General features: G+C 65.3%; 124 protein-coding genes, 1 tRNA gene and 1 riboswitch (2 of these 126 running past the window's edge). Of the genes, 59 read left to right on the top strand and 66 right to left on the bottom strand.

Going from position 1 to position 108732, the window contains the following annotated elements; all coding sequences use genetic code 11:
• The 9 genes from BAY15_RS02350 to BAY15_RS02310 form a co-directional block, all read left to right on the top strand.
• Positions 1–80: the 3' portion of a Do family serine endopeptidase gene (locus BAY15_RS02350; protein WP_068848634.1), read on the top strand. The gene continues 1348 nt to the left of window position 1, outside the view; the window shows 80 of its 1428 coding nt (coding positions 1349–1428); its start codon lies beyond the left edge, outside the window; it ends in the stop codon at positions 78–80.
• A 135-nt stretch (positions 81–215) separates the two neighbouring features.
• Positions 216–578, top strand: coding sequence for a hypothetical protein (locus BAY15_RS02345; protein ID WP_068848632.1), 363 nt, complete (start codon positions 216–218; stop codon positions 576–578).
• 6 nt (positions 579–584) lie between these two features.
• Positions 585–1091, top strand: a complete 507-nt coding sequence (locus tag BAY15_RS02340) for a hypothetical protein (RefSeq protein ID WP_068848630.1) — start codon at positions 585–587, stop codon at positions 1089–1091.
• A complete protein-coding gene (locus tag BAY15_RS02335; protein ID WP_068848629.1) occupies positions 1088–1558 on the top strand; it encodes a protein sip-5 in 471 nt (156 codons plus the stop codon). Before BAY15_RS02340 ends, BAY15_RS02335 begins: the two co-directional genes overlap by 4 nt.
• A 94-nt stretch (positions 1559–1652) precedes the next feature.
• Complete coding sequence (locus BAY15_RS02330) at positions 1653–2753, top strand: AI-2E family transporter (RefSeq protein WP_068848627.1); 1101 nt, start codon at positions 1653–1655, stop codon at positions 2751–2753.
• Between the two features lie 44 nt (positions 2754–2797).
• Positions 2798–3508: an HAD family hydrolase gene (locus BAY15_RS02325; RefSeq protein WP_068848625.1), complete on the top strand. Its 711-nt coding sequence runs from the start codon at positions 2798–2800 to the stop codon at positions 3506–3508.
• Positions 3509–3531: 23 nt separating this feature from the next.
• Entirely contained in the window at positions 3532–4899 is a 1368-nt protein-coding gene (locus BAY15_RS02320; RefSeq protein ID WP_068848623.1) for a leucyl aminopeptidase family protein, read from the top strand.
• A gap of 137 nt (positions 4900–5036) precedes the next feature.
• A complete protein-coding gene (locus BAY15_RS02315; RefSeq protein WP_068848621.1) occupies positions 5037–6131 on the top strand; it encodes a catalase family peroxidase in 1095 nt (364 codons plus the stop codon).
• Complete coding sequence (locus BAY15_RS02310) at positions 6128–6670, top strand: cytochrome b (protein ID WP_068848619.1); 543 nt, start codon at positions 6128–6130, stop codon at positions 6668–6670. The genes BAY15_RS02315 and BAY15_RS02310 overlap by 4 nt, the downstream gene beginning before the upstream one ends.
• Before the next feature lie 57 nt (positions 6671–6727).
• Here BAY15_RS02310 and BAY15_RS02305 read toward each other — a convergent pair whose 3' ends face one another.
• Complete coding sequence (locus BAY15_RS02305) at positions 6728–7330, bottom strand: response regulator transcription factor (protein ID WP_068848617.1); 603 nt, start codon at positions 7328–7330, stop codon at positions 6728–6730.
• Positions 7327–8553: a sensor histidine kinase gene (locus BAY15_RS02300; RefSeq protein ID WP_083214042.1), complete on the bottom strand. Its 1227-nt coding sequence runs from the start codon at positions 8551–8553 to the stop codon at positions 7327–7329. The genes BAY15_RS02305 and BAY15_RS02300 overlap by 4 nt, the downstream gene beginning before the upstream one ends.
• A gap of 207 nt (positions 8554–8760) precedes the next feature.
• Between BAY15_RS02300 and BAY15_RS02295 the strand changes: the two genes are divergently transcribed.
• The 4 genes from BAY15_RS02295 (at position 8761) to BAY15_RS02280 (ending at position 13309) form a co-directional block, all read left to right on the top strand.
• On the top strand, positions 8761–10005 hold the full coding sequence (locus BAY15_RS02295) for an efflux RND transporter periplasmic adaptor subunit (protein WP_068848613.1): 1245 nt from the start codon (positions 8761–8763) through the stop codon (positions 10003–10005).
• A 120-nt stretch (positions 10006–10125) separates the two neighbouring features.
• On the top strand, positions 10126–10815 hold the full coding sequence (locus BAY15_RS02290) for an ABC transporter ATP-binding protein (RefSeq protein ID WP_068848611.1): 690 nt from the start codon (positions 10126–10128) through the stop codon (positions 10813–10815).
• A 14-nt stretch (positions 10816–10829) separates the two neighbouring features.
• The gene (locus BAY15_RS02285; RefSeq protein ID WP_068848609.1) at positions 10830–11987 is read left to right on the top strand and encodes an ABC transporter permease; all 1158 of its coding nucleotides are present in this window, start codon (positions 10830–10832) and stop codon (positions 11985–11987) included.
• Between the two features lie 11 nt (positions 11988–11998).
• Positions 11999–13309, top strand: coding sequence for an ABC transporter permease (locus BAY15_RS02280; RefSeq protein WP_068848607.1), 1311 nt, complete (start codon positions 11999–12001; stop codon positions 13307–13309).
• A 42-nt stretch (positions 13310–13351) separates the two neighbouring features.
• Here the strand turns inward: BAY15_RS02280 and BAY15_RS02275 are convergent, their stop codons facing one another.
• Entirely contained in the window at positions 13352–14212 is an 861-nt protein-coding gene (locus BAY15_RS02275) for a hypothetical protein (protein WP_157771672.1), read from the bottom strand.
• A gap of 393 nt (positions 14213–14605) precedes the next feature.
• Here BAY15_RS02275 and BAY15_RS02270 point away from each other — a divergent pair, with 393 nt between their 5' ends.
• Entirely contained in the window at positions 14606–16138 is a 1533-nt protein-coding gene (locus tag BAY15_RS02270) for an MASE1 domain-containing protein (RefSeq protein ID WP_068848603.1), read from the top strand.
• On the opposite strand, the gene BAY15_RS02265 is transcribed toward BAY15_RS02270, so the two are convergent.
• The 3 genes from BAY15_RS02265 to yedA form a co-directional block, all read right to left on the bottom strand.
• Positions 16135–16572 (bottom strand): hypothetical protein, encoded by a 438-nt coding sequence (locus BAY15_RS02265; RefSeq protein WP_157771671.1) that lies wholly within the window; start codon positions 16570–16572, stop codon positions 16135–16137. The two genes, BAY15_RS02270 and BAY15_RS02265, sit on opposite strands and share 4 nt — an antisense overlap.
• A gap of 187 nt (positions 16573–16759) precedes the next feature.
• On the bottom strand, positions 16760–17674 hold the full coding sequence (rarD, locus tag BAY15_RS02260; RefSeq protein WP_068848601.1) for an EamA family transporter RarD: 915 nt from the start codon (positions 17672–17674) through the stop codon (positions 16760–16762).
• Positions 17671–18573, bottom strand: a complete 903-nt coding sequence (yedA, locus tag BAY15_RS02255; RefSeq protein WP_068848599.1) for a drug/metabolite exporter YedA — start codon at positions 18571–18573, stop codon at positions 17671–17673. The genes rarD and yedA overlap by 4 nt, the downstream gene beginning before the upstream one ends.
• A 178-nt stretch (positions 18574–18751) precedes the next feature.
• Between yedA and BAY15_RS02250 the strand changes: the two genes are divergently transcribed.
• Positions 18752–20086, top strand: coding sequence for an MFS transporter (locus tag BAY15_RS02250; protein ID WP_068848597.1), 1335 nt, complete (start codon positions 18752–18754; stop codon positions 20084–20086).
• 58 nt (positions 20087–20144) lie between these two features.
• On the opposite strand, the gene BAY15_RS02245 is transcribed toward BAY15_RS02250, so the two are convergent.
• The 4 genes from BAY15_RS02245 to BAY15_RS02230 form a co-directional block, all read right to left on the bottom strand.
• Positions 20145–21797, bottom strand: coding sequence for a M28 family metallopeptidase (locus BAY15_RS02245; protein WP_068848595.1), 1653 nt, complete (start codon positions 21795–21797; stop codon positions 20145–20147).
• A gap of 85 nt (positions 21798–21882) precedes the next feature.
• The gene (locus BAY15_RS02240; RefSeq protein ID WP_068848593.1) at positions 21883–22815 is read right to left on the bottom strand and encodes an MBL fold metallo-hydrolase; all 933 of its coding nucleotides are present in this window, start codon (positions 22813–22815) and stop codon (positions 21883–21885) included.
• A 37-nt stretch (positions 22816–22852) separates the two neighbouring features.
• Positions 22853–23191 carry a hypothetical protein gene (locus tag BAY15_RS02235; protein WP_068848591.1) on the bottom strand — a complete coding sequence of 113 codons (339 nt, stop codon included), beginning with the start codon at positions 23189–23191 and terminating at the stop codon, positions 22853–22855.
• Positions 23192–23235: 44 nt separating this feature from the next.
• The gene (locus BAY15_RS02230; protein ID WP_068848589.1) at positions 23236–24525 is read right to left on the bottom strand and encodes a tryptophan--tRNA ligase; all 1290 of its coding nucleotides are present in this window, start codon (positions 24523–24525) and stop codon (positions 23236–23238) included.
• 108 nt (positions 24526–24633) lie between these two features.
• On the opposite strand from BAY15_RS02230, the gene BAY15_RS02225 reads away from it, so the two are divergent.
• Positions 24634–25449 (top strand): hypothetical protein, encoded by an 816-nt coding sequence (locus BAY15_RS02225; protein WP_068848587.1) that lies wholly within the window; start codon positions 24634–24636, stop codon positions 25447–25449.
• An 80-nt stretch (positions 25450–25529) separates the two neighbouring features.
• On the opposite strand, the gene BAY15_RS02220 is transcribed toward BAY15_RS02225, so the two are convergent.
• The 3 genes from BAY15_RS02220 to rocF all read right to left on the bottom strand — a co-directional run bounded on the left by BAY15_RS02220 (position 25530) and on the right by rocF (position 27210).
• Positions 25530–25751 (bottom strand): CsbD family protein, encoded by a 222-nt coding sequence (locus BAY15_RS02220; protein ID WP_068848585.1) that lies wholly within the window; start codon positions 25749–25751, stop codon positions 25530–25532.
• Between the two features lie 208 nt (positions 25752–25959).
• Positions 25960–26097, bottom strand: coding sequence for an entericidin A/B family lipoprotein (locus BAY15_RS02215; protein WP_068848583.1), 138 nt, complete (start codon positions 26095–26097; stop codon positions 25960–25962).
• Between the two features lie 189 nt (positions 26098–26286).
• Entirely contained in the window at positions 26287–27210 is a 924-nt protein-coding gene (rocF, locus tag BAY15_RS02210; protein ID WP_068848581.1) for an arginase, read from the bottom strand.
• 310 nt (positions 27211–27520) lie between these two features.
• On the opposite strand from rocF, the gene BAY15_RS02205 reads away from it, so the two are divergent.
• From BAY15_RS02205 to BAY15_RS02190, 4 genes are all read left to right on the top strand, one after another.
• On the top strand, positions 27521–27973 hold the full coding sequence (locus tag BAY15_RS02205; RefSeq protein WP_068848579.1) for a roadblock/LC7 domain-containing protein: 453 nt from the start codon (positions 27521–27523) through the stop codon (positions 27971–27973).
• A 77-nt stretch (positions 27974–28050) separates the two neighbouring features.
• Positions 28051–28410, top strand: a complete 360-nt coding sequence (locus BAY15_RS02200; protein ID WP_068848577.1) for a hypothetical protein — start codon at positions 28051–28053, stop codon at positions 28408–28410.
• 76 nt (positions 28411–28486) lie between these two features.
• Positions 28487–29437, top strand: a complete 951-nt coding sequence (locus BAY15_RS02195; protein WP_068854507.1) for a hypothetical protein — start codon at positions 28487–28489, stop codon at positions 29435–29437.
• Entirely contained in the window at positions 29434–29973 is a 540-nt protein-coding gene (locus BAY15_RS02190; RefSeq protein WP_068848575.1) for a GTP-binding protein, read from the top strand. Before BAY15_RS02195 ends, BAY15_RS02190 begins: the two co-directional genes overlap by 4 nt.
• 3 nt (positions 29974–29976) lie before the next feature.
• Here BAY15_RS02190 and BAY15_RS02185 read toward each other — a convergent pair.
• The 4 genes from BAY15_RS02185 to birA all read right to left on the bottom strand — a co-directional run bounded on the left by BAY15_RS02185 (position 29977) and on the right by birA (position 32622).
• Positions 29977–30052 (bottom strand) — tRNA-Thr (locus BAY15_RS02185).
• Positions 30053–30091: 39 nt separating this feature from the next.
• On the bottom strand, positions 30092–30913 hold the full coding sequence (locus BAY15_RS02180) for an SPOR domain-containing protein (RefSeq protein WP_068848570.1): 822 nt from the start codon (positions 30911–30913) through the stop codon (positions 30092–30094).
• Between the two features lie 9 nt (positions 30914–30922).
• Complete coding sequence (locus BAY15_RS02175) at positions 30923–31660, bottom strand: type III pantothenate kinase (protein WP_068848568.1); 738 nt, start codon at positions 31658–31660, stop codon at positions 30923–30925.
• Positions 31657–32622, bottom strand: a complete 966-nt coding sequence (gene birA, locus BAY15_RS02170) for a bifunctional biotin--[acetyl-CoA-carboxylase] ligase/biotin operon repressor BirA (protein WP_068854506.1) — start codon at positions 32620–32622, stop codon at positions 31657–31659. Before birA ends, BAY15_RS02175 begins: the two co-directional genes overlap by 4 nt.
• Before the next feature lie 134 nt (positions 32623–32756).
• Here birA and BAY15_RS02165 point away from each other — a divergent pair, with 134 nt between their 5' ends.
• Together BAY15_RS02165 and BAY15_RS02160 are read left to right on the top strand one after the other, a co-directional pair.
• A complete protein-coding gene (locus BAY15_RS02165; protein ID WP_068848566.1) occupies positions 32757–33029 on the top strand; it encodes a hypothetical protein in 273 nt (90 codons plus the stop codon).
• The gene (locus BAY15_RS02160; RefSeq protein WP_068848564.1) at positions 32996–33796 is read left to right on the top strand and encodes a zinc-dependent peptidase; all 801 of its coding nucleotides are present in this window, start codon (positions 32996–32998) and stop codon (positions 33794–33796) included. Before BAY15_RS02165 ends, BAY15_RS02160 begins: the two co-directional genes overlap by 34 nt.
• Positions 33797–33812: 16 nt before the next feature.
• Here BAY15_RS02160 and BAY15_RS02155 read toward each other — a convergent pair whose 3' ends face one another.
• From BAY15_RS02155 to dusA, 4 genes are all read right to left on the bottom strand, one after another.
• Positions 33813–35237 (bottom strand): ATP-binding protein, encoded by a 1425-nt coding sequence (locus BAY15_RS02155; protein ID WP_068854505.1) that lies wholly within the window; start codon positions 35235–35237, stop codon positions 33813–33815.
• 23 nt (positions 35238–35260) lie between these two features.
• The gene (locus BAY15_RS02150) at positions 35261–35944 is read right to left on the bottom strand and encodes a response regulator transcription factor (RefSeq protein WP_004136763.1); all 684 of its coding nucleotides are present in this window, start codon (positions 35942–35944) and stop codon (positions 35261–35263) included.
• A gap of 72 nt (positions 35945–36016) precedes the next feature.
• Positions 36017–36385: a hypothetical protein gene (locus BAY15_RS18745; protein ID WP_083214038.1), complete on the bottom strand. Its 369-nt coding sequence runs from the start codon at positions 36383–36385 to the stop codon at positions 36017–36019.
• A 213-nt stretch (positions 36386–36598) separates the two neighbouring features.
• Entirely contained in the window at positions 36599–37594 is a 996-nt protein-coding gene (gene dusA, locus BAY15_RS02145; RefSeq protein ID WP_099047379.1) for a tRNA dihydrouridine(20/20a) synthase DusA, read from the bottom strand.
• Positions 37595–37721: 127 nt separating this feature from the next.
• Here dusA and BAY15_RS02140 point away from each other — a divergent pair, with 127 nt between their 5' ends.
• Positions 37722–38789 carry a site-specific integrase gene (locus tag BAY15_RS02140; RefSeq protein WP_068848560.1) on the top strand — a complete coding sequence of 356 codons (1068 nt, stop codon included), beginning with the start codon at positions 37722–37724 and terminating at the stop codon, positions 38787–38789.
• A gap of 2 nt (positions 38790–38791) precedes the next feature.
• Here the strand turns inward: BAY15_RS02140 and BAY15_RS02135 are convergent, their stop codons facing one another.
• Positions 38792–39955, bottom strand: a complete 1164-nt coding sequence (locus tag BAY15_RS02135) for a hypothetical protein (RefSeq protein ID WP_068848558.1) — start codon at positions 39953–39955, stop codon at positions 38792–38794.
• A gap of 167 nt (positions 39956–40122) precedes the next feature.
• Entirely contained in the window at positions 40123–40548 is a 426-nt protein-coding gene (locus BAY15_RS02130; protein ID WP_068848556.1) for a BLUF domain-containing protein, read from the bottom strand.
• Positions 40549–41406: 858 nt separating this feature from the next.
• Here BAY15_RS02130 and BAY15_RS02125 point away from each other — a divergent pair.
• Positions 41407–43695, top strand: a complete 2289-nt coding sequence (locus BAY15_RS02125; RefSeq protein WP_157771670.1) for an AAA family ATPase — start codon at positions 41407–41409, stop codon at positions 43693–43695.
• Between the two features lie 61 nt (positions 43696–43756).
• On the opposite strand, the gene BAY15_RS02120 is transcribed toward BAY15_RS02125, so the two are convergent.
• Genes BAY15_RS02120 through BAY15_RS02110 form a run of 4 tightly spaced genes read right to left on the bottom strand, consistent with a single transcriptional unit; the run spans position 43757 to position 47394 of the window.
• Complete coding sequence (locus BAY15_RS02120; protein ID WP_068848552.1) at positions 43757–44467, bottom strand: DNA-methyltransferase; 711 nt, start codon at positions 44465–44467, stop codon at positions 43757–43759.
• Positions 44385–44627, bottom strand: a complete 243-nt coding sequence (locus BAY15_RS18740; RefSeq protein ID WP_083214037.1) for a Com family DNA-binding transcriptional regulator — start codon at positions 44625–44627, stop codon at positions 44385–44387. Before BAY15_RS18740 ends, BAY15_RS02120 begins: the two co-directional genes overlap by 83 nt.
• On the bottom strand, positions 44624–45637 hold the full coding sequence (locus BAY15_RS02115; RefSeq protein WP_068848550.1) for a phage portal protein: 1014 nt from the start codon (positions 45635–45637) through the stop codon (positions 44624–44626). Before BAY15_RS02115 ends, BAY15_RS18740 begins: the two co-directional genes overlap by 4 nt.
• Positions 45637–47394 (bottom strand): terminase ATPase subunit family protein, encoded by a 1758-nt coding sequence (locus tag BAY15_RS02110; RefSeq protein ID WP_068848548.1) that lies wholly within the window; start codon positions 47392–47394, stop codon positions 45637–45639. The genes BAY15_RS02115 and BAY15_RS02110 overlap by 1 nt, the downstream gene beginning before the upstream one ends.
• Positions 47395–47549: 155 nt before the next feature.
• On the opposite strand from BAY15_RS02110, the gene BAY15_RS19690 reads away from it, so the two are divergent.
• Positions 47550–47924 (top strand): GPO family capsid scaffolding protein, encoded by a 375-nt coding sequence (locus BAY15_RS19690; RefSeq protein ID WP_068848546.1) that lies wholly within the window; start codon positions 47550–47552, stop codon positions 47922–47924.
• Between the two features lie 132 nt (positions 47925–48056).
• On the opposite strand, the gene BAY15_RS02100 is transcribed toward BAY15_RS19690, so the two are convergent.
• Entirely contained in the window at positions 48057–48425 is a 369-nt protein-coding gene (locus BAY15_RS02100; RefSeq protein ID WP_083214036.1) for a hypothetical protein, read from the bottom strand.
• A gap of 130 nt (positions 48426–48555) precedes the next feature.
• On the opposite strand from BAY15_RS02100, the gene BAY15_RS18730 reads away from it, so the two are divergent.
• The 13 genes from BAY15_RS18730 to BAY15_RS02050 all read left to right on the top strand — a co-directional run bounded on the left by BAY15_RS18730 (position 48556) and on the right by BAY15_RS02050 (position 55843).
• Positions 48556–48813 (top strand): hypothetical protein, encoded by a 258-nt coding sequence (locus tag BAY15_RS18730; RefSeq protein ID WP_083214035.1) that lies wholly within the window; start codon positions 48556–48558, stop codon positions 48811–48813.
• The gene (locus BAY15_RS02095) at positions 48810–49151 is read left to right on the top strand and encodes an ogr/Delta-like zinc finger family protein (RefSeq protein WP_099047377.1); all 342 of its coding nucleotides are present in this window, start codon (positions 48810–48812) and stop codon (positions 49149–49151) included. The genes BAY15_RS18730 and BAY15_RS02095 overlap by 4 nt, the downstream gene beginning before the upstream one ends.
• 66 nt (positions 49152–49217) lie before the next feature.
• Positions 49218–49424, top strand: a complete 207-nt coding sequence (locus BAY15_RS19000) for a hypothetical protein (protein ID WP_099047376.1) — start codon at positions 49218–49220, stop codon at positions 49422–49424.
• 344 nt (positions 49425–49768) lie between these two features.
• Entirely contained in the window at positions 49769–50008 is a 240-nt protein-coding gene (locus BAY15_RS02090) for a hypothetical protein (RefSeq protein ID WP_068854503.1), read from the top strand.
• Entirely contained in the window at positions 50008–50301 is a 294-nt protein-coding gene (locus BAY15_RS02085; protein WP_068848542.1) for a hypothetical protein, read from the top strand. Before BAY15_RS02090 ends, BAY15_RS02085 begins: the two co-directional genes overlap by 1 nt.
• Positions 50301–50564: a hypothetical protein gene (locus BAY15_RS02080; protein ID WP_068848540.1), complete on the top strand. Its 264-nt coding sequence runs from the start codon at positions 50301–50303 to the stop codon at positions 50562–50564. Before BAY15_RS02085 ends, BAY15_RS02080 begins: the two co-directional genes overlap by 1 nt.
• 122 nt (positions 50565–50686) lie before the next feature.
• Positions 50687–53389, top strand: a complete 2703-nt coding sequence (locus BAY15_RS02075) for a toprim domain-containing protein (RefSeq protein WP_068848538.1) — start codon at positions 50687–50689, stop codon at positions 53387–53389.
• 84 nt (positions 53390–53473) lie between these two features.
• Complete coding sequence (locus BAY15_RS02070; RefSeq protein ID WP_068848536.1) at positions 53474–53899, top strand: hypothetical protein; 426 nt, start codon at positions 53474–53476, stop codon at positions 53897–53899.
• Positions 53892–54164, top strand: a complete 273-nt coding sequence (locus BAY15_RS19425) for an AAA family ATPase (RefSeq protein WP_068848534.1) — start codon at positions 53892–53894, stop codon at positions 54162–54164. The genes BAY15_RS02070 and BAY15_RS19425 overlap by 8 nt, the downstream gene beginning before the upstream one ends.
• Complete coding sequence (locus BAY15_RS19320) at positions 54157–54333, top strand: hypothetical protein (RefSeq protein WP_167693286.1); 177 nt, start codon at positions 54157–54159, stop codon at positions 54331–54333. The genes BAY15_RS19425 and BAY15_RS19320 overlap by 8 nt, the downstream gene beginning before the upstream one ends.
• Positions 54330–54560: a hypothetical protein gene (locus BAY15_RS02060; protein ID WP_068848532.1), complete on the top strand. Its 231-nt coding sequence runs from the start codon at positions 54330–54332 to the stop codon at positions 54558–54560. Before BAY15_RS19320 ends, BAY15_RS02060 begins: the two co-directional genes overlap by 4 nt.
• A complete protein-coding gene (locus BAY15_RS02055) occupies positions 54553–55338 on the top strand; it encodes a hypothetical protein (protein WP_068848530.1) in 786 nt (261 codons plus the stop codon). The genes BAY15_RS02060 and BAY15_RS02055 overlap by 8 nt, the downstream gene beginning before the upstream one ends.
• Positions 55339–55603: 265 nt before the next feature.
• Entirely contained in the window at positions 55604–55843 is a 240-nt protein-coding gene (locus BAY15_RS02050; RefSeq protein ID WP_068848528.1) for a hypothetical protein, read from the top strand.
• Here BAY15_RS02050 and BAY15_RS19080 read toward each other — a convergent pair.
• Positions 55838–56035 (bottom strand): hypothetical protein, encoded by a 198-nt coding sequence (locus BAY15_RS19080; protein WP_157771669.1) that lies wholly within the window; start codon positions 56033–56035, stop codon positions 55838–55840. The two genes, BAY15_RS02050 and BAY15_RS19080, sit on opposite strands and share 6 nt — an antisense overlap.
• A 56-nt stretch (positions 56036–56091) precedes the next feature.
• On the opposite strand from BAY15_RS19080, the gene BAY15_RS02045 reads away from it, so the two are divergent.
• Complete coding sequence (locus tag BAY15_RS02045; protein ID WP_068854502.1) at positions 56092–56490, top strand: hypothetical protein; 399 nt, start codon at positions 56092–56094, stop codon at positions 56488–56490.
• Here the strand turns inward: BAY15_RS02045 and BAY15_RS19615 are convergent.
• Positions 56480–56605: a helix-turn-helix domain-containing protein gene (locus BAY15_RS19615; RefSeq protein WP_257784590.1), complete on the bottom strand. Its 126-nt coding sequence runs from the start codon at positions 56603–56605 to the stop codon at positions 56480–56482. The genes BAY15_RS02045 and BAY15_RS19615 overlap by 11 nt on opposite strands.
• Positions 56606–56890: 285 nt before the next feature.
• Between BAY15_RS19615 and BAY15_RS02040 the strand changes: the two genes are divergently transcribed.
• Both BAY15_RS02040 and BAY15_RS02035 read left to right on the top strand, forming a co-directional pair.
• The gene (locus BAY15_RS02040; RefSeq protein WP_068848526.1) at positions 56891–57205 is read left to right on the top strand and encodes a type II toxin-antitoxin system RelE/ParE family toxin; all 315 of its coding nucleotides are present in this window, start codon (positions 56891–56893) and stop codon (positions 57203–57205) included.
• A gap of 3 nt (positions 57206–57208) precedes the next feature.
• Complete coding sequence (locus tag BAY15_RS02035; RefSeq protein WP_068848524.1) at positions 57209–57505, top strand: helix-turn-helix domain-containing protein; 297 nt, start codon at positions 57209–57211, stop codon at positions 57503–57505.
• 32 nt (positions 57506–57537) lie between these two features.
• On the opposite strand, the gene BAY15_RS02030 is transcribed toward BAY15_RS02035, so the two are convergent.
• Positions 57538–58014 (bottom strand): hypothetical protein, encoded by a 477-nt coding sequence (locus BAY15_RS02030; protein ID WP_068848522.1) that lies wholly within the window; start codon positions 58012–58014, stop codon positions 57538–57540.
• A 109-nt stretch (positions 58015–58123) separates the two neighbouring features.
• On the opposite strand from BAY15_RS02030, the gene BAY15_RS02025 reads away from it, so the two are divergent.
• Together BAY15_RS02025 and BAY15_RS19075 are read left to right on the top strand one after the other, a co-directional pair.
• The gene (locus BAY15_RS02025) at positions 58124–59080 is read left to right on the top strand and encodes a cation diffusion facilitator family transporter (RefSeq protein WP_068848520.1); all 957 of its coding nucleotides are present in this window, start codon (positions 58124–58126) and stop codon (positions 59078–59080) included.
• 186 nt (positions 59081–59266) lie between these two features.
• Positions 59267–59725, top strand: coding sequence for a hypothetical protein (locus BAY15_RS19075; protein ID WP_157771668.1), 459 nt, complete (start codon positions 59267–59269; stop codon positions 59723–59725).
• On the opposite strand, the gene BAY15_RS02020 is transcribed toward BAY15_RS19075, so the two are convergent.
• Complete coding sequence (locus BAY15_RS02020) at positions 59718–60548, bottom strand: AraC family transcriptional regulator (RefSeq protein WP_068848518.1); 831 nt, start codon at positions 60546–60548, stop codon at positions 59718–59720. The two genes, BAY15_RS19075 and BAY15_RS02020, sit on opposite strands and share 8 nt — an antisense overlap.
• A 111-nt stretch (positions 60549–60659) precedes the next feature.
• Here BAY15_RS02020 and BAY15_RS02015 point away from each other — a divergent pair, with 111 nt between their 5' ends.
• Positions 60660–61085 (top strand): organic hydroperoxide resistance protein, encoded by a 426-nt coding sequence (locus tag BAY15_RS02015; RefSeq protein WP_068848516.1) that lies wholly within the window; start codon positions 60660–60662, stop codon positions 61083–61085.
• 163 nt (positions 61086–61248) lie between these two features.
• Here BAY15_RS02015 and mmsB read toward each other — a convergent pair whose 3' ends face one another.
• The 5 genes from mmsB to BAY15_RS01990 are packed head-to-tail and all read right to left on the bottom strand — an operon-like array spanning position 61249 to position 66801.
• The gene (gene mmsB, locus BAY15_RS02010) at positions 61249–62139 is read right to left on the bottom strand and encodes a 3-hydroxyisobutyrate dehydrogenase (RefSeq protein WP_068848514.1); all 891 of its coding nucleotides are present in this window, start codon (positions 62137–62139) and stop codon (positions 61249–61251) included.
• Positions 62136–63311: an enoyl-CoA hydratase/isomerase family protein gene (locus tag BAY15_RS02005; protein ID WP_068848512.1), complete on the bottom strand. Its 1176-nt coding sequence runs from the start codon at positions 63309–63311 to the stop codon at positions 62136–62138. Before BAY15_RS02005 ends, mmsB begins: the two co-directional genes overlap by 4 nt.
• On the bottom strand, positions 63308–64108 hold the full coding sequence (locus BAY15_RS02000; protein ID WP_068848511.1) for an enoyl-CoA hydratase: 801 nt from the start codon (positions 64106–64108) through the stop codon (positions 63308–63310). Before BAY15_RS02000 ends, BAY15_RS02005 begins: the two co-directional genes overlap by 4 nt.
• Positions 64105–65271: an acyl-CoA dehydrogenase family protein gene (locus tag BAY15_RS01995; protein WP_068848509.1), complete on the bottom strand. Its 1167-nt coding sequence runs from the start codon at positions 65269–65271 to the stop codon at positions 64105–64107. Before BAY15_RS01995 ends, BAY15_RS02000 begins: the two co-directional genes overlap by 4 nt.
• A gap of 24 nt (positions 65272–65295) precedes the next feature.
• A complete protein-coding gene (locus BAY15_RS01990) occupies positions 65296–66801 on the bottom strand; it encodes a CoA-acylating methylmalonate-semialdehyde dehydrogenase (RefSeq protein WP_068848506.1) in 1506 nt (501 codons plus the stop codon).
• A gap of 113 nt (positions 66802–66914) precedes the next feature.
• Between BAY15_RS01990 and BAY15_RS01985 the strand changes: the two genes are divergently transcribed.
• Positions 66915–68285 (top strand): helix-turn-helix domain-containing protein, encoded by a 1371-nt coding sequence (locus BAY15_RS01985; protein ID WP_068848505.1) that lies wholly within the window; start codon positions 66915–66917, stop codon positions 68283–68285.
• A gap of 101 nt (positions 68286–68386) precedes the next feature.
• Here BAY15_RS01985 and BAY15_RS01980 read toward each other — a convergent pair whose 3' ends face one another.
• From BAY15_RS01980 to BAY15_RS01925, 12 genes are all read right to left on the bottom strand, one after another.
• Entirely contained in the window at positions 68387–70270 is a 1884-nt protein-coding gene (locus BAY15_RS01980) for a patatin-like phospholipase family protein (protein WP_068848503.1), read from the bottom strand.
• A gap of 73 nt (positions 70271–70343) precedes the next feature.
• Entirely contained in the window at positions 70344–70892 is a 549-nt protein-coding gene (locus BAY15_RS01975; protein ID WP_068848501.1) for a lipocalin family protein, read from the bottom strand.
• Between the two features lie 20 nt (positions 70893–70912).
• Positions 70913–71986 carry an SAM-dependent methyltransferase gene (locus BAY15_RS01970; protein ID WP_068848499.1) on the bottom strand — a complete coding sequence of 358 codons (1074 nt, stop codon included), beginning with the start codon at positions 71984–71986 and terminating at the stop codon, positions 70913–70915.
• Positions 71983–72777: a DUF1295 domain-containing protein gene (locus BAY15_RS01965; protein ID WP_068848497.1), complete on the bottom strand. Its 795-nt coding sequence runs from the start codon at positions 72775–72777 to the stop codon at positions 71983–71985. Before BAY15_RS01965 ends, BAY15_RS01970 begins: the two co-directional genes overlap by 4 nt.
• Complete coding sequence (locus BAY15_RS01960) at positions 72774–73328, bottom strand: DUF2878 domain-containing protein (protein WP_068848494.1); 555 nt, start codon at positions 73326–73328, stop codon at positions 72774–72776. The genes BAY15_RS01965 and BAY15_RS01960 overlap by 4 nt, the downstream gene beginning before the upstream one ends.
• 1 nt (position 73329) lies before the next feature.
• Entirely contained in the window at positions 73330–74586 is a 1257-nt protein-coding gene (locus BAY15_RS01955; RefSeq protein ID WP_068848492.1) for an SAM-dependent methyltransferase, read from the bottom strand.
• On the bottom strand, positions 74583–75350 hold the full coding sequence (locus BAY15_RS01950) for a DUF1365 domain-containing protein (protein WP_068848490.1): 768 nt from the start codon (positions 75348–75350) through the stop codon (positions 74583–74585). Before BAY15_RS01950 ends, BAY15_RS01955 begins: the two co-directional genes overlap by 4 nt.
• Entirely contained in the window at positions 75347–76627 is a 1281-nt protein-coding gene (locus BAY15_RS01945; protein WP_068848489.1) for an NAD(P)/FAD-dependent oxidoreductase, read from the bottom strand. The genes BAY15_RS01950 and BAY15_RS01945 overlap by 4 nt, the downstream gene beginning before the upstream one ends.
• A gap of 1 nt (position 76628) precedes the next feature.
• On the bottom strand, positions 76629–77588 hold the full coding sequence (locus BAY15_RS01940; RefSeq protein ID WP_068848487.1) for an acyl-CoA desaturase: 960 nt from the start codon (positions 77586–77588) through the stop codon (positions 76629–76631).
• 95 nt (positions 77589–77683) lie between these two features.
• A complete protein-coding gene (locus tag BAY15_RS01935; protein ID WP_068848485.1) occupies positions 77684–78454 on the bottom strand; it encodes an anti-sigma factor in 771 nt (256 codons plus the stop codon).
• Positions 78451–79020: a sigma-70 family RNA polymerase sigma factor gene (locus BAY15_RS01930; protein WP_068848483.1), complete on the bottom strand. Its 570-nt coding sequence runs from the start codon at positions 79018–79020 to the stop codon at positions 78451–78453. The genes BAY15_RS01935 and BAY15_RS01930 overlap by 4 nt, the downstream gene beginning before the upstream one ends.
• Positions 79021–79090: 70 nt before the next feature.
• Positions 79091–79867, bottom strand: coding sequence for a hypothetical protein (locus tag BAY15_RS01925; RefSeq protein WP_068848481.1), 777 nt, complete (start codon positions 79865–79867; stop codon positions 79091–79093).
• A gap of 335 nt (positions 79868–80202) precedes the next feature.
• Between BAY15_RS01925 and BAY15_RS01920 the strand changes: the two genes are divergently transcribed.
• From BAY15_RS01920 to pncA, 5 genes are all read left to right on the top strand, one after another.
• Positions 80203–80721, top strand: coding sequence for a helix-turn-helix domain-containing protein (locus BAY15_RS01920; RefSeq protein ID WP_068848479.1), 519 nt, complete (start codon positions 80203–80205; stop codon positions 80719–80721).
• Positions 80718–81989, top strand: coding sequence for a type II toxin-antitoxin system HipA family toxin (locus BAY15_RS01915; RefSeq protein WP_068848477.1), 1272 nt, complete (start codon positions 80718–80720; stop codon positions 81987–81989). The genes BAY15_RS01920 and BAY15_RS01915 overlap by 4 nt, the downstream gene beginning before the upstream one ends.
• A 51-nt stretch (positions 81990–82040) precedes the next feature.
• A riboswitch (cobalamin riboswitch) is annotated at positions 82041–82272 on the top strand.
• A 213-nt stretch (positions 82273–82485) separates the two neighbouring features.
• Positions 82486–84783 (top strand): 5-methyltetrahydropteroyltriglutamate--homocysteine S-methyltransferase, encoded by a 2298-nt coding sequence (gene metE / locus BAY15_RS01910; RefSeq protein WP_068848475.1) that lies wholly within the window; start codon positions 82486–82488, stop codon positions 84781–84783.
• Positions 84784–84849: 66 nt separating this feature from the next.
• Complete coding sequence (locus tag BAY15_RS01905; RefSeq protein ID WP_068854501.1) at positions 84850–85521, top strand: epoxyqueuosine reductase QueH; 672 nt, start codon at positions 84850–84852, stop codon at positions 85519–85521.
• A gap of 57 nt (positions 85522–85578) precedes the next feature.
• On the top strand, positions 85579–86205 hold the full coding sequence (gene pncA, locus BAY15_RS01900) for a bifunctional nicotinamidase/pyrazinamidase (protein ID WP_068848473.1): 627 nt from the start codon (positions 85579–85581) through the stop codon (positions 86203–86205).
• Between the two features lie 247 nt (positions 86206–86452).
• Here the strand turns inward: pncA and BAY15_RS01895 are convergent, their stop codons facing one another.
• Both BAY15_RS01895 and BAY15_RS01890 read right to left on the bottom strand, forming a co-directional pair.
• Positions 86453–91405, bottom strand: a complete 4953-nt coding sequence (locus tag BAY15_RS01895; RefSeq protein ID WP_068848471.1) for an autotransporter-associated beta strand repeat-containing protein — start codon at positions 91403–91405, stop codon at positions 86453–86455.
• Positions 91406–91654: 249 nt separating this feature from the next.
• Positions 91655–92254, bottom strand: a complete 600-nt coding sequence (locus tag BAY15_RS01890) for a TetR/AcrR family transcriptional regulator (RefSeq protein WP_068848469.1) — start codon at positions 92252–92254, stop codon at positions 91655–91657.
• A gap of 75 nt (positions 92255–92329) precedes the next feature.
• On the opposite strand from BAY15_RS01890, the gene bdcA reads away from it, so the two are divergent.
• Together bdcA and BAY15_RS01880 are read left to right on the top strand one after the other, a co-directional pair.
• Positions 92330–93040 carry an SDR family oxidoreductase gene (gene bdcA / locus BAY15_RS01885; RefSeq protein WP_068848467.1) on the top strand — a complete coding sequence of 237 codons (711 nt, stop codon included), beginning with the start codon at positions 92330–92332 and terminating at the stop codon, positions 93038–93040.
• A 254-nt stretch (positions 93041–93294) separates the two neighbouring features.
• Positions 93295–93738 carry a RidA family protein gene (locus BAY15_RS01880; RefSeq protein ID WP_068848465.1) on the top strand — a complete coding sequence of 148 codons (444 nt, stop codon included), beginning with the start codon at positions 93295–93297 and terminating at the stop codon, positions 93736–93738.
• Positions 93739–93833: 95 nt separating this feature from the next.
• On the opposite strand, the gene BAY15_RS01875 is transcribed toward BAY15_RS01880, so the two are convergent.
• The 3 genes from BAY15_RS01875 to BAY15_RS01865 all read right to left on the bottom strand — a co-directional run bounded on the left by BAY15_RS01875 (position 93834) and on the right by BAY15_RS01865 (position 95924).
• Entirely contained in the window at positions 93834–94310 is a 477-nt protein-coding gene (locus BAY15_RS01875; RefSeq protein ID WP_025875918.1) for a DUF1348 family protein, read from the bottom strand.
• A gap of 64 nt (positions 94311–94374) precedes the next feature.
• Positions 94375–94944, bottom strand: coding sequence for a TetR/AcrR family transcriptional regulator (locus tag BAY15_RS01870; protein WP_068848464.1), 570 nt, complete (start codon positions 94942–94944; stop codon positions 94375–94377).
• Between the two features lie 110 nt (positions 94945–95054).
• A complete protein-coding gene (locus BAY15_RS01865; RefSeq protein ID WP_068848462.1) occupies positions 95055–95924 on the bottom strand; it encodes an SDR family oxidoreductase in 870 nt (289 codons plus the stop codon).
• Between the two features lie 97 nt (positions 95925–96021).
• Here BAY15_RS01865 and BAY15_RS01860 point away from each other — a divergent pair, with 97 nt between their 5' ends.
• On the top strand, positions 96022–96918 hold the full coding sequence (locus tag BAY15_RS01860; RefSeq protein ID WP_068848460.1) for a LysR family transcriptional regulator: 897 nt from the start codon (positions 96022–96024) through the stop codon (positions 96916–96918).
• Between the two features lie 495 nt (positions 96919–97413).
• Here BAY15_RS01860 and BAY15_RS01850 read toward each other — a convergent pair whose 3' ends face one another.
• The 7 genes from BAY15_RS01850 to BAY15_RS01825 all read right to left on the bottom strand — a co-directional run bounded on the left by BAY15_RS01850 (position 97414) and on the right by BAY15_RS01825 (position 101481).
• Complete coding sequence (locus BAY15_RS01850; protein WP_068848456.1) at positions 97414–97890, bottom strand: DUF4279 domain-containing protein; 477 nt, start codon at positions 97888–97890, stop codon at positions 97414–97416.
• 152 nt (positions 97891–98042) lie between these two features.
• Positions 98043–98234 carry a hypothetical protein gene (locus BAY15_RS19070; RefSeq protein ID WP_157771667.1) on the bottom strand — a complete coding sequence of 64 codons (192 nt, stop codon included), beginning with the start codon at positions 98232–98234 and terminating at the stop codon, positions 98043–98045.
• A gap of 224 nt (positions 98235–98458) precedes the next feature.
• Entirely contained in the window at positions 98459–98929 is a 471-nt protein-coding gene (locus BAY15_RS01845) for a nuclear transport factor 2 family protein (protein WP_068848453.1), read from the bottom strand.
• A 12-nt stretch (positions 98930–98941) separates the two neighbouring features.
• Positions 98942–99949: a saccharopine dehydrogenase family protein gene (locus BAY15_RS01840; RefSeq protein ID WP_068848451.1), complete on the bottom strand. Its 1008-nt coding sequence runs from the start codon at positions 99947–99949 to the stop codon at positions 98942–98944.
• Between the two features lie 18 nt (positions 99950–99967).
• A complete protein-coding gene (locus BAY15_RS01835) occupies positions 99968–100321 on the bottom strand; it encodes a nuclear transport factor 2 family protein (protein ID WP_068848449.1) in 354 nt (117 codons plus the stop codon).
• The gene (locus BAY15_RS01830) at positions 100314–100718 is read right to left on the bottom strand and encodes a VOC family protein (protein ID WP_068848447.1); all 405 of its coding nucleotides are present in this window, start codon (positions 100716–100718) and stop codon (positions 100314–100316) included. The genes BAY15_RS01835 and BAY15_RS01830 overlap by 8 nt, the downstream gene beginning before the upstream one ends.
• Before the next feature lie 19 nt (positions 100719–100737).
• Complete coding sequence (locus BAY15_RS01825; RefSeq protein WP_068848445.1) at positions 100738–101481, bottom strand: SDR family NAD(P)-dependent oxidoreductase; 744 nt, start codon at positions 101479–101481, stop codon at positions 100738–100740.
• Positions 101482–101703: 222 nt separating this feature from the next.
• Here BAY15_RS01825 and BAY15_RS01820 point away from each other — a divergent pair, with 222 nt between their 5' ends.
• A complete protein-coding gene (locus tag BAY15_RS01820) occupies positions 101704–102516 on the top strand; it encodes an AraC family transcriptional regulator (RefSeq protein WP_208856130.1) in 813 nt (270 codons plus the stop codon).
• A 71-nt stretch (positions 102517–102587) separates the two neighbouring features.
• Here BAY15_RS01820 and BAY15_RS01815 read toward each other — a convergent pair whose 3' ends face one another.
• Entirely contained in the window at positions 102588–103337 is a 750-nt protein-coding gene (locus tag BAY15_RS01815) for a glucose 1-dehydrogenase (protein WP_068848441.1), read from the bottom strand.
• Positions 103338–103513: 176 nt separating this feature from the next.
• Between BAY15_RS01815 and BAY15_RS01810 the strand changes: the two genes are divergently transcribed.
• Positions 103514–104419 (top strand): AraC family transcriptional regulator, encoded by a 906-nt coding sequence (locus BAY15_RS01810; protein WP_208856122.1) that lies wholly within the window; start codon positions 103514–103516, stop codon positions 104417–104419.
• Between the two features lie 8 nt (positions 104420–104427).
• Here the strand turns inward: BAY15_RS01810 and BAY15_RS19480 are convergent, their stop codons facing one another.
• Positions 104428–104814: a LysR substrate-binding domain-containing protein gene (locus BAY15_RS19480; protein WP_237334303.1), complete on the bottom strand. Its 387-nt coding sequence runs from the start codon at positions 104812–104814 to the stop codon at positions 104428–104430.
• Here BAY15_RS19480 and BAY15_RS18720 point away from each other — a divergent pair.
• The 3 genes from BAY15_RS18720 (at position 104720) to BAY15_RS01795 (ending at position 106239) form a co-directional block, all read left to right on the top strand.
• The gene (locus BAY15_RS18720) at positions 104720–105043 is read left to right on the top strand and encodes an SDR family oxidoreductase (protein ID WP_083214244.1); all 324 of its coding nucleotides are present in this window, start codon (positions 104720–104722) and stop codon (positions 105041–105043) included. The genes BAY15_RS19480 and BAY15_RS18720 overlap by 95 nt on opposite strands.
• 267 nt (positions 105044–105310) lie before the next feature.
• On the top strand, positions 105311–105811 hold the full coding sequence (locus tag BAY15_RS01800) for a carboxymuconolactone decarboxylase family protein (RefSeq protein WP_068848438.1): 501 nt from the start codon (positions 105311–105313) through the stop codon (positions 105809–105811).
• The gene (locus tag BAY15_RS01795; protein WP_237334301.1) at positions 105808–106239 is read left to right on the top strand and encodes a cupin domain-containing protein; all 432 of its coding nucleotides are present in this window, start codon (positions 105808–105810) and stop codon (positions 106237–106239) included. Before BAY15_RS01800 ends, BAY15_RS01795 begins: the two co-directional genes overlap by 4 nt.
• A 156-nt stretch (positions 106240–106395) precedes the next feature.
• Here the strand turns inward: BAY15_RS01795 and BAY15_RS19065 are convergent, their stop codons facing one another.
• Positions 106396–106779 carry a hypothetical protein gene (locus BAY15_RS19065; RefSeq protein ID WP_157771665.1) on the bottom strand — a complete coding sequence of 128 codons (384 nt, stop codon included), beginning with the start codon at positions 106777–106779 and terminating at the stop codon, positions 106396–106398.
• Between the two features lie 173 nt (positions 106780–106952).
• Positions 106953–107300 carry a hypothetical protein gene (locus BAY15_RS01790; protein ID WP_068848435.1) on the bottom strand — a complete coding sequence of 116 codons (348 nt, stop codon included), beginning with the start codon at positions 107298–107300 and terminating at the stop codon, positions 106953–106955.
• Between the two features lie 937 nt (positions 107301–108237).
• Here BAY15_RS01790 and BAY15_RS01785 point away from each other — a divergent pair.
• A complete protein-coding gene (locus BAY15_RS01785; RefSeq protein ID WP_157771664.1) occupies positions 108238–108555 on the top strand; it encodes a SymE family type I addiction module toxin in 318 nt (105 codons plus the stop codon).
• Between the two features lie 89 nt (positions 108556–108644).
• On the opposite strand, the gene BAY15_RS01780 is transcribed toward BAY15_RS01785, so the two are convergent.
• On the bottom strand, positions 108645–108732 hold the final stretch of the coding sequence (locus BAY15_RS01780) for a LysE family translocator (RefSeq protein WP_068848431.1). It continues 551 nt past the right edge of the window; 88 of the gene's 639 nt are visible here — the last part of the coding sequence; the start codon falls outside the window, past its right edge; its stop codon occupies positions 108645–108647.

The raw sequence follows: 108732 nt of genomic DNA, 5'->3' as shown, positions 1-108732 counted from the left end.
CCAATTTCCAGCAGCGCCCGCAGCAGCTGGTGCTGCGCGTGGTGCGCGGCAATGCGCGCGGCGAACTGGAAATGCGCTGAACCGGTCAGGCAACCTTCGCGCGCGGATCACACCAGCTGACGCCCTCTACACCCTGCCAGTGCTATTACCTTCAGTTCGCTTCGACCGGCATGGCCTGCGGTCACCTTCCCCATCGCTTACTACGGAGATACACGATGAGCCCCACCAATACCGAAAACCTGAAGGAACACCTGGGTGAAGCCGGTTCGCACCTGAAGTCGGCTGCCACCGCTGCCGGCGGCGCGATCAAGGGCGCCACCGGCGCGGCGACCGACGAACTGCGTATCGGCAAGGCCAACGTCAAGGCCGAACTCTCCGACACCGCACTGTCCGGGCTGGCTGCTGCTGAATTCGGCGGTGCTGCTGCCAAGGAACAGGTCGATGCGCTGATGGACAAGGGCAAGGACCTGGTCGACAGCGCCGCCGAGTTGATCCGCGAGCGCCCGCTGGCCTCGTTCGGCGTGGCGTTTGCCGCCGGCTGGATCATCGCCAAGCTTGCCCGCAGCGGCGACAAGTAAGTCGGCGTGAGCGATCAAGCACAGTCGACGCCTGACGGTGGGGCGGCAACGCCCCCACCGGAGGGCGATGCCGGGCAGCGCGCGCCGCGCCTGGATGAAAGCATCCGCGAGGTCGGCCAGGCCGGCCGCGCAACCGTGGATTCGGCCAAGCACACGCTGCGTTCGCTGCGTCGGCTGGCCTCCTTTGAATTTGCCTTGGCACGCAGTGCGTTCGGTCGGGCCTTGGCGTGGAGCGGGGTGGCGATCGTGTTCGGCGCCTCGGCCTGGCTGCTGCTGGCCGGCACGCTGATCGCGCTGATGCAGCGCTGGGGCCTGTCCTGGTTCCATTCGCTGTTGATCACCTCGCTGGTGAGCCTGGCGATGACCGGCTATGCCATCTGGCGGGTGTCGTTCTTCTTCCGCCACACCGGCATGCATGCCACCCGCCGCCAGTTGTCGCGGCTCGGCCTGTTCGATGAGCCCACCGAAGACGATCCCGATGCGGATGTCCGGGCAGCGGAGCGTACGCCATGAAGTTCGAAGCCCTGCGCCACCGCGTCAAGCGGGCTGAACAAGTGGTCGCGATCCGGGTCGACGAGACCCAGTGCAGCTGGTTCACCCTCAGCCAGGCCTGGCGCGAAGGCTGGACCCCGCTGCGCATCATCAGCGTGGGCCTGGCCGGTGGTTTCCTGGCCGGCAAGCTGGAGCCCGGCAGCACCCGTTTCCACGGGGCCCGCTGGCTGCAGATGATTGGCTCGGTGTCCAACCTGCTGGCCAGCGCACAGGCGGCGTTCGCCTCGATGCAGGCCAATGAGGCGGCCGAAACCGCCGAACAGGCCGCGGACAAGGTGGATGAAGCGGTCGACCCGACGCCACCTGCGGCACCGGTTCGGGCTGCCGCCCCTGCCGCTGCGCCACGGGCCCGGGTGACCGCCACGCAGGAGGCGGCGCAGCCGCAGCCCCAGCCGGCGGAAGCAGCGACCGACGTTTCCGAACGTTAACCGGTAGCGCCGGCCGTTGGCCGGCCTCCCATTCCACACGCCGCACGCACCCGGGCTACCCAATAATGCGTCTCCTCTCCAGCGTGCGACCTGCATGAGCGTTCCTGCGCCCTCCCCTGCCGACGCTCCCCTGCCGGTACCGGTACCGCCCCCGCCGCGCCCGCGCGCGCCGATGTCGCTGGTGGTGCTGGCCATGCTGGCGGTGGCGTTCACTCTGTGGGCCGCGCAGGAAATCATCCTGCCGATCCTGCTTGCCATGTTCTTCGCGCTGGTCGGCAACCCGATCCTGCGCCTGCTGGGCCGGCTGTGGGTTCCGCGCTTCCTGGCGGCGGTGCTGGTGATCGGGGTGGGGTTGAGCGGCACGGCCGCGCTGGGCGTGCAGCTGGTGGGCCCGGCGATGGAATGGGCGCAGGAAGCGCCGCAGCAGCTGCGCAAGGTGGCCCGGCAGGTGCAGAACCTGACCAAGCCGGTGCAGCAAGCCAACCAGGCGGCGGAGAATTTCGCGCGCGTGGCGGGTGGCGAGGGCAGCCGCCGGGTGCAGGTGGTGCGCACCCAGCTGGATGACCCGTACAAGGTGCTGACCCGGGCGCCGCGACTGGCCGCGTCCGTGCTGGCGGTGGTGCTGCTGACGCTGTTCTTCATGATCTACGGGCAGAACCTGCAGAAGCATGCCATCGCGCTCTTCCCCAGCCGGCAGCAGCAGCGGTTCACCACCGACATCCTGCGTTCGATCGAACGTGAGGTCTCGCGCTATGTTTTGACCATCACCGTGATCAACACGCTGGTAGGGCTGATCTTCTCCGGGGTGCTGTTGCTGCTGGGCATCAGCCTGCAGGAGGCGCTGCTGTGGGGCACGGTGGCGGCGCTGCTGAATTTCGCACCCTACGTGGGCCCGCTGATCGGGGTGACGCTGATGCTGCTGATGGGCTTCGTGGAGTTCAGCGACCCGTTCCATGCCCTGCTGCCGGCGGCGTGTTACCTGGCCCTGCACACCATTGAAGGCCAGGTGGTGACCCCGATCGTGCTGGGCCGGCAGATGGCGATTTCGCCGCTGATCCTGATCCTGGCGCTGATGGTATTCGGCTGGCTGTGGGGCATGGTGGGCCTGCTGCTGTCGGTCCCCCTGCTGGTCTGCATCAAGCTGGTGCTGGCGCGCCTGGACGGCACCCAGGGCTGGGCCAAGCTCCTGGAGTAGAGCCACGCCCTGCGTGGCTGACCCCACAGGAGTAGAATGGGCGGGTGAATTTTCCCGTCCTAGCCATCACTCTCGACCTCGACGACACCCTGTGGCCGTTCGCCCCCATCGGCGCCCGCATCGACCAGGTGTTGTACGAGTGGATGCTCCAGCACAGCCCCGCCACCGCCGCGATGTACCCGGTGGCGGCGATGCGCGAACTGCGTGAGCGCTCCTTTCGCGATAACCCGCACCTGCACCACGACCTGAGCGCCCTGCGCCGGCTCACCCTGCGCGAGGCGCTGGAAAACAGCGGGGCAGACCTGGCCCTGCTGGAACCGGCCTACGAGGCGTTCTACGCCGCGCGCAACCAGGTGGAGTTCTACCCGGACGCGGTGGACGCACTGGCCCGCATCGCCGCCCGGGTGCCGGTGGCCGCGCTCAGCAACGGCAACGCCGACCTGGCCCGGATCGGGCTGGACCACCACTTCGCCTTCCAGCTGGGTTCGCGCGAACACGGCGCGGCCAAGCCGGCCGCCAGCATCTTCCACGCCGCCTGCGAGCGCCTGGGGGTGGCTCCGGCGCAGGTACTGCACGTCGGCGACCACATCGAAATGGACGTGGTGGGCGCGATGCAGGCCGGCCTGCGCGGCTGCTGGATCAACCGCGTTGAACACACCTGGCACCATCCTTCGCTGCAGCCTGACCTGCAGTTCGACACCCTGACCGGGCTGGCCGACTGGCTCGATGCGAACGCATCGGCACAGACCGCCTGACCACGAACGGAGCACGACCCCGCATGACCCAGATCACCGGTTTCACCACCGATTCGGCCAAGGCCCTGCCGCTGCATGTCATGGAGCGCGAACAGTTCGCGGCGTGGCGCGCGCAGCAGAGCCCGGCCCTGGTTGCCTGGCTGGATGCGCAGCACTTCAACGGCAGCGGTGGCAGCGTAGTGCTGCTGCCGGGCGAACACGGCCTGGCCGGCGCCATCGTCGGCGTGGGCGACCCGGGCGATGCCTATGCGTATGCACACGCCCCGTTCGCCCTGCCCGAAGGCAGCGTGTGGCAGCTGGCCGATGCGCTGCCGGCCAACATCGAAACCCTGCTGCACCTGGGCTGGGGCCTGGGCAGCTACCGCTTCGCGCGCTATCGCAAGCCCAACCGCGCCCCGGCGCAGCTGGTGGCCAGCCCGGCCGCCGAAGTGCGCGATGTGATCACCGCCAGCCTGCGCGTGCGCGACTGGGTGAACACCCCCACCGAAGACATGGGCCCGCAGCAGCTGGAAGACGCCGCGCGTGAACTGGCCGCCGCCCATGGTGGCCAGTGCGAAGTGATCACCGGTGACGCGCTGCTGGAGCAGAATTTTCCGGCCATCCACGCGGTGGGTCGCGCCTCGCACCGCGCGCCGCGCCTGATCGCGCTGCGCTGGGGCCAGGCCGGCCGCCCGCACGTGGCGCTGGTGGGCAAGGGCGTGTGCTTCGATACCGGCGGGCTGGACATCAAGCCGGCCGACGGCATGCGCAACATGAAGAAGGACATGGGCGGCGCCGCGCACGCGCTGGCACTGGCCGGGCTGATCATGGCCCAGGAGCTGCCGGTGCAGCTGACCCTGCTGATTGCCGCGGTGGAAAACGCGATCGGCCCGGATGCGTTCCGCCCGGGCGAAGTGATCGCCACCCGCAAGGGCCTGAGCATCGAAATCGACAACACCGATGCCGAAGGCCGGCTGGTGCTGTGCGATGCGCTGACCTACGCCAGCGAACAGCAGCCGGAGATCGTGCTGGATTTCGCCACGCTCACCGGCGCGGCGCGCATCGCGCTCGGCCCGGACCTGCCGGCGCTGTTCAGCAACAACGACAGCCTGGCCCAGCAGTGGCTGCAGGCCGGCGAAACCACGCGCGACCCGGTCTGGCGCATGCCGCTGTGGCGCCCGTACCTGCGTTACCTGCACAGCGGCATTGCCGATCTGGCCAACGCCGGTTCGCGCATGGCCGGTTCGGTGACCGCGGCGCTGTACCTGGAGCGTTTCATCGCCGAAGGCCAGGCCTGGGCGCACCTGGATGTGTACGCCTGGAATGACGGCGAACGCCCGGGCCGCCCGGCCGGTGGCGAGGCCCTGGCGCTGCGCTCGGCGTGGTCGATGTTGAAAACGCGATACGCGTAAAGCCGAACCGCACCGATCCCCGCCCCGGCGGGGATCGTTCGTTGAATCTTGTCGAAAATGTGAATATCCGGGCGACCGGGGTTCTGACACCATGGCCGCACCCACCCCCTCACGTTCGAGAAGGCAGGTAACGGCCCATGTCGCTCTTCCGCTATACCCGCGCCGGCCGTGAGCCGGATGCCCCGCGCCCCCCGCATTCCCCGCTGCTGTGGATCGCGCTGATCGCGTTGATCGCCGGCGTGCTGGTGCTGGCCTTCGCCTGGCTGGCCGGCTGGCTGGGCCGCGACCGCGCCACCGTGCAGACCTTCACCGACACCATCGAAGCCACCGGTGCCAACCACCCCGGTTTCCGCCGCGCGCACAGCAAGGGCGCGTGCGTAAGCGGCAGCTTCCAGGGCACCCCGCAAGGGGCCGCACTCAGCGCGGCGCGGGTGTTCCGCCAGCAGCAGGTACCGGTGCTGGGCCGCCTGTCGATCGGCGGCGGCGATCCGCACGGTGCAGACGCCAATGCGCGCGTGCGCAGCATGGCGCTGCAGCTGGTCAGCGATGACGGCCAGGAATGGCGCACGGCGATGAACAGCTTCCCGTTCTTCGCGGTGCCCACCACCGAGGCGTTCCTGGAACAGACCCGCGCCGGCATTCCCGACCCGGCCACCGGCAAACCGGACCCGGCGAAGATGGCAGCCATTGCGGCCAAGTACCCATCGGCGAAGGCGTTCGGCGAATGGGCCAAGACCGCGCCGTGGTCCACCAGCTGGGCCAACACCACGTACAACGGGGTGAACAGCTTCCGCTTCACCAACGCCGACGGCCACACCGAAGTGGTGCGCTGGAGCATGCGCCCGCTGGCACCGTTCGAAGCCATGGATGCGGAGCAGCGCAAAGAGGCCAGCCTGGATTACCTCAGCGATGAGTTCCAGCAGCGCCTGGCCAAGGGGCCGGTGCAGTGGGAGATGTGGGCCACCGTTGCTGCGGCCGGCGATGCGGTGAACGACCCCTCGATTCCGTGGCCCGAAGACCGCCGCCAGGTGAAGCTGGGCACGCTGACCCTGACCGCGCTGCAGCCGCAGGCCGGCGGTGCCTGCAACAACCTCAACTTCGATCCCCTGATCCTGCCCAGCGGCATTGCCGGCAGCGATGACCCGATCCTGGCTGCGCGTTCGGCGGTGTATTCCGAATCGTTCAATCGCCGCGAACGCGAACTGGCCAGTGGCAAGGAGAAGGCGCAATGAGCCGTGATGCCGGGCATTTCAACCTCACCGCGCGCGTGCTGCACTGGCTGATGGCGGTGCTGATCCTGACCATGCTGTTCGTCGGCGTGACCATGGTGGCCTCGCTGCACTGGCGACCGCTGCTGGTGGACCTGCACCGGCCGCTGGGCATCGCGATCCTGCTGCTGGCGCTGGTGCGGCTGATCAACCGGTTGCGCCATCGGCCACCGCCGCTGCCGGCGGATCTGCCGGCGTGGCAGGCGGCCGCCGCGCATGCCTCGCATTGGGTTCTGTACGGGTTGATGCTGGCCATGCCGCTGGTGGGCTGGGCGATGCTGTCGGCCGGTGGCTACCCGATCCAGATGTGGAAGGGCGTGCTGCTGCCGCCGATCCTGCCGCACGACGTGGCGTTGTACGCCGCGCTGCGCAGCGCGCACAGCCTGCTTGCGTATGTGTTGTTCGCCACGGTGGTGCTGCATTTGAGTGCAGCGCTGTTCCACCTGTGGGTGCGGCGCGATGGGGTGTTCCAGGCGATGGCGAAGGGCCCGGGAGACCGTTGACAAGGTCACACGACCAACGGTCGTGTGCTACCGGCTGGTTGTAGCCACCGTGGGTGGTTACAACCAGCCTTTCTGCCGGGCCAGGCGATAGGCCTCGATGCGGTTGGCCACGCCCAGCTTGCCGATGCATTCGGACAGGTAGTTGCGCACCGTGCCATGCGACAGGCCCAGCTGGGTGGCGATCTCGCTGGCCGAGCGGCCGTCGCCGGACAGGCGCAGCACCTGGCGTTCGCGGTCGTTGAGCGGGTCGGCCTGCGACCACGCGTCCAGCGCCAACTGCGGGTCGATGGCACGGCCGCCGTGCTGTACCTGGCGCAATGCATCGGCCAGCTTCTCCGCCGGTGCGTCCTTGAGCAGATAGCCGCACACGCCGGCATCCAGTGCGCGGCGCAGGAATCCGGAACGCGCGAAGGTGGTCACGATCACCACCTTGATCGGCAGCGCATGTCGGGCGATGCGCTGCGCCAGCTCCAGCCCGGACAGCCCCGGCATTTCGATATCGGTGACCAGGATGTCCGGCTGCAGCTGCTGCAGCATCCGCCAGGCCGCCTCACCGTCAGCGGCGGCACCCAGCACGTCGATATCCGGCTCCAGCCCGAGCAGGGCCGACAGCGCGCCGCGCACCATCGCCTGGTCTTCGGCCAATACGATGCGGATCATGGCAGTGCCTCACTGGTCATTGGGGGCGCACTTGGCGCCGTGGCGACCGCGGCGGTCCTGGCCGGTAGCGGCACCTGCACCACCACCGTGGTGCCCTGCCCGCGCGGGGAGTGCACCTGCAGCGTGCCGCGCAGCGCAGCCACGCGTTCGCGCATGCCGGTGAGCCCGTTGCCATCGGCCTGCACATCGCCTCGGCCGTCATCGCGGATCTGCAGGCCCAGGGTGCGCCCGTCCTGGCTGAACTCGACCCAGGCCTGGTGCGCGTCGGCATGTCGCACGATGTTGGTGGCCGCTTCGCGCAGCACCAGCGCCAGGCCGCGTTCGATCTCCGCCGGCATCGGCGGCGGCGGGCTGTAGTGCAGGTGCACGTGCTGGCATTCCAGCAGCAGCCGCGCGGCCGCCAGTTCCGCGGCAAGATCGCTGGCACGGATGCCGGTCACGGCGCTGCGCACTTCAGACAATGCCTGCCGCGCGATGGCTTCGGCTTCGGTCACCTCCAGCCGCGCGCGTTCGGGATCGCGGTCGAACAGCTTGCGCGACAGCTCCAGCTTCAGGGTGATCAGCGACAACGTGTGACCGAGCAGGTCGTGCAGGTCGCGGCCGATGCGCTCGCGCTCGGCGGTGGCGGCCAGCCGTCGCACTTCGTCCTGGGACAGCTGCAGGGCCGCATCGCGATCCTTGTTGGTGCTTTCCACGTTGATGATGACGCCGATGATGAACGCCATCGACGGAATCCACACCACCAGCTGCCAGTGGTAGCCCACCCACAGCGCGATCGCCACGAAGGCGGCGTTGAGCACCACCAGCTGGCCGAGGTAGCGCCACGCGCTGCCGGTGCGGCACACCCGCAGGGTGACGCAGCCGAAGATGAAATAGCTGATGCCTGAGGGATACCACGGCAGCAGCGCCAAGCCCATGGCAACCATGGCCAGCGCGTAACGCGGCGCGTGCCGGCGCGGCGACAGCAGCTGGCGGGCGTACAGCGCCAGGAACACGGGGTAGGTCAGCAGGGTGAGCCACAGCCACAGCAGGCTATAGCCGCCGCCGAACATCGGGGTGAGGAACACCCAGCCGGTCCACAACAGGTGCACCGCGTCGGACCAGGCCGGCTTGCCGGCGCGCAGGTTGTCGGCAACGGCCGAATCCGGGGCGGGTCGCAGAAGGGAGGAAAGCCAGCGGGGCGGCATGGTGGATTCCCGGTCGTGGGGGCGAGGCGCGATCATGGCAGTTTCCCGGTGGGGTGCGGCATACCCATACGATCCCGGGTCGGCGATGGCATTTCCAGTACGCCCCATCACCCCAGGCAGGTGACAGCTGTCACTGCACGGAACCGCGCCGGCCGGGCATCCTGTGCCCCAGCCGGCCCCTTCCGGTTTGCCCGTGACTCCCGTTGCGGTCACACTCGGCCCGATTCCACGTCCAGACTCACGATGAACGCATCCGCTGAACTGCTCAAGGAACTCCGCATCGACCGCAAGAAGGCCGCCGCCCCGCCGCCTTCGTCGCCACGCCGTGGCCTGTGGATCGTGCTCGCCATTGTCGCGCTGCTGGTCCTGGGCTGTATCGCCTGGGTCGTATTCGGCCGCGAACGCCCTATCGAGGTGACCACCGCGCCGGTGGTGGCCATCCAGCAGGGTACCGCCAGCAGCTCGGTGCTCGATGCCAGCGGCTACGTGGTGGCCCGGCGCATGGCCACGGTGTCGGCCAAGATCACCGGCAAGGTTCGCGAGGTGATGATCGAGGAAGGCATGCGGGTCGAAGAAGGCCAGGTCATGGCCACCCTGGACCCAATCGATGCCAACGCCCAGCGCAGCCTGTCGTCCTCGCAGCTGGAAGCGGCCCGCAGCCAGCTGGCCGGCCTGCAGGCGCAGGTGGCCCAGGCCGATGCCGAAGCCGGGCGCCTGCAGAAGCTGGTGGGGCAGCAGCTGGTTTCGCGCTCGCAGTTCGACCTGGCCATGGCCCAGCGCGACAGCCTGCGCGCGCAGCTGCGCACCGCGCAGCGCAACACCAAGGTGGCCGGGGACGCGCTGGCCATTGCCGACCTGGGCGTGGACAACAACATCGTGCGCGCGCCATTCTCCGGCGTGGTCACCGCCAAGGCGGCGCAGCCGGGTGAGATCGTGTCGCCGCTGTCGGCCGGTGGCGGCTTCACCCGCACCGGTATCGGCACCATCGTGGACATGGATTCGCTGGAGATCGAAGTGGACGTGGGCGAGGCCTTCATCGGCCGCGTGCAGCCGAAGATGCCGGTGGAAGCCACGCTCAACGCCTACCCGGAATGGAAGATTCCGGCCGAAGTCATCGCCATCATCCCCACCGCCGACCGCGGCAAGGCCACGGTCAAGGTGCGCGTGGCGTTGAAGAGCAAAGACCCGCGCATCGTGCCGGAAATGGGCGTGCGGGTGAGCTTCCTGGAAGCGGCCGCACCGGCCCAGGCCGCAGCGCCCAAGGGCGTGCGCGTGCCGGCGGCGGCGCTGGTCGAGCGCGACCAGAAGACGGTGGCGTTCGTGGTGGGCGATGACCGGCGCGTGCAGCAGGTCCCGGTCACCGTGGGCGTGGCGCTCAACAACGACCGCCAGGTCACTGCCGGCCTCAGCGCCGGCCAGCAGGTGGTCAGCAACCCGCCGCCGGAACTGCGCGATGGCAGCGCGGTCGTGGAAAAGCAGGCGCAGTAAGCAAGGCGGCGCCGCGACCGGGTCGCGAGCCGACGATGTGCGATTCCCGTGCCGGCCCGGCGCGCATGCGCGCGGCTGCCTGCAGGGCTTCTTCTTCCACCGCATCACGGAGAACCACCCATGTCCACCCTGGTTTCGCTCCGCAACATCACCAAGACCTACCAGCGCGGTCCCGAAAAGGTGCAGGTGCTGCACGGCATCGACCTGGACATCCAGCGCGGCGACTTCGTCGCCCTGATGGGGCCGTCCGGCTCGGGCAAGACCACCCTGCTCAACCTCATCGGCGGGCTGGATACGCCCAGCGGCGGCGAGATCGAGATCGAAGGCGAGCGCATCGACCGCATGTCCGGCGGCCAGCTTTCCACCTGGCGCAGCCACCATGTCGGCTTCGTGTTCCAGTTCTACAACCTGATGCCGATGCTCACCGCGCAGAAGAACGTGGAACTGCCACTGCTGCTCACCCACCTGGGTGCGGCGCAGCGCAAGCGCAATGCCGAAATCGCGCTCACCCTGGTCGGCCTGGCCGACCGCCGCAGCCACCGCCCCAATGAGCTGTCCGGCGGCCAGCAGCAGCGCGTGGCGATTGCCAGGGCGATCGTGTCCGACCCCACGTTCCTGATCTGCGATGAGCCCACCGGCGACCTGGACCGCGCCTCCGCCGAGGAGATCCTGTTGCTGCTGCAGCAGCTCAACCGCGAGCACGGCAAGACCATCATCATGGTCACCCACGACCCCAAGGCCGCCGAGTACGCCACCCATACGGTGCACCTGGACAAGGGTGAGCTTGCACAGGCACCTGCGGCCCACTGACGGAGGTCACTGCGATGAAATATTTCTCGCTCATATGGGCACAGCTGTTCCGCAGCAAAACGCGGACCCTGCTGACCCTGCTTTCGGTGGTGGCCGCGTTCCTGCTGTTTGGCATGCTCGATTCGGTGCGCGTGGCCTTCAGTTCGGGCGGCAGCGTGGAAGGGGCCAACCGCCTGATCGTGGCCTCGCGCCTGTCCATCACCCAATCGCTGCCGACCCGGCTGGAGCCGCAGGTGCGGCAGGTACCCGGGGTGAAGGACGTCACCTACGGCATGTGGTTCGGTGGCATCTACCAGGACCCGAAGAACTTCTTCGCCAACTTCTCGGTGGCACCCAACTACTTCGACGTGTACCGCGAACTCCAGCTGCCACCCGAACAGCTCAAGGCCTTCCAGGACACCCAGACCGGTGCGGTGGTGGGCGAAACGCTGGCCAAGGAGTTCGGCTGGAAGATCGGCGACACCATTCCGCTGCAGGCCACCATCTTCCCGCGTGGCGGCAGCAACGACTGGCCGCTGCAGCTGGTGGGCATCTTCCGTTCCAAGGACCGCACCCTGGCAGCGAATGAAGAACGCCAGCTGATGATGAACTGGAAGTACTTCGACGAGAGCAACGACTACATCAAGAACCAGGTCAGCTGGTTCACGGTCACCCTGGACAACCCGGACCACTCCTCGCGCGTGGCCCAGGCCATCGATGCGATCTCGGCCAATTCGGACCATGAAACCAAGACCCAGACCGAGTCGGCGTTCCAGCAGGCCTTCGTCAAGCAGTTCGCTGACATCGGCCTGATCGTCACCTCGATCATGGGCGCGGTGTTCTTCACCCTGCTGCTGCTCACCGGCAACACCATGGCCCAGGCGGTGCGCGAACGCGTGCCCGAACTGGCCACGCTGAAGACGCTGGGCTTCAAGGACAGCACGGTGCTGACCCTGGTGATGATCGAATCGGTGCTGCTGATCGGGCTGGGCGGCGCCATCGGCATGGGCTTGGCCGCGACCATCCTGCCGCTGCTGGCGCCGAAGACACAGGGTCTGTTGCCGCCGCACGTACCCACCCAGACCTGGTTGATGGGCATTGGCCTGATCCTGCTGATCGGGGTGGTAGTGGGCCTGCTGCCGGCGCTGCGCGCCAAGCGGCTGAAGATCGTCGATGCCCTGGCGGGCCGCTGAGGAGAACCGACATGAAGAAGCAATGGTTGAGCAATCTGTTGTCGGTGCTGCTGCTGGCGGTGATGCTGGCGGTGTGGATCATGCTGCCCTGGCCGGGGGTGCTGGCCGTGGCCGTAGCAGTGGTGTTGTGGCTGCTGTTCACCCGCAGCGGGCGGCTGGCGCTGGCCGCCACGCGCATTGGCGTGGCCAGCCTGCCGCAGCGGTGGGGCGCGTCCTCGGTGGTGGTGGTGGGCATTGCCGGTGTGGTCGGCGTGCTGGTGGCAATGCTGGCCATGGGCCAGGGCTTCCAGGCCACGCTCAACAGCACCGGCGATGACACCACGGCCATCGTGCTGCGCGGCGGTTCACAGGCCGAAACCAATTCGGTGATCACCCGCGATCAGGTGCCGCTGCTGTCCACCCTGCCCGGCGTGGCCAAGGATGCGCAGGGCCGGCCAATGATTTCGCCGGAGCTGTCGCAGGTGGTCAACCTGGTCTCCAAGGGCGACGGCACCGACGTCAACGCGCAGTTCCGTGGCGTGGGCGAAATGGCGTGGGCGGTGCACGACAAGGTCAAGGTCACCGAGGGCCGCCCGTTCAAACCCGGCCTGCGCGAGATCGTGGTCGGCAAGGGCGCGCAGGGCCAGTTCCGTGGGCTTGAGGTGGGTAAGTCGCTCACGCTGGGCAACCAGCAGTGGACCGTGGTGGGTGTGTTCAACTCCGGCGATGCCCATGATTCGGAACTGTGGACCGACGCTGAGACGCTGGCCAACACCTACCAGCGCAGCGCGTGGCAGTCGATCAGCGTGCGCACCGCTGGCAAGGCCGGGTTCGATCAGTTCAAGGCCGGCGTCGCTGCCGACCCGCGTCTGAAGTTGGATGTGGAAACCACGCGGGCGTACTACGCCAAGCAGGGCGGCGGCCTGAACACCCTGATCAAGGTGCTGGGCACGGTGATCGGCGCGATCATGGCGGTGGGTGCGGTGTTTGGCGCGCTCAACACCATGTATGCGGCGGTGGCCACCCGCGCGCGTGAGATCGCCACGATGCGTGCGATTGGCTTCCGTGGGTTGCCGGTGGTCACCGCGATCATGCTCGAAACCATGTTGCTGGCACTGATCGGCGGGTTGCTGGGCGGGCTCGTGGCGTGGGCCATCTTCAACGGCTATAGCGTGTCCACCATCGGCAGCAACTTCAGCCAGGTGGTGTTCCAGTTCAAGGTCTCGCCCGAGCTGCTGTGGAGCGGGCTGAAGTGGGCGCTGGGCATCGGCCTGGTGGGCGGGCTGTTCCCCGCGCTGCGTGCGGCGCGGTTGCCTATAACCACGGCGTTGCGCGAAACCTGATGCATGGAACCACCGTGCCCCCGGAGGGGCACGGTGGATGGATCATTCCGCCCGGCACTCAACCTTTCCTGCGATCCGGGCACAGAGGTATGCAACGGTGGAGGTGCCGAACGCAGGCGTCCCCGTGACTTTTACGCCCGCCCAGCCGGCCCGCTGCACGAAGTAGGGCGCGAGCGCCCGCTCGTAAGGCAGCCTGCGCGCGGTGCCGTCCGGATACAGGAAGTCTTCCGCTTTTTCCTGGATCACCCAGTTCCAGTCCCGCGAGTTCAGATACTCCCACTGGCGCGTCTCGTAATCGAAGTAGAACTCGACGTAGCCGAGCGAGGACGTCAGGATCTTCAGCTGCGCGATCAACGGCGACGCGCCATAGGACTGCGATTCGAACCGCAGGATGCGGCCGTGCTCGGCATCTGCGTTCAAGAAGGCGTAGCGGCTTGAGCGGGTGAGCATGCGCCGTACCGTTTCACGCGCTTCCTCACGCCTGGGATTGAGGTCGGAGACGTGATGCCCCCACAGCAGGGTGTCGCTCTGCGGTTGTTCCATCATCACGTGCGGTGATCCCGGTGGCTGCAGCGACACCGTTCCCCACTGGTCAACGAAAGCGCCCCGGACCTCATTGTAGAGCTTCATCAGCGCGTTGTACTGCGTGCGTATCCACGGTGCTGGCACGAAATGCGTGGCCACCAGCTGCCCGTTCTCGTTGGTGACGTGAAACCCCTGAATGTTGGTCTGGCTTGCGGCTTGGTAAACGTAGTGCGAGCCGATGCCCAGCGAGCGCGCCTTCGCGTACATCTCAGCATCGGTACACATGTAGCACGGCTGTGCGACGGGATCTTCAATCTTTTCCTGCGCCATGCCCTGCAATGGCAATGCCGCCAACAGCATCCACCCCAGATTCTTCATTACCCACTCCCTGATAGCCCGCACACGCGGGTGGTGTGAGTGCAGCATCGTGGGAGTGTCCAGGGATATCGGAATGGATCGAATTGCGCCGCCAGGTGTGCGCCATCTGAAATGATGCGGTCGGCGCGCCCTGGACTACGACCGCGTGTCGTTCATGCTCGTTCAAACGGCACATTGCGTCAGCCCAGCTGTATCGCCAGCGATGCCCATCTGAGACGTCGATCAAACCAACGCTGTGACGAGGCTCAACGGAATCAGTGGAGCGGCCTCGTTCTTGTCCGAAAATTCTGCAATCCCGTTGCGCCCTCCATCTCCGGCCGCTATTTTCGCGCCCTCGAAAGAAACACGCGCCGCAGACTGAATGCGACAGCAGGAAACCACAGGAGGGTATGGATGTCGCGCGACGGACTGATCACGAAGATTCAGTCGGGGATTCTGACCCTCCCCGCTGGACTCCTTGCAGCCACTCTCTACGCCATCGCCTGCTGGTCAACGCGACAGATCTCACTGGACCAGTTCTTTCTGCCGTCCGGTATACGCGTGGCCGCATTACTGATCACGCCAGTTCGCATGTGGCCCTACCTCCTGCTGGGGGAGTACGCCTACTTCGCCGAAATACGCCTTCCGCTGGTAGGCACGTACGGGCTTGAATGGGTATTGGTGTCCTCGGCCTATCAGTTTCCACTCGTCGCACTGATCGTCTACCTGCACCGGCGTGCAGTTTCGGGCAAGAGCCAAGCTTGGATGCTCACCATCGCGGCCACGGCGGCGCTCGCTGTCGGCGTTGGGAATCTCGTGCTGATGCATGCATATTGGCAGTCACCACCGGCGGGCGATGTTTTTGTCATTGCCAGCAGGTTCATGCTTGGACACTACGTCGCCATTCTCACCATTGCCCCCATGGCGGTGCTGTGGAGTCGACGCAAGGAGGTCGATTGGCCAACGTGGCGAGAGCCCCCCAGTACAAGCGCGGCCGCCTCCCTGCTTGCACTTGGCGTGGCATCCATCCTCATCCCGGAGGATGCGTACGCCCACAAGGCCGCGATATTGCTACTCATGGTTGCTCCCATCATCGCCCTTACCTGTATCCAGGGATGGTGGGGGGCGGCCATCGGAATGCCGATGATGTACGTCTTCGTACGCATCAGCACGCCAGTGACCGGGCTTCCCGGATCGTTCGACCTTGACTCCTTCAAGGTGCAGTTGGTTACCGCGCTCTCCGGGACGGCGCTGCTCGCGTTGGGCTCGAGGATCACCGACTACTATCATCAGTATCTGCTGCATGCGAAGGCGGGTCGTCAGGCAATCTCCAACGCGCGCGCCTCCCACATCGCCGGTGAACAGGAGTTGCGCAATCGCGTCGACAGCCTCCGACGCATCGGCGAGCGCCTGGATGCGTCGTTGAGCGACACCATCGATTGGCTCAGGAGCAACGGCCACCACGATGTCGCGTCCAATCTGCTCCATGTGTCGACTGTCCACTCGCGGACGTTCCGGGAACAGACCAGCATGGTTTACCCCACCACGATGGAACACGTAGGGTTGTACCTCGCCATCCAGGTAGGCGGTATAGGCGACGCTTGGGACCAGACAGGTCGCCTTGCCAGATCAAGCCTCACCGGCGACCCATGCCGCCTCAGCCTTGATCTGCAACTGACTGCCTACCGTGCATTGACGGAGGCCGTGTCCCTCTTTCTGGAGCACGAGCGCGGCCCACTGAGGATCCGGGCGCGCTGTGGCCAGTTCGGCGCTACCAGGGGCATCGTGATCACTGTCGGCGTCCTGGATTCACGACACCACATTTCGCGAAGCACTATGACCATGGCGATCGGGCGACTCAGCGGTCGCGCCCAAGCCTACGGCGGCACCATTCAGTGCCGCCGAGATCGGATCCGGATGTTCCTCGCCGACTCGTCCACCTGCTAGGGAATATCGGATACACGCTCAACCGACCACACGGTTGACGGCCCGTGACCGCTGACGAGCAGTTTGAACTCATGGTCACGGTAAGCCTCCACAACATCCGCCACGTGTGGGTAGCGATCCTCCGAAGGGAGCGATATCTGCGTGTCGACTGGGCCAGATGGAAGCACCCAGAAGGTGTCGCCTGACTTTGCCAGGATGAACTCGATGGATCCGGCACTGTCACTGACTTGGAAGTAGTTGACGGCGTCGCGCTCGAAGGCATGTACGCTCCAACGTCGATCCAGACTCAGATTGGCTGATGAGGGTTGGATCTCGCCCAGTCCGCTACGCGCTGGCTTCTGCCCAACACTTGGGCAGCAGAGTGCCCAGGCGTTGAGCGGTGAAGCCATCATCAGGATGAGCGGGCACACGTAACGCGTAGTCAACTTCAACACAGTGGACCTCCAGAGGCTTCATCAGTGGATGCGCGCGATGCTATTTGCGCCCAAAGGCCCACACCATGAAGAATGTCGGAAACGTGGTCGCGCAGCCACGTAGGGAATGGCTCCACGTTCGGAGCGCGGCGCCAATGCAGGTCGTTCACAGGCTGCGTAGAGCCACGCCCTGCGTGGCCGCCGGATGTCAGGCCCGCGCAGGTGCCCGCGAGCGCCACAGGCTGTCGCCTATGAACAGCAGCAGCCCGGTCCAGATCGCGGCAAAGCCGATCGCCTTGGCGGTGTCGAACGGTTCGCGGAAGAAGAACACGCCCAGCAGGAGGCCCAGGCTGGGGGCGATGTATTGCAGGATGCCCACCAGCGAGAGCGGAATGCGCTTCACGCCATAGGCAAATCCGATCAACGGCAATGCCGTCACCGCGCCCCCCAGGATCAGCAGCAGGTCATTGCGCCAGCCCCAGCCGCTGAAGAACGCGCCGCCGTGGCCGTTTTCGCTCCACAACGCGAAGCCGATGGCCGGCAGGAACAGGTACAGGCTTTCGATGCCCAGCCCGGCTACCGGGTCCACCGAGATCATCTTGCGCAGCAGGCCGTACAGCCCGAACGAACAGGCCAGCCCCAGCGCGATCCACGGCGGGGTGCCGGCGTCGAGGGTCAGCCACGCTACGCCCAGTGCCGCGCACGCCACCGCCAGCCACTGCAGGCCGCGCAGGCGCTCCTTGAGCACCACCACGCCCAGCACCACGCTCACCAGCGGGTTGATGAAGTAGCCCAGGCTGGTTTCGATCACGTGCCCGGCGTTGATGGCCCAGATGTACAGCCCCCAGTTGAAGGCGATGGCCATGCTGCTCAGGGCCAGGGTGGGCAGCGCGCGTGGCTGGGCGGCAATCTGCTTCCACCAGCCGGTGCCGTTGCTCAGCAGCAGCCAGGCAACCACCAGCACCGTGCTCCAGATGATGCGGTGGGCGATGATCTGCTGCGAGGGCACCGCCTTGAGCAGGTGCCAGTACACCGGCACCAGCCCCCACAGGGTGAAGGTGAAGGCGGTGATGGCCAGGCCACGGCGCTGTTCCTGCAGGGGCGTCCGTTCCACAGCGCTCATTTGCGGCGGGTCCGTGCCAGGGTCAGCACCAGCACGCCGCCCAGGATGACGCCCATGGCCAGCAGGTCATGCGGGCCGAAATGCTCGTGGCCGATCAGCGCGCCCAGCAGTACGGCGATCACCGGGTTCACGTAGGCGTAGCTGGCGGCCAGCGCCGGGCGCACGTTCTGCAGCAGCCACACATAGGCGGTGAAGGCGACGATGGAGCCGAACATGCACAGGTAGGCCACCGCCAGCAGCCCATTCATGCTGGGCCAGGTGGTGGGCCGTTCGCCGATGGCCAGGCCCAGCGCGACCAGCATCACCCCGCCGCACAGCATCTGCCCAGCGGCGGTCATGAACGGGCTGGGCAGGTCCAGGCTGCGCGCCCAGACCGAGCCGAAGGCCCAGCCGATCGGGGCGATCAGCAGCAGCACCAGGCCCTGCGGCGAGGCGGTGAGGCTGCTGCCGGCGTTGAGCCAGACCACGCCGAGGAAGCCGATGGCGATGCCCAGCCATTCGCCGCGGGTGGCGTGCTGGCCGCGCATGGCGCCGAACAGCGCCATCCACAGCGGCACCGATGCCACCGCCGTGGCGGCCAGCCCGGAGGACACCGTGCGCTCGGCCAGCACCACCATGCCGTTGCCCAGCACCAGCATGGTCAGGCCCATGATTACCAGGTTGCGCCACTGCCGGCCGGTGGGCGCGGGCATGCCGCGCCAACGCAGCACCGCGTACATCAGGCTGCCGGCGACGATGAAGCGGGCGCCGGAGACGGTGGTCAGCGGCAGCGCCCCGCCTTCCAGGGCAAAACGGATGCCCAGGTAGGTAGACCCCCACACCACGTACACCAGCAGCAGGGCCAGGACGACCAGGCCGCTGCGGGGAGCGACCTGCGGAGTTGCGGGGGTGGCGGCCATACGGGACCAGCGGACGGGGGAGAGGCGATTCTAGGCCTTTGCCGGCGGCCCGGCATGCCCTCTGGTGGCACGCTGTCGTGCTGGACCTAGTTACATGGTGCAATGCCCACCGATCATCACGTGGGGTAAGGTAAAAACCAGTATTGCCATTGCTCCACCGTGAGGACCGTTTTCCAACATGAGCACTTCCCCCACCCTGGCCGCGCCCGCCAATGACAAGGCCGCGCTGAAACGCTCGATCTCCAACACCCTCAAGGGTTCGGCGGGCAATCTTGTCGAGTGGTACGACGTTTACGTCTACTCGGTATTCGCGGTCTACTTTGAATCGCAGTTTTTCTCGGCCGCCGACAAGAATTCCACCATCTACGTGTGGGCGATCTTCGCCGCCACCTTCCTGATGCGCCCGATCGGCGCCTGGTACTTCGGCCGCTTCGCCGACCGTTACGGCCGGCGCCTGGCGCTGACCGTGTCGGTGTCGATGATGGCAGCCTGTTCGTTCCTGATCGCACTGACCCCCACCGCCAACACCATCGGTGGCTGGGCCGCGCTGATCCTGCTGTTCGCACGCCTGCTGCAGGGCTTCGCCACCGGTGGCGAGTACGGCACCAGTGCCACGTACATGTCCGAAGCGGCCATCCCGGGCCGCCGTGGCTTCCTGTCCTCGTTCCACTACGTCACCCTGGTGGGTGGCCATGTGCTGGCGCAGCTGACCCTGTTCACCATGCTGCTGTTCTGGGACAAGCCGGAAATTTCGGCCTGGGGCTGGCGCATCGCGTTCGGCATCGGCGGCCTGGCTGCGATCGTGGTGTTCTGGCTGCGTCGCTCCATGGATGAATCGCTGGGCGAAGACTCCATCGAAGCCGCGCGCGAAGGCCGCGCCAAGGCGTCCGGCTCGATGTACGAGCTGTTCGTGAACCAGTGGCGCCCGCTGCTGCTGTGCTTCCTGATTACTGCCGGTGGCACCGTGGCCTTCTACACCTACTCCGTGAACGGGCCGAAGATGATCCAGAGCGCATTCGCCGGTACCGACGTGATGACCGGTACGCTGATCAACCTGGGCGTGCTGACCTTCCTGATGGTGCTGCAGCCGATTGGCGGCTGGCTGTCGGACATCGTGGGCCGCAAGAGCCTGCTGGTGTTCTTCGGCGTGGGCGGCGTGCTGTACAGCTGGTACCTGATCACCGAGCTGCCGAACCAGCACGACCCGCTGATCGCGTTCCTGACCCTGGCCCTGGGCTTTGTGATCCTCACCGGCTACACCTCGATCAACGCGGTGGTGAAGGCCGAGCTGTTCCCCACCCACGTGCGTGCACTGGGCGTGGGCTTTGGTTACGCGCTGGCCAACTCGCTGTTCGGCGGTACCGCCCCGCTGCTGTACCAGGGCGCGCTGAAGACCGACCGGGTGGGCGATTTCGCCATCTATGTCACGGCGATCATCGCGGTGTCGCTGGTGGTGTACATGTTCTTCCTGAAGAACCACGGCCCGAACTACCTGGATGGCACACGGAAATAACCGGGCCATACTCAGATAAAAAAACGCCGGGGCATGCCCCGGCGTTTTTTTTGTTCCGTCAGCGGCGAGCCGCTTCGCTTTGTTCGCGGGTCTTGCGGAATTCCGAACCCTCTTCCCAATGCGGCCAGCGGCGGCTGTTGGCCAGCTCGGCGCCGAGGTCGTACACCAGCAGGGTGTCGGCGGCATGGCCGGCCGGGTCCCAGGTGGGGGTCCAGGCATCGCAGGCCTGGTGGTAGCAGTCGGCGAAGTACTTCTCGCGCAGCGCCTTGCCGGCGGCTACGCCGCCTTCCAGCTTGTCCAGCCCCGGGCCGATGGTGATGGCCGGCACGCCCAGGCGGGCGAAGGCGAAGTGGTCGGCGCGGTAGAAGAAGCCCGCTTCCAGGTTCGGGTCCGGGCTGTAGCTGCGCCCACGCGCCTTGGCCACGCGCTCCAGGTCGCCTTCCAGCGAGACCCGGCCCTTGCCCCACGAGGCGATGTCGCGGGTGGCGCCATCCGGGCTGAACATTTCGATGTTGATCACCGCGGCAGTCTTGTCCAGCGGCGCCAGCGGGTGCGCGGCGTAGTAGCTGGCACCCAGCAGGCCCTTCTCTTCGGCGGTGAGCGCCACGAAGTACAGGGTGCGCTGCGGCTGCGGGCCGGCGGCGAACACGCGGCCCAGCTCCAGCACGGTGGCCACGCCGGTGGCATTGTCGATCGCGCCACGGCGGATGCGGTCGCCCTTGGCGTCCGGCTGGCCGATGCCGAAGGCGTCCCAGTGCGCGGAGAAGATCACCGCCTCATCGGCATGCGCGCCGCCCGGCAGCTTGGCCACGACGTTGCGGGTGACCACCTGTTCGCGCTTGAGCTTGAACTGCGCCGACAGCGTGGCGTCCCCCAGCGCCACCGGCTGGAAGCCCGGGGTCATCGCCTTGCGCTTCTCGGCCTCGAAATCCAGGCCGGCATCGCGGAACAGCTGCTCGGCCAGGGCGCGCTGCATCCAGCCGCGCACCGGCACGTGCTGGGCCAGGGCCTGGTCCTGCGGGCGCTCGATATCGAACAGCGGCGAGGTGCCCGAGCTCTTCACCGTGGCCCAGCCGTAGGCGGCCGGCGCGGTTTCATGCACGATCAGCACGCCCTGGGCGCCGCGCCGCGCGGCTTCCTCGAACTTGTAGGTCCAGCGGCCGTAATAGGTGACGGCCTTGCCGTCGAAGGCCCCGGCACGGTCCGCTTCGAAATCGGCGTCGTTGATCAGCACCACGGCGATCTTGCCGTGCAGGTCCACGTCCTTGTAGTCGTTCCACTGGCGCTCGGGCGCGTCGATGCCATAGCCGATGAACACCAGCGGCGCGTCCTTGATGTCCACCGCGGCCTGCGGGCGCAGGCTCTGCAGGGTTACATCCTCGCCGTTGACCAGCGTGCGCGCCTTGCCGCCCTGGCGCAGCTGCGCCTTCACCGGGCCATCAACCTGCGCACGCACCATCGGCACCGGCTGCACCCAGCTGCCATCCACGCCACCGGGCTGCAGGCCGGATCTGCGGAATTCTTCGATCAGGTACTGCACGGTGCGCTCTTCACCGGGCGATGCCGGCGCGCGGCCTTCGAACTCGTCCGAGGCCAGGATGCGCACATGCCGCGACAGCGCTTCGGGGTCGATGCCACCGCCGGGCAGGTCATTGGCCGCGTGGGCCAGGCCGCCCACGAACAGACAGGACGACAACAGCAGCATGCGCATCGGATTCACGGCAGGTACCAGAAAAAAACGGAATGCCAGAGTGTAACGTGACACTCCGGTTACCGGGCAGGCCCCGCGTGCGCGCTCAGCGGCGGTCGCGGTCCAGCCAGCAGGCCAGGCCCTGCGCGTTGAGCTCGATATCCATCGCCAGCACCTGCGCCACCGCCGCATCGTCGAGCGGGCAGCCATGGGCCTGCGCGCGTTCTTGGTACAGCACCGTCAGCGCGGCCACCAGGCATCGGTGGCGGTCGGGGCGTCCGTCGCACTGGCGGCCGATGTCCACCATCGCATCGATCTGCTCGACCAGGTCGGCGGCCAACGCGGGAATGTTCTCCACCCGCCCGTAATGGGTGAGGTATACCGCCTGCGGCTGCAGCGCGACCAGCCGCGCGATGGAGTGCTTGAGCGGTTCCGGGTCGAACTGCACCGGCGAGGACGTTGGAATGACGAAGGCGCCGCGTGCACTGTCCAGCTCGCGGTAGGACAGGCCAAAGGTATCGCCGGTGAACACGCTGCGGCTGCGCTCGTCCCACACACATAGGTGGTGGCGCGCGTGCCCCGGCGTGTCCAGGCACAGCAGGCTGCGCCCGGCCAGGTCCACGCGGTGGCCGTCTTCGGCAATGACTACGCGCGCGGCCGGTACCGGCAGGACGGGGCCGTAGCTGCGCGCGATTTCGGCCGCGCCATAGACTTCGGTCGCACCGGCAATGAGCCGGGCGGGGTCGATCATGTGCGGCGCGCCGCGCGGGTGCACCACCAGCTTGGCGTTGGGCAGCTGCTGCATCAGCAGGCCGGCCCCGCCGGCGTGGTCCAGATGCACGTGGGTGAGCACCAGCCAGTCCACCTGCTCCGGCGTGCAGCCGGCACGCGTGAGCGCGGCCAGCATCGCCAGCACGGCCAGGCCGGTGCCGCAATCGATGAAGGCGGCGCGGCCGTTTTCGACGATCAGGTAAGCAGCGTCGAAGTCACTGCGCTGGAACGCGGTATCGATGGTGAAAATGCTGGGGTCGGAGGACATCTGCTCATCCCTGGCAACAGGCGGTGTACGCCTGATTCTAGGCGGTGTCGCCGGCCGACTTCGATGCGGCTTTGGTCGCACGCGCGGCCAGCCAGCCCCCGCGCAGCAGTACCGCGGCCACCATCACCGCCAGGAACGCGCCGTAGGCATACAGCACCGCCAGGACCTGTCGCCAGATTGGGCCGGCATCGCTCTGCACCACGCCTATATGGTGGCCCCACAGCATGGCCAGGATGCTCAGGACGAAGGCGAGCAGCAGCGCGACGCCGTCGAACAGGCGACGCGCGGCATCGCGTGGCTGGCGCGGGAACAGCCAGTACACGGTCCCCAGCAACACGAACCAGGGCAGGAACAACAACAACGACAACCAGGCCATCGTGGTTTCCTTTGTCTACGTGTCCACCGACCAACGGTCGGTGGCTACCCGCGCAGCTCCTGCAGTGCCGCGAGCACCACATCCACTTCCGCTTCCAGCTTGAACAATTCGCTCTGCAGGCCATCGCCGTGCTCGGTCTGCTTGAGCACGCCGATCAGCTGGCCGGCATCGCGCGGCGAATCGAAGCCTTCGCTCTGGATGAGCAGCGTGCCGTCGCCGGCCTGCAGCTTGAAGTAGAAACGGCCGTCCTTTTCGCGGTACTGCTTGAACAGCGGCGGCGCAGCGCGCGCCACGCCACCGTCCTCGGCGGCGATGTCGCCGGCCGTGGACAGGTCGCGCAGGCCCACCGCGTGGCGCAGCTCCTTCAGCAGCGGAATGGCGTACTGCTCGCGCAGCTGCTGGCCGCGACGGCGCAGCAGCGCTTCGATCTTCTCCGGCTCGGCCATCAGCGCGTCATAGCGCTCGCGCAGCGGGGTCAGTTCGGCATCGATGCGCTCGAACAGCTGCTGCTTGGCATCGCCCCAGCTGATGCCGTCGGCGAACGCCTGCGCGAACGCGGCGGTCTGTTCCGGGCTGGCGAAGGCCTGGTACATCTGGAACAGCGCCGAACCTTCGGTGCTCTTGGGCTCGCCCGGGGCACGCGAATCGGTAAGGATGGAAAACACCAGCTTCTTCAGCTCCGCGCGCGGGGCGAACAGCGGAATGGTGTTGTGGTAGCTCTTGCTCATCTTGCGGCCGTCCAGGCCGGCCAGGGTGGCCACCTGCTCGTCGATCACCACGTCGGGCAACGGGAAGTACTCCTTGCCGTACACGTGGTTGAAGCGCTGGGCGAAATCGCGCGCCATTTCGATGTGCTGGATCTGGTCGCGGCCCACCGGCACGCGGTTGGCCTTGAAGATCAGGATGTCGGCGGCCATCAGCACCGGGTACATGAACAACCCGGCGCTGATGCCGGCGTCCTCATCCAGCTGTTCTTCGCGGTTCTTGTCCACCGCCGCCTTGTACGCATGGGCGCGGTTGAGGATGCCCTTGCTGGCGATGACGGTCAGGAACCACATCAGTTCGGTGGTTTCAGGAATGTCGCTCTGCCGGTAGAACCAGACCTTGTCCGGGTCCAGCCCGCAGGCCAGCCAGCTGGCGGCGATCTCCAGGGTCGAGCGCTGGGTCCTCTCCGGTTCCTGCGCCTTGATCAGGCTGTGCAGGTCGGCCAGGAAGAAGAAGCTCTCGATGCCGGGCGCTGCGCTGGCCGTGATGGCCGGGCGGATGGCGCCGACATAGTTGCCCAGGTGGGGCGTGCCGGAGGGGGTGATGCCGGTAAGAACGCGGGTGGTCATGTGGGAATCATTACGGACAGTTGAACGCCCCCAGTTTACCTGCCCGCGCGCAACCCCGTTGCCCGGCCTGGCGCGTTCAACGGATTACCCAACCGCGAAGGCCCCGCCATGAAACGCCTGACCCTGCCCCTGCTTGCCGTGCTGGCCCTGTGTGGGTTCAAGCCGGCGGTCCCGCCCCGTGCCGATACCGGCCCGGTCACGCTGAGCCTGGTCGAGCGCGACCAGCGCCTGGAACTGCCCGCCTACCTGCACCGGGGCCAGTATTGGGTGGCCGGCCGCCAAGGCCAGCCCTATGCGGTGCGCCTGCACAACAACAGCCCCGAGCGGGTGCTGGTGGTGCTGTCGGTGGATGGCCTGAACGTGATAACCGGCGAGGTGGCCGCCCCGGACCAGACCGGCTACGTGCTGGATCCGTGGCAGAGCGCGGACATTACCGGCTGGCGCAAATCGCGCCGGGAAGTGGCGCAGTTCGTGTTCACCGACCCGGGCAACAGCTATGCCGACCGTACCGGCCGGCCGGACAACATCGGGGTGATCGGCATTGCGGTGTTCAACGAAGCGCCGCGTTACGTGCCCCTGCCCCCGCGCGCACCACCGGTGGCGCGCGCGCAGAACAAGGCACAGCCGCAGGCAGCAGCCGAAGCGGCCGACCGCGCGCTGTCATCGGTGGAGACCACCGGTTCGCGGATCCGTGCGCCCTCCCCGGCACCCGCGCTGGGCACCGGCCATGGCGCGCGCGAAGCGTCGTACTCGGGCAGCACCACGTTCGAGCGCGCCAGCCGGTGGCCGGCCCAGCGCCTGGACCTGCGTTACGACAGCGAGCGCAACCTGGTGGCGCGCGGCATCCTTCCGGCGCGTTACCCGCGCGGCGAGCGTGCACCGCAGGCGTTCCCGGCGGGCTTCGTGCCTGACCCACCCAGGTAAGAAAAACGGGCCGCAGTGCGGCCCGTTCCGGTTTCATACCCTCGTTGCGACCCTATGGCCGCCCTGCCACCGCCGGGGTGTCAGTGATAGTCCGGATAATCCTTGCGCATGGCGGCTTCGAAGTCCTTGACCTCGGTTTCAGCGCGGTCGCGCGCCCAGCCATAGCGTTCCTGCAGCCGGCCTGCCAGGTATTCGGCATTGCCTTCGGCCACCTTGAAGTCGTCATCGGTCAGGTCGCCCCACTTTGCCTGCGCCTTGCCCTTGAGCTGCGTCCACTTGCCGGAAATGATGTCTTTGTTCATGGGTTCGCGTCCTCGTCTTCAACGGCAACATCGCCGTGGAAACAGCTTGCAATACCATGTGTTCGCCGACGGTCAAGCGTGGATGAAGTGCGTGCTCACGTCATTGAATGGAGGGCAGGCCGCAATCGCACACATAAAAAAACGCCGGGAAACTCCCGGCGTTTCTTCGTCCAATGCGGGCCGCAAGTCGCCGGCCCGCAACGTTGGATCAGTTGCCCTTGGCGGCGTCTTCCACCGACTGGCCTGCCTTCTGCACATCCTTGCCGGCACCGGCAACGGTGTTGCAGCCGGAGAGCATGGCCAGCGAGACCATCGACAACAGCATCAGTGCAATTACACGCTTCATAGGGTTCTCCTGATTGATTCAACGTCACTACCGAAATACGGCCCCACCTGCCTCTTGCAGATCGCGGAGGTGTCGGCGCCGTTCCCGGCACTGCCCCCGCGTGAGATGCAATCTGGGGTCTGGCGCGTGCAATCGATGTGAACGCGGCGCGTGGCCGTTCAGCCACGCGCCGGGAAACCCCGCTACCGCTCAGTCGCGCATCAGCGTGGACTTGCCGAACAGGCTCTCCACCAGGTCCACGGCCAGCACTGCGGTGGCGTTGCGGTTGTCCAGCAACGGGTTGAGTTCGACGATGTCCAGCGAGCCCATGCGCCCGGTGTCGGCGATCATTTCCATCACCAGCTGGGCTTCGCGGTAGTTCACCCCGCCCGGTACGGTGGTGCCCACCCCCGGGGCAATGCTGGGGTCCAGGAAGTCCACGTCGAAGCTGACGTGAAGGTGGGTGTTGCCGTCGATGCCTTCCAGCGCCGCTTCCACCGCGCGCTTCATGCCGGCCTCGTCGATGTAGCGCATGTCGTACACATCCACCTTGTGTTGCTTGATCAGGCGCTTCTCTTCCTGGTCCACCGAACGGATGCCGATCTGGCGCACCTGCTGCGGGCAGATCGCCGGGGAATCACCGCCCAGCCTGGTCAGCGCGTCCGGGCCCAGCCCGCACAGGCAGGCCACCGGCATGCCGTGCACGTTGCCCGACGGGGTGACCTCGCTGGTGTTGAAGTCCGAATGCGCATCCAGCCACAGCACGCGCAGGTCACGGCCCTGTTCGCGGCACCAGCGCGCCACGGCGGTGATCGAGCCGATGCCCAGGCAGTGGTCGCCGCCCAGCATGATCGGCAGGCGGCCGTCCTGCAGTTCGGCATAGGTGGCGTCCATCAGCACGCGGTTCCATTCCACCACTTCATCCAGGTGGCGGTAGCCCTGCTCCGGCGGCGTCCACGGATTGCGCGGGCCATCCAGGTTGCCGCAGTCGCGCACGTCCACGCCACGCGCGGCCAAGGCCTCGGCCAGGCCGGCGATGCGCAGCGCCTCCGGTCCCAGTCCGGCACCCCGGGCACCGGCTCCGATATCCGTGGGTACGCCGATCAGGGACACCGCAGGTTGACGATTACTCATGCTGACTCCACACACACGGAAAATCCCACCAGTCTAGTGATCCGGCCGCCAAACCACTCGCGGCGTCGCAGCAGCAGGCGCCGAAGCGCTGACCGCGGGCGGCGCGGAATGACCCGCCACGTCGCATCCGGACCCAGCGCGAAAGCCTTATGTGTCAATGCTTTGACACACACGAAAGGAACACTGCGGTTCATCTTGCGTTGGCCGTGAAGGCAAAAATTACGTGCTACATTTCACACTTCTTCGCAGTACTGATTGACTAACCCGCGCAGGGTTGGTCCGTGTTTTGTCGTGTTTCAGGGGGCAGTACGTGCAGCGCAGCAGCATCCACCAGATCGTCCGCAATGCCAGTGGCGAGAGCCAGCCGGCCCGGCAGTTGTATGACACCGCCGCCATTGAACAGGCCTTCCAGCATGCGCGCGAACGCGAGCGCGGGCTGAGCCTGCTGATGCTGTCCACCGCCGACGGCCGCGCCGTGGCCGAAGATTCCACGCTGGGCGTGGATGGCCGCCGCCTGGCCGCCATGGCCAATTCGTTCCTGACCCTTGGCGAGACCGTCTCGCGCGAGCTGGCGCTGAGCGAAGCGGATTACGCCACCATCTGCACCAAGCTCGGCAACGTGGTGCTGATCCGCATCCAGGCCGACAAGCCGCTGACCCTCACCGCCGTGGCCGGCCATGAGGTCAACATGGCCGTGCTGCTGTTCCACGCGCGCGAATGCGCCTCGCGCCTCGATTCCGTGCTGCGCCCGCGCGCGGCCTGAGCACCCTTCGGTTTTGTTGTGCCCTTCCGGCAGGCATTCGCCTGCCTCTCCCACTGCCTGAAGTAAAAAGGATTTACGTGCCCAATCTCAATCTGGAAAAGCTCAATTCGCTCGCCGGTTTCGTCGGCGCCGCACTGGTCGACGGTGACAGCGGCATGGCCCTGGCCATGGTCGGCGGCGGCAACATCAACCTGGAACTGGCCGCTGCCGGCAACACCGAAGTGGTGCGTGCCAAGCGCCGCGTGGCCGAGCAGCTGGGCCTGTCGGACACCCTGGAAGATCTGCTGATCACGCTGACCACGCAGTACCACCTGATCCGCCCGCTGGAAAGCAATCCGCTGCTGTTCCTGTACGTGGTGATGGACCGCAGCAAGGCCAACCTGGCCATGTCGCGCCATGAACTGAAGGCCTTCGAGAAGACCCTGGACTTCAGCTGATCGCAGGCAGTGCCGCCGTGCCGTGCCCCTGACCGGGCGCGGCGCGGTGGTCGCTTCGGTTGCGCGGTACACCCCCATGAATACCCCCACCCGTTCCTTCCGCATTGCCGCCATCGGGCTGGACGTGCTGCATCACACACGCCTGAAACTGGCCAGTTCGATGCTGCTCGCCGAGCGCATGGAGGTGGTGCTGCAGCCGTGGTCCGGTGATGCCTGCGACCTGCTGGTCATCGGGCTGGATCACGCCGATGCCGCGCGCGCGCTCAGTGAGGCGCATGCGGCCAACGTACCCACGCTGTCGATCGCGCGCCGTTATGCCGATCCCGCCCCGGGGCGGCTGCCACATGGCGCCACCGTGCGCGACATCAACGAACAGCTGTCCAGCCTGCTGCAGGCCGCGCCCAGCGTGGACCGGCCCGCCGACGGTGTGCCACTGCTGCTGCAGCTGGCTTCGTCCACCGGTTCGGACCTGCACCTGCTGCAGCGGGGTGCGATCACCGTGCTGGTGGATACCGCCACGCGCAGCATCGCGCTGCCGCCCACCACGACGCTGTCGGAGCTGGTGGCACAACTGGATGATGTGGCCTGGTCGGGCAGCGTCATCGATGCGCCGACGTTCGAGCACCAGTACGCGTACCGGCTGCCGCATCGCTACTCGTTCGAAGCGCTGTATTTCTGCATCGCCCGCCATCGCCCCCTGCTGCTGCCGGCACCTGCCGAGCACGCACCGATGAAGCTGCGCCATTGGCCGGACCTCAACCCGGATGATGTGCCCAGCACCTGGCTGCTGGCCATTGCCTGCCTGCATGCCCGCCCGTGGCAGCCCACTGCATTGGCGGCAGCTTGCCAGATGCCGCGCAACACGGTGCAATCCCTCTTCTGTGCTGCTGTAGCCAGTGGCCTCGCCCTGACCCAGGAGCCTGCCGTGCCCCCAACTTCCCGCCGCCGTGAGGCCGGTGATTCGCGCTTCTTCTCGTGGGTGGCGCGCCGCTTCGGCCTGAACCTGTTCCAGGGGAGCCCGTCATGAGCCTGCCCGCCAACAAGCTGGTGTTCGTGGGCAGCATGGGCGCCGGCAAGACCACGGCGGTGCGTGCGATCTCCGACGTGGAGCCGGTGAGCACCGAGATGCCGATGAGCGAAGACGCGATGGGGGACAAGGTGGAAACCACCGTCGCACTCGATTACAGCTCGATCGAACTGGATGACGGCGAACTGCTGCATGTTTACGGCGTACCGGGCCAGCGCTACCTGGACTTCATGTGGCCGATGGTGTGCGAAGGCGCACTGGGCGTGATCGTGCTGGTGAGCGCCGGGCATCCGGAGCCGGTTGCTTCCACGGTGGAGCTGCTGCAGGAGTTCTCGCGCATCGCGCCGGAAGCGAGCCTGGCGGTGGGCGTGACGCGTACCGATGAGTACCCGGCGCTGTTGATTCCGGAATTCCGCAATGCGCTGTTCGACGCAGGTCACCGCCTGCCGGTGATGCGCGTAGACGCGCGTTCGGCCACGCAGGTGACGTTCCTGGTGAAATCGCTGCTGTCGTATCGGTACGCCGAGACGAACTGAAGATGGTGCCGACACCCGGATTCGAACTGGGGACCTACCGCTTACAAGGCGGTTGCTCTACCAACTGAGCTATGCCGGCAAAGGCACGGCGACGGCATTGCCGGCGCGGAGGGCGATTCTAGCGCAAGCCCGCGCATTCCAGCGAGCGTTGCTGGGCCGCGCCACTGCGCTGGCGGGCTGCGCCGGGGCTGGCCTTGTCGGCCAGGGCCGCATCCACCCACCACTGCGCGCTGCCTTCACTGCCGCCGACCAGGCGGGCGCTGAAGCCGGCCGCGCTCAGGGCGGCCAGGCGGCGCTCGGCGCCTTCGCGGTTGCGGTACTGCCCCAGGGCGATGGCGTTGGCGTCTTCGCCCTGGGCCATGATGTAGTAATCGCTGATGCCCGCTGCGGCAATGCGTTTGACCGTGGCCTGGGCCTCTTCGCGGCTGGCGGCGGCCGGCATCATCACCCGGTAGGTGCTGCTGGCGCCGGGTTTGAGGACTTCACGCAGGCGCGAACGCTGAACGAGTTCGCCGGCCTTGCCCTGGGCGGCCATGGCGGTGTCGCGATCGGCGAAGGGGCCGAGGCTGATGCATTGGAGGGGGGCGGCGGGTGTGGGGGCCGGCGGGGTTTCCGTGGGCCGGCCAACGGCCGGCGCTACCGCAGCCGTCGTCGGCGCGGGGTTGGGTGCGGCGGGTTCCGGCGTGGCTGGTGCGGTGGGCTTGGGCGGTGCCGGGGTGGTGTCTGTCAGTGCCGTGGTGGTGGCAGCGGGCTGCGCGCTTGCGGCGCCCGGTGCGGGTGCGGCCGCTGCCGGTGCACTGGGGCTGTCGAGCAGCTGCAGCTGGGCTACGCCGGTAGGCGTGGCGGGCGGCGCCGCCGCGGGTTCGCCGCGCAGCATCCACCACAGCGCAACGCCTACGTTGAGGATGGCCAGTACGACGATCAGGGCACGGGTAAGCATGCCGCGATCCTACCGCGACGCCGGTGGCTGGTGCACCGCCCAGCGCGCGAGACCATCGAGCACCAGCGCCGGCTGGAACTGTGCATCGGCCAGCAACGGCATCAGCGCCGGTGCGCCACCGCCGTGCACCAGCAACGCCGGCACCCTGCCCAACACGGTGGCGGCCTGCACGCGGCTGCGTTCGATCAACGCGACGGCTGCGCCGTCGCAGCCCGACGCGAGGGCGTCGGCGGTGTCGTTGGCGAACTCGCTGTAGTCGCCACCCTGCGCGGGCAGCTGCACCGCGCGTGCATGCAGGGCTTCGCGCATGGTGGTCGGCGAGGCAGCGATGCGGCCGCCGTGATGCTGGCCATCGGCATCAAGCAGGTCGATGGTGAGCGCGGTGCCGACACCGGCCACGACCACGGCTTCGTGCCGTTCGGCGGCGGCGATCAGCGCCAGATAACGGTCCACCCCGAACTTCGACGGATCGGCATAGGCGATGCGCACGCCGGCGCAGCTGGCTTCGGTGGTTGCCACGCGAACGTGGGTAAAACGAGCGCGCAGCACCTCGAGCATGCTGGAAGTGAGCGCAGCGGCGGCCACGCTGGCCACGTAGGCGGTGTCACCGCTGGGCAGCTGCGCCAGCGCATCGGCCGGCATCGCTTCGGCGCCATGCGGCCAGGCCTGCACATCGCCCGCGCGGATGCCCTGCAGCGGTGCGAACTTGAATCGCGAATTCCCCAGGTCGAACAACCAATCGCTCATTGCGCCCTCACGCTGACTTCCCCGGCATGGAACACCCGTTCGCTGCCGTCGATACGCACCCGCAGCGCGCCATCGTCGGCCAGCCCCAGCGCCTGCCCTTCATGCATCACGCCACCATCGTCCACCCGCACCGTGCGTCCGGCCAGGCTGTCCAACGCGGCATAGCGCGGCAGGAACGGGGCCAGGCCGTCGCGCTCGAACGCTTCCAGGGCCGGCAGCAGGGCCGCCAGCAGCCAGGCCACCACTGCGCTGCGTTCGATGTCGTTGCCCAGCAGCGTGGCCAGGTCGGTCCACGGCTGGGTGATCCCGGCACCGAACGCGGCCGGCATGCGCACATTGATGCCCAGCCCGATCACCGCGCGCGCCGGGCCCGCGAACTCGCCGCCGCCTTCGACCAGCAGGCCACCGAGCTTCTGCCCGTCCACCACGATGTCGTTGGGCCACTTCAGGCCCACGTTGGCAACGCCGTGCGCGCGCAGCGCTTCGGCCACCGCCACGCCCGCGACCAGGCTCAGCCCCCCCAGCCGCGACAGCCCCCCCGCGAAGCCGCGCAGCACCGACAGGTACACGTGCGCGGCCAGTGGCGACGCCCAGGCCCGGCCGCGACGGCCACGGCCACCGGTCTGGCGTTCGGCCAGCAGCACGCGCGCGCCGCGCTCCGGCGCGCTGCACCGCAACAATTCTGTATTGGTCGAACCGACCGTCCAGGCCACCTCGAGGGTGTCCAGCAGGGGCTTCAGCGCAGGGGGGAGCTGGGTGGTAATCGCTTCGGCGTCGAGCAGATCCAGGTGCTGCTGCAGCTGGTAGCCATCGCCGGCGCGGCCATCGATTTCGATGCCTGCCGCTCTAAGCCCTTGAATTCGCTTCCAAATTGCGGCACGGGTCTGGCCCAGCTCGCGGGCCAGCGCGTCGCCGGACAGTCGCCCGGCGCCCAGTTTGGCCAGCAGTTGGCGGTCGTCCACGGCAGCTTCCATCGGTTGATCGGCAAAAGTATGCGGGAAAGCGCCGGACAGCGCCCGCCCCGGGGCTTCCAATTGAGACAGTGAATCGGGCTAGAATCGAAGATTGACCCCCTTGGCCCTTCCGGATGTTGACGATGCGCCCGTTCGCCCATTGCCTGCTCCTGCTGTTGGCCCCGATGGCCGCGCACGCTTCCGATGCGCTGACCAGCTCGGGCCGGGGTGGCTGCGTGTATTCGGCAGCTGAAGAGCGTGCGGCCCCGGCGACCACGCCGACCAGCACCGCACCGACCACGGTCAAGCCGAGCGCAACCGCACCGGGCAGCACCGGCGGTGGCGGCGACGACGATGTGTTGCCGCGCCTGCGTGCGCCGAAATGGCACAGCTTCCTGCCGGGCATGTTCCGCTGATCCAGTCGTTGTTGCGCTGGCTGCGCTCGTCTCCGCGCCCGATTCCTGATTCCGCCTGGCAACGCACCTGCCAGCGCACTGCGTGGCTGCGCGGCTTGCCGCCCGAACGTGTGCAGCGCCTGCGTGTGCTGTCCGCCGCATTCCTGCACGACAAGACCATTACCCCCATTGGCGGGCTGCAGCTGGGCGACGATGACGCGGTGCTGATTGCCGCGCTGTGCTGCCTGCCACTGCTGGAACTGGGCGAGGTGGGATTGCGTGGCTGGTCGCAGGTGCTGGTGTACCCCGAGGGCTTCATCGTGCCGCAGAGCGAGATGGATGAAGACGGGGTGCTGCACGAGTGGGAAGAGGAAGCGATCGGCCAGGTGTCGCACAACGGCCCGCTGCTGCTGTCCTGGCATGACGTGCAGGCCGAACTGGAGCATCCCCACGAAGGGGCGTGCGTGGTGGTGCATGAGATGGCACACCGCATCGATGTGCTCGATGGCGTGCTTGATGGCACCCCGCCGCTGCCGCGTGCGTGGCAGCAGCAGTGGGCCGCCGATTTCCAGCAGGCATTCGATGCGCTGTGTGCGCAGGTGGATGCCGGCGTGGAGACGGTGATTGATCCGTATGCGGCCGAAGCGCCGGATGAGTTCTTTGCGGTGGCGACGGAGTATCACTTCTCGGCGCCGGATGTGCTGGAAGCGGAAATGCCGGTTGTGGCCGGGCATTTGAGGCGGTTTTATGGGGCGCCGCCTGCGTTTGGGCTCCGTACCGACTGTTAGTCGGTACGCTCTGGACTTACGGCCCGGGCGGCAACTTCACTTCAAACCGCGCGCCACCCAGTTCCGGCGAACGCTTGACCTGCAGTTCGCCGCGGTAGTCCTTGATCAGGTCCTGCACGATCGACAGGCCGATGCCGTGGCCCTGCACGCGTTCGTCGCCGCGCACGCCACGCTGCAGCACCTTGGCGATGTCGTCCGGGGCGATGCCCGGGCCATCATCGTCCACCGACAGCACCAGACCAGCGCGACGCATGCCCGGCGCGCTGAACGGCTTGGCGGTGAGCAGCACGCGGCGGTTGGCCCACTTGAAGGCGTTCTCCAGCAGGTTGCCCAGCAGCTCTTGCAGGTCGCCCGGCTCGCCATGGAAGCGCGCGCCGTCGTCGATGTCGAATTCGCACAGCACGCCCTTGGAGGCGTACACCTTCTCCAGCCCGCGCACGATTTCCTCGGCGTTGGACTCGATCGGCAACGGCGCCGAGAACAGCTTGTGGCCCGACGATGCCGCGCGCGCCAGCTGGTAGGACACCAGGTTGTTCATGCGGCGCAGCTGCACATCGAATTCCTGGCGCAGGTCCTGGTCGGCCGCACCACTGTCGAGCTGCGTGCGCAGCACCGCCAGCGGCGTTTTCAGGCTGTGCGCCAGGTCGGCCAGGGTGTTGCGCTGGCGCTCGAGGTTCTCGCGCTCGCTTTCGATGAAGGCGTTGATGCTGTCGGTGAGCGGTTCCAGCTCGCGCGGGTGGCGTTCGCTCATGCGCTCGGTTTCGCCGCGCTGCACCTTGGTCAGCTCGGTGATCACCCGCCGCATCGGGCGCAGGCTCCACTGCAGGATGACGGTCTGCAACAGCAGCAGGATCAGTCCCGCGCCGCCCATCCAGAACCACACCCGGCCACGGAACACGCGCAGCTGCGCACCGAGCGCGCGCGAGTCTTCCATCACGTAGATGGTGTACGGGAATTCGGTGGCGGGGTCGGCGTCCGCATCCCACACCAGGCCCAGCCCATAGCGGTACACCGAGCCTTGGCTGCCGTCGATCTGGATCATCGGCAGCGGGCCTTCGAAGACTTCCTGGCGCGGGGCCAGCAGCTTGCCGCCCACGGTGGGCAGCATCGGGCCTTCGGCGGACATGGAGTTGCCCTTGCCGTCGGGCATGACGACCTGCAGGTACAGGCCGCTACCGGGCACGTCGAAACGGGGATCCGGCGGTTGCTCGCGGATGTACAGCGAGCGGTCGCGGGTGAAGTCGATGCCGGCCGCGTAGGCGGTGGCATAGTTTTTCAGGCGCTCGCGCAGGTTGGCGCGCGCCGTATCGGCGAACGCGGCATCCAGCGCGTAGCCTGCAATCGCCAGGAAGGCGAGCAGGCTCACACTGGCGGCCAGCAGCTGCCGTGCCTGCAGGGAGCGCGGCCGCCAGCGTTTAAAGAACCACAGACGGCCTGACATCATCCCATCGCCGGACTAACGGCTCAGCCCTCGTTGCGCGGAATCGCGAAGCGGTAGCCGCGGCCACGCACGGTTTCGATCGGCTTGAGTTCGCCGTCCGGATCCAGCTTCTTGCGCAGGCGGCCGATGAACACTTCCAGCACGTTCGAGTCGCGGTCGAAATCCTGCTGGTAGATGTGTTCGGTGAGGTCGGCCTTGGAGACCAGTTCACCGGCATGCATCATCAGGTATTCCAGCACCTTGTACTCGTAGCTGGTGAGGTCCACGTTGCTGCCGGCAACGCTGACGGTCTGCGCGGCAAGATCCAGCGCAACCGGACCGCATTCGAGGGTCGGCTTGCTCCAGCCCGCCGCGCGGCGCAGCAGCGCGTTGACGCGTGCCAGCAGCTCTTCGACGTGGAACGGCTTGACGAGGTAATCGTCGGCGCCCTGCTTGAGCCCTTCGACCTTGTCCTGCCAGCTCGAGCGGGCGGTAAGGATCAGCACGGGGAACTTCTTGCCCTCGTCGCGCAGCGCCTTGATCAGTTCCATGCCCGACATCTTGGGCAGACCCAGATCGATGATGCCGACGTCGAACGGCACTTCGCGGCCCATGTACAGACCTTCCTCACCGTCCTGTGCGGCATCGACGGCAAAGCCTTCGCGCTTGAGCCGGGCTGCAAGGGTTTCCCGCAGCGGGGCTTCGTCTTCGACCAGAAGGATACGCATGAACTCTCCCTAGTGTCCTGGGTGTGGCCTGGGGCCAGTGGCTAACAGATGACTGCGGACAACTATCCCCGTTCAGGGGTTATCGCCGCGTAGTGATGACATATCCGAACGCGGCGTGCGGGGCTGTGAACGCGGCTGGGCCGGATCGTCCATGTAGCGGACGCGACCCCTGTCATCCATGTATTTCACCCGGTTGATGTCCCGGCCATCGAAGGGCACCCGTTCGGCGCCGAGGATGTGTCCACCGGTGGTCCGCTGGACCCGCCGCACGGCGTCGGACAGGGAGCGTTCCGGCGGGGCACCACGCGAGGCCCGCACCATCTCTGCCCGGGCCGGATCCGGCTGGGGGGCTTGGGCGCCGGCACTGCCAATGGCAGCAACGGCACCGCTCGCCAGCAGGGCGGCAACGGCAAGACGGCGGTGGCGGGTTACGGATGACATCAGGTCTGATCCTAGCGGAGCGCGTCAAAACGTTCAAAAGTTGTGAATCGGCAGCCGCCAGCCTGGGCCGGCACTTTACGAATCTTTTGCAAATTCTTGGTTTTACGCAGTGAATCCGGTCTGAACTTTTCTGACCGCCGCATCGCTTTGTTCATCTAGGTGAACATTGACGGCTACTTGTCGCCCGATGTCAAGCGCGGTCTGAGACGCGGTTCACGCTGCGACGCGTTCTGCCTGATCGCGGGTGATGGTCAGGGCCTGCTCGATCAGGCTCCAATCGGCGCCGGGGCGGTGCGCACCCTCGCTCAGCACCTGCCGGAAGGCGCGGCCACCGGGCTGCCCGTGGAACAGGCCCAGCAGGTGGCGGGTGATGTGCTTCAGCGCCAGCCCACCGGCCAGCTGGGCCTCGATATAGGGGCGCATGGCGCGCAGCAGCGCCTCGCGTGGCTGCAGCGCAGCACCGGTCTGCGCAGCCTCCAGCTGATGCAGCACGTAGGGGTCGTGGTAGGCCGCGCGGCCCAGCATCACCCCGTCCAGCGCGGGCAGCTGGGCCTGGGCAGCCTCAACGGTGGCCAAGCCGCCGTTGAGCACGATCTGCAGCTGCGGGCGGTCGGCCTTGAGCCGGTGCGCCCAGTCGTAACGCAGCGGCGGCACTTCGCGGTTTTCCTTCGGCGACAGACCCTTCAGCCACGCGTTGCGGGCGTGCACGATGAACATCGCGCTGCCGGCGTTGGCGGATTGATCGACGAAGTTCACGAAGTTTTCGTAGTCGTTGTCGTCATCCACACCCAACCGGCACTTCACCGTGACCGGGATGTCCACCGCGCCGACCATGGCCGCCACGCACTCGGCCACCAGAGTGGGCTCGCGCATCAGGCAGGCGCCGAAGCGGCCGGCCTGGACCCGGTCGGAGGGGCAGCCGCAGTTGAGATTGACCTCGTCGTAGCCCCAGTCCTGGGCAATCTGCGCGGCCTGCGCGAGCAGGGCCGGATCGCTGCCGCCCAGCTGCAGGGCCAGCGGCTGTTCGCTGCCATCGAAGCCGAGCAGGCGCTCCCGGTCGCCGTGGATCACCGCGTTGGCGTGCACCATTTCCGTGTACAGCCGCGCACCCGGGGCCAGCAGCCTGTGGAACACGCGGCAATGGCGGTCCGTCCAATCCATCATCGGCGCCACGCAAAGACGAATACCCTTCAATTCCATAGATTTCATCGACTTATCAACCATATAAGGCACTCACTTCTTCCCGCATTTGCCCGTTTTTTCCCGCCATTTTCCGACCAGTTGTACCATTACTGTGCCAGCGAGGGATTGGCACAACAGGGAATGGCACAACAACATGGCAACGCTGCAGAACCGCAACGGCCGCTGGCGCGCAATGGTGCGCCGGAAGGGCCACAAAGACCAATACCGCACTTTCCCCACCAAGACCGCAGCGAAAGCCTGGGCCGAGCGCATTGAGCGCGAGCAGGCTGACTACGAGGCTCGAGGTGGCACACCAGGTGAGGACATCACCATTGGTGAGCTAATCGACTGGCGGACCAACGAGCTGGCCACCGTCAGGGCTATCTCCAAAACTCATTCCGGCAACATGTCGCGGATCCGTGAGAGCCTCGGCGACATCGTGGCTAGGCGGCTGACAGCCAACGACGTGATCGAGCATGCCCGCCGGCGGATCCGCGGCGACCACATGATGGCCAACGGGGTAATTATCCCAGCCTGCGCGCCCGCGACGATGAACGTAGAGTTGGGCTACCTCTCCGAGCTGCTGAAACTCGCCGCTCCGATGAAGGGCGTGAAGATGGCCAGCGACCCCGTCGCCGAAGCGCGGCCAGTGCTGCGCTTGCTGCGACTGGTTGGAAAGTCGAAGCGTCGGGACAGGCGGCCCACCGCCGACGAGCTGCAGAGCCTGCGAGACCATTTCCGAGCCGCCGCGTGGCGGTCGACCATTCCGATGGTCGACATCATTGACTTCGCCATCCTGAGCGCGAAGCGAGAGAGCGAAATCACCCGGCTGCTGTGGTCCGACGTCGACCTGGTCAACCGAACTGCCCTGCTCAGGGATGCCAAGCACCCCCGTAGGAAGGCGGGAAATCACAAGACGTTCCCCCTCCTGGGGGATGCATGGGAGATCGTGCAACGGCAACCGAAGACGGATACCGATGGACGGATTTTTCCCTACAAAGCCAGCTCGGTGGGGACCGCCTTCACCAGGGCCTGCACGAAGCTACAGATTGTGGACCTGTGCTTTCACGACCTCCGTCACGAAGCCACCTCGCGACTGTTCGAACTGGGTTACGACATACCAGAGGTTGCGGCGGTCACGCTTCACGAGTCTTGGAACGAGCTAAAGCGGTACACACAGCTGCGCCCTGAGTCACTTCACCGAACACCTAAATCAACGTAGATCTAGTCGTTGTCGGGCGGAAACATGTCGACCAGTTGCCGGGAAAAGAGTATTCCGAACTTTCCCCTCTTTTGATCCAGGCCAAGGTCGCGTTGCCCTGATGCCTGGTCTATAAGGTCCCGTGTCTCAGGGTTAAGGTGAGATTTCAGTTGTTCCACCATGCGCTCTACTACTTCCACCTCATTGGCAAGGCGGTGAAGTCCTACCGCTTGTATGTCAACACCTAGAGTCCGCTCCCACAGTGACCTGTACCGTTTGAAAATGGGCACGCGACCACTGAAGTACACTTCATTAAACCTGAGCTTTTCGAGCACAACGTTGCCGTGCAGAAGGTCGTTTCGCTCGTTCACCAGTGAGTTGTAGTCCTTGAAAGCGAGATGTGTGTAATCAACCGGAGAGTTGAAACCAACACAATTGATCGACAGGCTCTTGATCCGGATGTCGATCGGCTGGCGAATGGTGTTGTCCCGTAATCTCTGATCGGACTTTAGCTCCGGCCGCATTAGCGCAAACAGAAGAAGGTTAACGAACGACTCCGCCATGACCGGAAGCATCGACCTAATTCCAAAGCACAGCCCCAAGCCTTTGGAGTATTTTGCGGCCATCTCCGCCAAGTAGCCGTTAGGCATTGATCGAAGTCCTTGGATATCCGGAACTGGCTCATCCTCGGCGCTGAGCCCTAGCGCGTCCAGTTCGGCGAGCAAAGAATTGACCGAACTCCGAATACGTTGGTAAGGGTTAACGAACTCTGTCCAGTGTTCCAGGGACTGGCGCACTTGGCCCATCGACTTGGCTTGATTGGAAAAATCTGCCTTTATCTGAGCCGCAAGCTCGGGCATGTCGTCACTGCAGGCACCTGGGACGTCAAGAAAGATCACCGCGGTCCGGAAAGACATGCCTTGAAACAAGACCCACCCCGGCGATGCCTGCAGCATCCATTCCCAGTGAATCAAGTTGTCTGAACTGTCACTTCGCAACCAGTTTTGCAGGCCGTTGGGCCGTCCGTACCGCGCATGGAGGTAGCAGTAAAGATCGCTGGGTGCGACTTCATTCCACAACCCGCAGAACTTGGCTTGCGGTTGACGCCCTTCGCGCTTTAGCTCCGCAGCGATCTCAGAAAATGTTGGGCAAGTAAGGTTAGCAACGAAACTGGTAGGCAAAGGCATGGCGATCCGTCGACCTCGGGCTTTTGACAAGAATGCATGGATCGGAAGCAACAGGCCAATGCTAGGCTTATCGCGCGGCTAGCAAAACACCAACCGTCGACGCGACCTACGTCGTGCAGCTCCTGCAGCCAGCGGCTTAACGCCGCTGCACGTAGGTTCGTGGACAATCAGTTGAGATGGGGCTCGACCAACGTAGCCATACGGTCCAGTCCGGTTGGGACTTGGAACATGGATTCTTGTTTGCGTTGCGTCAGGCCGCGCCACTCGCTTGCCTTGGCGATCTGAAGGTCTACCTGTTCGACCGGGATCCAGTGCATTGACCAGTAGGGGAACCTGCGTTCCCCTCCGCTACGCCTGCCAAGTTCCACAATGTCCGTATGGGTACTCGCGTTGAGGATGCGCGCGTACGTGACTGCCATGCCGTCTTCAGGCCCCTCAAAGTATTGGAGGAAGCTAAGCCCGTCGCAGAACAGCACGCCTGTAACACCCGCGATCAGGTTGTGCGTGGCCGCATCGCGTACCAGGCGATCTATCTGGTCGACCGTCGTCCCCGGGACGATGCGGCTGCAATAGACAATGGCTCTCAGAGGCATAAGCTGCCCTCCCTTTTATTGCCCCCGCGCCCCGGACCTTAGCAGGCCCTGCGCCAACGTGTACGCCGGCGGCGCGTCTGGCGTTGGCAGGGTTTCCACCGCAGGAGGTGTCGGCGCGCCCCAGGGACGCGATTGCGTTGCTTCGTGCCAACGAGAGGCAGCGATGGTCGCGACCGGGTCAGTTGTCCAATAGGGCGAGTGACGGGCGGCAGTGTGTCGCAGGGACCTTTCGCCCTTATAGGGCTGATTTTTTGGATCGCCACCGGAAACAGGTAACTTAGGTAATCACCCCGCCGAAACCTCCATATCTTCAATATAATCAATATCTTATATCAATGTATCAAAGGTAATTTTAGGGTAACGTCTAGGTAACCTGATTACCTTCCCGGCAGGTAACATCGATATGAAAGAATTTCCTTTGAAATCAAGGACATTACTTCCACTGCCGTGAGAAATTACCTCAGATCACCCTCAGAGGTAACCTGCTGAATCCTTTGTGCCACTAGGGATTTCCGGTGTTTTCTGGACGCCAATTACCCCGTTACCTGTTTCCGGTGGGACTCCAAGAAATTCGAGCGCTGCCGCTCCTCGCTGGAAGCCGTCTGGCACCGCCACGGTGGGGTTGCTCGTCGCAGGGATCCGCAGGGGCCAGCCCGATGTAGAAGAGGGCGTGAGCAGCAGCTGCGGCGGCCCCGGACGGGCTGTTGCAGGCCTGCAGAAAAAGAGGGGTCCGAAGACCGCAGGCGTGGCGGGGAGACGAGTGCGCTCGCTGGGCGCTGACAGGCCGCGGACCATCGTGGCTGTTGACGACACTCAAGCATTGAGGTACACCCTCGCCATCATCACGGAGAGATGAAAATGCTGAAGCAGATCGTGGAAGTCCGTGGCCTGGGAATCCTTCACCAGACCTCCAGTTCACCCCTTTTCAATCAGGTCACGCTTGGTTTCGCCGAGAATGGTCGCGGCAAGTCGACGCTGGCCTGCCTGCTGCGCTCATGCTCGAAGGGGGACGTGACGGAGGTAACGCGTCGAAACACCATTGGCGGTACCAATCAGCTCACCGCTTCATTGCAGTTCTCGGATCCCACGGGTGTCGCTTTGCTAGCCGACGGCGCTTGGTCGGCCACATGCCCGGAGCTGATAGTTTTTGATACAGAGTTCGTACATCGAAACGTATATGCCGGCTTGGACGTGTCACCGGACCAACGAGCGAAGCTCCTAGAGTTCGCGTTGGGCGAGGAGGCGGTAAGCGCAAAGGGCGCCCACGACAAAGCAAATACAGACCTCTCTGCGGTCAATGCAAGACTGAGAGACCAGACGACGAAAGTGACTGCCAAGAGAGGCGACCTGTCGCTGGCGACCTACAAGGGGCTGCAGGTTCCGGCGCAGCCAGAAGAAGATCGTAAAGCGCTGCAGGCTCGTTTGGCTGCGGCTAACAACAATGCCGCGATTCAAGCAAAAGTCAGCCCGACGCAAGTTCCAGCGCCGCAGTTCAAGGCCGATCAGCTTTTCCAGATACTGAATACAACCATTACCGATATCGCCACGAACGCAGAGAGCCTGGTAAAGAACCACCTTGCAAAGAACTCCGCGCCTGGCTTTGAGCACTGGATATCGCAAGGCTCCCAATATGAAGTGGGAAAGGAGTGTCCTTACTGCGGCGCGGACGCAAGTCAATCTGCACTGATCGGGGCTTATCAGGCTCACTTCAACGAAGAATACAAGCAGCTTAAGGCCAAGACGTCAGGCCTGGAGGCCCAAGCAAACCAGCGGCTGGGGGACGCAGTCGTCGATTCGTTAGAACAGCGGTTCAACACAGCGCAGGCGCAAATTAGCGGCTGGGCGGACCACTTACAGTTGGAACCGGTGAGCTTCAACGCCGAAGGCATGAAGAAGAATCTGTCAGATCTTCGAGAGTTGATTGTTCCTTTAGCAAGGAACAAGTCATTGTCCCCTCTGGAGGCGGTTGGCACAGAAGCCGACATTGTCGCTGCGGAGGCAATCTGGGCTGATGCAATCAGTCATGTTGTCGCGGCGAACGCCTTGATTTCAGCCGCATGTTCCAAAATTGAAGCGTTCAAGCAGAGCGTCGGGGGTGAGAGCTCGGCGGCCGTCTCATCGCAGCTTGCGAGATTGAACGCGAGCGTCTATCGCCATTCCCCCCCCGGTGTCGCGGAACTGTTGGAGCTGGACGATCTCACTTCTCAGTCAAAGGCCCTCAGCAAGACCAAGGAAGCGACGAGGGCTAGTCTCGACTCACTGATGGCATCAAACCTTGCCACGTATATGGAAGAAATCAATCGATTGTTGAGCGAGTTTGGCGCACAGATCAGCATAGAGAACTTCACTGCCGGGTATCGCGGCGCAGGAGGGGCGCCGCGCAGCAACTACGGCATCAGAGTGCGGGGTGAGCCAATCAACCTGACGGGCACCGAGGGAACCGCGTTCGGCAATTCCCTAAGTGAGGGCGACAAACGCGCGCTTGCTTTCGCGTTCTTCATTGCCCGGCTGCGTGCCGATCCAAACTTGGCTCAGAGGATAGTCGTGATCGACGATCCTATGTGCAGTCTGGACCGGCGGAGAAAAAGCTCCACTTTACGGACACTGAAAACATTGGCGAAGCAGTGCACCCAGCTGATCGTGCTCGCCCATGATCCGTTCTTCCTCAGAGAGCTGGAAGAGGGACTTCTCAAGTCTCCATTCAAAACCCTGGGCCGCGCGGGCTTCAAGGTCGACGCCACGCACGGCAATTTCTCTGACTTCTCCGCACTGGATCTGGCAAAGGAATGCAAAGGCGCGTACCAGCACAACTTAGAGACGGTCCTAACCTTTCTTTCTACGGGAGCCGGCGCAGCTCAAGCCGCCCCCGCCCTTCGACTGGTAGTCGAAGGGTCGCTTCACAGACAGTTTCCGTCACTCATCGCTCGGGGAATGATGCTTGGTCAGTGTATTTCTTACGTCACCGACGCCCCGGCGACCAGCCCGCTCGCGCGGCTAAAGCCCTTCAAAGAAGAGCTTTATGCGATTAACGAGTACGCCAGCCAGTTCCACCATACCGAGGGCGAACCGGCTGCAGATGTAACTAACTTGGACAGCGGGGAACTCAGAGCATTCTGCGAAAGGGCCGTTGCTTTCGTCTTCCGATAGATCAAACCGCTACACGCGCTCGATGAACCGCCCGTAGGTGGTTCATCGAGCGGTCGCTAGCTCAAGACCTAAGCAGACGTGACCTAGCGACATCGTGATAGTGGCCGGTCATCTCGATGCCAGTCCAGCTGTACCCCTCGAGATCCGCCGCTACCAGTGTGGTGCCCGAGCCAGCGAACGGATCAAGAATCCTTCCACCGTCCTCGCAGATCCGTACCAACTGCCGCATGAGGTCGGTCGGCTTGCCGGTCATGTGATGCTTGTCGGCCTTTCTCACCGCCTCACGGATGACGCCGGGCAGCACCGGTGCGCGCCGCCCCAAGGGCATGTTGCCCTTGCTGCCCCACACCACGTACTCGGCCTGGTTGCGGAAGCGCCCCAGCTGCGGGCGCACGCCCTCGGTCTTGTCCCACACCGCCACGCCACGCCAGGTAAAGCCAGCACATTGCAGCGCGTCTGTGGTCAGCGGGAGCTGCCGCCAATCCGTGAACAGCAGCACGGGCGCGCCGTCCTTCAGCACGCGGCTGCACTCGGCCAGCCACAACCGCATCCACGCCAGGTGCGAGCGCTGGTCGCGCTCATCGCCGACGAAATCGGCGTGCAGCTGCTCCTTGCCCCCTTGCATGTACTTCACCTGGGGTGCCTGCTGCCGCGACGATGCGTGTGTGCCCCCGCTGGCGTAGGGCGGGTCAGTGATGAGGGCGTCGAAGCTGGCGGCCGGGAGGGTCGGCAGGACGGTCAGGGCATCGCCGTGGATCAATTCGTTCTTCATGGGTAGAGCCTTCTTGGGGTCGCTCGCGGCGATCCGAGGGGAGGCTCTCGGCCTTCATGTGGTTCAGCACCCCGCAGCGGGGGCACTTGATCTGGATCTCATAGACGCCGCCGGCCTTGGCCAGCAGCTTGGCGCAGTCGCCACAACGCAGGTTCTTCATGCCACCGCCGGTGCAAGTTCAAAGGGAGCGAAGCGGATCACCTCTTGGCCAAGCCAGTCGTTGATCGCGGTCATTCGCGTCTGCAACGGCGCCAGCTCCATTGCAGCCCACACCGTGGCCGCGTCGCGAATAGACCCGAAACCGCCGCTATTCTGCGGCACGATGCCAAGCAGCTGCGGAGGCACACGCAGCGCGGCCAGCATGTCGTCGCGCGTCACGCCCTTGATGTTAGCGAACTCATCCCTCGCCGCGACCTCGCTCACCGGAATGATCTGCAGGCCGTCCTTCTTGCCGTTGGGCGAGTGCACAAACAGGTTCCGGAAGTTGCCAGGGCCACGCGCCGCCTTGAGCGCCTCGCGCAGGCCGGTTACGTCGGACGATTCCGCCTGGGAGTCGGTCAGGTACAGGATGAAGCCGGCGTGCGAGCCGTTGTTGTAGTACTTGCGGCGGAACAGCGTGGCCGACTCATTGAGCAGCGCGGCCTGCACCGCCGGCATCCACTCGGGAAGGCCGTACACCTCTTGGTCTGCATCGGACTCCCGCAGCTGGTACACCTGCCCGGCCGGGAACTCATGCTCCATGCGGCCCGCCCGCACCTGAAAGAACTCGCCCTCCACCACGCCACGGCGCACGTACTGCGCCAGCGGCACGGACAGGCTATGCGCGGCTCCGGAAAGCGCCTTGCGACGCTCCACGTAGGCCATGCCGAAGGTGGTGTAGTCCAACGCCAGCTGCGCGAAGGTGGCGCGGCTCATCAGCTTGTGGGGGACGAACGTGCTGACCAGCATGTTGCGCTTAAAGGTCAGGCCGCTCTGGAGGTAGGGGTTTGCCCGCGTGGTCCTCGACAGCCCCTGCAAGTTCACCGGCGGCTCGTAGTAGCGCCCGTTGCGCCAGCATTCGAGGTAGTCGAGGATGCCGCGCGATTCCAGCACCGGCGTGGGCTCCCCGAACGTGAACGCTTCGATGGGCCCTGCCGGCGCGGTGACAGCGCCCTGGTCGGTGTCGATCATCAGAAAATCTCCATGGTGCTGCGGGCGGCGGCGCCGCCTTCGAGCGGTTCGTTCTGCAGGGCATGCAGCAGCGCCCACGCCAGATCAGCGTGGCCGGTCGTGCGCGAGCGCCCCGCCGTGTAGGTGGTCTGTCGGCCGCTGGCCGTGCTGGTCTTCTGGATGGCCAGCAGCGACTGGGTCATGTCAGTCCAGCCGGCGTCGTATTCCAGACGCTCGTTCTTGATGACATCGAATGCCTTGAGTACCAGTCGCGTCTTCACCTCGGGCGAGTAGCTGAAGGTGGTCAACCCCGGGAAGAACTGGCGCACCAACTGGGCCACGCCCGTGCCCATGCCGGTGGCGTCGATGCCGATATAGGTGACCCAGTAGCGCTGGGTCACCTTCTGGATAAACGCCGCCTGGTCAGCGAAGTCCATTCCCTTGAACTGGTGACGCTCCAGGACGCGGAACTTGCCGCCCGGCACCTGCGGGGGCGCAACCACCACGATGCCGGCGCTGTCGCCCGTCTCGGCCGGGTCGTACCCGATCCAAACCGCGCGGTCGCCGTAGGGGCGCATGGCGAAAGGGCTGAAGTCGCCGGCCCATTCCACCCAGCTGTCGACCTGGCACGGCTGCAGCATGGTGAGTGGAAACACGCTGGCGCTGTCGTCCACGAATTCGCACATCAGCAGGTTGGCGAATTCCTCGGCGCTGTAGTCGCGCCGCAGCTCAGCCACGTCGAACAGGTCGCAGCCTCGGTCGGCTGCGTCGAGCACTGTGACGATCTGGCGCCAGATGGCGTCCTCGCACTGCCGGCCACTGCCGAGCCGCCCGTGGCTGACATCGATCGATACCTGCTGGGAGGTCGGCTTGCCCTTGTTGAAACGCTCGCCCGTCCAGAAATCGTAGGCTTCGTGCGCCATGGTGGATGGCGTGCTGAAGTAGGTCTTGCGCCACTTCTTGTGCATCGCCATGCCGCTGGCGACCTTGTTCAGCTGGTTGAAGCCGTAGGTCCAGAAGAATTCGTCGAAGTAGAAGTTCCCGTGGTAGCCCTGCGCGGTGCGTGCGTTGGTGCCCAGGAAGAACAGCTCAGCGCCGTTGGCCAGGACGATTGGATCGCCTGTGAGGTCACGGTCGAGCACCTCGCGCACGAACCCACGCATGTAGCCCAGGAAGATGTGCGCCTGACTCTTGGATGCGCTCAGGAAGATCTGGTTACGGCCGCTGATCAGCGCGTCGATCAGCGCCTCGCGGGCAAAGTAGTAGGTGGCGCCAATCTGCCGCGACTTGAGGATTACGCGTGTGCGCTCGCTGCCGGCGCGGTACCAGTCGCGCTGGTAATCGAAGCACCCGTCGAGGAACGCCTGCTGCAGCCGTTCCACTTCCTCTTCGCTGAACTCGTTCTTGCGGGCCTTCTTCTTCGGGCCAGCGTTGCGGTTGGCGACCGCTGGGTTCAGGTCCGTCTCGTTGCCACCGCCCTGGTAGCGCTGGATGCGGGCCTGCCGCTCCAGCTGCCGGTGGAGCAAGTCGATCTCTTTGAAGTCGCCGCCGGTCTTGCCTTCCTTATGGATCAGGATTGCGAGCCGCGCCTCCAAGGCGCCGCCAACACGCTCCACGGTATCGGCACGGTCCCATTCGTCGCGCGCCTTCCAGCTGTGAACGGTCTTTTCCTTCTCACCGATCAGCTCGCAGATATCGCAGATGCGCCAGCCCATCCAGTACAAAAACTTTGCCTGGCGACGGGGATCTACGTTGAGTTTTTCGGCTACGCTTTGCACCTTTACAGGTTGCCTGTCGCCTCGCGCGCGCGACAGTCAAAAACCCACGTAGATCATGCGCTTACACGCTCTTCGCGTTGCCGCAACATATTCCTCGCCCGAACATGGGTCATCGCATCGACAACCGATGCGCACTGATACCAGCCGAGGGCGAGATGGCCAGCAAGACCGACAAGAAGCGTTCCCAGTTCTTCCGCGTGGCTGTCGAAGGCGCCACCACCGATGGCCGCGTGATCGAGCGCCAGCAGATCGTGGAAATGGCCGAAACCTACGACCCCGAGGTCTATGGCGCCCGGATCTGGGTGGAGCACTACCGCAGCGCGCTGCCGGACAGCCCGTTCCGCGCGTACGGCGATGCCTGCCAGATCGCCACAGCAATGAGTGCAGTGGACAAAGGGCGCCCCGTTTCCGTGGGCGCCCTTCTTGGTTCTTCGATGCAGGCGGCGCGTTGTCGCTCTGCGAGGGGGCACTGCATCTGCACGTCACCCGTGAACACCTGGCCGATCACGGCCCCTTCAAACACGGTTTGACCGCTGCAACCGCACGTCACCGCACCACGCTCCGCACCACCACTGCAACCCATAGTCCTTCACTCTCTATCGCGCGCCACACCGGCGCCACATGCGCGGGTAATAGCGGCCTGAATAGAGCTTGGGGTGAGGCTATGCGTGCGGCTTTTTCGCTGCCTTGGCGCGCTTGACCACGATCTTCTGTCCGCGCAGGTCAACGTCGCCGCTCAACTGCTGGCCAATGGTGGCATTGGGGAAACTCGTGCGAGGCGCGGCGCCGGCGTCTTTGGCCTGGACGTACAGCGCGGCCATCGCCGCGCCCCGCGCGTGCGGTGTCGCTTCTCGCCAGATTTGAAGCAACTCTGCGTCGGCTTCGCTCATGCGCTCGCGCCGTCCGACCAGCAGGTAGGTCACGTCCACGCCAAGTTTGTCGCTTTCCACGAAGTAGGCGCCGCCGGGCAGGTGCGCGTCCTGCTCGAACAGGATCTGGGTCCGCTTGGCCACTCCGCAGGCCGCTGCCATGGCTTCCTGAGTCAGACCCAGTCGCTTCCTTTCTTCCTTCAGCCTTGTACCCACAGACACTTGAAAACCCCCTTGACAGGTGCAGTTAACTTCACCAAGATTCACGCAGCTTTTACACAGGGGAAACGGAATGAAGGCCAAACGGACCGCCAAACCGAAGCTGCGTACACCGGACGAAGCCCGGCAGTGGCTGCGCGATAACGGCGTCACGGTCATCGCTTTTACCAAGCAGAACAATCTCTGCCGGCATGCGGTGAATGACGCCCTGCGCGGTATTGGCAAGGGGAACTATGGGAAGTCCCACGCTGCTGCCGTTGCGCTTGGCATCAAGCCCGACCCCAATTCTTGCACAAATCCCAGCAAACCCGCGCGTAGGAAAAGCCCGTGAGTTCGCCGCTGGGAGGCCGTGCCGTTTTCTCCTGCGAGGCCTGCGGGAGCCGTCTCATCAAGCGCACCAGCTCGCTGGCGCACAAGTTCCTGCGCAACGACGCCTACGTGTGTGAGAACCCTGTCTGTTGTGCCAGCTACAGCGGACATTCCGAGCTGACAGGGATTGCCAGCCCAAGCGGCGTGCCCAGCGCGTTGCCCAGCGAGCTGCCGCCCACGCCGGGCTTCCTGCGCGCCCAGCTGCACCAGGCATGGAAGCAAGACAGGGGATGGAACCAGCTCGACCTGCTGGATGCGGTCGAGGCCGCGACCGAACACGGCGCGCAACCCCACGCCTAAGAGAGGCGTACCGATGTCCTACACAACCAACCCGGCGGCTCGGCCGCCGGTGCAGGAGCACTGCGCGTGACCATTCAGAAAACACACCGCGACGGCTGGGCGACGGCAATGGCCCCCGTGCTTGTTGCGACGCCTGCCAGGGAAAAGCACGTCTCGTTCGCCGAGAAGCAACGCGAGGCCGCTGAGCTGCGGGCGGACGTTGACGCGCACATTGCCGCCGGTGGTGCCTTCGAGGTTCTGGCTGGCTACGCCTCTGCCGTGGTGCGCGCATGAACGCTCACAGCCTGTCGCCCGCTCCCATCAAATCCCATCAAATCCCCTTGACACCTGCCCACGGACGGAGCAACTATTCACACGTCGCCGCCAATTCGGCGACCGGGATTGGTCTCCCGAACGAAATGCGCGCGAAAGCGCCAATGTCACCAGCAGGCGCTTTTTTCGTGCCCGAGCTGCGTGCCGGGCGCGTGTGCCCCCAGCCTTCTTATGGTGGGCGGCGCGGTGGGAGCCTCGGCTCCGCCGGGTTGCGCATATCCCCGGTAGACCAACTCCGCGTCGTCCACCACCCCCGATTGGTCTCGGCGGTGGCGGACTCCTCGACACGATGGAGTATGCGCACCATGAGTAATGACGCCCCAACCGCGTCCAGCGACAGCCCCCTGCGGCAGCTCGCCTTCGTTATCGGATTTATCGCTGACACCACAGAGTGGCGCCACGACGAGTATCAGGCCCTCACCGCCCGACTGCTCGCCAACGGCAAGCCCGTCCTCGCGCTCACGCTGGGCGACGTGCTCGACGCCATCACCGCCACCATTGCAGCGGGGCGCACGCCGCCCACCGACAGCACGGAGGCGCAGTGATGGGCAAGCACCAATCAGCCTCCAACCTCCGCCCGGTCATCGACCTGGCCTCGGCCAGCCCCGGCATCGTCGTCCGCGCGTCGACCGATAAGAACTGCGTGTTCGTCTCCTGCGTACACGCCGAGTCGAATGTAGTTGTGTCCATGGTGGCGGCTTATTCCCATGTGATCCGCCCTGCCGCAGAACATGCCCTGCAGGTTGGCCAATCGATCTTCCTGCTCGCCCACGGCGAAGCCCAGCGCTTCTTCGCATGGCTGCATGGCGACTGCGACAGCGCACCGGGGGTTCACTGATGCCGAACCGAAACAGCCACCTGCCACCCGAGCGCAATCCCGGGCCTCCAACGGCGGCCGATGACAGGGGCGCGCAACTGATCGCCGGTGCCGACTATCAGCGCCTCTGGCGCGCCGCGTTCGCATGCCGGCTCCTTGCAACGATCACGGAAGAGGTGGCCAAGGAACACGGCATCGACCCCAACGATACCGCCGCCGTCGCCGAGTACATCCGCGACGACATGTATCTGATTCTCAGCCGCTCCAAGCCCGCCGACGAATAACTCAGTACCGCTCCGACCCAGCGGCGCGCCAACGCCGCTGGAGCCGGAACACCCTGCTCAGGAGAGAGCCATGTATTACCCCAACACCACCGCGTCATCCGCGGCGAAAGGCTGACCTGGCCATGCAAGAAGACATCCGCCAGCAAGTCCTGCAGCGAGTGGAGCGGGACTATGGCCTGAAGCACCGCAGCAGCACCGACTACATGCGTGGGGGCAAGTGCCCTCACTGCGGCAAGAAGGAGCTGTACACCAGCTATTCCAAGCCGTGGGTGCTGCGCTGTGGCCGACAGGCCAAGTGCGGACAGGAGGTGTTCGTCAAAGACCTCTACGACGACCTGTTTGACGACTACTCCAAGCGCCACGTGCAGACCGAGGCCAAGCCGAACGCTGCGGCCGACGCCTACCTGCAGACGGCGCGGGGGTTCGATCTGCGCCCCCTACAGGGCCTGTATACCCAGGACAACTACTACGACCGGCGGATCTCTGCCGGTACCGCGACCGTGCGCTTCCCGCTGGCCAAAGGTGGCTGGTGGGAGCGTCTAATCGACCGCCCGCACCGGTTCGGTAAGCAGAAGGCCCGCTTTGCGCCGGGGCAGAGCTACGCCGGCGTGTGGTGGGCGGCCCCGGCGGCGCTGTCCGCCATGCGCGACGCCCGCGAAGTATGGATCGTGGAGGGCATCTTCGACGCCATTGCCCACCTCCAGCGCGGCAGCTGCGCGGTATCGGCCATGTCGAGCAACGCCTTCCCGGAAGCCTCGTTGCGCGAGCTGGCGGCGTCACGCCCGGGCAACCTCCCCACCCTGATCTGGGCGCTGGACAATGAGCCCGGCGCACGCACCTATATCCAGCGGCACGCCAAGCGCGCGGAGAAGCTTGGCTTCAAGTGCAAAGCGGCCCAGATCGTCCAGCGCGACGGGAAGAAGACCGACTGGAACGACCTTCACCTGCGCGCACTGGCGGCAGACGACCAGCAGGCCCAATGGGACGCAGACCTGGCCGAGGCCCGCTACCAAGGCGACCTGCTCATGGCACGTACGGCCATGGACAAGGGCCTGATCATCTACGGCCACGACAAGCAGTCGGAGTTCCATCTGGAACACCATTCGCGCCTGTATTGGTTCGAGTTCGACGCATTGCGTTTCGAGAAGCTGTGCCGTGACCGTGCCAGCGACCGTGCCCTCGCCGAGGACGAAGAGCTGGAAGACGAGGAAATCGCCAAGATCCAGCGCGCCTCGGCCTCCGTGCGCCAGATCGCCAACTGCTACCCCGAAGCGCTGTACTTCCAGCGGCATGAAGCCACCGACGAAAGCTGGTACTTCTTCCGCGTGGATTTCCCCCACGACGCGCCCTCGGTCAAGGGCACCTTTACCGGCCCCCAGGTCGCCAGTTCAACCGAGTTCAAGAAGCGCATCATCAGCCTGGCCCAAGGCGCGGTGTTCAGCGGATCGGGCCACCAGCTGGACCGCATGATGGAAGACCAGCTGTTCAACATCAAAACCGTCGATACGGTCGATTTCGTTGGCTACAGCCCTGACCATGGCGCCTACATCTTTGGCGACATCGCGGTCCGCAATGGTGAGATCAGCCTGGCCAACGCCGAGGACTACTTCGAGTTCAGCAAGCTGCGGCTCAAGACCACGCAGAAGTCCATCCGGATGGACATTCAGCGCGACCCAGAAGCCTTCCGCACCGAGTGGATGGAATGGCTGTGGCTGTGCTTTGGCACGCACGGCATGATCGCGCTGATCTTCTGGTTCGGCTCGCTGTTCGCAAACCAGATCCGCAGCGCCCATAAATCCTTCCCCTTCCTCGAAGCCACCGGCGAAGCCGGCGCCGGCAAGACCACGCTGCTGACGTTCCTGTGGAAGCTCCTGGCCCGCAGCGACTACGAAGGCTTTGATCCTGCCAAGTCGTCCAAGGCCGGCCGTGCGCGCGCCATGGGCCAGATTTCGGGCATGCCCGTCGTGCTGCTCGAGGCCGACCGTGACACGCCGGACAAGGCGCATTCAAAGTCGTTCGAGTGGGATGAACTGAAGGACTACTTCGGCGGCGGCACGCTGGCAACGCGTGGCGTGCGCAACGGCGGCAATGACACCTACGAGCCGCCCTTCCGGGGCACCATCGTGATCAGCCAGAACGCAGCCGTGGACGCCAGCGAAGCGATCCTGACCCGTATCGTCAAGCTGCACTTCCGCAAGCCTGTTGTAACCGCTGAGAGCCGCATTGCGGCCGACAACCTCAACGCCCTGCAGGTAGAAGACCTGAGCCACTTCCTGATCAAGGCGGTGCGCTCGGAAGGCCAGGTGCTGGCCAAGTTCAAAGAGCGCGTGAGCTACTTCGAGGCCCGGCTACGCGAAAAAACGGATTTGCGGCTGGAGCGTGTCATCAAGAACCACGCGCAGATGCTGTCGCTGCTCGACTGCCTGCGCCTGGTGATCGACGTGCCCGAACACATGGTGGTGGCCACCCGTGACGCGCTGGTCGCTGCAGCCATGGAACGCCAGATGGCCATCAGCGCGGACCACAAGATCGTCAACGAGTTCTGGGAGACGTACGAGTATCTCGAAGGCCTGAACAACGGCGAGCGCCCAATGCTCAACCACTCGCGCGATCCCAACAAGATCGCAATCAACCTCAACGAGTTCGTGGCGAAGGCCGGCCAGCATGGCCAAGCGGTTCCCGACCTGGTCGACCTCCGCAAGCATCTGCCCGATTCGCGGCGCTACAAGCTCATCAGCGCCAACACGGCGGTCAACAGCAACATCCGCAACACCATGCTCGGCAGCAGCTTCACGGTGAAGTGCTGGGTATTCAAAGCGAAGTAAGGCGACGTGCAACAAAGCGGTCCGGCGGGCGGTGCGCCAACACCACCCCAAGGCCATCTACCAACAGAAGCTCAGGAGAGAGCAATGCAAAAGATGAACGGCGAAGCCGCAACCACCCCCACATCTCCGCTGGATTCCAGCGCCGGACACGGGGCGGAGGCTACCACGGGTGCGGGGAATGTGGGGATTGAAGGGGGAACGGCCGAAGAGTGCAGCGCCACGCTGGTGCTGCATGTCACCCACAACAAGGTGATCGCCACGGCGACCCTGAACATGGGGAGCACCAAGATTGCCCAGCGGGTGTTGGAGCGCCGCAAGGGGAACAGGAGCGGCTGGGTGCTGACCAAGGGCAGCGAAGAGTTTGACCAGGACCGCGACTGGATCTCGGCCGAGCTGGCTGAGCTGGCTGACCGCCTGCCCTTCCCGTTCGAGCTGGCCAACATGCTGCCGGGGCGCAGGGCCTCCACAGGCTCGGTCGCCCAGGCTGCGCAGGAGGTGGCCAATGGCTAAGTCGGTCGTCGTCTACGGGCCGCAGGGGAGCGGGAAGACCCTTCATGGCCGTGCAATCGCCGAGAGCCACGGCCTGAGCCGGGTGATCGACTTGGAAGACGTGCAGCTCATGGGCGAACGCCTGCAACGGCAGGGATTCCTTTACCTGTCCTTCAGCCAGAGCTACGCGGAGCGAGCCGCCGGACTGCTCGGCACCGAGGTCATTCACATTGACCAGGCACTGGCCAGCGTCGGCATCACCAAGGCGGGGGTGGCCCATGGCTGAGCTGCTCCTGATCCTGCTGGCCCCCGCCGCCGGCGGTGCCTTGCTGCACCGCCTCTGGATCAACCGTCCCGCGCCTCGGCGCCACAGTGGCTTGGCGGTCGGGGAGATCCCGCAGCGGCTGCGCCGCCGCCCGCAGATGGCAGTGCGCCGCCTAGGGGGTACCGCGTGAACCTTGACCGTGTGATCAACGTGGCGTTGTATGCCAAGCGCCGAGGCAACACCGGGCCGCTTTCGACAGGCGAAGCCCTGACGGCTGCTCTGGTACTGGATCGGCACGACTGGTTGAAGGAGATGGACTACACCATCGCCCAGGCTCTCGACCGCATCGATCAGGACACCATCCAACACCTGGCCGACGCAGCACGTAGCGTGGCGGAGGGCGTTGATCATGACTAAGCGCCCGATGATTGCGGTGTGGTTTTCCTGCGGGGCAGCCAGTGCGGTTGCAGCGAAGCTGACCATCCAGAGGTACGCGGCGACCCACGAAATTCGCGTGGTGAATAATCCGGTCGTTAACGAGGATCCAGACAACCTTCGCTTCGCGCGCGACGTAGCAGTGTGGCTTGGAGTTGAGATCGAACAAGCCATCAACCCCAAGTTTCCGAGCTGCGATGCGGTCGAGGTGTGGGAACGGGAACGCTACATGGCGGGTGTTGCAGGGGCGCCCTGCACGCGGGCCTTGAAGAAACGCGCACGGCAGGCGTGGGAGCTGGTCAACAAGCCCGATTTCCATGTTCTTGGCTTCACTGCGGAAGAGCGGGGCCGGCATGAGCGGTTCGTGCGCGGCGAGCGAGAGAACGTGCTGCCGGTGCTGATCGACGCCGGGCTGACGAAAGAGGACTGTGCAGCGCTGCTGGTGGGCGAAGGCCTGGCCTTGCCGGCGATCTATCTGCGCGGTTACCCCAACGCCAACTGCATCGGGTGCGTGAAGTCTCAGTCGCCGACGTATTGGAACCACGTGCGAAGGCACGACCCGTTGATTTTCACAGAGCGCGCGGAGCAGTCCCGGCGCCTCGGCGCGCGCCTCGTCAAGGTCAAGGGCGAGCGGATCTTTCTCGACCAGCTGAAGGTAACGGACAAGGGTGGCTCGTTGAAATCGCTCAGTTTCGATTGCGGGATCTTCTGCGAAGAACCGCCTCAGCCGGGCTCTGCGGGAACGGAGGCACGCGCATGACTCAACGTGAGTTCACGCCTCCCCGACCCGTTCCGAAGTGCCCAGAGGGGCACCAGCCGCGCTACATGGTCGATGGGCGCCGTTTGGAGGCAAAGGGCGGACACTTCATTGAATGCCGCTGCGCGCGCACTCCGAAGTGCGCCAGCTTTGACCTGGCATGGGCGCACTGGCACAAGATCCATGGGACCTGGCCGGCCACTGCCCAGCAGCCCAGCCCGATGCCGCTACCCCAGCTGCAGTTGCGGCTCGTAGGAGGTACTAACCGATGAGCGCACCCGGAACCGTGGGCGGAGGGGGGTTCGGCACGTTCTGGCTGCTCTTCGGGCAGTTCGGCGCAACGATGACCTTGGAGCAGCTCCGTGATGTGTACTTTCCCGGGTCCAAGATTAAAACCATGGCGAACAAGCACAGCGCTGGCCTGCTGCCGACCCGTACTGGCGAGGTCTACGACACCCGTGATGTAGCCACCTGGTGGGACACTCAGCGTCGTGCCAAGGCGTCATGAGCCACCACGTAAAAGGCCGCCGTTGGGCGGCCTTACGGTGGGCGACCATCCCTGTGCCAGCCATTCGATCGCGCGCAGCAGGCGCAGGCGGGTGGGCACGGCGTGGCCTGCACCTGCCGGTCGCTCCAGCCTGACCACCCGCTTGCCGACGGTACGCGCCTTGGGCAGGCCGAAGAACCCCTGCACGGTCACCGCATTCCACTTCTGTTGCGGTGGTCAGCAGCGCGGCGCGGGTGCATCATCCGGCGATGCCCCCCGTTACTGCCCACCTGCGCCGCCACCTGGCGCGCTACCTGTTGCTGCTGATGTCGGCCACCACCGCACTGGGCCTGCTGCTCTGGGCCATCGTGCGCACCGAACCGGGCTGCCTGGCCGCGCAAGGCCACTGGTCGTCGGCGGCCGGCCAGTGCCATACGCGTCTGTGCCTGCTGCAGGGCGACTGCGGGCAGCGCGCCGCGCCCATCGCCGGCTGCGCGAAGGTGAAGCGCGGCGACAGCCGCGGGCGCGTGTATTTCCACCTGGGCAATCCGCTGCCCGGTGCCGGCAACGCAGCGCAGTGGCCCGACAGCAAGGCCGGCACCGGCATGATCCACGCGCGCTTCGAGGGCGACCGCCTGGTCAGCCTGGCGTGCCCGGTCACGCCGTAGGGCGTGCGCGCTTCCACTGCAGCGGGCTCATGCCGGTTTCGATGCGGAACATGTAATTGAACGCTGACGCCGACGCGTAGCCCAGCTCGTGGGCGATCTTCGCTGCGTCTGACACCCCTGTGAACCGGCGTCCGTGCCACAGTTGTGCCACGAAACCCGAAACCCTTGGTATATCTAGCTGTCGCTCCAGTCCATCATGGGGGCGACGGAAAGGCGCAGGGAAGCGGCGTAGCGGTCTGCAGGGGTGGCAGGCAGGGTCATGGGTATCGGATCAGGCTGGGAAGTGCTGGGTTTACCAGCGCGATCAATAGTTTACACCGATCGACTGAACGTCACGCCCGACATCCAAAAGCTGAACGTACGTCAATGACGTATGTGCGCCATTGGCGTACCGTGCGTTATGCTCTTCATTGAAACGCCCACCTTTACCCGCGCGATCAAAGGACTGATGCCTGACGACGACTACGCCAGGTTCCAGCTTGAGTTGGCCGCGTCGCCGCTGGTGGGAGATGTAATTGAGGGAACCGGTGGGCTGCGCAAGGTTCGCTTGGGAATCCCAGGACGTGGGAAGCGTGGCGGTGCGAGGGTCATCTACTACTACATCGCCCCTTCGTCCCGGATCATCCTGCTTCTGGTGTACCCAAAGAATGTTCAGGACGCGCTGACCGCAGAACAGAAGATCGCACTCCGATCCATCATTGAGAACTGGAAGTGAGCCATGGACAACACCCTTTTTGCCGAACTGATGGGAAGCGTGGCTGAGGCCGATGAGATCCTGAAGGGTAATCAGGTACCGTCGCGTGAGCTCCATGTCAGCCCCGTGCAAGTGCGCGAGATTCGCCGAGCGACGGGGCTGTCGCAGCAGAAATTCGCGCGCATCATCCACGTGGACGTTGGCACGCTGCGAAACTGGGAACAGGGGCGGCGGGACCCCACGGGTCCGGCACGTGCCCTGCTCCACGTCATCATGAAGAATCCCAAGGAGACGCTTCGGGTGCTGGCGGAGGCGGGTTGATTCCTCGCCCGGTGGCCGGTCATTCTCTTGAATCAGGGGTTTTGCCAATCGCCCGCACGCCGGGTGCCCAATGCGACAAGCTCAATCTGGATGTGCTCGCGGACTCCTCCCCAGCCGTAGACGGCCTCAACGCTACGCGGTGCGCTGGTCGGGTCATGGGCTGTCACCTCCATTACCCGGTCAAGCATCAGCTTGCCGTTGTGCGAAGAACCTCTCCATAGCTCCAGCCGTAGCTTCAACGGAAGCAGCTCGGTGGACTGGTCCGCTTTCATGATGTTTACCCCGAGCGTATAGCCATCCCTCTCACTTGCGCCGATCGATACTTCGGCACGGCCAGCGGTTGGCATCCCCAGGATGGGGGCCATCACTTCCCTTCCGTTTATCGATACCTTGAACGACATGGCCTGGACGTTTTCAGGCATCTCCGATGCCGCTTGAACCGAAACCGGGATCGCGGTGACGGCCACCCACGAAGCAGCTACGAAGATTCCCCTGAACAATGGAAGCATTGAAGTTCACCTTGGATTGCGTGACCAAAGAAGGGCAATCTACTGCCCAAGTCGCCCTTGGCTCTCCAATGGCCGTCACGGATCCCGCTAGGATTTCCCCGAATTCACCATGAGCCTTTTTCACCCTTCCAGCTTCGACAGCACCACCGAACAAGGGGTCCTGCGCCTGTCAATCGCAGGCTCGTTCGGTGTCGCGGCAATCGCCGTCGCCTTCGGCTTGTTCGCCAATTCCTCGCTGATCATCTTTGACGGCATCTATGGCCTGATCGATGTGGTGATGACCTGGCTGTCGCTGTTGGTAGTTCGGTTGATCAGCATGTCCACCAATGTGGATGCGTTGCAGTCCCGCTTGAACCAGCGCTTCACCATGGGCTTCTGGCACCTGGAACCCATCGTGCTCGGTGTCAGCGGCACGCTGATGATTGGCGCTGCCTTGTATGCAGCGGTCAATGCGGTGGACGCATTGATGTCCGGTGGCCGCGAGATCGCGCTGGGGCCTGCCATCGTGTTCGCGGTGATTTCAATCATCATCGAAAGCGGGCTGGCGCTGTTCGTGCGCCGCGCCAACCGCTCGATCGGTTCGGAGTTCATTGCGCTCGACGCGAAGAACTGGGTCGTCGCCGCGAGCATGTCGGCCGCCTACCTGGTCGCCTTCGTCGGCGGCTGGCTGCTGCGCGGCACGGAGTGGGCGTGGCTGGTGCCCTACATCGACCCGGCCATCCTGCTGGTGGTGTGCCTGTTCGTCGTGGTCGCGCCACTCGGCACCGTGCGGCAGGCACTGTCGGACATCCTGCTGATCACCCCGGTGGACCTTCAGGCGCACGTTGACGAGGTTGCACGCGGCATCGTCGCCAAGCACGGGTTCATTGAACACCGCAGCTACGTGGCCAAGGTGGGGCGTGGCGATCAGATTGAACTGTTCTTCGTGGTGCCGGCGAACGACCCGCCACGCCCACTGGTCGAATGGGACCAGCTGCGCGACGAGATTGGTGAGGCGTTGGGCGAGGAATCGACCGACCGATGGCTGACGATCATGTTTACTACTGATCGCGAATGGACGATCTGACGAGCCTGCTTGTGACGCGTGTAGCGGAACATTCATCACGATAGGTTTCATTGAATCAAAGCGCACTGCCGATCTAAACGTTGCATTGGGCTTGAGCGACGCAGCGAATTACGGTTCTCTCAGCCCGCCTCACGGCGGCACGCGCAGCGGGTGTTCCGTTGCGCGTAAACGAAAGGACCTTGATCAATGAAGAATGGAATTCCAACCCTTGTTGCGGCGGCCCTGACGGTTTTCATCGCAGGCACGCCTGCCTCTTCAGCGCATGCGGACACCCGGTCGCCGACCATTGTTGTCGTCAACCAGTCGTGGGAAGCGCACGAAGCGGAAGGCCTCAGGGTGCTTGACTGGGTTGCCGCGCATTCTCCCGACCGAAGCCCAATCGGACGCAATGGACGGGTAACTGTTGAGCAGGTCAAGAAGTTTGCTCGTACACGTCGGTCGAGCTCGGAAACCTCCGCGCCTCCCGGTGGCTTGCCGGACAAGGGTTCACAGGGCGAAGAGTACAACGTGGAAAACACCCTTCCAGACGGAACCACGCAAACGTGGAGCTATCGCTGGACTGAACCATCGACGGGCCACGGCGGACGTTGGGAAATGGTTGGCTACTCCTACCGCAAGGGCGATGATCCCCTCAACGTCAGGTAGTGTGCACGCCCTGCTTCCACTGCCGCGGCGATTGCCCGGTCTGCGACTTGAACGCGCGCGACAGCGCCGCTTCACTGCCGTAGCCGACATCCACCGCGATGCGCTTGAGCGGTTGGCCCTTGCGCAGCGCCTGCTGCACCAGGCGCGTGCGCCAGCCCTGCAGGTAGTGGCCGGGGGTGCTGCCGATGGTGTCGCGGAAGCTGTCGGCAAACGCGCTGCGCGACATGCCGGCGCGCTGCGCGAGCGATTCGAGGGTCCATTCCTGGGCGGGTTCTTCGTGCATGGCCACCAGCGCGTGGCGCAGGCGCGGGTGTGCCATGCCGGCGAGCAGGCCGACGCGTAGCTGGCCGCTTTCCATCAGCGCGCGCAGGATCTGGATCATCACCACTTCGAACAGCCGGTCCAGCAGGGCTTGGCGGCCGCAGCGCTGGGCGAAGGCTTCTTCGAACAGGACCGAGAGGATCGGCTGGCCACCGTAGAGCTCCTGCAGCGGCAGGCAGATCACCGGCGGGAGTGCGGCGGAGACGGGGTTGTTGCCGCCGCCTTCGAACTGGAGGTGGGCGCAGGCGAAATCGGCACCGCTGTCCGGATCGGTGACAAAGCGGTGCGCGAGCGGGCGTGGATATACCAGCACGCTGGGTTCGGTGATCTCGATGACGCTGCCGTCGGCATGCTCGACGCGCACCTGGCCGTCGCGGATCAGGTGCAGCTGGCCGCGCTCGCCGTCGGCGGCCAGGTCGTTGATGCCGCACAACGCGCCAGCGTGGAAGACTTCGGCATTGACCGCAAAGCGGCCGAGCAGGGATTGCAGGCGGTCGACCATTTCGGACTCCAGATCAAGTTTTCTGGACCTTATGTTGCCACACGTCCGCCTTGGAGGCGCACAGTACACCTCACCAACCGGTCCACCCCATTCACAGCCAGGAGCATTCCCATGTCGATTGAAAAGGTTCTCTACACCGCACACGCCACCGCCACCGGCGGCCGCGAAGGCCACGCCACCTCGTCGGACAAGGTGCTGGACGTGCAGCTGTCCACCCCGCGCGAGCTGGGCGGCGCCGGCGGCCCCGGTACCAACCCGGAGCAGCTGTTTGCCGCCGGCTATTCGGCCTGCTTCCTGGGCGCGCTGAAGTACGTCGCCGGGCAGGCCAAGGTCGCGCTGCCGGCCGAGACCAGCATCACGGGCAACGTCGGCATCGGCCAGATCCCGACCGGCTTTGGCATTGAAGTGGAACTGCAGATCAGCGTGCCGGGCCTGCCGCGTGAGCAGGTGGAAGAGCTGGTGCAAAAGGCGCACATCGTGTGCCCGTATTCGAATGCCACCCGCGGCAACATCGATGTGACGCTGACGGTGGTCTGAGGAAGCGTGCCGACCAACGGTCGGCACCTACCTTGGTCAACACGTCGGTGGGTCATGGCCGTTGGTCGTGACAAAAAAATGGGCGGATGCCGGTCGCGTTGACCGTGCATCCGCCCATCCCACCGCGGTGGATCCCGTTTCCGGGATGCATTCATTGTTCCGGTTATTTTTCCGGGGTTACCAGCTGCACTACGCTGGAGAAGTCGAGCTTGCCTCGGCCTGCCTGATGGTTCATCGAGTACAGGTTGCGGGCCAGTTCGCCGAGCGGGATCGAGGCGCCCACGCTCATCGCAGCTTCCACGGCCAAGCCCATGTCCTTGAGCATCAGGTCGCTGCCGAAGCCGCCGCTGTAGCCGCGCGACGCCGGCGCATTTTCCAGCACGCCCGGCCACGGGTTGCAGACTTCGGTGGCCCAGCTGCGGCCGGTGCTGACCGCCATCATCTGCGACAACACCTTCGGGTCCAGGCCATGGGCCACGCCCAGCGCGATCGATTCGCCGGTCACGGCCATGATCACGCCCAGCGCCATGTTGTTGCACAGCTTGGCCACCTGGCCGGCGCCGCTGGCACCCACGTGGAAGATGTTCTTGCCCATCGCCTGCAGAAGCGGGCGCGCGCGTTCGAGCGCATCGCTTTCGCCGCCGACGATGAAGGTGAGGGTGCCGGCCTGGGCACCGGCGGTGCCGCCGGAGACCGGGGCATCCAGCATCTGCAGGCCGCGTGCGGCCGCCGCTTCGGACACCTTGCGCGCGGTGGCAGGCGCGATCGTGCTGCAGTCGATCACCAGCGCGCCGCCGGGGATGTCAGCCAGCAGGCCGTCCTCGCCCAGGTACACGCCTTCGACGTGGCGGCTGGCCGGCAGCATCGAGATGACCACTTCGGCATCGGTCAGCGTGTCCAGCGCGGAGCTGGCGGCGGTGGCACCGGCGTCGACGGCGGCCTGCACGGCGGCCGGCACCAGGTCGAACACGCGCACGGCGTGGCCGGCCTTGGCCAGGTTGGCGGCCATCGGCCCGCCCATGTTGCCCAACCCGATGAATGCAATACGGCTCATGCGTGGCTCCTTTCAGGAACAGTGGCGCCCAGGTCGGCCAGCGGATGCGTGGCGTCGTCCCACGGCGAAGCGAAGAAGGTGTCGGCCCAGCCCACCGTGGCCTCAGCCAGCGTCTGCGGCTGCCAGTGCGGGGTGCGGTCCTTGTCGATCAGCAGCGCGCGGATGCCTTCGGCGAAATCGCCGTGGGCGGCGCAGTGCAGCGCGGCGATGTACTCCAGGCGATAGACATCGGCCAGCGACGCACCGGCGGTGCGCTTCTGCAGTTCCCAGGCCAGGCGCGCCGAACCGGGGGCACCGGCGGCGAGCGTAGCCTGGGCGGTCTGCAGCCACGGGTCTTCGGTCTGCAACGCGGCAATGGCGCTCACCACCTCAGGCACATCGCTACCCTCGCACAGCGTGTCGATCAACGCCGCGTTGCGCAGCAGCGGACCGGTGGCGGCATCGCTGGCGTGCTGCTGCAACAGGGTGCTGAGCTGTTCGTGGTTGCGCTTGGCGTCGGCGCTCCAGTGCACGTCGGCCAGCGCGTTGAATACATCGGCGCGCTGGGCCTCGGCGATATGGATGTCGGCCATGCCGGCATAGATGGCGTCGCCGGCATTGAGCGGCGCGCCGGTCAGGGCCAGGAACAGGCCGGCCTTGCCCGGTACGCGCGGCAGCAACCAGCTGCCACCCACGTCCGGGAACAGGCCCACGGTGATTTCCGGAAACGCCAGTTTGGAGCGCTCGCTCACCACGCGGTGGCTGGCACCGGACATCAGCCCGATACCGCCGCCCATGACAATGCCATGGCCCCAGCACAGGATCGGCTTGGCGTAGGTATGGATGGCGTAGTCGACGCGGTACTCCACGTCGAAGAATTCGGAGGCGTAGTGGTTGTCGCGCACATCGTCCGCGCCGGCATCGCGGTAGGCGCGCATGCTCTGGTACAGGCTGTGCAGGTCGCCACCGGCGCAGAACGCCTTCTCGCCCGCGCCCTGCAGCACCACCAGCGCGATGCCGTCATCGGCAGCCCAGGCGCCCAGGCGCTCGTGCAGGAGGTGCGCCATCGGCAGCGAGAAGCCATTGAGGGTGCGCGATGCATTGAGCGTGGCAATGCCAATGCGGGTGCCGTTGGCGGCAGTGCGCTCTTCGAACAGCACCGGCGCCTCCACGCTGGCCTCGGGCGTGGTCATGCGTTCTTCCACTGCGGTGCGCGCTTTTCCAGGAAGGCGTTGACGCCCTCGCCCTGGTCGGCGCGGTCGAACAGGTCGACGAAGGCCTCGCGCTCGGCGACCAGGGCCGAAGCGTGGCTGATACCACTGCGGGTGGCCTGAACGAGCGTCTTGCAGGCCGCCACGCTGGACGGGCTCTGCTTGCCGGCCTTGTTCGCCCACTCAATGGCCAGCGCCCGGGATTCGCCCTTGCCAACTTTTTCTTCTGCCAGGCCGATTCGCACGGCGGTATCGGCGTCGATGCGTTCGCCCAGCAGGATCATCCGCTTGGCCCAGCCCTCGCCGACCAGGCGGGGCAGGTTCTGGGTGCCACCGGCGCACGGCAGCAGGCCCACGGTGGCCTCCGGCAGCGCAACCTGGGCGTGTTCTTCGATGATGCGCAGGTCGCAGGCAAGCGCGCATTCCAACCCGCCGCCCATGGCGTAACCGTTGATGGCGGCAATCGAAACGCCACGGAAACCGGACAGTGCTTCAAACGCTTCACCGAAACGGCGCGCAGCCTCACGGGCCAGCGCCTTGTCGCCGGAGGCGAACTGCTTGAGATCGGCGCCGGCCGAGAAGAACTTCTCGCCGCCACCGGTGATCACCAGTGCGTAGATGCTGGTGTCAGCGTTGAGCGCACCGACCAGATCGCGCAGCGCCGACAGGCTGTGCACGGTCCACGTATGCGCCGGAGGGTTGTCCAGGGTCACCACGGCGGTGTGGCCGTCGGCCTCGACCTTCAGGCCCACGTGTTCCTGCTTGCGCCAATCCATCATCGCAGTTCCTCATCGGTGTTGAGCAAGTGGCGGGCCACGATCACACGCATGATCTCGTTGGTGCCCTCCAGGATCTGATGAACGCGGCTGTCGCGCAGCAGGCGTTCGATCGGGTATTCACGAATATAGCCGTAGCCACCGTGGATCTGCAGCGCGTCATTGCAGACCTGGAAACCGGCGTCGGTGGCGAAGCGCTTGGCCATCGCGCACCACACGTTGGCATCGCTGGCACCGGCGTCGAGCTTGCGCGCGGCGGTGTGCACCATCTGCCGCGCGGCCACCAGCTGGGTGACCATGTCGGCCAGCTTGAACTGCAGCGCCTGGAAATCGGCCAACGGCTTGCCGAACTGGCGGCGCTCGCCCATGTAGCGGCGCGCGGCATCCAGCGCGCCCTGCGCGGCGCCCAGCGAGCAGGCGGCGATGTTGATGCGGCCGCCGTCCAGGCCCTTCATGGCCAGCTTGAAGCCACTGCCCTCTTCGCCCAGCAGGTTGCCCACCGGCACGCGCACGTTTTCGAACGTGATGCCGCGGGTGGGCTGGCTGTTCCAGCCCATCTTCTCTTCCTTGCGGCCGTAGCTGATGCCGGCCAGGTCGGCCGGCACGGCCAGCGCGCTGATACCACTGGCACCGGGACCGCCGGTACGTGCCATCACCACCAGCAGCTCGGTGGCACCGGCGCCCGAGATGAACGCCTTGGCGCCATTGAGCACGTAATGGTCGCCATCACGCACGGCACTGGTCTTCAGCGAGGCCGCGTCCGACCCGGCACCCGGTTCGGTCAGGCAGTACGAGGCCAGCTTGCTGCCCGAAGACAGCGCCTGGCCCCACTCGGCGCGCAGCGCTTCCTGGCCCCAGCTGCTGACCATCCACGAGGCCATGTTGTGGATGCTGATATAGGCCGCCGTGGAAGGATCCACGTTGGCGAGCTCCTCGATGACGACGGCGGCGTCCAGACGGCTCAGGCCGCTTCCACCGACTTCAGGATCCATGTACAAGCCACAGAACCCGAGTTCCCCTGCCTTGGCGATCGCCTCGCGCGGAAAGATGCCCTCCGCATCCCATCGCGCGGCGTGCGGCGCCAGTTCGGCCTGGGCGAAATCACGCGCGGCTTCTCTATAGGCCTGCTGCGCTTCTTCGAGTTCCGTCGTCATCGAGTTGCTCATGAACACTCCGTGCCTTGCAGGCGCTTACTTCAGGCTGATGGTGGTGTTGACGCCGTGACCCAGGGTCTCGTCGTCGAACCAGCGCGCGGTGATGGTCTTGGTCTGGGTGTAGAACATCACCACCTGCTTGCCGTACGGGCCCAGGTCGCCGAGCTTGGACGCGCGCGAACCGGTGAACGAGAACAGCGGCACCGGCACCGGGATCGGCACGTTGATGCCCACCTGGCCGACGTCGATTTCTTCCTGGAAGCGACGGGCCGCCGCGCCGGACTGGGTGAACAGCGCGGTGCCGTTGCCGTTGGGGTTGCTGTTGATCAGCTCGATGGCGTCATCCAGCGTTTCCGCTTCCAGGATGACCAGCACCGGCCCGAAGATTTCTTCGTCGTACACGCGCATGCCCGGCTTGACGCCGTCGAAGATGGTCGGGCCCACGAAGTTGCCCTTCTCGAAACCGTCCACCTGCGGGTTGCGGCCGTCGAGCACCAGCTTGGCGCCCTGCTCCACGCCCGAGGCGATCAGCGCTTCTACGCGCTCGCGGGCGGCGCAGGAAATCACCGGGCCCACATCCGTACCGGCCACGCTGCCGGCGCTGACCTTGAGGGTCTTGGCCTTGGCCACCAGGTCCGGCACCCACTCGCGCGCTTCACCAACCAGCACCAGGGTGGAGGCGGCCATGCAGCGCTGCCCGGCCGCGCCGAAGGCGGCACCGACCATGGCGTTGAGGCTCTGTTCCTTGTTGGCGTCCGGCAACACCACGGCGTGGTTCTTGGCGCCCATCATGCACTGCACGCGCTTGCCGGCCAGCGAGGCGCGGTTGTACACGTGGGTGCCGACGCGGGTGGAGCCCACGAAGGACACGGCCTTGATGTCCGGGTGGTCGCAGATCGCGTTGACCACTTCTTCGCCGCCGTGCACGACGTTGAGCACGCCCTTGGGGATGCCCGCTTCCAGCGCCAGTTCTACCAGGCGCATGGTCACCATCGGGTCCTGTTCGGACGGCTTGAGGATGAAGGTGTTGCCGGTGGCAATGGCCATCGGGAACATCCACAGCGGGATCATCGCCGGGAAGTTGAACGGGGTGATGCCGGCGCACACGCCCAGCGGCTGCAGCAGGGTGTAGGTGTCCACGCCATTGGCCACGTTGTTGGCCAGCTCGCCCAGCTGCAGGTTGCCGATGGCGGCGGCGTGCTCGACCACTTCCAGGCCGCGGAACACATCGCCTTCGGCGTCGGGCACGGTCTTGCCCTGCTCGGCGCTGAGGATGTGGGCCAGTTCGCTCATGTGCTCGCGGATCAGCTGCTGGTACTTCAGGAAGATGCGCGCGCGGGTGCCGATCGGGGTCTTGCGCCAGGTCTTGAAGGCTTCCTTGGCCGAGGCCACAGCGGCGCCCACTTCGCCCACGGTGGCGAACGGCACCTGGGCCAGGACGTCCTGGGTGGCCGGATTGACCACGTTCTGCCAGTGCGAGCTGGCCGATTCAACGAACTGGCCATCGATCAACATGCGGATACGGGGCGCTGCAACAGTCATGGCAATACCGGCGGGATGCGAAAGGTGATTGGCATTATTCACAGGTCACCTCTCGATTTCCGGCCTGTCTGCGCTTAATCTGGCCAACGCCCGCTACGATTTCTGTTAATTCTGTGAATAGCCAGCTCCCCCATCGCCAGATCGGCCTGCGCCTGCTCAAGCTGCGCGAGCAGCGCGGCTACAGCCAGGCCGACCTCGCACGGGCACTGGGGCTGTCGGCCAGCTACCTGAACCAGATCGAGCGCAACAAGCGCCCCCTGACCCCGGCCGTGCAGGGCAAACTGCGCGAGGTGTTGGGCGACGTTACCGACCTGTTCGACGTCGATGAGCCCGGCGCGCTGCAGGAAGCGCTGGGCGAGACCCTGCGCGACCTGGGCTTGGACGAGGTCAGCAGCACCGAGCTGCGCGCCATGGCCGGCAACCTGCCCCAGATCAGCCGGGCCCTGCTCGACCTGCACCGCCGCCACCTGCTGCTGCGCGAACACGCCGCCGCGCTGGAGTTCCAGCTGGGCGACCCGCAGGCCGGGCATTCGCTGCCGGCCGGCGACCAGGTGCGGGACTTCTTCAACCGCATGCACAACCACATTCCCGAACTGGACGACCTGGCCGAGCACCTGTTCGGCGAATGGGGGCTGGTGGCCGGGCACGTAGCGCCGCGCCTGCGCCAGCTGCTGGCCGACCGCCACGGCGTGCTGGTGGAAGTGGGGCCGCTGCAGGCCGGGCGCGAGAAGCGCGTGTACGACGGCGGCAGCCGCACGCTGTGGCTGCCCGATTACCTGGAACCGGGCCAGCAGGCGTTCCAGATGGCGGCCGAGCTGGCCCTGCTTGGATATGCGGCGCAGATCGATGCGGTGATCGCGCGCGCGGGCTTCCGCGAACCAGAGCAGATCGCACAGGCGCGAATCGGCATGTCCAACTACTTCGCCGGCGCGCTGGTGATGCCGTATGCGCAATTCCTGCGTGCGGCCGAACACTGCGCTTACGACATCGATGCGCTGGCGCACCGTTTCGGGGTGGGCTTTGAAGCGGTCTGCCACCGGCTGAGCACGCTGGCCCGACGCAGTGCGCCCGGGCTGCCGTTCTTCTTCATCCGGGTGGACCGCGCCGGCAACGTGTCCAAGCGGCACTCGGCCACTGATTTCCACTTCTCGCAGGTGGGCGGCTCGTGTCCGCTGTGGATCGTGTACGAGGCCTTCAACCAGCCCGGGCGGGTGCTGACCCAGACCGCACGCATGCCCGACGGGCGCCGCCACTTCTGGCTGGCACGGCAGGTCAGCAGCGGCCCGATTGGTCATGGCCAGCCGCGCAAGACGTTTGCGGTCGCGCTGGGGTGCGACCTGCAGCACGCCGAGCGGCTGATCTATTCGCGCGGGCTGGATATCCAGAGCCCGGGCAATTCGGTGTCCATCGGCCCGGGTTGCCGGGTCTGCCCGCGCGAGGACTGCATGCAGCGCGCGTTCGCGCAGCTGCCGGGGCGCGCGTGACCGGGTCCCGGTAGCGCCGGCCGTCGGCCGGCCGTCGGGATGCCGCAACGTTCATGAGGGCCGGCCAACGGCCGGCGCTACCGCTATTGACCGCATTGCGGTCAATAGCTGGGCGTCACCTTCATCTGCGGCAACGGGCGAGGGGCGCCGTCGGTGAGGTCCGGGCCGAGGTCTTCCCAGGTCTGGCCCTGTTCAACCATCAACCGCCACAACTGCTGCGATTCGCGGCGCTTCTCTTCCGAACTGAACCGGTAGGAGGGGGGCGGTGGCGCCCCCTGCGCAACCGTTTCGTAGGCGTCCTGCCAGGCGCTCACGCGCTGCGCGGGGTCATCGGTACGCGCCACCTCCACCGTGTAGCGCTGATACGCCGACGCCAGGTTCCGCCAGCGGATCCAATAATGATTGGCGAACGAGAAATCACAGAAGCGCTCACCGGCCACACTGCCCTTGGCGGCAATCCGGCTGAGCACCGCCTGCGGCATGTCCAGGTTCATGCCGCCTTCGTCGCCCTGCAGGGTGACGTGCACGATGCGATCGCGGTAGCCTGGCGCGCGTGCCTGCAGCACATCGCGCCAGTTTTGCATTGTGGAGACGATGGAGAACAGGAAGCCGGACATCTCCGCCGCTGCCAGCGGGCGTGCGATGGACTGATAGCTGCGCTGCCAGCCATGGCGGTTTTCGGTGGGCAGGAATACTGCGGCGTTGATCGCGTCGGGCGAGTCTGGCGCGGCGCGCAGTGGTTCGGCGGTGTGCGGGTACACCAGGTTGATGCCGAAGGTGGGCCAGCGCGGCAGCGCGGCGTCGAACAGATGGATGGGAAAGTTGCTGCTGATGCCGCCGTCGGAGAACCAGCACACCCGGAACGCGGTGATCGCCGGGCCGGTGCCGTGGCCACCACTGGTCAAGCCTTCGGTGCTGTCGGCCACGTTGCGATCGCCGTGCGCGGGCGCGGCATCGGCCATGGGTTCGCAGCGGCGCTCGCGCCGGGCCGGCTCATGCAGCGGCACCGCGCTGATCAGCAGCGGAAAACTCAGGCTCATGCGCGTGGCCACCAGCACCGGCAGCTGCTCGCCTTCGGGCAGGCGGTAGTAGTCCACGCCGTCCACGTGATGCGGCGCGCCCGCGCGGGCTAGCAGCCACGCCACTACGCTGGCCGGGAACAGCTGTTCGAACTCATCGCGCCGGAACCAGAACTGCGAGGCGCCGAACGGCAGCGTGCGCGGCTCGGTGTGCGATACACAGGTGGTGATCATCTGCAGGCTGACCGCGTGCGCGCCCTCCGGCTCGCCGCTGTAACGCGGGGCGTCATGCAGGTCGGCGAAGGTCAGCGGCTGGTCCAGCGGCTTGCCGGCCAGGGCCTGCAGCTGGGTGTGCAGCCAGTCGGTCAGCGCAGGTTTGTCGGCACCGCTCTGGGTGGCGCCCGAGCACAGCCCCAGCAGGTTGCGCCGCGCTACCCGCGCCACCCGCAGCGCGGACGCCAGTACCCCCGCCCCATACGCGCACAGCAGCGACGGCAGCAGCGTGGCCCACATGCCCTCCACTCCTGCGGCCAGCCAGCCGATGCCCAGCAGCCCGACCAGCGCGGCCAGCAGTTCCAGCGGGGCGATGGCGAACACCGCCGCCAGCAGGCACAGGATCTTGCGCGGCAGGCTCGCCTTGCCGGTGAGCATCACCAGCAGCCGGTAAGCGGTACGCGCACCGTAAGCCGGCTGGAACAGGCTGTAGATGAAGCCGCGCCGCGACAACTGGGTGGACACATCGGCCAGCCCGGCAAAGCCGGCCTGCGGGCCCATCGGTTCACCGGCCCGGCAGCGCCGGTCGCCCAGCGCCGCGGCAGCGGCCACGGCGGCGGCGATCGCCCCGGCCGAGGTGCCGCCGATGTTCTTGAAGCGGTACTCGCGGGCCAGCGACAGCACCGCATTGGGGTACACGATGCCGCTGGTGATGCCGCCCTTCATGACCAGATCGCAGTACTTGTCCGCCATGTCGCCGCCCTCTGTCCGCCTTGGGTTCCAGTATCCCCCAAGGCCTTCTCAGGGCCTGAGAACCGCGCCCCAGTTATGGCTTCGGGCGGTTGGTCGCGGCTGACTGGGGTACGCGGCGCACCTGCGACAGGTCATAGCCCAGCGCGGCAATCCGGGTCATGGCCGCCTGGTAGTCCTGATCGGAGATCTGCGGGGTGCGCGCCATCAGCCACATGTAGTCGCGCTTGCTGCGACCGACGATGGTCTGCTGGTAGTCATCGTCAAGGTACACGATCACGTACTCGGCCTTGATCGGCCACACGAACTGCATGCCCCACTCGGCACCGTTGGTGCCTTCCTTGACCGTGCCGATCGGATGCATGGTCTTCACCGGCGCATCGAAGCTGCCCTTGCGGTAGGTGAAGGTGGTCTGGATGCGCCCGTCCGGGCGAAGCGCGTAGGACTCCACCGCATCGAACGCTTCGCGCTCGGGCCGGCTGGGAATGTGGGCAATCACATACCAGTCGCCCATGAAGCGCGGCACGTCCACGTGGGCCACCGGCGGAATGGGACGGGTATTGCCACCGCAGCCGCCCAGCAACATGCCGGCGGCGAGGAGGGGAAGCAGTGGGCGTAGCTTCATGGCGTTTTCCTCATGAGGGGTCAGGCGCGGTCGAACAGGTAGTGGGCCACCATCCACTGCTGGCCCTTCTGGTAGCCGAACAGCTCGGCGCAGGCCATCCAGAACATGCGCCAGCGCTGGAACCACAGTGCGGCGGCGGCCTCGCCGTAGCCCTGGCGCAGCACCGCCATCACGGCGTCGCGGTTCTGGTCCTGGCGCTCCAGCCAGTGGTTGGCGGTACGTTCGTAGTGGGTGCCGTCCAGCAGCCAGCGCTGCTGCAGCTGCATGTACTGGGGGAAGTGCAGCAGCGTGTCGGCGGCCGGCATTAGTCCGCCGGTGAAGAAGTGCCGCCCCATCCAGTTGTCATCGCCTTCGGTCTCGAACGGGTACATCAGCGTGCGGTGCACGAAGATGTGCACGAACAGCTTGCCGTTCGGGCGCAGCCACTGGTGGATGCGCTGCAGCAGCCGGGCGTAGTTGCGCACGTGTTCGAACATCTCCACCGACACGCAGCGGTCGAAGCTGCCCGGTTCCAGGATCAACTCGTTCACATCGCGGGTCAGCACCGTCACGTTGGTGAGACCACGTATGCGGCACTGACCCAGGATGTACTCGCGCTGGCTGTTGGAATTGGATACGGCGGTGATGCGCGAGGCGGGATAGCGCTCGGCCATCCACAACGTCAGCGAGCCCCAGCCGCAGCCCAGCTCCAGGATGTCCTGGCCGTCGGCCAGCTCGGCGCGCTCGCCGTACAGGGCCAGCATCGCCTCTTCGGCCTGATCAAGCGTTTCCGTGCCGGTGGGGTAGTAGCAGCTGCTGTACTTGAGCCGTGCACCCAGGCAATCCTGGAAGAACGCGGCGGGCACTTCGTAGTGCTGGCGGTTGGCCGCGTCCACGTGCAGCGCCAGCGGGCTGCGCGACAGCGACACGATGCGCGCGGAAAAGCGCTGCGCCTGCTCTTCCACGGTGCCTGCGCTTTCCTCACGCAGGCGCGCCTCGCACTGGCGGCGGATGCCCAGCCGCAGCAGCGCATCGGGCAGCAGGCCGCGTTCGGCCAGGCCGGTCAGCCCGGGCGCGTAGTCGGGCAGCGGCAGCGATTCTCGGGCGACATTCACGGTGAAGACTCCTTGCGGGGCGAAGCAGTGCGGGAGGGGAACCACGGAAACAGCATCGGCGTGCTGCGCTGGTAGTCGCGGTAGTCCTCACCCCGGGTGCGCAGCGCCTGCGCCTCGGTGAACGGAATGCCGCTCACCCAGCGCAGGAACACGTACATCACCACGGGTCCGGACCAGGCCAACCACCACAGCGGCGAGTGCACGGCCAGCAGCACGTAGGTGAACCAGTGCAGCCATTCGAAGAAGTAGTTGGGATGGCGCGAGTAGCGCCACAGGCCGCTGCGGCAGGTCTTGCCCTTGTTGGCCGGGTCGGCGCGGAAGCGTGCCAGCTGGCGGTCGGCCAGCGATTCGCCGCCCACGCTGAGCAGCCACATTGCGATGGCGGCGATGATCCAGCCCATCGGCAGCGCCGCGCTCTGAGACACCGCCACGAATGGCAATGCGAACAGCACGATCAGCAACGCCTGGAACTGGAAGAAGCCGAAGATCTTGCCCTGGTGGCCGTTCCAGTGCCGGCGCAGGTGCTGGTAGCGGCCATCCTCGTCTTCGCTGCGCACGCGCTTCCACAGGTGCAGGGCCAGCCGCGATCCCCACAGCCCGCCCAGCAACGCCAGCGCGACGCGCGGCGCGGTTGCGCCATCGCCCAGCCACGCCAGCAGCAGTGCCGAGGCGCCCACGCCCTTGGCCCACAGCACATCGACCACGCCGATGTTCTGGTGGCGGCGCTGCCACCACCAGCCCCAGCACATGATCAGTGCGGCATACAGCCAGACCCATCCAAGATTCATCATGCATGCGCTCCTTTGGTGTTCGTAGCCACTGGCGCCGACCCGCGCTGCCAGTGGCGCGCGCAGAGGGCCAGCAGGGGCAGTGCGATGGCCCAGCCCAGGGCAAGAACGGCCACGCCCTGCCATGACGGCGACGGGAACGCCACCGCCGACCAGCCGCGCGCGGCGGAGAGATACGCCAGCGGCGCGACCAGGCCGAGCAGCGCGGCCAGCCAGAGCCGCCGCTGCAACACCTTCAGGGAAACCGTAAGCGTCATCGCGAATGCGGCCCACAGCGCGAGGATCCACACCGGCGCCAGCCACGCATTGGGCCAGGCAGCGGCGTACACCACCTGCCCGCTTGCACCCGCGAGACCATCCACGACCAGCCCGCACAACACGGCCACCCCAAGCAGCCTGACATCGACGCTGGGCTGCGCGGACATGGCGAGCTGGCTGGCCACATAGGCAGCCGCGGCCAGCAGCGCCGGCCAGCGCAGCCCCTGCCCGGCGCCGACCACCGCGCACAGCCACACCAGCTGGTTGCCGATGACATTGGCCCAGAAGTGGCGCATCTCAGTGGGTACCCTCGATCGGTGCCGGCCGGTAGCCGGGCCGCGCCAGCAGCAGCTGCGACACGCCGATGGAGCGTTCCAGGAAGCCACCTTCGCAGTAGGCCAGGTAGAACTCCCACAGGCGGATGAAGCGCTCATCGAAGCCCTGCGCGCGCACCGCCGGCAGCTGCGACAGGAAGCGAAGCCGCCAGGCACGCAGGGTGAGCGCGTAGGACTGGCCAAAGTCGTGCTGGCCGATCAGCTGCAGGTCGCTGCTGCGGGTTTTGGCCGCCATGATCGCGTGCAGCGAAGGAATGAAGCTGCCTGGAAACACGAAGCGCTTGATGTAGTCCACGCTGCGCCGCGCCTGCTCGTAGCGTTCGTCTTCGATGGTGATGGCCTGCAGCAGCGCAAGGCCTTCCGGCTTGAGCAGCCGGGTGAGCGTGGCGAAGTAGGTATCGAGGTACTGCGCGCCGATGGCCTCGATCATCTCAATGGAGACCAGCTTGTCGTACTGGCCCTCCAGGTCGCGGTAGTCCTCCAGCAGCACCGTCACTTTGTCCTGCAGCCCCGCGCTGGCCACCCGTTCGGTGGCCAGCGCGTACTGCTCCCTGGAGATGGTGGTGGTGGTGACGTGGCAGCCATGGTGAAGCGCGGCATACACCGCGAAACCCCCCCAGCCGGTGCCGATCTCGACCACGCGGTCGCCCGGCTTGAGCTGAAGCTGTTCGCAGATCCGCGCCAGCTTGCGCTGCGAGGCCACTTCCAGCGTGTCACCCGCCTCGGCGTACAGCGCCGAGGAATACATCAGGTCGCGGGACAGGAACAGCGAGAAGAACGCATTGCCCAGGTCGTAGTGCGCGGCGATGTTGCGGCGGCTGCCTTCGCGGGTGTTGCGGCGCAGCCAGTTCCAGCCCTGCAGCAGCCAGCCGCCCACCCGCGCCGGGCCGCGCTCCATGCCATCGAGCAGCGCGCGGTTGCGCACCAGCAGCTGCACCAGCCCAACGAGGTTGTCGCAGCGCCACTCGCCGCGGATGTAGGCCTCACCGGCACCCACGCTCCCCTGTGCGCCGACCGCACGGTAGAAAGCCGGGTTGTCGACCCACACCGTCACCTGCAGCGGTGCAGCGGCGTCACCGATGGAGACATCACCCAGCGCATCGCGCAGCTGCAGCCGGCCGCCCTGCAGCGGGGCCAGCTGGGCCAGCAGGCGGCGGCGCAGGAACGCTTCCAGCGTGCTGGGCTCAGGCAGGGCAAGCGGTCGGGTCATGTCGTTCATGGGTGCTTTCCAGCAATGGAAGGGTGGTCGTGGACGGGCGTGCGCTTGAGCCACAGCCGCAGCGCCTGCCAGTGGATGGCGGCCACCACCTGCACCGTCATCAGCGGGTGGCGGAGCAGCACGCGGGCCAGGCCGGGGCCGGTGAGGGGATGGCGCCGAAGGGCCAGGTCGGCGTCGAACTGGCGCTCGCCGTTGCGCCACACCTGCATGTGCACGTGCAGGTCATCGCCCGGCGCGGTGAAGCGCCAGCGGTATTCGCAGTCCATCGGCAGGAACGGGGAAACGTGGAACTGCTTGCCGAAGGTCCAGGCCAGCGCGCGGCCGTGCGCGTCGGCGTGCGCCACCGGCAGCACGTAGGCGTGGCGTTCCTGCCAGGGCGTGTTGGTGATCTCGGCTACGATGCAGTCCAGCGTGGTGCCATCGGCGGCGTAGCAGTAATAGAAGCTGACCGGGTTGAAGATATGTCCGGCATGGCGCAGGTGCGAAAGCATGCGCACGGGACCCGGCGGTGCATGGCCCAGCGTCTGGGTGATGCGTCCGCGCACCGCATCGGCCAGCGGCTGGTCCGGTTCGCCCAGGTAATCGCTGCGGCGGAACTCGGCCAGGTTGCGGCGGTTCACCGACCAGAACCAGCGGCCGTCGAACAGGTGGTCCAGCTCGTCCAGGTCGATCAGCAGCTGCGCGATGGGGTAGTCGAACGCGTGCGGCTGCGGCGCATGCCGGCGGTGCTGCATCCTGCCGCGATAGATCGCACTGGCCGTCATGCCGGTACGCCCTGCGACAGCGGCCAGTACGCCTCGGCATCCAGCGACTGCAGCGCCTCCACCACCCGGCGCGCACTGCGGATGCCATCTTCATGGAAGCCCCAGCCCCAGTAAGCGCCGGCAAACCAGGTGCGGCGCCGCCCCTGCACTTCGGCCCAGCGCCCTTGTGCACGCACCATGGCGTGGTCGTGCACGGGGTGGGCGTACTGCATCCGACGCAGGATCTTCTCCGGCGCAATCGCGTCGGTACGGTTGAGCGTCACCACCAGCGGCGTGGGCGTATCGATGCCCTGCAGCAGGTTCATGCAGTAGCTGACCGTGCACGGTGCCAACGGGTCGCGCGGCACGTGTGCGTTCCACGCCGCCCAGGCCTTGCGGTTGCGTGGCAGCAGGTTGGCATCGGTATGCAGCACCACCTCGTTGGGCTGGTAACGGATCGCGCCGAGCACGCTGCGTTCGGTGGCATCGGCATCGGACAGCAGTGCCAGCGCCTGGTCGCTGTGGCAGGCCAGCACCATCTGGTCGAAGCCTTCCAGCCCATCGGCGGTGAGCACGCGCACCCCGTGCTCCTGCCGCTCCACGCCCAGCACCCGGCATTCCAGCCGCTCGCGTACCCGCCAGCGCCGCCGCATCGCTTCCACATAACGCGCCGAACCGCCCTGCACCACCCGCCACGCCGGGCGCCCGGTCATCTGCAGCATCTGGTGGTTGGCCATGAACTGCACCAGGTAACGCGCCGGGAAGTCGGCCAAGGCCTGGACCGGCGATGACCACAGCGCAGAGGCCATCGGCAGCAGGTGCTCCTGGACGAAGGCCTCGCCGTAGCGGCCCTGCTTCAGGTAGTCGCCCAGTGACGGTCCCTCTTCCCCGCTGTGCAGCAGCGCCGGCGCCTGGCGATAGAAGCGGCGCAGGTCGCGCAGCATGCCCCAGAAGCGCGGCGAGAGCAGGTTGCGGCGCTGGCAGAACAGGGTATCCAGCGTGGTGGCGTTGTACTCCAGGCCAGTGCGTTCGCTGTGCACCGAAAAACTCATGGTGGTGGGCTGCGACGCCACGTGCAGCTCATCGAACAGCGTGGTCAGCAGCGGGTAGTGCTGCGGGTTGAACACGATGAAGCCGGTGTCCACCGCCTGCGCGCGGCCATCCACCATCACGTTATGAGTGTGGGTGTGGCCGCCGAGGTAGTCGTTGGCCTCGAACAGCGTCACTTCGTGGCGCTGGCTCAGCCACCAGGCGCTGGCCAGTCCCGCGATGCCCGATCCGATCACGGCAATGCGCATGTCAGTGCTCCGCCTTGGCCAGCACCCAGGCCGGCACCGGTTTGAGGTCACGCACCAGGCCCAGCGCGGCCATCGCGCGCAGGCCGTACCAGGTGATGTCCACTTCCCACCAATAGAAGCCCTGGCGCACCGTGCCCGGGAAGAAGTGGTGGTTGTTGTGCCAGCCCTCGCCGAAGGTGAGCAGGGCCAGCCACAGGTTGTTGCGGCTGTCATCGCCGGTGTTGAAGCGGCGGCGGCCGAAGCGGTGCGCCAGCGAATTGATCGTCACCGTGGCGTGGAACAGCACCACCGTGGAAATGAAGAAGCCCCACACCAGCATCTGCCCGCCGCTGGTGCCCAGGCCCGGCGCGACGTGTTCCAGCAATGCACCAAGCCCGTACAGCGCAGCGGCCAGTGCCACTGGCACCAGGGTGTCGAAACGGTCCAGCCAGCGCAGCTCCGGATACTTCGCCAGGTCCGGAATGCGCGCCCAGTCGGTGCGGAAGCCTTCGGTGGTGAGGAACCAGCCCATGTGGCTCCACCAGAAGCCGTGCACGGTGGGCGAATGCGGGTCCGCAGCGGTTTCGGTGTGGCGGTGGTGGTTGCGGTGGTGCGCGGCCCACCACAGCGGGCCGCGCTGCACGCTGGCCGCGCCGATCAGTGCGAACACGAACTGCACCACGCGCGAGGTGCGAAAGGTGCGGTGCGCGAAGTAGCGGTGGTAGAAGGCGGTAATGGCGAACATGCGCACCGCGTACAGCGCCAGCGCCACGCCTACCGCCACCCACGACACCCCCACCCAGATCACCGCCAGGCAGGCCAGGTGCATGCCCACGAAGGGAATCGCCCGCAGCCAGTCCACGCGGTTGCCGCTCCCACCGGCGGCCGGCGCGGCGGCGCCGGTGTCGAACCAGCGCAGCACGGTGGCCCAGCGGCCGCGCGGGGCGCGGGCGGGTTGGTCGGGGGTGGAACGGGACAGCATGTCGCGCGTCTCCTGAGCGGTTCATCAGGAGATACGCAGGCTCGCGCCGTTTGGATGCACCCCTTCCGAAAAATAATTTCCGGAAGGGGTGGCCGTTACAGGTTGGCGATGTCGCCCTTGGCGATGACCGGACCGGTCGGAATGCCCTGCGGCGCCCCGCTCGACGGTTCCAGCGTGATCGCCAGCACCGATCCGTTCACAAGGACATCACGCAGCGCGTCGGGCACGGCCACGGTGTGGGCACGGTTGATGGACACCAGGCCCAGCGAACGCGGCGTACCGCCGGCCGGAATCAGCCACAGCTCCGGTGCGCGGCCAGCCGCATCGGCCGGTGCGGGGACGGGCACCATCAACACCTTGCCCTGTGCCTTGTCGACCGAGGCCAGCCAGCCGGGCGTGCCATCGTCGTGCAGCAGCGGGGTGACCGGCTTGGTCGCCTGCTCCGGCTCGGCCGGGGTCGGCGCCGGGGTGACGGCCACCGGGGTGGACGGGGCGGTGGGCAGCGGCTGGCGGTTGAACACCGCCACCAGTGCCAGCGCCGCCGCCAGGGCAGTCATGCCCTGCCAGAAGCCGGTGCGCTGCCAGAGCCTGGGCGCGGCGGTCACCGCCGGCCAGCCCAGCTCGCTGCGGATGCGCGGCCACAGGTGCGCCGGCACCGCCTCGCTGCCGAGCTCTTCCAGCAGCGGGGCCAGCCGCACCTGCCACTGCTCGACCAGCCGGGCGAAGCCCGGGTCGGTGGCGATGCGGTGTTCGATCTTGAGGCGCTCGGCGGCGTCGTGCACGCCCAGCACGTATTCGCCGGCCAGGATGTCGGCGCTCGGCGGCTGGCCGTCGTCTTGGATATCGTGAAGGTCGCGGATGTTCATCGTTCGAGGCACACCCGCAGTTGGCCCAGCCCGCGCCGGATCCAGCTCTTCACCGAACCCAGCGGCGAACCGATGCGGCGGGCCAGCTCTTCATAGCTGGCACCGTGCAGGAACGCACTGCGGATCAGCGAGCGGCGGCGCGGTTCCAGGGTATCCAGGCAATCATCCAGACGCTCGCGGTCGGAGGCGTGCTCGGCCGCCTGCGCCGGCTGCGGCGCGAAATCGGGAATCTCTTCGGCCACCGACAGGTCATCCAGCGGGCGCGGCGGGGCCGAGCGCAGGCGGTCGATCGCGCGGTTGCGCGCCATCATCGAGAGCCAGGTCATGGCCGAGGCCCGCGTGGCATCGAACTGGGTGGCCTTGCGCCAGACCGTGGTGAAGACGTCCTGCAGGACCTCTTCGGCATCGCGGCGGTCGCGCAGGGTGTGCAGGCAGATCGCGAACAGCCGGCCCGAGGCCAGCTGGTATACGGACTCGAATGCCTGGCGGTCGCCCTCGGCCACCTGGACCAGAAGCCGGTCCAGGCGTGTTGATGCGGCGGTATCGGAAGCATCCAGCTCAGGCATCGCAGGCTCGGTGTCGGCAGGTAGCAAGCCTGCATGGTCGTTGCTCCTGAGGACGGCTGCAAGAGGGTATTCATGAGTCGCATGTCTTCACCAATGCTTGCCCCCGCGCCGTGGCAAGCTCGGCCGCGCCAGCGGCTACGGGCGGCGAGGGGAACTCCACGCGCACCTGCGGGTAGCGCCCGTTCTGGTCGCGCACGTTGCCGGTGCCGGTGAACTGCAGCAGGCGCTGGTCGGCGCTTGCATAGATGAGGGTTACCGCCGGCACGGCGAAGCCGAACCACGCATCGAGTTTCATCTGCAGCTGCTGCGCCGGCTGGCCTTTCCAGGTGAGCGCGCCGGTGCGCTGCAGCTTCAACGGCACCAGCCGCTGGCGGCTGGGCAGCAGGAACTGGAATGCCACCGGTTGCCCTTCGAGCAGGTCTGCCCAATGTCGGCGCACGGCCGCGTCGAAACCGGCATCGACCACCGCGCCCGCGGGCACCTCCAACGCGCGGCTGACCGGGGTGGCATCCGAAGTGGCCCGCACATAGACCGTGCGAGCTGCGCCATTGCCGCGCACGCCTTCCTGGTAGCCGTCGCGGCCGTCTTCCAGCGCGAAATCCGGCGTCTGCGGGCTGCCCTGCGGCGTCATCCACTTGCGCGCGAAGGGGCGGCCGTCCGCGCAGCGGTACAGCACCAGCCGTGACTGCGCCTGCTGGGATCCCTGCAGCCAATGGGTTTCGCGGTACAGCAGGGTGTCGCCGTTTGCCGCGTAGGCACGACCTTCCTGGCGCTGGACGGTCTGGGCAGAGGCCAGCGCGGGGCATAGCAGGAGAAGCGACACAGAGAGAGAAGGGTGCGCGCGCATGCCGGGCTCCACGGAAGTTGTGGAGAGATACGCGGGAAGTCGCGGTACGGATGCAGGGGCGTGGCTGAACCTGCAGAAGGGTTACGACATAGCCAAGGCGCGAGATGGACTGGCCGAGCGCTGACCAGCATCGAGCCGTACCGGCTTGCCTCCTGAAGGGGCTCGCCTCTCAGCACGACAATAGCGATAATATTATGGCATTATTTGGCTATTTTAGCCATAATATTTCTACATTTGGCGTTTTTCGATCATGTTAGGCTGGCAAATGATCGATCCTCGTTCATAGTGCTAATATTGTGGCTCTTTTCATTCAAAAACGCAGGAATAATAGCGCCATGGCGAAGAAGACCGCTCCACTCCTGCCCTCAACGGAAATGCTCCTCGCCGAGTTTGGGGAGCGACTCAAGCTTGCACGTCTGCGGCGCAAGATCACGGCCAAACAGTTGGCAGAGCGCTCAGGAATGTCGCCGATGACGCTGCGGTCGCTTGAGTCCGGGGCAGCGGGAGTGACCATGGGTGCTTATCTTTCGGTGATGCAGGTGCTTGGCATTGAACGAGACCTCGCGTTGCTCGCCGCCGACGATGAGTTGGGTCGTCGGCTTCAGGACTCACGCCTTAAAACAGGCAGCGTTCGTGAACAGGCGCTGCCCAAGGCCACCAGGTTCCCAAAAGCCAAGCCGCCGACTCAGAAAGCCGGAAGAGCCATGATGGCCAACCAAGGCGAAGCGCCTCGCAAGGGCGAGTACGTAACCCCGACAACTGGATCTGCCAAGCCAGTTGCAATGACGTCTGCAGGTCTTGCCTCACTCTTGAAGCCCTCCAGCAAGAAGCGCGACCAAGGCAATACGAAATGACGATGATCGCGGTGTATGCGGATTGGGAAGGCTTGCAGCAACCTCGCCGGCTGGGCTATCTGAACTCCCGCAGGACGCGAGCTCACGAGACGTTCGAGTTTCAGTACGACCCTGCGGCATTAGCCGACCCTGTCATAGGTCGAGTCGCACTCGACCGGAAAATTTCCCTTTTCGAGGGTCCCCAGTATCCGCCTGCACCCCAGGACCGGTTCGGCGCGTTTTCCGATTCCAGCCCCGATCGCTGGGGTCGCCTTCTTATGGATCGCCGCCTTGAACGTGAGATCCGTGCCGGCGCCCGGCCGGCCGGAACGCGACTGTTCGAGACGGATTACCTTCTTGGCGTACACGACCTCTATCGCGTGGGCGCGCTGCGCTACAAGCAGGAGGACCGCGGAGAGTTCTTGGATGATTCCATCGGACTCGCGGCCCCGCCCTTTGCGCAGATTCGTGCCTTGGAGCAAGCGAGTCGCGCGCTGGAGGATGATCAGGACAACGTGTCCCAGCAAGGCCAGCAGTGGTTGAGGATGCTTATCGCGCCGGGCGGTTCGCTGGGCGGTGCCAGGCCCAAGGCGAGCGTTGCCGACGAACAGGGACGCCTCTACATCGCCAAGTTTCCGAGTTCGCGTGATGACTACGACGTCGGCGGCTGGGAAATGGTCGTCAACGCGCTTGCCGTTGGCTGTGGCCTCAATGTAGCCACCGCCCAAGCGCGAAAATTCGCCAGTGACCATCACTGCTTCATGGTTCGAAGGTTTGATCGCACCGATGAAGGGAAGCGCCTGCACTTTGCCTCAGCCATGACCATGACGGGCCATGTAGATGGCGATGACGCCTCCACGGGCGTGAGTTATCTGGAACTGGCCGAGGTGTTGATCAGGCATGGCTCCCAAACGAATGCGGATCTCCGGGAGCTATGGTCGAGAATCGTCTTCAATATCCTTGTCTCCAACACCGATGATCACCTGAGAAACCACGGCTTCATCCTGGTGCCGGGATCGGGATGGCGCCTCTCGGAAGCGTATGACATGAACCCGGTGCCGGTTGCAGACGGCCTGAAGTTAAACATCACCGAAGCAGACAACGCTCTGGACCTGGAGCTCGCGCGCGAAGTCGCCGCGTACTGCCGGGTGGGCCTGGATGAGGGCGATGAAATCATCGAGGAGTTTCAGGGGATTGTCCGCCAGTGGCGGACGCTGGCCAGGCAACTTGGGCTTTCCGCGCGCGAGCAGGATCGGATGGCCGACGCTTTTCGTCTCGCTGGCTCATAAGCGAAGCCGATATAAGACCTGCCCTCCCCTTGACCGCCGCCCCAACTCGGCCTACCTTGTGCTCGCCGAAGGTATCCATCTCTTCATGCAGATGAAGGGATGGGTTTAAACGGGAATCCGGTGAAGGTGCCTTGCGCACCCATTCCGGAGCTGCCCCGCAGCGGTGAGTGGAAACGAAACCTGCCAACAGCACTGGGCCTGGCGCCTGGGAAGCGGCAGGAAGTAGGTGGGCCCCGTGCCCGTGTCCATCAGCCCGAATACCGGCCCCGGCCGGAGGACACGACCGTCCTCTGATTCGACCTGGAACGTCCGCGGGGAGGTTGCCGGGGCCTGCCGCCATGCGTTCTGCGTGGCGCTGCCCCCGTGCGTCCGCTTCACGGCATCCGGTTCGCCCGCGGGGGCGAAGGTCGCTGGCGGGCGGACACGGCAGCAATGGCGTGGGTGCCGCGCAGTTCCTTCGTTCCTCAATGCCGCTACTGCAATGAGGACACGTTCCATGACCACTGTTACCAACCTGGGTTTCCCCCGCATCGGCGCCAAACGCGAGCTCAAGCGCGCGCTGGAAGCGTACTGGTCCGGCCAGAGCAGCGCCGAAGCGCTGCAGGATACCGCCACCGCCCTGCGCACCACGCATTGGCAGCTGCAACGCGATGCCGGGGTGGATGTGCCGCCCAGCAACGACTTCAGCCTGTACGACCAGGTGCTGGATGCCGCCTTCCTGTTCGATGCCATTCCGGCCCGCTACCGCGCGCTGGCCGACGCCGATCCGCTGGCCGGCTACTTCGCGATGGCACGCGGACTGCAGCGCGATGGTTTTGACCTGCACGCGCTGGAAATGACCAAGTGGTTCGACACCAACTACCACTACCTCGTGCCCGAACTGCAGGCCGGCCAGGGCTTCGCGCTGCGCGGCGACAAGCCGCTGGCCGAATACCGCCAGGCCAAGGGGCTGGGCATCGAAACCCGCCCGGTGCTCATTGGTCCGGTGACCTTCCTGCTCCTGTCCAAGACCACCGACGGCAGCCCGGCGCTGGACCTGCTGGAAGCGCTGCTGCCGGTGTACGTGCAGCTGCTGGGCCAGCTGCAGGCCGCCGGCGCGCAGTGGGTGCAGCTGGATGAGCCGGCGCTGGTGCAGGACCTCAGCCCGGAGGCGCGTGCCGCCTTTGAACACGCCTATGCGGTGCTGGCCACCGCCGCCCGCCCCAAGGTGCTGGTGGCCACCTACTTCGGTGCATTGGACGACAACCTGGAACTGGCGGCCTCGCTGCCGGTGGATGGCCTGCACGTGGACCTGGTGCGCGCACCGGAACAGCTGGATGCGGTGATCAAGGCCCTGCCCGCCGGCCGCGTGCTCTCGGCCGGCCTGGTCAACGGCCGCAACATCTGGCGTACCCACCTGGACAACGCACTGGTGCTGGCCCGCTACGCACACGGCCAGCTGGGCAGCGATTTCCTGTGGCTGTCACCGTCGTGTTCGCTGCTGCACAGCCCGGTGGACCTGGCGCATGAGAAGAAGCTGGACGATGAACTGCGTGGCTGGCTGGCGTTCTCGAAGCAGAAGCTGGAAGAGCTGCGCGTGCTGGCCGATGCCATCGACGCGCCGGCCCGCGCCGAAGCCGCGCTTGAGCTCTCGCGCGAGCGCATCGCCTCCCGCAAGCGCTCGCCGCGCGTGCACAACCCCGCCGTGGCCGAGCGCTTGGCCGCACTGACGCCGGCCGATGCACAGCGCCACAGCCGCTACCCGCAGCGCCACCTGGCCCAAGCCGCCGCACTCAAGCTGCCACGCTTCCCCACCACCACCATTGGTTCCTTCCCGCAGACGCTGGAAGTGCGTGAGGCCCGCGCCCGCAACAAGTCCGGCACCCTGCCCGACGCCGACTACGATGCCTTCCTGGCCAGCCAGACCGAGCACTGCGTGCGCATCCAGGAGCAGATCGGGCTGGACGTGCTGGTGCACGGGGAGTTCGAGCGCAACGACATGGTGGAGTACTTCGGCGAGCAGCTGGAGGGCTTTGCCTTCACCAAGAACGGCTGGGTGCAGAGCTATGGCTCGCGCTGCGTGAAGCCGCCGGTGATCTACGGCGATGTGACCCGCCCACAGCCGATGACCGTGCGCTGGTCGCAGTACGCGCAGTCGCTCACCGACCGCCCCATGAAGGGCATGCTGACCGGCCCGGTGACGGTGCTGCAGTGGTCGTTCGTGCGCGACGACCAGGCCCGCGCCGATACCTGCCGGCAGATCGCGCTCGCGTTGCGCGATGAAGTGCTGGACCTGGAGGCGGCCGGCATCGGCGTGATCCAGATCGACGAACCGGCCATCCGCGAGGGCCTGCCGCTGCGCCGGGCACAGTGGCGCGAGTACCTGGACTGGGCGGTGGAAGCGTTCCGGATCAGCGCCAGCGGCGTGCGCGATGCCACCCAGATCCACACCCACATGTGCTACTCCGAGTTCAACGACATCATCCACTCGGTGGCGGCAATGGACGCCGATGTGATCTCCATCGAGACCTCGCGCTCGCGCATGGAACTGCTGGATGCCTTCGTGCGCTTCCAGTACCCCAACGAAATCGGTCCGGGCGTGTACGACATCCACTCGCCGCGCGTGCCGGACAAGGAGGAGATGCTCTCCCTGCTGCGCAAGGCCGCCGAGGTGCTTCGCCCCGAGCAGATCTGGGTGAACCCGGACTGCGGGCTCAAGACCCGCGGCTGGCCGGAGACGCGGGCCGCGCTGGAAGCGCTGGTAGCGGCGGCGCACCAGCTGCGCGCCGAGACCGCCGACGCCAACGCCGCCTGACCTTTCCACTGTTGCACAAGGACCCCGCTGCCGCCGTTGCCGGCAGCGGGGTCAATGGATTTCCGCATGACCGATTTCATCCGCCCCACCCTCACCCTGCCCGGCGGCCACGACAAGCTGTTGCTGCATTCGTGCTGTGCGCCCTGCTCCGGCGAGGTCATGGAGGCCATCACCGCTTCCGGGATCGACTACACAATCTTCTTCTACAACCCCAACATCCACCCGGCACGCGAGTACGAGCTGCGCAAGCAGGAGAACATCCGCTTCGCCGAGCAGCATGGCGTGCCTTTCATCGACGCGGACTACGACACCGACAACTGGTTCGCCCGCGCCCGCGGCATGGAGAACGAACCCGAACGCGGCATCCGCTGCACCATGTGCTTCGACATGCGCTTCGTGCGCACCGCGCTGTACGCGCATGAGCATGGCTTTCCGGTGATCAGCAGCTCGCTGGGCATCTCGCGCTGGAAGGACATGAACCAGATCAACGACTGCGGCCACCGTGCGGCGGCCCATTACCCCGGTATCCAGTACTGGGATTACAACTGGCGTAAGGGCGGTGGCGCAGCGCGCATGGTGGAGATCAGCAAGCGCGAGCAGTTCTACCAGCAAGAGTACTGCGGCTGCGTGTACTCGCTGCGGGACGCCAACCGGCACCGCCGCGAGAACAACCGTGAGCGGATCAAGATCGGGCTGTTGTATTACGGCCAGGACAACGACGCGCCCCAGGGCGATTGACGTACGGGCGGGTGGCCGCCACGCTGGTTGCCCCTCTTTCGTTGCGCTGGACCTGCCATGACCGCCCTGCACGCCGATGTCGCCCTGCTGGTAATCGACCTGCAGCCGGACTTCATGCCCGGTGGCGCGTTGGCCTGCGAGGAAGGGGATGCGCTGGTAGCGCCGATTGCCGACCTGCTGGCAGAACGTCGCTACCGCACGGTGGTGGCAACCCAGGACTGGCACCCGGCCGACCACGCGTCGTTCGCCAGCCAGCATCCGGGCAAGCTCCCGTTCGAGACCATCCTGCTGCATGCGCAGCCGCAGACCTTGTGGCCGAACCACTGTGTGCAGGGCAGCGAGGGCGCCGTGCTGCACCCGGGCGTGGACTGGACCGTGGCCGACCTGATCCTGCGCAAGGGCACCCGCCGTGAGGTGGACTCCTATAGTGCATTCCGGGAGAACCATGGGCCTGACGGCACCCGCCCGGCCACCGGGCTGGCCGGATGGCTGCACGAGCGTGGCATCCGCGAGGTGCATGTGTGCGGGTTGGCGCGCGATTACTGCGTGCTGTGGAGTGCGCAGGACGCGGTGAAGGCGGGGTTCCGGGTGAAGCTCCACTGGCAGCTGACCCGGCCCGTGACGGAAGCCAACGACGGGATGGTGCGCGAGGCGCTGGCCAAGGCCAAGATCGCAGTGATCTAACGCACGGGACTGGCACGCGGCCGAATGGGACGTAGCCGCTGACTCCGCATCCGGTAGGTCACGACCGTTGGTCGTGACGGACCATCAAGTGCGGCGAAGGTCTGCGTATCCGAGCTTAGAGTTCTCGACAAGCGATCAACCGATTGAACTCAGACGCCAATCAAAGAAAAGGCCGCGCACCCCAGCGGGATGCGCGGCCTCGGTTGCATGCCGCAGCGGGAAGGCAGTGCCCTCCCGCTGCCTGGCATCACAGCGCGATGCGGATACCCGCGTTGACGCTGTTGTTCTCCACGCCCGACCCCTGCTCGGTGCTGACGCCACCGTACAGGTAGCTCGACGCACCCAGGCGCACGGTGCCCTGCAGCTGGGCACGACCGAAGGCCTTGCCCGCCTCGGCGGCGGACAGGTCCACCCGCTCGCCGGCCAGTGTGGTGGTCACCGTGGCCTGGCGGGCCTGGCCGTGGTTGATGCCTGCCTGCAAACCGAACTGCCAGGTCCCGCGCGCTGCCAGCGGATCGTTCCGCAGCGAGCCGACCGACAGGCCGAGCGTGGCGCGGCTACCTTCCGCCTGGAGGCGTGCAACGTCCAGCGCCGCCAGCGAGTCACCCCCTTCGCGGTAGGCATTGCGCTCAACCTTCTGCCAGTTGCCGCGCAGTGAGGGCTGCCAGCTCAGGCCTGCCGCGGTGAAGGGCAGGCTGACACCGGCACTGGCCATGCGGGTGGTACCCGAGGCCTTGCCGGACAGCGGACCATCGGCACCCAGGGCGTCCGGACGCTGGCTTTCCCAGCGATCGGCCGAGTAAGACAGCATGCCGTCCAGCACCACCGCACCTGCCCTGGCGGCGCCATAGGCAAAGAACGCGTTGCTGTCGAGCGTGTTGTCCAAGGGGCTGCGCTCCAGTTCCGACGTCGTGCGACCCAGGCCGGCGCCCCACGCCACGTTGGAGGAGCGGTACACGTCGATACCGGCCGTGGCACGACGCTGGCGGGCATCGAAGCGGTCGGCGCTGGCATCCGCGTCCACCGACAGATCCCCGTAGCCGATGTTGGCCCACAGCAGCTGGTCGATACGCGTGATGGATGCATCCAGCAGCACACCCTGGCCCAGTCGACCGGTCACGTCGTCGGCCAGTGCGGTCGCATTGGACTGCGCCAGCCCGGCCAGCTTGGCGTGGCTCTCGCCGGTCAGGGCGGTCACCAGCACCGGCAGTGCCACCGCATCCTGCTGCCATACCGCGCGCAGCAGATCGGTCTGCTCGGCGGTGGTGGTGCCGGCGTCGCTGGCTTCCACCAAGGCGTCAAGTGCAGCCGCAGTGGCCAAGCCGTTGCCGTTGACCTTGCCCACCAGGTCAGCGCTGTAGGCCGTCGGTGTCACGTACAGGTCGATGTCGAAACCGGTGGTGTAGTACACCTGGAAACGCGTGCTGGCGGCCAGGCCCTCGGTCGGCTGCAGGATCCTGTCGAAGGTGCCGGTCACGCCGCCCTCGCCACTGACGATGCGGAACATGTCGCCCACCTTCGGGGTGAAGGTGTTGCCCGCATTACCACTGATGCCGCGCAGCAGGGGCTGAAGGGTGCCGTTGGCGACGAAGCGACCGGCCGCGCCGGAAACCAGCAGGCGTGAGTAGTTGCCCGCTCCGGCGCCGGTGCCGTACCCGTCGATATCGATCTGCAGCGTGGCGTCGTCAGTCAGCGTGACCGTACCCGTCACTGCCAGCGTGCCCGGCGAGTTTCCCGGGGCCAGCGTGCCATCGACGCGCATGTTGCCGGCGATGGTGCCCGTGCCACGCACCGTGCCGTCACGTTCCACCTGCACATTACTCATCAGCACGCCATTGGCACTGAGGGTGCCTTCGTTGACGCACGTGCCATTGGCCAGGACTGCGGTGCCTGCCATGTTGAGGCGACCCGCACCACTCTTGATGAAGCAGCCGGTGCTGCGCGAACCGTCCAGCATGCCGGTCAGCTGCGTCGTGGTGCCCGAGGCCACATCCAGAGTAGCCTCGCCCATCACCAGCAGCGGCTGCGTCACCTGGGTGTCGACCGTCGTGCGCAGGGTCGCGTCATTGATCGCCACGGTGCCGGAACCCAGGCCGCCTGCGTGCGCCAGTACGACCGTGCCGCCACTGATCAGCGTGCCGCCTGCGTGGGTGTTGGCCGCGCCAAGCACCAGCGTGCCCTGGCCGTCCGCCACCAGGGTACCGCCGCCGCTGATCGGGCCGTTGACCGTCAGGGTGCTGCCTTCAGCGCTGCGGAGCGCGCCCACGCTGTCCAGCACCATCGATCGGCCGGTGGTCATCGACGAGGATGCCTGCAGCGTGCCGCCATTGAAGGTCAGGCCGCCCGTTGCATCGCCGAGGTTGCCATCGCTGCTGATGTTGAGAACGCCGCCGTTGAGCGTGGTGCCGCCGGTGTAGGTGTTCTGGCCCGACAGGGTCAGTTCGCCCTCGTTGACGGTCGTGCCGCCGCTGTGGCTCACCGTACCGGTCAGGTCCAGGCCGCCTTCGCCGTTCTTGATCAGGCCGCCCGTACCGGACACATCGCCGCTGTTGGTCAGCGTGGTGTTGCTGTCGGTGTTGAAGGTGCCGTCGCCCGCAAGAACCACGTCGCGATCACTGTCGACGTCGCCGGTGGTGTGCAGGGTGCCGCCGTTGAAGGTAAGGCCACCCGTTGCATCGCCCAGGTTGCCATCGCTGCTGATGTTGAGCACGCCACCGTTGAGCGTGGTGCCGCCGGTGTAGGTGTTCTGGCCCGAGAGGGTCAGCTCGCCTTCGTTGACGGTGGTGCCGCCGCTGTGGCTCACCGTACCGGTCAGGTCCAGGCCGCCTTCGCCGTTCTTGATCAGGCCGCCCATACCGGACACATCGCCGCTGTTGGTCAGCGTGGTGTTGCTGTCGGTGTTGAAGGTGGCGTCGCCCGCAAGAACCACGTCGCGAGCGCCGTTGACGTCGCCGGTGGTGTGCAGCGTGCCGCCATTGAAGGTCAGGCCGCCTGCGGCATCGCCGAGGTTGCCGTCGCTGCTGACGTTGAGCACGCCGCCGTTGAGCGTGGTGCCACCGGTGTAGGTGTTCTGGCCCGACAGGGTCAGCTCGCCTTCGTTGACGGTGGTGCCACCGCTGTGGCTCACCGTACCGGTCAGCTCCAGGCCGCCTTCGCCATTCTTGATCAGGCCACCGGTACCGGACACATCGCCGCTGTTGGTCAGCGTGGTGTTGGCGTCGGTATCGAACGTGCCATTACCCGCAAGGACCACGTCACGATCACTGAGCACATCACCCGTGGTGTGCAACGTGCCGCCGTTGAAGGTCACGCCGCCTGCAGCATCGCCGAGGTTGCCGTCGCTGCTGACGTTGAGCACTCCGCCGTTGAGCGTGGTGCCCCCGGTGTAGGTGTTCTGGCCCGACAGGGTCAGCTCGCCTTCGTTGACGGTGGTGCCACCGCTGTGGCTCACCGTACCGGTCAGCTCCAGGCCGCCTTCGCCGTTCTTGATCAGGCCGCCCGTACCGGACACATCGCCGCTGTTGGTCAGCGTGGTGTTGGTGTCGGTATCAAACGTGCCATTACCCGCAAGGACGACGTCACGAGCGCTGTTGACGTCGCCGGTGGTGTGCAGCGTGCCGCCATCAAGCGTGAGCTTGCCTGCGGCGTCGCCCAGGTTCTCATCACCGCTTACCTGCAGCACGGCATTGTTGCTGACAGAGGTGCCACCAGCGTAGGTGTTCGTGCCCGAGAGCACCTGCGTGCCGCCCTTGATGGCCACGTCGCCCTGCCCGCCGATGGTGCCTTCGAACTCGTCGTTGGCATCGGTGATGGACAGCGTGTTGTTGCCCAGCGCCACTTCACCCTTGCCGTCCAGCGAGATGATGTTCACGACCGGAGCAGCCTGGGTCACGTCCAGCGTCCCGTCGATCACGAGCTTCTTCGACTTGTCGATCGAACCATTGCCGGACAATGCCAGCGTGGCGTTCTCGTCGACCTCGGTGGTACCGGTGTAGCCGTTGGTGTTGGTCAGCGTGACCGAACCGCCGTTGCCGCTGTTCTTGACGATCAGCGAGCCTGGAACGCCATTGGTGGCGTCGTCGATCTTGCCGGTGAACGTCGAGTCGTGGCCGTTCTGATCGATGGTGCCGGGCTTGTCGTCGATCTTGAAGTCGACATTCACGTTGGTGTCCTTGTCGACCACCAGCGTACCGCCCTCGAACGAGGCCTCGTCTTCGTTGCCCAGCTCATCGGTGCCCTTGGGACCATCGATGACGATTGGGCCGGTCGGGGTCGTCGGGGTCGTCGGCGTGGTCGGCGCGCCGCTGCCCGGATTGGGTGCGACCGGACCGAAGGGCACGCCCTTGTCGAAGGTCAGGCCCGGCGCCTGGTCGACGAACAGCACGGGGCTCAGCTGCGTGTCCTGCAGATTCAATGACATGAACCCCAGGCGGTACGTGCCAGCCGTGCTGACCTGGTACGTTGCGACCTGCCAGCCGGTTGCACCATAACTCCCGGTGGAGTAGCTGCCCGTGCCAAGGTTGGTGGCACCCAGCAGTGCGTACTGCGCGTTCTGGTTGTTCACCGTTGCGAACACCGAGGCGTCGCCGAGGTTGATCAGCGAGGTCAGCGAGGCATCGTTGAACGGCTCGTAGTCGGTCGAGACGTACTGCCACGCCATGCTGAAGTAGTCGCCTGCAGCAAGGGTCAGGTCCTGGTACAGCCACGATGCATTCGTGGGCGAGCCGGCCATCGTGCTTGCAACCAGCGCACGGCTTGCAGCGTCCAGCCCAAGTGCGGTTGCAGCCGTGGTGAACGAGTCCGAACCGGCGCCGGCCTGCAATGAGGCCATGTTGTTGCCGAAGGGCGTCACCGTCCAGCTATGGGTGCCGTTGTCGGCCTCGAAATCGGTCATGCCGGTGACCACCGCAGCGCCGACACCGGTGCTGCCATAGCTGGTAGAGCCTTGGGTGCCGGTCTTGGAATACGTCCAGCCGCTCAGCGTGCCGGTTTCAAACCCGATGTTGGTGATGTCCACCGCCGCCATCGCGGAGGGACCGTACAGCGCCAGCGCGGTCATCAGGCTCAGGGCCGCCAGGGGGCCGGTGGTCAAGCGGTTGGCCGTGCGGCGGGTGCGGCCAGATGCGGCCGTGCCGAATTCGGAGGTCACAACCCACTGACCCACGGCCTTGCTCCATACCACCTTGAATACTTTGTTCATTCCTTGGTCCCCTGATGACGCAATTGTTTAAAAAACGTGAAAGTGTGCCGTGCATCACATCATCGGCAGAGGGGGACCAATCTTTAGCTTTTCCTGCAGAGGCCGGGCGCCATCCGTGAATGATTAAGTAAAACAGCAACTTGGAAGCGCTCGTGGCGCAGCGCCATCGACCCCGGAGGTGGTATGGGTCCATGAAAAAGGGCCGCACGAAGCGACCCTATGACATGCACGGTCACGTACCAGCGGCGGCTACCCGGGGCCGGCCATCGCCCGCTCCAACCCCCCAACCGCCAGCCGCGCGGACTCCAGCAGCCGGGCATGGTCATGCCCTCGGCGCGCATTAGTGGACAGCCCCATCATCACGGTGGTCATGTAGTCCATCACCCGGTCGGCGGCTTCCGGGTGGCGCGCCGCTACGAAGTCACGGATCGCCGCTTCAGCGCCGACCAGGAACACCATGGCCGCCCGCTTGGCGTCCTCATCGATGGACTGCACCCCTTCAATGACCATGCACCCGGACGCGCCCGACTTGCCGGCGTAGCGGCAGGCGGCTTCCTCAAGCACGGCAGCCAGGCACTCGATGACGGGCCGGGCCGGATCCAGCAGTTGCTGCAGCGGGATCGCCCCGTCACATGCATACCGGTCCAGCACCTTGCCAAAGAGCTGCGCCTTGCTGCCGAAGGCGGCATAGAAGCTGGGCGGATTGATCCCCAAGGTGCCGGTGATGTCCGCCACGCTGACGTCGTCATAGCTGCGCTCATGGAACAGCTGCTGCGCGGTGGCCACGGCAGCGTCGGGGTCGAACGCCCGGGGCCGACCGCGGGGTCGAGGTTGTTTTGTATCGACCACTATTAAATTCCTTGACACCCGTCGAATGTCATTTCTATAGTGGATGATACATTACTCACTCAGGCGTGTCCAACAATGGCTTTTGAGAACAAGAAGGTGCTGGTACTCGGCGGCAGCCGAGGCATTGGCGCGGCGATCGTGCGCCGCTTCGTGGCGGACGGGGCGTCGGTGACCTTCACCTACAGCGGGTCCCCCGATGCGGCGCATGCGCTGGCCGCGGAAACCGGGGCGACGGCCGAGAAGACCGACAGCGCGGACCGTGACGCGGTGATCGCACGCGTCCGCGACACCGGTCCGCTGGACGTACTGGTAGTGAACTCGGGCATCGCGATCTTCGGCGATGCGTTGGAGCAGGACCCCGACGCCGTGGATCGTCTGCTGCGCATCAACGTGCACGCGCCCTACCACGCCTCCGTCGAGGCGGCGCGCACGATGGGCGACGGCGGCCGCATCATCGTGATCGGCTCGGTGAACGGCGACAGGATGCCGGTGCCGGGCATGGCGTCCTACGCGGTGAGCAAGTCCGCGTTGCAGGGGCTGGCACGCGGCCTGGCACGCGACTTCGGGCCGCGCGGCATCACGATCAACATTGTTCAGCCCGGCCCCATCGATACGGATGCCAATCCCGAGGATGGCCCCATGAAGGATCTGATGCACAGCTTCATGGCGATCAAGCGTCATGGTCGCCCGGAGGAAGTGGCGGGCATGGTGGCCTGGCTGGCCGGGCCGGAGGCAAGCTTCGTGACTGGCGCCATGCATACGATTGATGGTGCGTTTGGGGCTTGATGCGCGCACGCTGTTGGCGATGTGCACTGAGTCGAAATGACCAGACGCTGCGGCATTGATGGACAGCGCTTGGGGTACCGGGGCGCGGCATATGGGCCTGCGACGAACATCGCTTGCCCCTCCCGCCCGTGTCCGCTTTCGGCCAGAAGCGGACGCCCGCGGCCTATGCAGCTGCGCTTGCATTACCCTTTCGGGGCAGGCGCGCGGCCATGCCTACCGGCAGACTGGCGTCTTCACCCTGGGAAGAAAACGAAATGAGCACCTCCAACCGCAAGACGGCCAGCTTCGGCGTGCCGTGGGAATCGGCTTACGGTTACGTGCAGGCCGTGCGCGTGAACAATTCGATCTTCGTGTCGGGCCAGCTCTCACACACGCCGGAGGGGCAGCTGGTAGCCCCGGCAGCTCTGGGTGCTGACGGAAAGCCTGCCAACTTCGACACCATGGAGGCGCAAATGAAGCGCACCTATGAGAACGCCAAAGCCTTGTTGGCCGAGCTGGGCGGATCGCTGGCGGATGTGGTGGAGGAAACTCTTTTTGTAATCGATGTGCCGGCCGCGTTCGCCGCCAGCGGCAAGGTCAGGCCCGCCGTCTATGGCCAGCCGGTTCCCCAGGTGGCCAGCAATCTCATCGGGGTTTCCGCGCTCGCCTTCCCCGAACAGTTGATCGAGATCGCGTTCCGCGCTGAAGTGCAGTCGTAGCCCGACCCCTGAAGCGAAGGAGCACCCCGGCGCTGACATGGAAAGCCCGCAGGCGCATTCACGCCCGCGGGCCTTCCTCACGTTGGCTCCGCAGCTTACATGCCCAGGTCGGACAGCCCCGGGTGATCATCCGGGCGGCGCCCCAGTGGCCAGTGGAACTTGCGTTCGCTGTCCTTGATGGGCATGTCGTTGATGCACGAGAAGCGGCGCTCCATCAGACCATCCGCGCCGAATTCCCAGTTCTCGTTTCCATAGGAGCGGAACCAGTTTCCAGAGTCGTCGCGCCATTCATAGGCGTAGCGCACGGCAATGCGGTTGCCGGTGAATGCCCACAACTCCTTGATCAGCCGGTACTCAAGCTCTTTCTTCCACTTTCGGGCAAGAAACTGCCGGGCTTCCTCGCGGCCGTTGGTGAACTCGGCGCGGTTTCGCCACTGGGTGTCGAGCGAATAGGCAAGCGCCACTTTGTCGGCATCGCGGGAATTCCAGCCATCTTCTGCCAAGCGAACCTTCTGGATCGCCGATTCGAGAGTGAACGGGGGAAGGGGGGGACGGGGTGCTTCTGCGGACACGGTGGGGCCTCCAATGGAAAATGGATGAACGGGGTACTGCGGCGGGATTTCGGTTACTGCGGCGTTAGCGCGTGGCTTGCTTCAACAACAACTGCGCAACATCCCTTGCGGTGTCTGCGGCGTCGTAGTCACCCATCACGCGCGATACGGTGATGGCGCCTTCCATCAGAACCAGCAACTGCCGCGCCAGAACGGCCGGCTGCGCGATGTTCAGTTGCCCGGTGAGCTCCAGCGTGTAATCGAGCAGTTTCTGTTTGTGGTGCTTGGCGATCCTGCGGATCGGGTCGTGGGAATCGCCGACCTCGCCTGCCGTGTTGATGAAGGCACAGCCGCGATAGCCCTCGGACTCGAACCAGCCTTTGAGCACCGTGAACATGCCCAGGATGCGCGCTTCCGGGCTGCCGGTCTTGTCGCATTCCTGCCTGAACCAATTGAGCCAGCGCACGTCCCGCGCGTTCAACGCGGCTGCGGCAACCTGGTCCTTGTTTTCAAAGTGTCGGTAAATGCTCTTGCGCGCAACGCCTGAGGTCTTCACCAGCAGATCCATGCCGGTGGCATGTATTCCGTTCTGGTAAATCAGCGCCTCCGCTGTGTCCAGAATCTTCAGTCGGGTGTCGGTCGTTGGCTTATCCATAGCGCCAAGGTAGAACGATCGTTCTACCTTGTCAACCAGCGCGTGCATCCAGAAGGCGAACGCCGAGGGCTCTAAGACCTAGCTGTTCAACCGCTGCCCAGGCTAGGTCCTCAGCCCGCTGACGCATGCTCCGCCGCAAACGCGCCGTACGTACGCAGCGGCCGACCCAGCAACTGCATCAACCGCTCCACGTCACCCGCGCCCGGCAGCATGCCGTCGCTGATGAAACGCTCGGCCATCTGTCGCATGTCGTAGGCCATCCACGCCGGCATGAACTGGCGCAGGTTCTGCTCGAAGGCGGCCGTGTCATCACCGCCGTAGGCGATCGGGCGATCCAGCACATCGCTCCAGATGGCGGCCACCTGTTCTCCGGTGAGTGCTTCCGGGCCCACCAGGTTGAGTCGGGTCAGCGCGCGGTTGTCCGGCGCCTGTTCGCGGTTGAGCAGTTCGATGGCGGCGATCTCGGCGATGTCGCGGGTGTCGATCATCGCCAGCCCCTTGCTGCCGATCGGCATGGGGTACACACCGTAGCCCTGCACCACGTCCTTGATAGTGAGGTCGTTATCGATGAAATAGGCCGGGCGCAGGATCGTGGCGCTGAAGCCCATCTGCTCGATCATGCGCTCAACGCCGAACTTGCCGGCGAAGTGCGGCACGTTGACGTAGCGGTCGCTGTGGATCACCGACAGGTACACCACGCGCTTCACCCCAGCCTCGCGGGCGACGTTGAGGGTGATGAGTGCCTGGGTGAATTCGTCGGCGACCACGGCGTTGAGCAGGAACAGCGTGGAGACGCCCTTCAGCGCTTGGCGGAGGGCATCCACGTCCAGCAGGTCGCCCTGCACCAGCTCCACGGTGGCGGGCAGGTTGGCGGTGGCGGGGGTGCGGACCAGTGCCCGAACGTTTGCGCCGCGCTGGGTGAGGTGCTGGACGACCTGACGGCCGATGGTGCCAGTGGCGCCGGTAACAAGAATGGTCATGGGGTACTCCGGGTGGGTGGTGAGGCCTCATGGTTGTTGATCCGCGTGCGGGCCGATAGCTCATATACTTGGACCACCTGTCTCGCTGGTGGAACACATGGACCTGCTGGCCTTGGCCGACTTCAACCTGGTGGCGCGCCACGGCGGATTTGGCCGCGCCGCGCGCGCAGCGGACCGCCCCAAGGCAACACTCTCGCGCCGCGTGGCTGAGCTGGAGGCCAGCCTGGGGGTGCGGCTGTTCGAGCGTGGCTCGCACACGCTGAAGCTCACCGAGGAGGGCCGGGCCCTGTTCGAGCGCACCGAGACGCTGCTTACCGAACTGGACGAAGCGGCTACGTCCATTGCCTCAGGTGGCGACACGCCCCGGGGGCGGCTGCGCGTAAGCGCACCGATGCTGTTTTCGCAGATGGCGCTGGGCAGGATTGCCGCCGAATTCGTGAAGCGCTACCCACAGGTGCGGCTCGATGTCACCACCGAAGACCGCGCCGTGGACATGGTGGAAGAAGGCTATGACCTGGTGATAAGGGTCAATCCGGACCCGGATGAGCGGCTGGTGGGGCGGGTGCTGATCCGGGACCGCCTGGTGGCGGTAGCGCACCCGGACCTGCCCCTGCCCGCGATGGGCGAGACGGCGCCTGCGGTGTTCCGGCCGTCCGGCGATGCCACCGGCTGGGACGTGGTGACGCCGAGAGGCGAGATACGTATCGCGGTGGATCCGGTGCTGCGCCTGGGCGCACTTACCATGGTGCGCGATGCCGTTCGTGCAGGCACCGGCGCGGCGATGCTGCCCTTCTCGCTGGTTGCCGACGAACTCAGGGAGGGTGCATTGGTGTCGTGGGGAGATGCAAAGGCCCCGCCCATCGAGATATGGGCGCTGTACCCGTCGCGACGGCTGCTCAGCTCAAGGGTGTCGGCGCTGCTCGACCTGCTCAAAGAATCCTTCCCCGAGGGTCAGGCGGAGGAGCTGGCCGCCTTCGCAGGCGGGGGCCGCTGACGGCCAGGAGTGGACTCAGGCCGTTACACAATCCGGATTTTGCTGGCTAACGGAACTTGTTCTTTATCGACACTCGTCAAGAACAGCACCGACCTGTCGCCAACGAGTCGAAAGTGGACACGGGGGCGGCCGGATGGCGCTGCGCTGGGGTGGGACCGGGTCGCTGGGCTCCGCCCAGAGCAACTCCCACCCGAACGGTCGATTGTCGATGGCCGAGCCTGCGGCGGCTAGGGCGACAGCCAGTACGTGCGGCGAAGAATTATGCCCTCGCTGTCGATCTCGAAGGACCAAGCTTCGTCCAATAAGTGCAATCTATTCACGTACCAGACGCGCTTCACGCACGCCTCTCTGCAATCCGTGCCCCGAAACACAGTCGGCGCGTCTATGCCATGCTCCTGTATCACAGATGGAGTTCCCATAACCCGGATCAGCTGATCTTGTGAGTCACCTATCTGCACCTTCTCGAAGTTCGCCCTGCCCATGTGTGAGGTGTAGCTACAAGAGCCCGCATACCCCAAAAATAGAAGAATCATCGACGCGCCCAGATTGGGCAGTGGACTCTTCGTCATCGTGATCATAGATTTCCAGCCCGAGTGCAATTCCACGTTGACCAAGGGCAAGTAGCGCTTCTGCAGAGAGCCCCATCCCGTCATTGCTACTACCCATGAAAAGGCCGCAGTAGAGGTTGGGTTCAAACCGCGCCAATGAAGCCCAGATGCTGAGATCCCGGGTAAGTTGCTGGAGGATCTCGAAGATCTGGCTTTCCAGGTCTTCCGGTTTACGCTCAGCCGCGTTGAGCCTCCAACTTCCGGTCTTGGTGATGCGCTTGATCCCGGTGCGGCTGCCGATAAGCTCCTGGCCTTTTTGATACGACACCGTTGGACTCGCCCCCAGCAGGGCGCTGATCTCGTCGGGGATGAGCTCGTCCCCGAAGAACCGTAGTGTTGCCAGGGATTGATCTGGTTCTCCCATACGTCCTCCCCATTTGTTGGACGGACCCGAGGTCCGATTGTGCACTTCTTATCTTCCCCGCCAGGCGTCATCACCCTTGGCAAAGCGTCCGGGGCGAGACACGCGCACAGCCCCTGATCCTCCCTGCGGGCCCGCCCTTTCCTGTGTATCGCTCAGGATTGGCGTCTGGGTAATATCCAACGCGTAGCAAGGAAAGTAAAAATCCAAACGCCGGCGGTAATGACGGCAAGTCCGGTTGTTGATGGAACGAAGAAACCGTTTAGATGCCTGCCAAGGCCGGGCACGCCGACCATGTCTAAAAATGCCAACGGAAGCATGAAGATAATAAGCAGCAGGACGGCCATAACTGGGATTGCGGTAAGTGCCCATCCTAAAGCGGTCACACTGGTTGCGACGACTAAGGGCCTCCAATCCATGACGCCTCCATCTCAACGTATCGTGTCACGGCATCATAGCGAATCGGAAACTGTAAAAACTCAGGGGTGCCATTTGGCCCGGCAGGCCTTAAATGGTTTGGAGATCGAAGTCCGCTTTCGGCCAACAGCGGACCAGTGACCACCCAATCCGCTCAGATCCCAGCGAGCACGCTCGGATCACCCGTCCGCCAGACGTTGTCGACGATCACATGCTTGATCTCCCACCCCGCGTCGCGGCGGGCCAGAACAACGTCATAGCGGTTCTTCATCAGGTACTGGCGTGCGCCATCGACGCTCGATACGTGCTGCGCTTCGACCAGCACGTCCACCCGCGCCGTATTGCCGTCCACCACCACCCTCGGGTTGCTGAAGGAGTGGGAAGTATCGAGGCCGCTGAGCGACGTGGACAGCGCCTCCACGATGGTTTCCCGCCCCTGCAGCACGGGGTATTCGAAGCCCGCTTTTGCGCCGGCGGGACGGAAATCGGAGATGGCGTCTTCTGTAAAGGCCGACGAAAGCAGCGCGCGGTCGCGTAGGTCGATACCTGCAGCGAAGCGGTACAGCGTGTCGACCACGGCCAGTGTGTCGTGAAGGCTATCGGGGGTGTTTTGGCGCAATGACATGGGGTGGATTCCTTAGCGAGTCGCGGGGGTGGCTGGGTCAATGAAGGTGATACGGGTGTCTGCGATGGTCTCAGCGAATCCGCTTCCGAATACACCTACAGGCGTCTGGAAGCCCGGGTGCGCCTCCCCTGCCAGCACACGGCGCGCAGCCACGATCGCGGCCAGGGGTGTGAAGCTGTAGCCGTTCACGGTGTCCAGCACTGCGCGGGTGATGGCACCGTCCGCGCCGACCACCTCTACCGCTGCCTGGTACCGGTTGTCGGCACGCTCCTGCGCGGTGGGTCCATCCGGCAGTGCTTCGATCCCGCCTTCGGGGAACGCGCTGCCGGAGACATGCACGTAGGTTTCGATATCGCCAACGCCGGTCTGCCTGGCGATGGTGATCAGATCAGGCAGCGTCACCGGGAAACAGCTCAATGGGCCTTTGCCGAAATCGAGGTCGCGCAGCTCGTCCGGCGCACGCGGTGTGAGTACATCATCCTTTCGCATCAGGCACGTGGCCGTTACGTGCTGGCTGGCACTGAGCGCCGATCCGCGTGACATCGACCCCGCTACATGCAGGGCGATACGGATGGATACCGGTGACGGCACACGCTCCACCGCACGCGCGGCCAGGCTGCCAAGCATCGCCACGCTGCCGCCGCTACCCGGCATCAGCATGACACCGGCCGTGGTGGCGCTCACGTCATGGCGCTCCGCCAGCTGGTAACTGTCCAGCTCTGCGGCAATATCCAGGTAGTGGACGCCAGCGCGCAGGCAAGCCTCCATCAGTGCTCCTGCGGTATGCGCGAACGGCCCAGCGCAGTTGAGCAGCACCGCGATGTCCTGTAACCCGTAGTCCACATCGCCAGCGTTATCCAGCGCAAACACGCGGTACTGCACGCCAAGGCGTTTGGCCAGCGCCTGCAGCGGGGCCTCGTCGCGCCCTGCCAATACCAGCTTCAACCCAGCTTCTTTCGCGTGCGCTGCAGCCATGCGCCCGGTGTAGCCGGATGCACCGTAGATCATCAATGTTTTCATCGTGTCTTCCTCGCCACCCTATTCGAGTGAGGCGTCAATGCGGGAGATGCGGCCTGCGGAATCCATGGCCACTAGAAGAATTCCGATCTCGTGACCGAAGTCGCCGGTAAAGTCGACCCGGGCCCGTGCACGCGCATCGCCAAGACCTTCCAGCGAAAGCAGCCGGGTAAGCGTGTGGTAACCCACGAAGTACTTTTCCAGATAGTCGCGCACACCGGCGTGCTTGTTGAAGGTGCACCCGGTGGACGGGTCATCGATCACTGCCTTCGTGCTGAACAACGCCAGGGCGCGATCGATATCGAACGCGTTCGTCGCGTTGATGAAGGCCACCACCGTGGCCTTCAGGGGGTGCGATGCAGTGACGTCATTCATGGCCGTGCTGCCAGCTCTTGTAGACGAACTCCAGGCTGTAGCCATCCGGATCGCGCACCTGCGCGGCGTAGTAGCGCGGGTCGTAGTGCAGCTGCGGGCCCGGCGGATGAATCTCGCTGGCGCCGGCGGCCATCGCCGCGGCATGCGCTGCATCGACCATCGCCCTGGAATCTCCCACGAAGCCAACATGCGCCGCCTGCGCCCCCGCCACGCCCTGCCGCAGCCAGAAGAAGACCCGGCCGCCTGCGCCGAAGCCCTTCAGGTCCGGGTGGCCGGGTGGACCCTGCCGGCCGTCGTAGTCGAGCCGGTTGACGATGCCCAGCGGGGCCAGCGCCGCCGTGTAGAACGCGACTGAGCGGGTGGTGTCGGTGACAGTGAGGAAAATGTGGTCGAGCATGTCGAACTCCGGTTGCGAACTAGATGTTGTAGCCGCCTGCAACTTCAATGGTCTGCGCATTGACCCAGGCCTGCTCTTCACCGAGCAGCCCGGCAATGACGCGGCCCACGTCGTCCGGCTCACCTACCCGGCCCAGTGCCGTCTGTGAGGCCAGCAGGGCTTCGAATTCATCATTGAGCCCGCCGCCCAGCTCGGTGCGGATCGCCCCGGGCGCGACCGCGTTGACGCGGATGCGGCGCTCGCCGAACTCCTTGGCCATATAGCGGGTGAGCACTTCCAGCCCGCCCTTGAAGGCGGCGTAGGGCGCCACCCCGGCGGTGGCCACACGTGTGGTGGCGCTGGTGACGTTGACGATGCTCGCGCCAGTACCCAGCAGCGGCAGCAGTGCCTGCGTGAGGAAGAACGGCCCCTTCAGGTGCACGTTGAACAGGCCGTCGAACTGTTCCTCGGTCACCGTCTCGATCGGATTGAACAGCCCGAAGCCGGCGTTGTTCACCAGGCCATCCAGCGCGGAGGCGCCCCAGGTTCGCTGCAGGGTGTCCTTCACGTTCGCGGCAAACGCCGCAAAGCTTCCGGTATTGCCCACGTCCAGCTGCAGGGCCACTGCCGTGCCGCCTTCTGCCTGGATACGCTCCACCACCTGCTGGGCAGCATGCGGCTGGGCGTTGTAGGTGAGGATGACGCCCATGCCGCGCTGCGCGCAGTGCAACGCGGCGCTGGCACCAATGCCACGGCTGCCGCCGGTGATCAGTACGTGTTTCATGCAGGTAGTCCTGTGCAGTGAGGGGATATGCACAGGCTAGGGTCGCCGGCTGCGGCGCGCCGACCTGATCCTCGCCAATTCCTGCCTATTCCTGCTTTCCGCCTTGCCAGCCCCCTGCGGCGGGTGTCCAATGTGTACATGGACAACGCACTGGAAGAACTGCGCCGCCTTGCGGCGCATGCCGAGAATCGCCGTACCGAGACGGGCATTCCCCGCGTTGCCATGGTGCAGGGCGAGATCCCGGAGCATGCCCTGGCGGCCGTGTACGAGCCGATGATCAACCTGATCCTGCAGGGAAGCAAATCCATGACGGTGGGTGAGAAGACCCTCGAGTACGACCCGGCCACGTACTTCATCATGTCCGTGGACCTGCCGGCGGTGGGTGCGGTGCACCCGGCCAGCACCGGCGAGCCGTACCTGGCGGTGAGCCTCACGCTGGACCTTGGCATCATCGCTGCGCTGTTGTGCGACACCACCGATGCCGCCACCGGGCGCGGCGAGCCCTCGACCCAGACCGAGGCCTTCAACGTCGCCGCCGTCACCCCCGAACTGATGGATGCGTGGGTACGCATGCTGCGCCTGATGGAACGCCCCGGCGAGATACCTGCGCTGGCCCCGGCCTACGAGCGCGAGATCCTCTACCGCGTGCTGCAGGGACCACACGGATGCATGCTGCGGCAGCTGGCCACGCCGGATTCGGCGCTGGCGCGAATCAGCAGCGCCATCCAGCGCATCCGCAGCGACTATGCCAAACCGCTGCGCATCGCCGCTCTGGCCGAACAGGTGGCAATGAGCGAGTCTGCGTTCCACCGCCACTTCAAGTCCGCCACCGCGCTGAGCCCGCTTCAGTACCAGAAGCAGCTGCGCCTGCTGCAGGCCCGTCAGATTCTGGCGACGCGCGGAACCAGCGTTACCGCAGCCGCGCTTGATGTGGGCTATGAGAGCCCCACCCAGTTCACCCGCGAGTACGCGCGTGCTTTCGGTCTGCCGCCCTCGCAGGATGCGGCGCGAATGGTCGCGAGTCGGCGCGGTTAAATCGCTTGAGGATCTGAACTTCAGAAGGGGGCAGGCGCACGCACCGGTGCGCCTGCGAACGTGCTCAACGATCAGTAGCCAACGCCACGCACGCCACCGGATGACCGGATCGATTCGCCGGTAACCCAATTCGCATCATCTGATGCAAGGAACACAGCGAGCCGCGCAATGTCTTCCGGCTCGCCGAAACGGCCGAGTGGCGTGCCTGCCAAGAGCTTCTTACCAAGCTCGCCGGTGAAATTGCCACTGGTTCCCGGGGTGTTCGTATGGCCTGGCAGAATGGAGTTGACCCGGATTCCGCGCCCACCCATCTCGCGCGCGAGGGCAAACGTCAGGGTATCCACCGCGCCTTTGGTAGCCGCGTACACGCTGGACGCCAAGTACGGGTCGGTACTGAGGATCGAGCTGATATTGATGATGCTGCCTGAGGAACCAAACAGCTTTGACGCCTCGCGAATGGCCAGCAGATACCCCAGTACGTTCAGATTGAACTGCTTGTGAAACGCATCTTCGGTCAGGTCTTCGATCATCTCAAAGACTGCCACACCGGCGTTGTTGACCAGGATATCCAGGCGACCGTACTCGGATCTCACCGTGCTGAACAGGTTGACCACGTCTGCAGAATTGCTCATGTCGGCCTGCGCTGCCAGCGCTTTACCCCCGCGGAGCTCGATCTCGGCAACGACACGTTCTGCGTCACTTCTACTGGAGGCGTAGTTCACCACCACTGTCGCGCCTTCTGCGGCAAGGGCCTTCGCTATTCCGGCGCCAATGCCTTTCGAGCCGCCGGTGACGACAGCAATTTTTCCGTCTAGTTTCATGTGCTGAGTTCTCTATGAGTAGGATCACTCGGTGGAAGCTGGTGCAGTTCCTTCTCGGCGCTGCGCTTTCACCGGGCCACCAGTATTGGACGGCCTGGAGCCTCCACGCGTGCCCTTTACTCGCACATCCTTGCCTATTCTTATCACTCGCCTGGCTATTCTCTACGCGGGGGCCCATGATCAACCTCATGAACGATTCAATGGCTGAGCTGCGCTCGATCGTCACGCGGGCGGGGGACAGATGGACCGAGACAGGCATCCCAAGGGTCGCCATGGTTCACGCTGAAGCCTGCGCCAGTCAGGTTTACCAACCGATGCTCCATCTGGTCCTGCAAGGCTCAAAGACACTATCGATCGGCGATCAGCTGCGCCGCTACGAGGCAGGAACGTATTTCATCGTCCCCGTTGATATTCCGGCCACGGGACAGATCTTTCCAGGAGAAGGCGGGCAGGCCTACATGGCAACCAGTCTCACCTTGGAACCCGCCATCATCGCGAGCATATCGGGCGGCGCAGAAGCGGCGCCCGCGACGTGGCGAGCGGCTTGTTTCGCCCCGACGCAAGCGTCATCGGAGATGACCGACGCTTGGCTGCGCATGATGCGCCTGGTTGACCGCCCTGGCGATAGGGAAGTCATGGCGCCTCTGATTGAGAGAGAGATCCTGTTCAGAGCCCTGCAGGGACCTCTTGGCGGTGCACTGCGTGAGATCTCCCAGCCAGATGGTCGCCTGTTTCAGATCCGCAGAGCGATCCAATGGATCCGCGAGAACTTCTCCAAGCCATTTCGAGTGGAGCCGCTGGCCGCGATGGCCGACATGAGTGTCGCCGCCTTCTATCGCCATTTCAGGTCTGTTACGGCCATGACACCCATCCAGTACCAAAAGCGGCTTCGCCTTCTTAGGGCGCGATGGTTGCTGCTGTTCGAGCCTCGCGACGCTGCGTCGATTGCATTTGAAGTCGGGTATGAAAGCGCCTCACAGTTCAGCCGTGAGTACGCACGGCTCTTCGGCCTACCACCTTCCCGCGACGCTGCCCGTTTCCGGGCAGGTGAATATGCTGACCCCATCAGCCCAGCAGCGTAACTCCCCCGTCAGGCTCTCAGGAGCTCGCGCATCTCAGCTGCGACGAAGTCGGTGAGCAGCCGAACGCGCGCCGGCAGCATACGGCCAAAGGCATGGATGGACTGCAAGGGCAAGCCAGGCAGGCGCTGCGATGGCAGCACCTGAACCAACGTGCCGTGGTCCAGGTCGTCCTGAACGGAGCAGCGGGTGAGGTGCGCCACGCCCACACCCGCCAGGGCCGATGCCCGCAGTGCTGCGCCGGTATCCAGGCCCACTCGACCGTTCGCCTGCACACTGGTGCGCCCTGCCTTCCTGCAGGCAATGAATGATCGGATCCCGGCAAGACGCATGGGCGCGGCGGAAGAACGGGCCAGTGCCGCAATCTTCCTTGCCTCGAGTGAGAGCAGCTTCGTCAATGGCGCCGAACTGCGCGTCGACGGCGGCAGTACTTGTCTTGGGGCTGCCGTAGCGGAAACCTGGTCGATAGGACGCCACCTGCCTTGCCGGATGGGTGGCGATCCGCCCAGTCTTGCTGATGGAGGCTCGATAGGGGGCAATTCCTGTTCATGGCGCTCATCCCATCGGTCGGGTTGGAGGGTCCCACGTAAGGAAGAACAGGCGGATACCGGGCGTCATCTCACTTAGAGCACCGAGGTAGGCATCCCACTCCTCCGGGGCCACGTCGTCTGCGAGTGAATTGGCCGGGTTGCTCGCCTCCGGCGGTGGCGCGCATGCGCAGAGTGGATTGTCCATGTCAGGTAGACGCCCCGGAGCGCTGCCCTGTGACGCTTCCACTGTTGCGCGGAAGTAAACACTGGCGTTACCCGCAGGTGTCTACCCGGGGCGAGTGGGCGGGCATAACGTGGCACCGCACTGCAGTCCCCCCCGCGCCCCTTCCCAGGACCCAAGATCATGACCCAACGTCTCGACTACCAGCAGCAGTCCCCCGAGCTGACCAAGAAGCTCATGGAACTCAGCATGGCTGAAGCAAAGAGCTCCATCGAAGCGTCCATCCGCCACCTTGTGCATATCCGCGCCTCGCAGCTCAACGGCTGCGCGTTCTGCGTCGATATGCACGTCAAGCAGGCCACCATCCACGGTGAAAGCGCACTGCGGCTTCACCACGTGGCCATCTGGCGTGAATCCAACCTGTTCACGCCGCGCGAGCGTGCGAGCCTGGCGTGGACCGAGGCGCTGACCTGCATTCCGAGTCAGGGCGTGCCGACCGAACTGTATGAGCGCGTTCGCGGTCAGCTTTCTGAGAACGAGATCTCCGATCTCACCTTCGTGATCGCGGGCATCAACGCGTGGAACCGCATCAACGTGGCTTTCCTCGCTGTCCCCGGTTCCTTCGACAAGGCATGGGGACTGGACAAGGCGGGCCTGTCCGTCGCCCCGGCGGTGGCGCAATGAACGCGCGCGCGATGTGGGCGGCAATCGCTCTCTCCATGGGCCTCTGCCTGCTTTCCGGCGCCGCCATCGCGCACGGTGGCACGCATGCAACCGATGCGCCGCACGCGGTGGTCGCCGAGGTGGCTTCGCAGGCGCTGCAGGACTACCCGGGCAAAGAGATCACGCTCATCACCGTGGACTACCCGCCGGGTGCGGTTGACCCCGTGCATCGCCATGATGCGCATGCCATCGTGTACGTGCTCGACGGCACCATCATCATGGGTGTGAGGGGAAAGCCTGAGCAGACCATCAAGGCCGGCGAGACGTTCTATGAGGGCCCGAACGATGTCCACACCGTGGGCCGCAATGCCAGCCAGAGCAAGCCCGCCAGGTTTGTGGTCTTCCTTCTGAAAGACAAAGAAAAGCCGCTGCTTATTCCGGCGCAGTAATGTCGCGCGCGTACCGCAGGCATACATGGCCTGCGGTACGCAGCGTGAGCAACCAACAAGGCTGCGCGGGCTCAGCCGAAGCGCAAACTCGATCAGCAGCACGGCCATCATCCGTTCGAACCAATGGCTAGCGCATATGAAGCGCCGCGCAACACGTCAGACAATTACCTCGTAGTCATCCGCATTCAATTCAGCGAACTCGGAATCACGCAGAACGCTGACCTCGGCTGTGCTTGGATCTACCAGCACACTGAACACCACCACAGGCTCAGTCTTACTACCCCGGGTCAGAACCACCATTTCATTACCTCTTGCTGGATTGAGGCGGAGTAATACACGACTACCATTGATCAGGCTCCATCGCTCACCAACTCCCAACGGTTCCTTCTCGAAGAGGATGAAATCGACCTTCCATTCGCCGCCGGCAGACCTGGCGCCACCGATGGTGACGGCTCGATCAACCCATTCGGGCAACGACCCGCATGGATGAATCTGGTTGAGCTTCGCGACAGCAAGGCGCCTGGCAGATTCAAAATCCATCATTCAATTCGCAACAGTAGTGCAATTGGTAGATGTCTCGATCAGAGCCTACTTCCAGCCAGGCTCAACACACACTCATGGGGCGTCTTCGTCAACTCCGATGATCAAGTCGGCGCCTGCAGCTTTCGCATGATAAAGCGGCGGCGACTTCCAGCCTCCGCAGCCTCGGGGCCTTAGGCTTTCGTTGGAAGTTCGAACTCGCCGCCTAGATGGAGGCGCCTGACGATGGACATCGCCATGAAGCGGTAAGCCGCCTCCGGCGGGGTATCGTTCTCTACATACCGAATCTCCGCGACGGAATAGTCCGTCCCCAGTTCGCTATTGGCTTCGGCCACGCCCTCAAGCACACACCTGACCAGCGCCTCTTCATCCAAGGGCTTGTGCTCGCATTCCCCTATCGGAGGAAGTCGCTCGCAGCTCAGGCGGCACTCTGTGCTGTCGAAGCGAATCTGCAGGAGGTTATGCGTGATGCCCGTGACGCGAGTAACCGTGAGGAATTCGCCTTGCCGTACGAACTGCATATATGGTCTCTGCTCACGACCCCGTGACCCCGACGAGGATACTAGCATCGCGTTGGCAGATCCTCCACTTGCGGCCAGAAGCAGTCAGAAACTAACTGATCTCCCAGAATGCTCTGTGCACGGCATGCGCATAGGTGTTAGCGGAAACTCCAGGGCACTCCTTCCTGCTCATCCCAGAGTAGCTCGACCCCCTCCTCCACGCCATTCACCTCATCCTTGACCTCGACTATTTCATCGGCATTGATGACTGGCCGTGGTAGATCAACCTGTTCGGCTTGGGCAATCTCCGTCCATTTCCGCTATGCCAATCCGATCGCCCTATCGAAAGCTTCGTTGGCGCTATCCGCGCAGCCGAAACCATCCAAGCAGAATCCAGCATCCCTATTGGCCCTGAGGAATTCCCCTCCATAACCAAGGATCTGCCACATCTTCATCGCGTGCGCTCCACTACGCCTTCCACACTTTTCCACTTGGTGGCAGGCAACTGCAAACATTGCTGGCCGAGCGCCGCAGTACCTGCCCGGGCAATCTTATTCGGCGCGCATCCGGGGTCGCTTACGACTTTTTTCCTCCAGGCATCGTTCAAAGATTGCGTACTTCTGACATCAGGGAATGACCTTGAATTGGGATGTTCGTTCCAGTGATTGCGCGCGTAGGCCGGAGTTCCGGCTCAGTTGCGTCACACCATTGACCCAATGAATCGAACATGTCGGTATGCTGGCCAAGTATCAACTTCTATTTGCTTGAGCAACTGTGCATCGTCTGGATTCGGGGCTTGATATCCCCTTGTTAGACCCATGAAAGCATGAAGTTCTGCGTCGGGAGGGTGGCGAATACAACACCCCCTTGGGAAATAAGTCACGCCGATGGTCTAACGGATATCAACCTCCCGACTCCCTTGTCGCCGACAAGGGAGTACTTCCGATGGAGTAGACGCATGCGCAGTTCAAAGATGGATTCATGCAACGATGCCAGCCAGCAGGTTGGCATCGGCTGGTATCAGCCCAAGAGCCTACGCATTTCCGCCCTGCGGCACCCTGCCGGCAACATCCTGCCGCCGGGTCTGTCCATTCCCTACCTGTCGCTCTGCGGGGTATGGATGGAGCGGTTGGGATTCAAGACGGGGCATCGGGTGTTTGTTGAGGTCTCACCCGGGCGCGTCACGTTGACGCTGGATGAAGCGCCGGTGCCACTGCCGTACCGGTATCAGAAGCACAAGCCGAAGAAGAGTCGTTCGGACGCGTTGAGCGACTAGCTGGAGGCTCGCACGTCGGCCGTCCGGCTGTAGTCGAGGCATTGGAGACACGCCGGCGTGTCTCCGCCCCGCCGTCCGCCGAGTTTGTGTTACGCCATGAACACCAATCGCAGCGCGAATCCGATCAGCAGCACGCCCATCACCCGTTCGAACCAGTGGCTGGCGCGCATGAAGCGC

The organism is Stenotrophomonas rhizophila (assembly GCF_001704155.1).
Lineage (GTDB): Bacteria > Pseudomonadota > Gammaproteobacteria > Xanthomonadales > Xanthomonadaceae > Stenotrophomonas > Stenotrophomonas rhizophila_A.
The sequence above is the reverse complement of the archived record's forward strand: the minus strand, read 5'-3'. Positions and strand labels throughout refer to the sequence as shown.

Bases quoted from the DNA above. Each gene is read 5' to 3' on its own strand.
- BAY15_RS02345 (WP_068848632.1), top strand. From the start codon at position 216: ATGAGCCCCACCAATACCGAAAACCTGAAGGAACACCTGGGTGAAGCC.
- BAY15_RS02335 (WP_068848629.1), top strand. From the start codon at position 1,088: ATGAAGTTCGAAGCCCTGCGCCACCGCGTCAAGCGGGCTGAACAAGTG.
- BAY15_RS02330 (WP_068848627.1), top strand. From the start codon at position 1,653: ATGAGCGTTCCTGCGCCCTCCCCTGCCGACGCTCCCCTGCCGGTACCG.
- BAY15_RS02320 (WP_068848623.1), top strand. From the start codon at position 3,532: ATGACCCAGATCACCGGTTTCACCACCGATTCGGCCAAGGCCCTGCCG.
- BAY15_RS02315 (WP_068848621.1), top strand. From the start codon at position 5,037: ATGTCGCTCTTCCGCTATACCCGCGCCGGCCGTGAGCCGGATGCCCCG.
- BAY15_RS02310 (WP_068848619.1), top strand. From the start codon at position 6,128: ATGAGCCGTGATGCCGGGCATTTCAACCTCACCGCGCGCGTGCTGCAC.
- BAY15_RS02305 (WP_068848617.1), bottom strand. From the start codon at position 7,330: ATGATCCGCATCGTATTGGCCGAAGACCAGGCGATGGTGCGCGGCGCG.
- BAY15_RS02300 (WP_083214042.1), bottom strand. From the start codon at position 8,553: ATGATCGCGCCTCGCCCCCACGACCGGGAATCCACCATGCCGCCCCGC.
- BAY15_RS02295 (WP_068848613.1), top strand. From the start codon at position 8,761: ATGAACGCATCCGCTGAACTGCTCAAGGAACTCCGCATCGACCGCAAG.
- BAY15_RS02290 (WP_068848611.1), top strand. From the start codon at position 10,126: ATGTCCACCCTGGTTTCGCTCCGCAACATCACCAAGACCTACCAGCGC.
- BAY15_RS02285 (WP_068848609.1), top strand. From the start codon at position 10,830: ATGAAATATTTCTCGCTCATATGGGCACAGCTGTTCCGCAGCAAAACG.
- BAY15_RS02280 (WP_068848607.1), top strand. From the start codon at position 11,999: ATGAAGAAGCAATGGTTGAGCAATCTGTTGTCGGTGCTGCTGCTGGCG.
- BAY15_RS02275 (WP_157771672.1), bottom strand. From the start codon at position 14,212: ATGAAGAATCTGGGGTGGATGCTGTTGGCGGCATTGCCATTGCAGGGC.
- BAY15_RS02270 (WP_068848603.1), top strand. From the start codon at position 14,606: ATGTCGCGCGACGGACTGATCACGAAGATTCAGTCGGGGATTCTGACC.
- rarD (WP_068848601.1), bottom strand. From the start codon at position 17,674: ATGAGCGCTGTGGAACGGACGCCCCTGCAGGAACAGCGCCGTGGCCTG.
- yedA (WP_068848599.1), bottom strand. From the start codon at position 18,573: ATGGCCGCCACCCCCGCAACTCCGCAGGTCGCTCCCCGCAGCGGCCTG.
- BAY15_RS02250 (WP_068848597.1), top strand. From the start codon at position 18,752: ATGAGCACTTCCCCCACCCTGGCCGCGCCCGCCAATGACAAGGCCGCG.
- BAY15_RS02245 (WP_068848595.1), bottom strand. From the start codon at position 21,797: ATGCGCATGCTGCTGTTGTCGTCCTGTCTGTTCGTGGGCGGCCTGGCC.
- BAY15_RS02240 (WP_068848593.1), bottom strand. From the start codon at position 22,815: ATGTCCTCCGACCCCAGCATTTTCACCATCGATACCGCGTTCCAGCGC.
- BAY15_RS02235 (WP_068848591.1), bottom strand. From the start codon at position 23,191: ATGGCCTGGTTGTCGTTGTTGTTGTTCCTGCCCTGGTTCGTGTTGCTG.
- BAY15_RS02230 (WP_068848589.1), bottom strand. From the start codon at position 24,525: ATGACCACCCGCGTTCTTACCGGCATCACCCCCTCCGGCACGCCCCAC.
- BAY15_RS02225 (WP_068848587.1), top strand. From the start codon at position 24,634: ATGAAACGCCTGACCCTGCCCCTGCTTGCCGTGCTGGCCCTGTGTGGG.
- BAY15_RS02220 (WP_068848585.1), bottom strand. From the start codon at position 25,751: ATGAACAAAGACATCATTTCCGGCAAGTGGACGCAGCTCAAGGGCAAG.
- BAY15_RS02215 (WP_068848583.1), bottom strand. From the start codon at position 26,097: ATGAAGCGTGTAATTGCACTGATGCTGTTGTCGATGGTCTCGCTGGCC.
- rocF (WP_068848581.1), bottom strand. From the start codon at position 27,210: ATGAGTAATCGTCAACCTGCGGTGTCCCTGATCGGCGTACCCACGGAT.
- BAY15_RS02195 (WP_068854507.1), top strand. From the start codon at position 28,487: ATGAATACCCCCACCCGTTCCTTCCGCATTGCCGCCATCGGGCTGGAC.
- BAY15_RS02190 (WP_068848575.1), top strand. From the start codon at position 29,434: ATGAGCCTGCCCGCCAACAAGCTGGTGTTCGTGGGCAGCATGGGCGCC.
- BAY15_RS02180 (WP_068848570.1), bottom strand. From the start codon at position 30,913: ATGCTTACCCGTGCCCTGATCGTCGTACTGGCCATCCTCAACGTAGGC.
- BAY15_RS02175 (WP_068848568.1), bottom strand. From the start codon at position 31,660: ATGAGCGATTGGTTGTTCGACCTGGGGAATTCGCGATTCAAGTTCGCA.
- BAY15_RS02165 (WP_068848566.1), top strand. From the start codon at position 32,757: ATGCGCCCGTTCGCCCATTGCCTGCTCCTGCTGTTGGCCCCGATGGCC.
- BAY15_RS02160 (WP_068848564.1), top strand. From the start codon at position 32,996: ATGGCACAGCTTCCTGCCGGGCATGTTCCGCTGATCCAGTCGTTGTTG.
- BAY15_RS02155 (WP_068854505.1), bottom strand. From the start codon at position 35,237: ATGTCAGGCCGTCTGTGGTTCTTTAAACGCTGGCGGCCGCGCTCCCTG.
- BAY15_RS02150 (WP_004136763.1), bottom strand. From the start codon at position 35,944: ATGCGTATCCTTCTGGTCGAAGACGAAGCCCCGCTGCGGGAAACCCTT.
- BAY15_RS18745 (WP_083214038.1), bottom strand. From the start codon at position 36,385: ATGTCATCCGTAACCCGCCACCGCCGTCTTGCCGTTGCCGCCCTGCTG.
- dusA (WP_099047379.1), bottom strand. From the start codon at position 37,594: ATGAAATCTATGGAATTGAAGGGTATTCGTCTTTGCGTGGCGCCGATG.
- BAY15_RS02140 (WP_068848560.1), top strand. From the start codon at position 37,722: ATGGCAACGCTGCAGAACCGCAACGGCCGCTGGCGCGCAATGGTGCGC.
- BAY15_RS02135 (WP_068848558.1), bottom strand. From the start codon at position 39,955: ATGCCTTTGCCTACCAGTTTCGTTGCTAACCTTACTTGCCCAACATTT.
- BAY15_RS02130 (WP_068848556.1), bottom strand. From the start codon at position 40,548: ATGCCTCTGAGAGCCATTGTCTATTGCAGCCGCATCGTCCCGGGGACG.
- BAY15_RS02125 (WP_157771670.1), top strand. From the start codon at position 41,407: ATGCTGAAGCAGATCGTGGAAGTCCGTGGCCTGGGAATCCTTCACCAG.
- BAY15_RS02120 (WP_068848552.1), bottom strand. From the start codon at position 44,467: ATGAAGAACGAATTGATCCACGGCGATGCCCTGACCGTCCTGCCGACC.
- BAY15_RS18740 (WP_083214037.1), bottom strand. From the start codon at position 44,627: ATGAAGAACCTGCGTTGTGGCGACTGCGCCAAGCTGCTGGCCAAGGCC.
- BAY15_RS02115 (WP_068848550.1), bottom strand. From the start codon at position 45,637: ATGATCGACACCGACCAGGGCGCTGTCACCGCGCCGGCAGGGCCCATC.
- BAY15_RS19690 (WP_068848546.1), top strand. From the start codon at position 47,550: ATGGCCAGCAAGACCGACAAGAAGCGTTCCCAGTTCTTCCGCGTGGCT.
- BAY15_RS02100 (WP_083214036.1), bottom strand. From the start codon at position 48,425: ATGGCAGCGGCCTGCGGAGTGGCCAAGCGGACCCAGATCCTGTTCGAG.
- BAY15_RS18730 (WP_083214035.1), top strand. From the start codon at position 48,556: ATGAAGGCCAAACGGACCGCCAAACCGAAGCTGCGTACACCGGACGAA.
- BAY15_RS02090 (WP_068854503.1), top strand. From the start codon at position 49,769: ATGAGTAATGACGCCCCAACCGCGTCCAGCGACAGCCCCCTGCGGCAG.
- BAY15_RS02085 (WP_068848542.1), top strand. From the start codon at position 50,008: ATGGGCAAGCACCAATCAGCCTCCAACCTCCGCCCGGTCATCGACCTG.
- BAY15_RS02080 (WP_068848540.1), top strand. From the start codon at position 50,301: ATGCCGAACCGAAACAGCCACCTGCCACCCGAGCGCAATCCCGGGCCT.
- BAY15_RS02075 (WP_068848538.1), top strand. From the start codon at position 50,687: ATGCAAGAAGACATCCGCCAGCAAGTCCTGCAGCGAGTGGAGCGGGAC.
- BAY15_RS02070 (WP_068848536.1), top strand. From the start codon at position 53,474: ATGCAAAAGATGAACGGCGAAGCCGCAACCACCCCCACATCTCCGCTG.
- BAY15_RS19425 (WP_068848534.1), top strand. From the start codon at position 53,892: ATGGCTAAGTCGGTCGTCGTCTACGGGCCGCAGGGGAGCGGGAAGACC.
- BAY15_RS19320 (WP_167693286.1), top strand. From the start codon at position 54,157: ATGGCTGAGCTGCTCCTGATCCTGCTGGCCCCCGCCGCCGGCGGTGCC.
- BAY15_RS02055 (WP_068848530.1), top strand. From the start codon at position 54,553: ATGACTAAGCGCCCGATGATTGCGGTGTGGTTTTCCTGCGGGGCAGCC.
- BAY15_RS02050 (WP_068848528.1), top strand. From the start codon at position 55,604: ATGAGCGCACCCGGAACCGTGGGCGGAGGGGGGTTCGGCACGTTCTGG.
- BAY15_RS02045 (WP_068854502.1), top strand. From the start codon at position 56,092: ATGCCCCCCGTTACTGCCCACCTGCGCCGCCACCTGGCGCGCTACCTG.
- BAY15_RS02040 (WP_068848526.1), top strand. From the start codon at position 56,891: ATGCTCTTCATTGAAACGCCCACCTTTACCCGCGCGATCAAAGGACTG.
- BAY15_RS02035 (WP_068848524.1), top strand. From the start codon at position 57,209: ATGGACAACACCCTTTTTGCCGAACTGATGGGAAGCGTGGCTGAGGCC.
- BAY15_RS02030 (WP_068848522.1), bottom strand. From the start codon at position 58,014: ATGCTTCCATTGTTCAGGGGAATCTTCGTAGCTGCTTCGTGGGTGGCC.
- BAY15_RS02025 (WP_068848520.1), top strand. From the start codon at position 58,124: ATGAGCCTTTTTCACCCTTCCAGCTTCGACAGCACCACCGAACAAGGG.
- BAY15_RS19075 (WP_157771668.1), top strand. From the start codon at position 59,267: ATGAAGAATGGAATTCCAACCCTTGTTGCGGCGGCCCTGACGGTTTTC.
- BAY15_RS02020 (WP_068848518.1), bottom strand. From the start codon at position 60,548: ATGGTCGACCGCCTGCAATCCCTGCTCGGCCGCTTTGCGGTCAATGCC.
- BAY15_RS02015 (WP_068848516.1), top strand. From the start codon at position 60,660: ATGTCGATTGAAAAGGTTCTCTACACCGCACACGCCACCGCCACCGGC.
- mmsB (WP_068848514.1), bottom strand. From the start codon at position 62,139: ATGAGCCGTATTGCATTCATCGGGTTGGGCAACATGGGCGGGCCGATG.
- BAY15_RS02005 (WP_068848512.1), bottom strand. From the start codon at position 63,311: ATGACCACGCCCGAGGCCAGCGTGGAGGCGCCGGTGCTGTTCGAAGAG.
- BAY15_RS02000 (WP_068848511.1), bottom strand. From the start codon at position 64,108: ATGATGGATTGGCGCAAGCAGGAACACGTGGGCCTGAAGGTCGAGGCC.
- BAY15_RS01995 (WP_068848509.1), bottom strand. From the start codon at position 65,271: ATGAGCAACTCGATGACGACGGAACTCGAAGAAGCGCAGCAGGCCTAT.
- BAY15_RS01990 (WP_068848506.1), bottom strand. From the start codon at position 66,801: ATGACTGTTGCAGCGCCCCGTATCCGCATGTTGATCGATGGCCAGTTC.
- BAY15_RS01980 (WP_068848503.1), bottom strand. From the start codon at position 70,270: ATGGCGGACAAGTACTGCGATCTGGTCATGAAGGGCGGCATCACCAGC.
- BAY15_RS01975 (WP_068848501.1), bottom strand. From the start codon at position 70,892: ATGAAGCTACGCCCACTGCTTCCCCTCCTCGCCGCCGGCATGTTGCTG.
- BAY15_RS01965 (WP_068848497.1), bottom strand. From the start codon at position 72,777: ATGATGAATCTTGGATGGGTCTGGCTGTATGCCGCACTGATCATGTGC.
- BAY15_RS01960 (WP_068848494.1), bottom strand. From the start codon at position 73,328: ATGCGCCACTTCTGGGCCAATGTCATCGGCAACCAGCTGGTGTGGCTG.
- BAY15_RS01955 (WP_068848492.1), bottom strand. From the start codon at position 74,586: ATGAACGACATGACCCGACCGCTTGCCCTGCCTGAGCCCAGCACGCTG.
- BAY15_RS01950 (WP_068848490.1), bottom strand. From the start codon at position 75,350: ATGACGGCCAGTGCGATCTATCGCGGCAGGATGCAGCACCGCCGGCAT.
- BAY15_RS01945 (WP_068848489.1), bottom strand. From the start codon at position 76,627: ATGCGCATTGCCGTGATCGGATCGGGCATCGCGGGACTGGCCAGCGCC.
- BAY15_RS01940 (WP_068848487.1), bottom strand. From the start codon at position 77,588: ATGCTGTCCCGTTCCACCCCCGACCAACCCGCCCGCGCCCCGCGCGGC.
- BAY15_RS01935 (WP_068848485.1), bottom strand. From the start codon at position 78,454: ATGAACATCCGCGACCTTCACGATATCCAAGACGACGGCCAGCCGCCG.
- BAY15_RS01930 (WP_068848483.1), bottom strand. From the start codon at position 79,020: ATGCCTGAGCTGGATGCTTCCGATACCGCCGCATCAACACGCCTGGAC.
- BAY15_RS01925 (WP_068848481.1), bottom strand. From the start codon at position 79,867: ATGCGCGCGCACCCTTCTCTCTCTGTGTCGCTTCTCCTGCTATGCCCC.
- BAY15_RS01920 (WP_068848479.1), top strand. From the start codon at position 80,203: ATGGCGAAGAAGACCGCTCCACTCCTGCCCTCAACGGAAATGCTCCTC.
- BAY15_RS01915 (WP_068848477.1), top strand. From the start codon at position 80,718: ATGACGATGATCGCGGTGTATGCGGATTGGGAAGGCTTGCAGCAACCT.
- metE (WP_068848475.1), top strand. From the start codon at position 82,486: ATGACCACTGTTACCAACCTGGGTTTCCCCCGCATCGGCGCCAAACGC.
- BAY15_RS01905 (WP_068854501.1), top strand. From the start codon at position 84,850: ATGACCGATTTCATCCGCCCCACCCTCACCCTGCCCGGCGGCCACGAC.
- pncA (WP_068848473.1), top strand. From the start codon at position 85,579: ATGACCGCCCTGCACGCCGATGTCGCCCTGCTGGTAATCGACCTGCAG.
- BAY15_RS01895 (WP_068848471.1), bottom strand. From the start codon at position 91,405: ATGAACAAAGTATTCAAGGTGGTATGGAGCAAGGCCGTGGGTCAGTGG.
- bdcA (WP_068848467.1), top strand. From the start codon at position 92,330: ATGGCTTTTGAGAACAAGAAGGTGCTGGTACTCGGCGGCAGCCGAGGC.
- BAY15_RS01880 (WP_068848465.1), top strand. From the start codon at position 93,295: ATGAGCACCTCCAACCGCAAGACGGCCAGCTTCGGCGTGCCGTGGGAA.
- BAY15_RS01870 (WP_068848464.1), bottom strand. From the start codon at position 94,944: ATGGATAAGCCAACGACCGACACCCGACTGAAGATTCTGGACACAGCG.
- BAY15_RS01865 (WP_068848462.1), bottom strand. From the start codon at position 95,924: ATGACCATTCTTGTTACCGGCGCCACTGGCACCATCGGCCGTCAGGTC.
- BAY15_RS01860 (WP_068848460.1), top strand. From the start codon at position 96,022: ATGGACCTGCTGGCCTTGGCCGACTTCAACCTGGTGGCGCGCCACGGC.
- BAY15_RS01850 (WP_068848456.1), bottom strand. From the start codon at position 97,890: ATGGGAGAACCAGATCAATCCCTGGCAACACTACGGTTCTTCGGGGAC.
- BAY15_RS19070 (WP_157771667.1), bottom strand. From the start codon at position 98,234: ATGGCCGTCCTGCTGCTTATTATCTTCATGCTTCCGTTGGCATTTTTA.
- BAY15_RS01845 (WP_068848453.1), bottom strand. From the start codon at position 98,929: ATGTCATTGCGCCAAAACACCCCCGATAGCCTTCACGACACACTGGCC.
- BAY15_RS01840 (WP_068848451.1), bottom strand. From the start codon at position 99,949: ATGAAAACATTGATGATCTACGGTGCATCCGGCTACACCGGGCGCATG.
- BAY15_RS01835 (WP_068848449.1), bottom strand. From the start codon at position 100,321: ATGAATGACGTCACTGCATCGCACCCCCTGAAGGCCACGGTGGTGGCC.
- BAY15_RS01830 (WP_068848447.1), bottom strand. From the start codon at position 100,718: ATGCTCGACCACATTTTCCTCACTGTCACCGACACCACCCGCTCAGTC.
- BAY15_RS01825 (WP_068848445.1), bottom strand. From the start codon at position 101,481: ATGAAACACGTACTGATCACCGGCGGCAGCCGTGGCATTGGTGCCAGC.
- BAY15_RS01820 (WP_208856130.1), top strand. From the start codon at position 101,704: ATGGTGCAGGGCGAGATCCCGGAGCATGCCCTGGCGGCCGTGTACGAG.
- BAY15_RS01815 (WP_068848441.1), bottom strand. From the start codon at position 103,337: ATGAAACTAGACGGAAAAATTGCTGTCGTCACCGGCGGCTCGAAAGGC.
- BAY15_RS01810 (WP_208856122.1), top strand. From the start codon at position 103,514: ATGATCAACCTCATGAACGATTCAATGGCTGAGCTGCGCTCGATCGTC.
- BAY15_RS18720 (WP_083214244.1), top strand. From the start codon at position 104,720: ATGAATGATCGGATCCCGGCAAGACGCATGGGCGCGGCGGAAGAACGG.
- BAY15_RS01800 (WP_068848438.1), top strand. From the start codon at position 105,311: ATGACCCAACGTCTCGACTACCAGCAGCAGTCCCCCGAGCTGACCAAG.
- BAY15_RS01795 (WP_237334301.1), top strand. From the start codon at position 105,808: ATGAACGCGCGCGCGATGTGGGCGGCAATCGCTCTCTCCATGGGCCTC.
- BAY15_RS19065 (WP_157771665.1), bottom strand. From the start codon at position 106,779: ATGGATTTTGAATCTGCCAGGCGCCTTGCTGTCGCGAAGCTCAACCAG.
- BAY15_RS01790 (WP_068848435.1), bottom strand. From the start codon at position 107,300: ATGCAGTTCGTACGGCAAGGCGAATTCCTCACGGTTACTCGCGTCACG.
- BAY15_RS01785 (WP_157771664.1), top strand. From the start codon at position 108,238: ATGCGCAGTTCAAAGATGGATTCATGCAACGATGCCAGCCAGCAGGTT.